The organism is Lentzea sp. NPDC020367 (assembly GCF_044387305.1).
In the GTDB taxonomy this organism is placed as follows: domain Bacteria; phylum Actinomycetota; class Actinomycetes; order Mycobacteriales; family Pseudonocardiaceae; genus Lentzea.
In genome coordinates this window covers 741195-853066 of sequence record NZ_JBIRVV010000001.1, presented here as the reverse complement: position 1 = coordinate 853066, position 111872 = coordinate 741195, and the positions used below count along the sequence as shown (strand labels likewise).

The following is a 111872-nucleotide window of genomic DNA, read 5'->3' as shown; positions in this document are numbered from 1 at the left end:
AATGCCGCAACCGCCCAGACCCGCGGTCTCATCACTTCGTCGTGAGGAGAACCACGGTGGGCAGCAGTTCCGAGCAAGCCACCTCCACGCGGATGACGATCGCGCTGGTCTCCGAACACGCCGGCCCGCTGGCCGCACCGGGCGCGTTCGACGCCGGCAGCCAGAACGTCTACGTGGCAGGGCTCGCGACCGCGTTGTCCGCCCTCGGCCACCGAGTGGTCGTCTACACGCGATGCGATGATCCCCGGGTCCCGCGACGAGTGCGCACCAGCGACGGCTACACCGTCGTGCACGTACCGGCCGGACCTGCCAGGAAGATCACTGAAGACGAGGTCCTCGCCCACCTGGGCGACTTCGTCCAGTTCCTCAGGACAGACTGGGAAACGCACGTACCCGACATCGTGCACGCCCACGGCTGGCTCTCCGGGCTCGCGGCGGTGTTGAGCACACAGCACACGCGGATCCCGGTGGCGCAGTCCTACCACACGGTGGGCACAACATCGCGTCAGGATCGGCGCACGAACGACCCGGTCTCCACCAAACGCCTTGCCGTCGAACGACTTGTCGGCCACGAGGCCGCCCGCGTCGTCGCCGTCTCGTCGGACGAGGCCCGCGAGGTCCTCCGGATGGGGATAGACCGAACGAAGTTGTCCGTGGTGCCGCGGGGCGTCGACCTCGATCTGTTCACACCGCAGGACTCCCCCACCGCACGGATAGGCCTGCGTCAGATCGTGTCGGTGGGAAGACTGCTGCCGCACAAGGGTTTCGAGGACACGATCCGCGCTCTGTCCAAAGTGGAGGACGTCCGGCTGGTGATCGCCGGCGGTTCCGCGGAAGGCGACGTCCGCGGTGATCCCGAGGCGCGGCGGCTGCTGGCACAGGCCCAGGCGCTGGGAGTCTCGGAGAAGGTCCGGTTCGCCGGCCACGTGCCTCACGCCGACCTGCCCGTCCTGCTCCGGTCCGCGGACGTGGTGGTGTGCACCCCGCGGCACCGGTCGTCCGGCAGCGTGGCGCTGGAAGCGATGGCGTGCGGCGTTCCGGTTCTCGCGACCGAGGTCGGCGCGCTCGTCGACTCCGTGATCGACGGGCTCACCGGCGTGCAGGTTCCGCCGAGAAGGCCGGACGCGATAGCCAGGGCGTTGCGGTCGCTGCTCGCCGACGGCACGCAGCGGGAACTGCTCGGCGTCGCCGGGCGCGATCGCGTGCACGCGCGGTACTCGTGGCAGCGCATCGCCACCGACCTCGTGCGGACCTACACGGCAACGATCAGCAACCACCCAGCGGCCAGGACCTCCGTGCGCCTGTCACCGTCGCTCGGGCACTAGGCCGTGTCCTGCAAGTTCATTGGGCGACAGTGGCAGCCGAGTCTCTCGCCCGCGCCTCTCACCGGACGAACTTGCAGGACACGACCTAGGCGGGCGAGGCGGAGTCCGTGTCGGCGCCGTGGTCGGCCTCGCGTTCGGTGCGGCCGGCTCCGTGCCAGTCCAGGCAGAGCACGGTGGCGTCGTCCTGGAGGTGATCGCGGTAAGCGCGCCGCACGGCCCGGGTCGCCGCCCGCACCACCTCCCTGGGGTGCAGCGCCTCGGTGTCGCGGAGCAGTGCGGGCAGGTCGACGTCCTCGGCGTCGCGTTCGAACATGCCGTCGGTGAGCAGCATCAGCCGATCGCCGGGGAGCAGGTCCAGCCGTTGCACCCGGTAGGGGTGCGGCTGGACGCCGAGGAGCAGGTCGATCTTCAGCCTGAGCGGCTCCACCACGCCGTCGCGCAGCAGCAGTGGTGCCGGGTGACCGGCGTTGACCAGCGTGACCGCTCCGTCGCGCAGGTCCACGCGCACCAGTAGTCCGGTCGCCAGTGCTCCGCGGCGGTGGTCCATCAGCGCGAGGTTGGCCCGCTCCGCCTGCTCGGCCAGGCCGTGGCCGGCCCGCCGAGCCCCGCGCAGTGCGCTGACCAGCAGGGTCGCGGTCAACGCCGAGCCCACGTCGTGGCCGACGGCATCAGTGATCGACAGGTGCAGGACGTCGCGTTCCACCGCGTAGTCGTAGGTGTCGCCGCCGATGTCGTGGGCCGGTACCAGTGCACCGGCGACGGTGAACTGGGCGGCCTCGCAGCAGGACGCCGTGGGCAGCAACTGGTGCTGGATCTCCGCGGCCAGGCTCATCGTCGTGGTGCGCCTGCCGGAGTGGTAGAGATCGGTGAAACGACGGTCGGTGACGATGACGTAGGCCAGTGCGTGCGCGGCCTCGCTGAGCTGTGCCAGCACCTCCTCGTCGACTGAGGGCACGGTCACCTCCAGCACGCCGACGCAGTCCCCGCGGTTGGTCACCGGCAGCGCCACCCGCACGCCGTCGCCGTCCTGCTCCTGCCGCGGCTGCTGGGTGCGCAGCACCTCCTCGTAGGAGCTGTCCCGCAGGTCGATGCGCGCCGCGCCGGCCCCGCCGAGGTCCCACGTGGTCGAGGTGAGTCGCACCAGTTGCTCATCACCGACGTCGATCAGCAGGAACGACACGTCGAACGCCTGGAAACGCTTCGCCAGGTCGCGTGCGACGACCTCGACCGACTCCGTCGGCGGTGCGCTCTCGGCCGCCGCCAGCACATCGCCGGTTCGCAGCGCGTCGCCGTTCATCCCACCTCCGTGCAGTCGGGTCACCCCAACCACACCACCCGCACCGGTCGAGCGCAACGAGACCACCGGCGACTCCCGGAACCGGTACGCGATAGAGGCGAGAACGAAACGGGTAATCACCAGGTATGCGTCCGCCATCTGCGCACGACGAGGTCACACACACCCGGCAACTGCGGATATCAAGCGCGTTCGTCACGTTGGCCGACACGCTGGTCACCGAGTTCGACGTCGCGGACTCGCTGGACCTCCTCACCCAGCGGTGCATCGAACTGCTGGACGTGTCCGCGGCCGGGATCACCCTGATCGGCCCTGACGGCGTCGCGCACGTCATGGCCGCCTCATCACGGCACGCGCAAATGCTGGAGCTGTTGGAGGTGCGGACGGAAAGCGGACCGTGCATCGACTGTCTCCGCACCGGTCACCCGGTCGCCGAACACGACCTGACCACCGAGACGTCGCGGTGGCCGCGGTTCGCCGCAGCGGCCCAGGAGTGCGGCTATCGGTCGGTACAGGCGCTGCCGCTGCGGTTGCGCGACCGGACGATCGGGGCGCTGTGCCTGCTCGACACCGGAACCGGGCCGATGAACAACGGTCAGGTCGATCTCGCTCAGGCGCTGGCCGATGTCGCCACCATCGGCATCCTGCAACACCGCGCGCTGGAGCACCACGGCCAGATCGCCGGCCAGTTGCAGACCGCGCTCTCCAGCCGCGTCATCGTTGAACAGGCCCGCGGCGTACTCGCCCAACGCGGCGGCCTGTCCATGGACGACGCCCTTGTCCGGCTGGACGGCTACGCACGCGTGCGCAATCGCCCTCTCACCTCGCTCGCCGGCGCTGTGGTCACGGGGACCGTCGATCTCGACGCTGTCCTCGCCCATCCCACGACCCCCGCCGCGGCACCGATGCCGTCACCGCGCCCGCCGCCGCTGACCGTCACGACGTTGTCCAGCAACCAGGCGATGGTCCTGGTCGTGGCCGGAAGCATCGACCTCGTCACCGCGCCGGTCCTGCACGACGCCCTCGAGTCGGCCGCGACACTGCGGCCCCGGTTGCTGGTGGTCGACCTGTCCGCGGTCGAGTTCCTCGCGTGCGCGGGACTGTCGGTGCTGATCGCCGCTCACCACAGGGCCGAGGACCGCACGTGCCTGCGAGTGGTGGCGGACAGGAGAGCCACGCGTCGTCCGCTGGCGCTGACCGGCGTGGACACCTACCTGTCCGTGCACGACTCCCGAGCGCATGCCCTGACCACGGCCGTTACCTCCGCAGCGCGCCCTGGGTTCCGGTCCTGAGCATCGCGACGGCGAGGGCGGAGCCGATGGTGCCCGCTCCGAGACCGATCTCGACGAGGTCGTCGAACGCGCGCTGGTGGTCGCGGGCCGCGGTCGTCGCCAGGTCGACCAGCAGGGGTGTGCGCGTGAGCCGGGCGAGCGCGTCGGTGTGCCGCAGGTGCCTGCCGAGCCGGTGGCGCAGCGATCGGCGGTACCGGTCGGCCGGTTCCGGTGTCATGGCGGCGGTGCCGGCCAGGAATCCGGACAGGACGGCGTAGTAGATCCCCTCACCGGTGAGCGGGTTGATCAGCGAGGCGGCGTCACCCGCCAGCAGAACACGGCCGTGGCCGACGTCGGGCCTGCCGGGTGACAGCGGTAGCCGGTGCCCGCGCAACGTGATCGGCGGGCAGCCGGGCAACAGGTCGTGCAGTCGTTCCACCAGGTGTGCCCTCGTGGGTGGATCAGCGCGGACGAGTTCGCCGTAGCCGACGTTCGCGGTGCCGTCGCCGACCGGGAAGACCCATGCGTACGCGGGCCAGTGCGCGGTGGTCATCACGAGTCGTTGTTCACCGGCGGGCCACGGTTCCGCGCTCGTGTACCCGCGCAACGCGATGGCGGTGGTACCCGCCGGTGCCCGGCCGGCGCCGCATTGCCGTCGTACGACCGACTCCGCGCCGTCCGCGCCGATGATCGTGCGGGCGTGGACCACGCCGTCGACGTCGACTCCGTCGCCGGCCGGGCTGAGCGTGCGGACCCGGTGCCGTCGCAGCTGCGCGCCTGCGTCGCACGCAGCTTGCACGAGCCGTGCGTCCAGCAGCGCGCGGGGCACGACCGCGGCCGGGCGCGCGAACCGGCGGGCAGCCGTCACACCTCGCGGTGACGTCAGCCGCAGATCGTGGACCGGGGCGGTACCGGCCGTGAGCGCGGCGACGTCCACGCCGAGCCCGGCCAGGACGTCCAGGGCGTGCGGCGCGACTCCGTCACCGCAGACCTTGTCGCGGGGGAAGTCCGCGGCGTCCAGCAGCAGCACGCGGGCCGCCGGGTTCGCGCGCAACGCCGCGAGCGCGGCCGTCGACCCTGCCGGTCCGGCGCCGACGACGACCAAGTCCCAGCTGTCGCGCGCCGTCATCAGCGGGCGAGCTGGTCGACGGCGGCGGCGAACAGCCACGGCGCGCGGACGGCGGCGGGAACGATCCGGCGACCGAGCACGGGGCGATTCCTGGCCCACAGCAAGGACTCCGTCAACCAGCGCGACCGTCGTGACGTACGGGTCCACGCTCGTTCGTAGTCGGCGGGCCGCCCGGCGCGCAGGCATCGGACGAGGTCGGCCGCGGTGGTCAGGGACAGCGCCAGCCCTTCGCCGGTGAGCGCGTCCACGTAGCCCGCAGCGTCTCCCGCGAGCAGCACGCGGCCGGCCACCCGGCCGGTCGTGCGCTGCCGCAACGGTCCGGCGCCCTTCACCCGCGAGACCGGGTGCGCGCCGGCCAGACGTGCCTCCAGTTCGGGGAAGGCGGCCAGTTGGTCGGTGAAACCGCCGCGGACCGACGACAGGATCGCGACCCCGACCGTGTCCGGCGCCACGGGCGTCACGTAGGCCTCCGACCGCGCTGCCCACGTCACCTCGACCCCACTGCCCCAGGGAGCGAGGGCGAAGTGGCGGCGCAGTCCCCACCGCGGCGCGGAAGTCCTCGACTGGGCGGTGAGGCCGACGAGATCGCGGATCGACGAGTGCAGCCCGTCGGCGGCGACGAGGTAGCGCGCCCGCAGCCCGCCGGCCAGCACGTGGTCGTCGTGCTGCAGGACGTCGGTGATCCGGTTGGCCAGCACCGGTATCCCCGCGCGTGCGGCCGCCGCGCCCAGGGCGTCGTGCAGGCAGGTGCGGCGGACCCCGAGTCCGGTGCCGCCGCGGAACGGCGCGTGCGCGACCAGGGCGCCCTGCCGGTAGGTGATGCCCTCGATCAGGTGTCCCGGCGGGTCCACGCCGAGCGAGGCGAGTGCCCGCACGGCGCCGGGCATCAGTCCTTCCCCGCAGGCTTTGTCGAGCACGCCGGGCCGCTTCTCGCAGACCACCACGTCCAGGCCCGCCCGCGCGCAGCCCAGTGCGACGGCGAGACCGGCAGGGCCGCCTCCAGCCACCACCACGTCGTGCATCCGGTCAGGCATCCACGGATCGCAACGCGTCGTTTTCCGCGCGGATGCGGACCGTCAGCAGACCCGCGTTCAGCACGGTGAAGACCACGGCGGTCAGCCAGGCGTCGTGCACCAGCGGCAGAGCGAACCCCTCGACCACGACGGCGACGTAGTTGGGGTGCGGGAAGAGGCGGTAGGGGCCGTGAGTCACTCGGGGCAGCCCGGGCACGACGACGATCCGGGTGTTCCACTGACGCCCGAGCACCCGGATGCACCACCACCGCAACGCCTGCGACAGCACGACCAGCGCGAGCATCGGCCAGCCGAGCACGGGCGTGAAGTCCCTGTCCGCCAGCCAGACTTCGAGCAAGCAGCCCGCCAGCAGCCCGGTGTGCAGCACGACCATGAACGGGTAGTGCGCGAACCCGGTCTCACGTCCTCCGCGGGCGAGGCTCCACGCCATGTTGCGCTTGGCGACGACCAGTTCGGCCAGCCGCTCGACCGCGACGAGACCGACCAGCACCGAGTACCACACCTGGCTCACCACCTCAGCAACACCAGTTCCGCGCAGAAACCCGGTCCCATCGCCATCACCACGCCCCAGTCGCCGGGAGAAGCGGGTCTGGCCGCGAGGGTGTCGGCGAAGACGTGCAGCACGGACGCGGACGACAGGTTTCCTATCTCGTGCAACGACCGCCACGTCATCGCGAGATCCTCCTCGTCGAGGCCGAGCACCGACTGGATGGCCTCGATGACCTTCGGCCCGCCGGGGTGGCAGATCCAGCGGGCGATGTCGCCGATCTCCAACCCGTGTGGTGCCAACAGGTGCTTGACGTCGTCGGCGAGATGTTCACGCACGAGTTCGGGAACCTCGGACCCCAGCACGATCTTCAGGCCGCTGCTGCCGATGTCCCAGCCCATGGCGCGTTCGGAGTTCGGGTACAGGTGACTGAGCGAGTCCACGACCTGTGGCCCCGCCGCCGCGCCGGGATGCTCCGAGCCGACGGCGACGACCGCGGCGGCGCCGTCACCGAACAGGCCGGAGGCGATCATGTTGGCGGCGCTGGGATCCTGGCGCTGCACGGTCAGCGAGCACAGCTCGACGGACACTAGCATCGCCACCGAGGTCGGCCAGCCGCGCAGGAAGTCGTGCAGACGTGCGACACCCGCCGCTCCGGCCAGACAACCGAGACCGATGATCGGGATCCGCTTCACGTCCGGCCGCATGCCGATGCGGGCGGCGATCCGCGCGTCGAGGGACGGCACGACGACGCCGGTGACCGTCGTGGACACGATGAGATCCACATCGGACGGTCGCAGTCCCGCGTCCGCCAGCGCGGCCAGAGCGGCCTCACAACCGAGATCGACGGCGACCGAGAGGAAAGCGTCGTTCGCAGCGGTGAAGCCGTCGAGCTCGCTGTACTGCTCGATGGACAACGCGAGATGCCGGGAACCGACACGGGCGCTGCTGTGGAACCGGGCCGCCACCGCGCGGGCGGTGGAATCCGGCAAACACAACTGCGCGAACAGGTTTGTGAGCCGAGCCTGCGGGTAGCGGTGCGGCGGAAGAACACCGTGCACCGCCGAAATTGTCGTCACCCCTTGTACGGTACGGCTTCCGCCTACACTCGGCAGATGAGCGGCACAGCGGTCCACCAAGGGAAGTCGTCGCGCACACTGCTCGGTCTCGCACAGGCCTGTCATCCCCTGCCCAGTCTCGCGGTCACCGCGGTGGCCGTCCTTCTGGGACTGGGCAACGGGCTCGACGGTCCGCGCACGATCCTGCTCGGCGCCGCGGTGCTCACCGGACAGCTGTCCATCGGCTGGTCCAACGACTGGATCGACGCGGCGCGCGACCGTGCCACCGGCCGCACGGACAAACCCGCCGCCACCGGAGGCGTTTCCGTGCGCGCGGTCGCGGTGGCGGCCACAGCGGCATCGGTGGCGACGGTCGTGTTGTCGTTGCTGCTGGGGTGGTTCGCCGGCATCGCGCTGATCCTGAGCGTCGTGGGCGGCTGGGCGTACAACCTCGGTCTCAAGGCCACGGTCTTCTCCGGTGCCGCCTACCTGTTCGCGTTCGGCGCGCTGCCGATCGGTGTGTACGCGGCCGCGCCGGGAGAGCCGTGGCCGCCGTGGTGGGTCCCGGTGGTCAGCGCGCTGCTCGGGTTCGGGGCGCATTTCGCCAACGTGCTCCCGGATCTGCGCGCGGACGCCGAAACGGGCGTGCGCGGTCTGCCCCACCGGCTAGGGCCGCGCGCCGGGGTGATCGTCATGGCCGCCGCCCTCGCCACGGCGTCCGCGGTGCTGGGCCTCTCCCCCGCCGGGGCGTCCGTCCTCTACTCGGTGGTCGTGGTGACGGCCGGGATCGTGTTGGCCGCCGCCACGACGGTCGCCGCGATCCGCGCACCGCACAGCGCGATCGCGTTCCGGCTCACCGTCGCGATCGCGCTGCTGGACGTGGTGCTGCTCATCACGATCACCGCGTGACGGGCCACCGTCCCTGCGTCCGTTCCAGGGCGGGGAACGGCTCGAAGACGTTGCCGGGTGTCGGGTCGACCGGCGTCCTGGTCAGCCCCGCCAGCCGGAACAGCGGCCCGACGAGCAGGTCGTAGAGCCTTGGCACACAACGGAACGCCGTGATGATCAACGGATTTCCCGGCCCCACCCGCACCGAGACGTGCCGGCGGGGGTGGTCGGCCAGGCGGACGATCGCGGCGGCGACCCTGCCCGGACTCAGCACCGGGACCGGTGGCCGCATCGCGCGGCCGGTGTAGTTGGCCGCCTGGTCGTACACCGGTGTGTTGACACTGCCGGGGCTCACGATGCACACGTGCACCCCTGGTTCGTCACGGGTTTCCTGTTGCAGGGTCCGCAACAACGCGCGTTGTCCCCACTTGGCCGCGGTGTAGGCGCCCATCCGCGGCACGGTGACCGAGCCGAGCAACGAGTTCACCCCGACGAGAACACCGGAGTGCTGACGGCGAAAGACCGGCAGGACAGCTTGAGCGAGGTGGAGCGTGCCGTGGATCGCGGTGTCGACCACCGCGTTGAACACGTCCGCGGGCATCGCCTCCACGGTGCCGTACGCCATCACCGTCGCGCTGTGCACGACGACGTCGATGCGCCCGTGCCGTTCCAGCACGTACCCGATGATCCGGCCGGCGCCACCGGGATCGCCGATGTCGTCGACGATCACGTCCAGCGCACCGGATCCCACTGCCCTGCAGACCTTCTCCGCCGCGTCCAGCGCCTCGCCGCTGCGGGACACCAGCACGACGTCGTCGCCACGGGAAGCGAACGCCGTCGCGGTGGCGAGTCCGATTCCGCTGCTGGCGCCCACGACGAGCACGACGCGACCGGTCACGGGCTCAGCACGACCTTGACGCAGCCGTCGCTCTTGGCGCGGAACATCTCGTACCCCCGCGCGGCATCGGCGAGCGGGATGCGGTGCGTGGTCAGGTCGAGGGTTCCCAGCGGGTCGGCGGGATCCAGCACCAGTGGCAGGATCTCGTCGGTCCAGCGGCGCACGTGCGCCTGGCCCATCCGCAGCTGGATGCCGCGGTCGAACATCTCCATCATCGGCATCGCGTCCAGTTCACCGCCGTACACACCGGACACCGAGACCGTGCCGCCGCGGCGCACACCCTTCAGGGCCGCGTGCAGGGCGTCGAGGCGGTCGACGGCCAGTTTGTCGGTCACCTTCTGTGCCAGCGCGTCGGGAAGCAGGCCGGTGGCCTTCTGCGCCAGGGCGACGAACCCTCCGCCGTGGGCCTCCATGCCGACGGCGTCGATGGTGGCGTCCGGGCCGCGGCCGTCGACCATGGCGATCAACGCGGCCGCCAGGCCCTCGGAGCCCTCGAACTCGTCGAAGTCCACCGGTTCGGCGCCGTGCTTCTCGGCGAGCGCGAGCCGTTCGGGAACGCGGTCCACGCCGATGACGCGGCCGGCACCGAGCTGCTTGGCGACGCGGACGGCGAACTGCCCGACCGGGCCGAGGCCGAGCACGGCGACGGTGCCGCCGGGTGGCACGTCGGCGTAGCGGACGGCCTGCCACGCGGTCGGCAGGATGTCGGACAGGAACAGGAACTGGTCGTCGGGCGTGCCGTCCGGAACGACGATCGGCCCGAACTGGGCCTGCGGCACGCGCAGGTACTCGGCCTGACCGCCGGGCACCGAGCCGTAGAGCGAGGTGTACCCGAACAGGCTCGCGCCCTTGCCCTCACCGCGCACCTGCGTCGTCTCGCACTGGGCGAACAGGTCGCGCTCGCACATCCAGCAGTGTCCACAGGAGATGTTGAACGGCACGACGACCCGGTCGCCCACCTTGAGGTGGCCGCTCGCTTCGGAGCCGACCTCCTCGACGACACCCATCGCCTCGTGGCCGAGCACGTCGCCTGGCTTCAGGTACGGCCCGAGCACGCCGTAGAGGTGGAGGTCGGAGCCGCAGATGGCGGTCGAGGTGACCTTGATGATCGCGTCGGTCGGCGTCTCGATGCGCGGGTCCGGCACGTCGACGACCTGGACGTTCTCATTGCCTTGCCATGTCAGCGCTTTGATGACGTCTCCTTGGTGGCGTGGTCGAGCTGGCCGCGCACGGTGTCCGCGAGCTCGTCCCAGCTGTCGATGAACTTCTGGACTCCCTGGCGTTCCAGCTCGCCGGTGACCTCGCGGTAGTCGATCCCGAGCTCGGCGATCTCGTCCAGCACGTCCTGCGCCGGGCCGTAGAGCTCTTCCATCACCAGGTGGGGCACGGAGCCGTGGTCGGCGAAAGCCTCGAGCGTCGGCCCCGGCATCGTGTCGACCGTGCCGGGGATGGCCAGCTCGGACACGTACATCGTGTCGGGGTAGGCGGGGTCCTTCACGCCGGTGGACGCCCACAGGGGTCGTTGCGGGCGCGCACCGGACGCGGCCAGGCGTTGCCAGCGCTCGGACGCCAGGCTTTCCACGTGGACCTCGTGGGCCAGGCGGGCGTTGGCGATCGCCGCCTTGCCCTTGGCCGCCTTGGCACGGTCCGTGCCGATGGCGTCGAGTCGCGCGTCGATCGCACTGTCCACACGGGACACGAAGAACGAGGCGACCGAGTGGATGGTGGACACGTCGTACTCGTTGAACGCCGCTGTCTCCAGACCGGTGTGGTAGGCGTCGATGACGTCGCGGTAGCGGTCGAGGGAGAAGATCAGGGTGACGTTGACGCTGATGCCCTCGGCGATGACCGCGGTGATCGCGGCTAGTCCCGCGGTGGTAGCGGGAATCTTGATGAGCAGGTTCGGCTCGTCCACCGCCGCCCACAACAGCCGGGCGCGGTCGATGGTGGCCTCCGCGTCGTGGGCGAGGCCGGGGTCGACCTCCAGCGACACCCTGCCGTCGACGCCGTCCGTGCGGTCGTAGATCGGGCGCAGCACGCGGCAGGCCGCCCGGACGTCGTCGGTCGTGATGGCGAAAACGGTGTCCTCGACGCCTGTTCCCGCCTCCGCGAGGTCTCTGAGCTGCGGCGTGTAGCTCTCGCCCTTGGCCAGGGCCGAGGCGAAGATCGTGGGGTTGGTCGTGATGCCGACGACGCCGCGGTCCGCGATCAGCGCCTCCAGCCGGCCGTCGGACAGGAGCTCGCGGGACAGGTCGTCGAGCCAGATCGACACCCCTGCGGCGGCGAGTTCGGCGAGCGGGTGGTCGTGGCCCGTGGGCATGATGCCTCCGTAGTCGGAAATCCTCGTGGTTCAGGCAGGACGGTCGCCGGTGCCGCCCGTGGTGGGCGCGGCGGACTGCTGCACCCCTCCAGGGCGGACCGCGCCGGCCGCGTCGCGCAGGCTGTCGTGCGCGGCCGCGGCGACCGCGGCGGCGGTGATGCCGAACTCGTCGTAGAGCCGCCGGTAGTCGGCGGAAGCGCCGAAGTGCTCCAGTGACACCGTCCGGCCGGCGTCGCCGACGACGTCGCGCCAGCCCTGGGCGACCGCGGCCTCGACGCTCACGCGGGCGCGCACGCCCGGCGGCAGCACTTCGTCCTGATAGGACAGTTCCTGCGCGGCGAACCACTCCCGGCACGGCATCGAGACCACGCGGGCGGTGATGCCGTCGTCCTCGGCGAGCAGCTTCCTGGCGTCGAGGGCGATCTGGACCTCCGAGCCGGTCGCGACCAGGATCACGTCGGGTTCCTCGGCTCCGGCCAGGACGTAGCCGCCGCGGGCGGCACCTTCTGCCGGGGCGACACCGCCGGGACCGCGGTCGAGCACCGGAACGTCCTGCCGGGTCAGGGCGAGGCCCGCGGGGCGGTCCTGGTTCTCCAGGATCCGCCGCCAGCAGACGACCGTCTCGTTCGCGTCCGCCGGGCGGACCACGTCCAGTCCGGGGATCGCGCGCAACGCGGCGAGGTGCTCGATCGGCTGGTGGGTCGGACCGTCCTCGCCGAGGCCGATGGAGTCGTGGGTCCACACGTAGGTGACTGGAAGCTTCATGAGCGCGGCCAGGCGGATCGCGGGACGCTGGTAGTCGCTGAAGACCAGGAAAGTGCCGCCGTACGGCCGGGTCAGGCTCTGCAGCGCGATGCCGTTGAGGGCCGACGCCATGGCGTGCTCGCGGATCCCGAAGTGCAGCGTGCGTCCGTAGGGGCCGCCCTGCCACTGCGCGGTCTGCTTGCCGGCGGGGACGAACGACGGTTCGCCGTCCATCGTGGTGTTGTTGCTCCCGGCCAGATCCGCCGAACCACCCCACAGTTCCGGCAGCACCGGTGCCAGCGACGTGAGGATCTTCCCGGACGCCTTGCGGGTCGCCATTCCCTTGGCGTCGGCGGGGAACACGGGCAACGCGTCCGTCCAGCCCTCTGGGAAGCGCTGGTCCCGCAGGCGGTCCAGCAACCCCGCGCGGTCCGGGTGCGCTGCCCTCCAACGCTCGTAGGTCGTCTCCCAGCGTTGATGGGCGGCCGCACCCCGCGCCACGACCTCGCGAGTGTGCGCGAGGACCTCGTCCTCCACCACGAAGCTCCGCTCAGGATCGAACCCGAGCAGCGTCTTGAGAGCGGCGACCTCCTCGTCACCGAGTGCCGAACCATGTGCCGCACCGGTGTTCTGCCTGGTGGGCGCGGGCCAGCCGATGATGGTGCGCACCACGATCAGCGACGGCCGGCCTGTCTCGGCCTTGGCCGCCTCGGTCGCGGCGAGCACCGCGTCCACGTCCTCGACGTACCGGCCGGAAGCCGTCCAGTCGACGACCTGGACGTGCCAGCCGTAAGCGGCGTAACGGGCCGCCACGTCCTCGCTGAACGAGATGCCGGTGTCGTCCTCGATGGAGATGTGGTTCAAGTCGTAGAACGCCACCAGGTTGCCGAGCTCCTGGTGTCCTGCCAGTGACGCGGCCTCGGCGGTGACGCCCTCCATGAGGTCGCCGTCCGAGGCGAGCACGTACACGTGGTGGTCGAACGGGCTCCGCCCCGGTTCGGCGTCCGGGTCGAGCAGCCCGCGTTCGCGCCGCGCGGCGAGCGCCATGCCCACCGCACTCGCGAACCCCTGCCCGAGCGGGCCGGTGGTGATCTCCACGCCACGGGTGTGCCGGTACTCGGGGTGGCCGGGGGTGGCCGAGTCCCAGGTGCGCAGCGCCTCCAGATCGGCGAGCTCGAGTCCGTAGCCACTGAGGTAGAGCTGCACGTACAGCGTCAGACTCGTGTGGCCGCAGGACAGCACGAACCGGTCCCGGCCGAGCCACTGGTCGTCGGTGGGATCGTGCCGCAGCACCTGCTGGAACAGCAGGTGTGCGAGCGGCGCCAGGCTCATCGCGGTGCCAGGGTGGCCGTTGCCGACCCGTTGGACGGCGTCCGCCGCGAGCACTCTGGCCGTGTCCACGGCACGGACATCGGCTTCGGTCCAGCCGGCGGCCTTCGCGACAGGCGCGGGCAACGACGGGTCGCGGACCGAACTGATGGCCGTACGTGTCATGAGGTGAGGCCTTCCTTGAAGCACGGGAGAACGACGTCGAAGCAGGCGGGATTCGGGTGAGGGCGACGGGCACGGCCCTTCCCGGTCAACGAGGTCGCGGGTCCGGGCGGCCACAGATGCTCCTTCTGGCGAATAGCCGTGCTGAACGACCTCAAACACGTATCCCGGTGTGCCTCGTGCCGCATGAACGCGCCGAATCCGGGAACAGAGTGGACACCGCACCACTCGGGCGGGAAGAGAAGGGACCGGTCATGATCAAGACAAGTCGTGTCGTGGGCACGAGCCCGGACAACGTCTTCGCCGTTCTGGCCGACGGCTGGTCCTACGCGGGCTGGGTCGTCGGCAACTCGCACATCCGGGACGTGGACGCCGGCTGGCCGTCGGTCGGCACCCGCATCCACCACAGCGCGGGAGCCTGGCCGGCGCAGATCGAGGACACCACCAGCGTCCTGGCCGTCGAACCGGGCAAGTACCTCGAGCTGGAAGCACATCTGTGGGTGTTGGGCACGGCGCGGGTCCGCATCAGCATGGCCCCGATGCACAACGGCACCGGCACGCAGGTGATCATGGAAGAAGAGATCGTGGGCGGCCCGGCCAAGCGGCTCCCCGCCCTGGTCCAGGGAATGATGTTCCGGCCTCGCAACGCGGAGTCGCTCGCCAGGCTCGGCGACCTCGCCCTCGGCCGCGACACACCGGCCCTCAGCGCCACCGAGGCACCGCTTCAGTGACCACGACGACGGTGGACGCCGTGGTGATCGGTGCCGGCCCCAACGGGCTGGTGGCGGCGAACCTGCTGGCCGACGCCGGATGGGACGTCCTGGTCCTCGAGGCCGCCGAGGAGCCCGGCGGAGCCGTTCGCACCGCCGAACTGATCGAACCGGGGTTCCACAGCGACCTGTTCAGCTCCTTCTACCCGCTGGGCGCGGCGTCCCCGATCCTGCGCGGGCTGGACCTGGAAAGCCACGGGCTGCGCTGGGTGCACGCGCCCGCCGTGGTCGCGCACGTCCTGCCCGACGACCGGTGCGCGGTCCTGTCGCGGGACCTCGACGCGACCGTCGCGTCGCTGGCCTCCTTCGCGCCGGCCGACGGGGACGCGTGGCGCGGCGAGTTCGCCCTGTGGCGGCGCATCCGCGAGGACCTGCTCGACTCGTTGTTCACGCCGTTCCCGCCGGTGCGGCCAGGCGCGCGGCTCGCGCGGAGACTCGGCGTGGCGGAGGCCCTGCGGATGGCCAGGATGCTGACCATGCCGGCCAGGACCCTCGCCGAGGAACGCTTCACCGGTGACGGCGCCAGGGTCCTGCTCACCGGCAACGCCCTGCATTCCGACCTGGGGCCCGGCCAGTCCGGTAGCGCCGTGTTCGGCTGGTTGCTCTGCATGCTCGCCCAGGACGTCGGTTTCCCGGTGCCGGAAGGCGGAGCCGGCGCGTTGACCGCGGCACTGGTGCGCAGGCTGACCGCACGGGGCGGCCGGATCGAATGCGGTCGTGAGGTGACGAAGGTGCTCGTCGCGCGCGGTCGTGCCGTCGGCGTCACGGACAGCGGCGGCGCCAGGATCCGGGCACGGCACGCGGTGCTGGCCACCGTGCCCGCCCCCACGCTGTACGGGCGGATGGTGGACGCCGGGCACCTGCCGGCGCGCCTGCTCGACGACCTGCGGAACTTCCACTGGGACGACGGCACGGTCAAGGTCGACTGGACGCTGTCACGCCCCGTTCCGTGGACCAACCCGGCGGCCGGTTCGGCCGGCACGGTGCACCTGGACTCCGATCTCGGCGGTCTCACCGACTTCGGAGCGGCGCTGGCCGGTGGCCGTCTGCCCGACCGGCCGTTCCTCCTGCTGGGCCAGATGACCACGACCGACCCGTCGCGCTCCCCCGAGGGCACGGAGACCGCCTGGGCCTACACCCACGTGCCACGAGGGATGCGCTGGGACTTCGACGCGGTCCGCCGCCACGCCGACCGCGTCGAACAGGTCGTCGAGCGGCACGCACCCGGCTTCACCGCCACGATCCGCGGCCGGCACGTGTCCGGCCCGCACGAGCTGGAGAGCAGGGACGCCAATCTGGTCGGCGGAGCGATCAACGGCGGCACGTCCGCGATCCACCAGCAGCTGGTGTTCCGCCCGCTGCCCGGAACCGGGCGCGCCGACACCCCGATCGACCGGCTCTACCTCGCCGGGGCCTCGGCACATCCGGGCGGCGCGGTGCACGGTGGACCAGGAGCCAACGCCGCCCGTGCCGCTCTGGTCAGGGCGGGCGTGGGCGGCGCGCTGTACGGCCGATCGATGAGGGCCCTGCAGGACCTGATCTACACCTGAGGTCCCGCACGACCGCCGGGCGTCTCTACCCACTATCCGCACGCGAAATCCTTGTATCCCAATAACTTCTACCGTTCCGACCTGGTTTCCGCCGTTCGCTGCGGGGTAGCTCGCACTGCGAGCACACACATGCCGACAGCGGAGGAGTCAGTCGTGGCCGAGGACCAGATGGGCGGTGTTCGTGAGACCGTCCAGCAGGAAGGCACCGCGGTGGTGCATCACGCCAGGGACGCCGCAGGAGAAGTGCGTGCGACAGCCCAGGACCAGTTCGGCCAGGTGGCGCACGAAGCGAAAGCCCAGGCGAACCACGTCCTGCACGACGCGCGAACGAGAGTGGCCGAGGAGGCCGAGCAGCAGGCCAGGAAGGCGTCGACCCAGCTGGGCCGGATCGCCGACGAGCTGAGCTCGATGGCCGAGAGCGCCACGCCGGACTCGATGTCGGCGGGCGCCGTCCGCCAGGTCGCCGACACCAGCAGGCAGGCGGCGACCTACCTCGACGAGCGAGGCGCCCGCGGACTGCTCGACTCTGCCCAGGACTTCGCGCGGCGCAAGCCCGGCATGTTCCTGCTGGGCGCGGCGGTGGCCGGCTTCCTCGTCGGCCGCGTGGCCAAGAGCGCGACGGGCCGGCAGGGCAACGGACAGGCCTCCGCTCAGCGCACTCCCCCGCCGGCGCCCGCGGTGCCGGAGTTCGCCGCGACACCCGCACCGCGCGCGGACGAACCAGAGCCCGCGCCCTTCGACGAGCACGGCACGATCGGCACGGAACCGCCGCTGCGGGAGCCGTACCCGTCAGGCCCGGTGCCCACCGGAGGTGCCCGGTATGTCAACCCCTGACACCGGCATTCCTCCCGCGCCCGTCGAACGCGAGTCGCTCGGCGAGCTCGTCGGAGAACTCGCGCAGGACCTCTCGCGGTTGATGCGCCAGGAACTCGAACTCGCCAAGGCCGAGATCCGCGAGGAGGCCAACAAGGCGGGCAAGGCAACGGGAATGCTCGCCGGCGCGGGCTTCGCCGGGTACATGACCGCGGTGCTGCTGAGCCTCGCCGCGGTCTTCGCGCTCGGCGCCGTCCTGCCGCTCGGCTGGGCCGCGCTGATCGTCGCGGCGGTCTGGGGCATCGCGGGCTTCGCCTTGTACAGCAACGGTCGCACCAGGCTCCGCCAGGTCGCGCCGAAACCCGAACGCACAGTCGATTCCCTCAAGGAGGACGCGGAATGGGCGCGACACCCGACCAAATAAGGCGCGAGATCGACGGCACGCGCGCAGAACTCGTCCACGACGCGAACCGCCTGGTCGATCGGACCAGCCCGCGCCGCATCGCACAGCGTCGCACCCAACGGCTCCGGAACGGCCTCGCCTCGTTGCGCGACAACGTGATGGGCACGGCCACCAGCGCCACCTCGACGGCGCAGGACCAGGCGCACCAGACGAAGGAGATCGTCTCCGACAACGCCGGGCGCGCCGTCGAGGCGGTGCAGGACGCACCTCGCCAGGCGATGCGGCAGACCCAGGGCAACCCGATCGCGGCCGGGATCATCGCGTTCGGCGGCGGTCTGCTGGTCGCCTCGCTGTTGCCGAGATCGCAGGCGGAGCAACAGGTCGTGGCGGAGATCGGCGAACGCGCGAGCGACGTGATCGAGCCCGCCAGGCAGTCGCTCGCCGAGTCGGCCGGGCACCTGAAGGAGGACATCTCCTCGAACGTGCGCGACGCGGCGGGTGAGGTCAAGCAGACCGCCTCGGACGCCGCGGACGCCACGCTCGAACAGGGCAGGTCCTCGGCTCAGGACGTGGGCCAGCACGGCCGCGACGCCGTTCACAACGCCAAGCCCTGACACGGCTCAGGAAGGGGCCTCGACCTCCGAGGAGGCCGAGGCCCCTTCCCCCTTTGAGGAGGATGCAGTGGCCACCACCCGCAAGCCAGGCAAGTTGGTGAAGGCGGCACTCGAGAAAGCGGTGGAGAAGGTCACCGAACTGACCAACCCGCCGATCCCCGGCGCACCGGCCGGCGAGCCGCCCTCTCCCACCGAACCGACCGTCCCGCGTGGACCGTTGCCGCCCAAGCCGGACCAGACAGGGCCGGAGACGGTGTCGCCGACGGGTGCGCCCACCGGAGCCCCGCAGGTGGCCAACGGGCAGCAGGGCGACTTCCTCACCACGTCGGCCGGCGCACGGCTGTACGACACCGACCACTCCTTGAAGGCCGGTGACCGCGGACCGACCCTGCTTCAGGACCACCACCTGCGCGAGAAGATCACGCACTTCGACCACGAGCGCATTCCGGAGCGAGTCGTGCACGCCCGCGGCTACGGCGCACACGGCGTGTTCGTGGGCTACGGCACGGCTGCGAACGTCTGCACGTCCGCGTTCCTGGGCGACGGTGTCGAGACTCCGGTGTTCGTGCGGTTCTCCACCGTTCTGGGCTCGCGGGGTTCGGCGGACACCGTCCGCGACACCCGCGGGTTCGCCACGAAGTTCTACACCCGGGAAGGCAACTTCGACCTGGTCGGCAACAACATCCCGGTCTTCTTCATCCAGGACGGCATCAAGTTCCCGGACGTCATCCACGCGGCCAAGCCACACCCCGACCGTGAGATCCCGCAGGCGCAGAGCGCGCACGACACGTTCTGGGACTTCGTGTCCACCCACACCGAAGCCACCCACCACGTCATGTGGAACATGTCGGACCGCGGGATCCCCCGGTCCTACCGCACGATGGAGGGCTTCGGCGTCCACACGTTCCGCCTCGTCAACGCCGACGGCGAGACCGCGCTCGTGAAGTTCCACTGGAAGCCGAAGCTCGGCGTCCACTCCCTGGTGTGGGAGGAGGCGCAGATGATCAGCGGCGTCGACCCCGACTTCCACCGCCGAGACCTGGCCGACGCCATCGAGTCCGGCGCCTACCCGCAGTGGGAACTCGGTCTGCAGATCTTCCCGGACACGCCCCGGCAGACGTTCGAGGGCATCGACCTGCTCGACCCGACGAAGATCGTGCCGGAGGAACTCGCGCCGGTGCAGCCGGTCGGGATCATGACGCTCAACCGCAACACGACGAACTACTTCGCGGAGACCGAGCAGGTCGCGTTCCACCTCGGGAACATGGTGCCGGGCATCGACGTCACCGACGACCCGCTGTTGCAGTCCCGGCTGTTCTCCTATCTGGACACCCAGTTGTCCAGGCTCGCCGGGCCGAACTTCAACCAGATCCCGATCAACCGCCCGCACGCGCCGGTCAACGACATGCTCCGCGACGGGTTCCACCAGCACGCGGTGCACGCCGGCGTAGCCCCGTACCGGCCCAACACCCTCGACGGCGGCAACCCGTTCGAGACGGGAGCCGAAGATCGGCCGTTCGTCGAAGTGGCGCAGCCGTTGCCCAGGTCGACGAAGATCCGGCAGTCGCCCACGTCGTTCGCGGACCACTACTCGCAGCCGAGACTCTTCTGGCTGAGCCTCTCCCCGGTCGAGAAGGAACACGTCGTGCGCGCGTTCACCTTCGAACTCGGCAAGTGCTACGAGCAGACCATCAAGGAACGCGAGCTGCTCGTGCTGGCCAACGTCGACAGGACGCTGTGCGCCGAGGTGGCCAAGGGGCTCGGACTGCCGGCACCGGCGGCCACCGTGCGGCCGAAGAAGGTCGAGCCGAGTCCTGTCCTGTCGCAGATCGGGCAGACCTGGCCGACCGACGGGCGCGTCATCGGGATGCTGGTCGATCCGGCCGATCTCGACGGCGTGCGGACCGTCCGCGAGACGATCCTGGCCGGTGGGATGGTGCCGCTGCTGATCGCCCCGACCGGCGGGCCGCTCGACGCCGAGAGCGGTCTGGTCGCGCAGCGCACGTTGCTCACGGCGCGGTCGGTCGAGTTCGACGCCCTGCTGGTCGCGGGCAGTCCTCCCGCTGGTGCCGACGCACCGGGAGAGGCCGTCGAGCCGGGTAGCGCGATCGACCCGCGCGTCATCCGGATGATCCAGGAGTGCTACCGCCACGCCAAGGCGATCGGCTCCTGGGGCGGCGGACGCGTCGCCGTCGAGGCGGCCGGGTACACCGCCGAGCCGGGAATCGTGACCGGCAACGACCCGGCGGACGTCCTCAAGGCGATGACGATGCTGCTCGAGGCGCACCGGGTGTGGGAACGCTTCCCGGCGACGATCGCCTGAGGGGTCCGGTCGTGACCGAAGCGCTCACCGAAGAGGAACTCGCCTTCCTCGGCTCGATGTTCGACCTGGCCCGAGCCGGCGACACGGCTCGGCTGGCCGAGGCCGTCGACGCCGGGATACCGGCGAACCTCACCACCAGCGCGGGTGACTCCCTGCTGGTCCTCGCCGCCTACCACGACCATCCGGAGACCGTCCGGGCGTTGCTGGAGCGAGGCGCCGACACCGCGCGGGTCAACGACCGGGGTCAGACGGCGCTCGGAGCCGCGGTCTTCCGCCGCTCCGAGCGCACCGTCGCACTGCTGCTGGACGCGGGAGCGGACCCCGCCCTGGGACCTCGGTCCGCTCTCGACATCGCCCGCTACTTCGACCTGGTGGAGATGCTGTCGCTGCTCACCGCGCGGAGGCCCGAGGAGGTGTGATGACTCTCAACCGGTATGAAGGTCTCCCCTGCGGGTATTACAACCGGGTGAAACTTCCCTCGCCACGAGGTCCTCTCTCCGAGCACGTCGTCGCCGCGCTCAGCGGTGAACCCGACGGGCGAGCGATCGCCTTCGTGGACGCCGATCCGTACGGCGAGGACCTGACCATCGCGTTGCACACGTTGTACGAGCTGCACTACGGCGGCTTCGACGGCGTGAATCCCGCCTGGGAATGGGATCCGGAGTTGCTGCGCCTGCGGGCCCGGATCGAGCACGTCTTCCTGCACGCGCTTCGGTCCGATGTGGACGGCGGCGACGACCTCGACGCCGCACTGGACACGTTGCTGATCGAGCGGGTCCCCGGCAACGGTGTGTCGCACCACCTGCGCGACAGCGGAACCTGGGACCACATGCGCGAGTTCTTCGCGCACCGTTCGGTGTACCACCACAAGGAAGCCGATCCGCACGCCTGGGTGATCCCCCGGCTGCGCGGCGAGGCCAAGGCGGCGCTGGTCGCTGTCGAGTTCGACGAGTACGGCGGCGGTCGCGCCGACCGGATGCACTCAAGGCTGTTCGCGGACCTCCTCGACGGAGCCGGGATGCGGTCGGAATACCTGCACTACCTGGACGAGGTGCCGGCGCCGGCCATCGCGATCGTCAACATGATGTCGTTGTTCGGCCTGCACCGGTCGCTGCGAGGCGCGCTGGTCGGCCACTTCGCCGCCGCCGAGATCACCACCGGCCCGAGCGCCCACCGCATGACCCAGGCGCTCGCCAGGCTGGACGCCGACCCGCGCTGCGTCGAGTTCTACACCGAGCACATCGAGGCCGACGCCGTGCACGAGCAGATCATGCGTCGCGACGTAATCGGCTCGCTGCTGGAGCAGGAACCGTCGCTCAAGTCCGATGTGGTGTTCGGAGTCCAGGCGACCGAACTGCTCGAAGAACGGCTCTCCGCTCACCTGCTGTCGTCGTGGGAGGCGGGCGAGTCGTCGCTGCGGACCCGCTTGCGATGGCTGGTGTCGCAGAACGGGTAACGCTTGCTGCGGCGGCACGCGCACACCGCGACCACGAACCGGTCGCTGGTGTGCGTCACGCCGTCGTCGGTGACGATCTCGACCGGTCCTTCGACGAGCATCGGTCCATTCGGCACCATCGTCACCCTGCGCGAGTCCTTCTCGGTCACTGCACATCACCACCCGCGTCTGAACTACCCGGGGTTCGCTTCGCTGAATCGAGGGAAGACCACAGAGGAAACTCCCGGGAGGCGAACGTGAAGGCAGTCGTGTGGCACGGCAGGGGCGCGGACGGCTCGCTCGAGACCGTGCTGGACGTGAGTCGATGAAGGTCGTCATCACGGGTGCGAGCGGCAACGTCGGCACCGCCCTGCTCCGGCGATTGGCCGAGGAGCCCGGCGTCGAGGTGCACGGCGTCTCCCGCAGGCGTCCGGCCGCCGAACCTCCCTACGACGTCAAGTGGACCCCTGTCGACATCGGCAGGCAGGGCGCCGAGGAGGCACTCGGCGCAGCGTTCGAGGGCGCGGACGCCGTGGTGCACCTCGCCTGGCTGATTCAGCCCGCCCGTGACGAGCGCCTGATGTACACGACGAACGTGGCGGGATCCGCGCGGGTGTTCGACGCGGCGGCGGCAGCGGGTGTGCCGCACCTGGTGCACATGTCGTCGGTCGGCGCGTACTCGCCGGGGAGCAAGGACCGCCGGGTGGACGAGACGTGGCCGGTCGACGGCGTGACGACGTCGTTGTACAGCAGGCACAAGGCCGCCGTGGAGCACATGCTGGACGTGTTCGAGGACAGGTTCGTCATCAGCAGGCCGCGGCCAGGACTGATCCTGCAGTCCGACGCCGGAGCGGAGATCCGCGACTACTTCCTGGGCCGGCTGGTGCCGCGAAGCCTGTTCCGGCACCGGATCCCGGTGCTGCCGCTGCCGCGCGACATGGTGTTGCAGTTCGTGCACGCCGACGACGTCGCCGACGCGCTGGCGCTGATCGTGGCGAAGCGGTTGCCCGGTGCGGTCAACCTCGTGGCCGAGCCCGTGATGACGCCCAGGGCCTTCGCGGAAGCGCTGGGCACGCGGCACGTGCCGGTCGCGCCGGGAGTGTTGCGGCAGCTGGCGAACGTCACCTGGCACCTGCGACTGCAGCCCACCTCGTCCGGATGGGTCGACCTGGCGTTGAAGTCGCCGCTGCTGGACGCGTCACGGGCACGCACAGAGCTGGGCTGGAAGCCGAGGTTCGGTTCGGAGGACGCGCTCCGGGAGATCGTGCGCGGCATCGGCCGAGGCGGCCGGGTCGACGCGAGCCCAGCGCTGTGACGCCGGAAGAGCTGGACCAGAAGGCCACACAGGACAGCGCACTGCTCCCAGCCGAACGCCCCAATCTGGTCGTGATCGCGGCCAGCATCACCGCACGGGGTGGTGCGCTGTGGCTCCCGGTCGCCTGGCTGCTGGCCAGGTCGGGCAGGCGCAGGACCGCGGTGCTGGCGTTGCGGGCCGGCGCGGTCGCGATGCCGCTCGGTCACCTGCTGAGCCTGCTCATTCCCCGCCGCAGGCCGCACACGAACCTGCCCGCTCGTCGCGCGCTGCCCGAGCATCCGGACTCCTCGTCGTTCCCGTCGAAGCACGCGATGATCGCGGCGGCGTTCGGCACGGCCGTCGCGCTCGAGGACCCGGCGGCGGCCCTGTTCGTCACGCCGCTGGTGCTCCTGGTCGCCTACAGCCGCCTGCGGACACGGGTCCACTGGCCGACCGACGTGGCCGGAGGGTTGCTGCTGGGCGTTCTCGTGGCCCTGGGTCTCAAGAAGCGTTAGACCCTGAACCGCGGTTGAGGGTCTTGCGCGAGCGTCGTAGCGTTTGTCCCACTCACGGAGGATCGAGCTCGGAAGGTTGAGCTGTGATGGGCGAGCGTGGTGAGAACACCCACCTGGCGCAGGCAGAGACGATCGTCCACGACGGTGTCGCCTTGGTGAGGCTGACAGGCGAGATCGACATGATCAACGCCCAGCACACGCGGTCGGTGTTGCAGTCGCAGCTGGACGCACGACCTGAGATCCTGATCGTCGACCTCGCGCTGGACTTCCTCGGTTCGGCGGGCCTGGCAACGCTGTTCGAGGCTCACACACGCGCCGAGCAAGACGATGTCGGGTTCGCCGTCGTGGCAGCCGAACACGTCCCGCGGCACGCGCTGGAGGTCAGCGGTCTCGACCACGCGTTCGCGGTTTTCGACACGGTCGCGGACGCCTTCGAGGCGCTCCGGAGCAGCGACTAGTGGTGTGGCTCGGAACGTTGCCGGGGGAATTCGCGGTCAGACGGGTGCATCGTGGTGCCCTGCTGAGCGTGGATCACCTCGCCAACGTTTCCGAGACGCGCCACTAGCCACCGCCGCCCGCCTCACCCGGCTATTGCGCGCCAGGCCGTACCCGCCACTTCGGTTCAGCTCGGCCACACGGGGTATTTGACCAGTTCGAGGGTCGAACGAGAGGCACACCGTGGATCCAGGCCCCCTGTTGTACACCGGCGCGGGGCTTGCGACGCTCGCCGCCGCTCTCCTGCCCCGGCTGCTCGACCGCGTACCGATCTCCATGCCGATGCTCTTCCTCGGCGCCGGCGCGCTGACGTTCTCCGTGGTCGAACCGCTGCCCGCACCCGATCCCGTGGAGCACAGCGGTCTGCTGCTGCACCTGACGGAGATCTGCGTGATCATCTCGCTGATGGGCGCGGGCCTGGCCCTCAACCGGGTGGTGAGCCTGCGCGGGTGGGCGAGCACCTGGCGTCTGCTCGCCATCACCATGCCGTTGTCCATGCTCGCCGTGGGCCTGCTCGGCTGGGGCGTGCTCGGCCTCGGCGTCGCGGCGTCGGTCCTCCTCGCGGCGGCCCTCGCCCCGACCGATCCCGTGCTGGCAGGCGAGGTCCAGGTCGCCGAACCGGCGGAGAACCCGGAGTCCGACGAGGACGAGGCGCGGTTCGCGCTGACCTCCGAAGCGGGCCTCAACGACGGACTGGCCTTCCCGTTCACCTACGCCGCCATCGCGATCAGCCTCGCCGGTGCCGCTCCCTCCGCGTGGCTCGGCCGCTGGCTCGCGCTGGACGTGCTCTGGCGGCTGGCGGCAGGGCTGGCCGTCGGCCTGCTCATCGGCTGGGCGCTCGGCAAGCTGTTCTTCTCGGCGCCCTCGAAGAAGTTCCGGCTCGCCGAGCACGCGGAGGGGTTCGTCGCCCTCGCCGCGACGTTCCTCGCCTACGGGCTCACCGAACTGATCGGCGGTTATGGGTTCGTCGCCGTCTTCGTGAGCGCCTGCGCGATCCGGGCCGGTGAACGCCGCGACGGCTACCACCAGGTGCTGCACCGCTATGTCGAACAGGCCGAGCGCATGCTCACCGTGGTGATCGTCTTCCTGCTCGGCGGCGCCGCGGCCACCGGCCTGCTGGCGGGGACCACCTGGGCCGAGATCCTGGTCGCCGCCGCGATCCTCCTGGTGGTGCGGCCACTGGCGGGCTGGCTCGGCCTGTTCGGCGGCCGCTCCGGCCCTCGGGAACGAGCCGTCATCTCGTTCTTCGGCGTGCGCGGCGTCGGCTCGCTGTTCTACCTCGTCTACGCCCTGCAAGCAGGCCGGTTCGCCGAGCAGGACGCGCTCTGGCGGGTCGTCGCGCTCGTCGTGATCGGCTCGATCCTCGTGCACGGACTGTCCGCGTCGCCGATCATGTGGCTGCTCGACCGGAAGCGCCGGCAGAAGGCAGAACGCCACCACGACAAGCCGTCCCACACCCACGTGTGAGCGACGCGTGGCCGTTCGGCCGGAGCGACTTCCCCCGCAGCCCCGCGGGATTCAGGTTCCAGCCACCGTTCCCGGGCCGACGGGCCGGTCGCCGCGGAGGGTGATCCGGTGCATGACCCGGTGCTGGTCGCCGTAGTCGTCGACGGCGAGGTGGGCGGTGCTGCGGTTGTCCCACACCACGACGTCACCGGGAGCCCAGCGGTGGCGGATGCTGTACTCCTGCCGGCCGATGGCGGCGAAGAACAGGCCGAGCAGGGCGCGGCTCTCGGTCTCCGACACGTCCTTGACGTGCGTGGTGAAGCCGGGGTTCACGAAGAGGCTGCGGCGGCCGGTCTCGGGGTGGACGCGCACGACCGGGTGCGTGACGGGGTCGAGCGACCGGACCCGCTCGCCCTCCCAGAGGTTCCCCTCGCCGGACCGCCGGACGTGCAGGAACTCCTCGAAGTCCTTGCGCCCGTCGTGGACGGCCTCGAGCTTGTCCGCCAGCTCGCGCAGCGGTGGTGACAGCCAGAGGTAGGCGGCTTCCAGGTCGGTCCAGCAGGTGTCGCCACCGGTGGGCGGCAGGTCCACCGCGCGCAGGACGGAGCCCAGCGGCGGTGTGCGGGTGAACGTGACGTCGGTGTGCCACTCCGGCGCCTTGCCGCCGTCACCGGCGTCGATCACGTAGATCTCGGGGTGTTCGTCGTCGAGGCCGGGCACGATCGGGTGGGCCGGGGTCAGCTCGCCGAGCGACGCCGCGAAGGCGCGGTGGGCGGACGGGTCGAGCCGTTGGCCGCGGAACACGAGCACCTTGCGGTCCAGCAGGGTCTGCCGGATCGCGGCCGTCGCGTCGGACGTGAGCCCGTCCGCGAGGTCCACACCGGACACCTGCGCGCCGATCGCGATCGTCAGAGGTTCGAACGAGAGCGTCATCGCTTCTCCACCAGCTGGTCGGGACGGGAGGTCAGGGTCGCCCGCACGGCGGCACCCACTTCGCCGCGCAGGGCCGCGTAGCGCGGCGAGCCGCGCAGTTCGTCGGCCGGCACCCCTTGACGAGGCAGGTCGACGGGCAGGCTCAGCGCGATTCGGCCCGGCCGGTCGGTGAGCACGAGGACGCGGCTGCCGAGGAACACCGCCTCGTCGACGCTGTGCGTCACGAACACGACCGACCTGCCGTCGCCGGCGAGCGAGCGCACGTCCTCCTGCAGCCGTTCCCTCGTGAGGGCGTCGAGCGCGGCGAACGGCTCGTCCATCAGCAACAGCCGCGGACGTGCGGCCAGTGCCCTGGCGATGGCGACCCGCTGCTGCTGTCCGCCGGAGATCTCCCACGTGCGGCGCGGGCCGAGACCGTCGAGCCCGACCAGCGAGAGCAGTTCCGCCGCCCGCGCCTGCCGGTCCTGCTTCGGCACCTTCGCCCACTTGAGCGCCGTGGTGATGTTGCCCGCGACCGTGCTCCACGGGAACAGCCGGGGTTGCTGGAAGACCACTCCGACCTCGCGGCCCGGCACCGGCGGGTGGCCGAGCAGCTCGACGTCCCCTGTGGACGGACGCTCGAACCCGGCCAGCAGGCGCAGCAACGTGCTCTTGCCCGACCCGGACGGGCCCACGACGACCAGGAACTCCCCCGGTTCCACCGCCAGGTCCAGCGGGCCGAGCGCCGGCACCGGGCCTGCCTTCGTGAGGTAGGCGTGTTCGACTCCGCGCAGTTCTGCGACGTCAGGCACTCCCGGCTCCCGGTGCTCGCAGCGCGGCCTGGAACGCCTTCAGGTCCGGCACCTGTTCGACCTTCTTCTGCGCGCGCAGGAACTCCGCCGTGTCGAGCAGCCGGTTCGCGAGTTGCCCCGGCGCCTGCGGGGTGCCGAAGTAGTCGGGACCGCGCTGTTCGTCGTGGTCCAGGTAGATGTTCTGCTTGAGCTGGGACAGGGCGTCCGCCTCCCCGATGCCGATCTGCCTGCTGACCGCGGCCGCGACCGTCGCGGGGTCGGTCTTGATCAGCTTGAGCGCGTCGTTCGTCGCGGCCAGCCACTTGTCGATCACGTCGGCGTTGGTGTCGGCGAACTCCTTGCGCGCCACGGTGAACGTGAGCGTCGGCTTGCCGGCGGCCGCCAGTTTCGCGCTGTCGGTGAGCGTCACGCCGTCCTGCTGCAACACGCTCAGCACCGGTGTCCAGACGTAAGCGCCGTCGATGTCGCCGCGCTGCCACGCGGCCTGGATGTTCTGGGGTTCGAGGTCGACCAGCGTGACCGAGCCCGCGTCGACCCCACCCAGTTCCAGCGCGGCCAGCAGGCTGTAGTGGGCGGTCGAGCTGAACGGCGCGGCGATCTTGAGGCCGGCCAGCTCCGAGATCTTCGTGATCCCGGTGGCCTTGCGCACCACGAGCGCCTCGCTGTCACCGATGACGTTCAACAGCTCGATCACCTGGTACGGGATGTTCAGCGGCGGGCAGAGGCCGGCGGCCGCGGGACTGCTGCCGATCACCGCGAGGTCGATCGCGCCGCTCAGGAACGCGGTGTTGATGCTCGCGCCGGAGTCGAACGACGTCCAGGTGATCTTGTGGTCCGGTAACGCCTTCTCGAGCGTCTTCTGGTCCTTCACCAGCAGCGTGCTGTCGGCGAAGTTCTGGAACGCCACCCGCACGCTCTTCTGGGCACCCGGTGACGAGCCGCCCACCCCGCAGGAGGCCAGCACCGGTGCGGAGGCGAGCAGAGCGAGCATGGTCCTGCGCGAGATCGGCATGATGATTCCTCGGTCTCAGGCGCGTCCGCGCCAGGGGGACAACGCGCGTTGGGCGGCCACGATCAGCGAGTCGATGATCAGGCCGGTGATGCCGATGACGAACAGACCGAGGATGACCACCGCGGTCTGGTTGAAGCGCTGGGCGTTGAGCACCATTCCGCCGATCCCGTCGGCGCCGTTCACGGTCTCCGCCGCCACCACGGAGCTGTAGGCGATGCCGACGGCGAGCCGGACACCGGTGAGGATCTCCGGCCCCGACGCGGGCAGGATCACCGCGCGGACGACGTCGAACGCGTTGGCGCCCAACGCCTGTGCGGCCTCGACGTACTGCCGGTTGACCCCGCTCACCGCGGCCGCGGCGGCCACCGCCACCGGCGGGAACGCGGCGATCATCAGCAGGTAGACCTTGGGTTCCTCGTCGATGCCGAACCAGATCACCAGCAGACTCAGGTACGCGAGCGGCGGAAGGGCCCGCAGGAACGCCACGGCGGGCTCGGTCACCGCACGGACCACCGGGATCAGTCCCATCGCCAGACCGAGCACGAGGCCCAGCAGCACTCCGTAGAAGCACCCGTAGCCGACCCGCCGCAGGCTGACGCCCAGCCGTTCGGCCAGCGTCGAACCGGCATAGCCGCCCTGACCGTTCGTGAAGTCCGATGTGGACAGAAGCTGGTGCCACACCTGACCTGGACTCGGCAGCACGGCCGCGGGCCAGATCTGGGCCAGCGCGACCAGCTGCCACACCAGGAAGAGCGCGGCGACGGCGACCAGCCGCACCAGCAACCACCGTGACGTCAAGGTCTTGGACACGCCGGTGAATGTACTTACGTACACATCCCCGGTCAGGACCGTTCCGTATCGTGGTCTGCCGCGACACTGCCTCTTGCGCGGAGGCTCGGCGAACCGGTAGGGAGCGACGAATGGCACGGCGGCACGACCCGCACCGCCGGGAGCGGATCATCGAGGCCGCGGTCGAGGTGATCTCCGAGTCCGGTCTGCCCGCGCTGACCCACCGGACCGCCGCCGCCCGCGCGGACGTGCCCCTGGGCTCGACCACCTACCACTTCCTGAGCCTGGACGAACTGCTCGACGCCGCCGTGCACACCGTCGCCGAACGCAACGTCGCGCGTCTGCGCGACTGGGCGCTCTCACTGCCGGCGGACGCCGATCTGAGCTCCGAGCTCGCGAGCTTCATCCTCCTGCTGGCGGGCGAACACCGGCAGACGAGCGTGCTCGCCTACGAGCTGTACGGCGGCGCCCTGCGACGGCCGGCGTTGCGGGCCGCCAGCACGTCGTGGGACGAGATGCTCACCGAGGCCTTCGAGTCCAAAGTGGACACGACGACCGCACGGGCCCTCACCGCGATGTTCAACGGGTTGCTCTACCAGGCACTGGTTTCGCCGGGCAAGCCGAAGCACGCCGACCTCGAACAGGTGCTGCGCCGCCTGCTCCGCTGAGAAGTCGCCTGCGGCGAAACGTGGCGAGAGCCCCCGGCCGGAGCGTGGGGTCCAGGACCCACGCCGGCCGGAGGCTCTTCCGTCCCACTGGGAATCAGGCGTTCTTCCAGGGCCTGCAGCCTTCCGTCTCCTCGCAGACCCGGAACCGGGTGACGCTCGAGAAGTCGTAGACGACCTCGCTGTTGCACGCGTTGCCGCTGCCGTTCCAGTCACCGACGTGGTCCGAGCCGCCGTTGCTGGTCTGGTACTCGGTCCGCACGCCGTGTCCGTCGGCTTCGTTGTCGCAGACGCCGATCGTCCAGTGGCTGGCGTCCACCCAGCCGCGGTCGCTGCCGTGCTTGTCCTCCTGGTAGTGCGCCTGCGCGGCGGTCGCGGTGAGCACCATCGTCAGCGGAATCGCCGCGAGCACGGCGATCCGGCTCATCCGCCTGATCTTCCTCGGCTGCTGTTCCATCTGCTCCCCCTGGCTGTTGGTCTTGTTGGCTGATGCCAACGGATGCACACGATGGGCCCCTGGTTCGCCGTGACTTCACCGAGTTCTGGCAATCGCCAGGTGAGCGGCCGTGAGACGGGGTAGGAAGGGCCCGGGGAGGTGGGCATCGTGGCGACAGAGCTGCGTGTGCTCGGACAGGTGGAACTGCGCGTCGACGGATGCCCGGTGGAGGTCGGCCACGCGCGGCAGCGGTGCGTGCTCGCGGTTCTGCTCGTGGAGGCGAACCGGATCGTCACGATGGAGCAGTTGCTCGATCGCGTGTGGGCGGATCGGTTGCCCCACAGGGCACGGCCGGTGGCGAGCAACTACGTCTCGCGGCTGCGGCGCGCACTGGCGGGGGACGTCGTGGTCGTGCGGCGGGGCGGCGGGTACGTGCTGGAGGTGGATCCGGAGGCGGTGGACCTGCACCGGTTCCACCGGCTCGTGGAACAGGCGCGCGGGCGAGACGACGCACAGGCGCTGGCACTGCTGGAGGAGGCGGCGGGGCTGTGGCGGGGTGAGCCGTTCGCCGGCCTGGACAGCCCGTGGCTGGCCGCCGTGCGCACGGGCCTCGAGCGGGAACGCGCCGCCGTCCGGCTCGACCGCGTCGACGTCGCGTTGCGCTGCGGACGGCACACCGAGGTGCTGCCCGAACTGCTCACGCTGGCGGATCAGGACGCGTTGGACGAACGCGTCGCCGGCCAGTTGATGCTGGCCCTGCACCGCGCCGGACGCACAGCTGACGCGCTGGGCCACTACCGCAGGCTCCGCGACCGGCTGGTCGAGCAGCTGGGCACCGAACCCGGCACCGCACTGCGGGATCTGCACCAGCGCATCCTCGACACCGATCCCGCTCTCACCCCACCGCCGACGGCGATCACGGCCGGGACGGCCACGAAGGCGGAGCTGCCGGTGCCCCGGCAGTTGCCCGCGCCGCCGCGGTGGTTCACCGGACGCGGCACCGAACTGGCCCGCCTCGACGAGGCCCTGACGACCGAGCCGGGCCCGCAGCCGTCCGCGGCCGGCGCGACCGTGGTGATCTCGGCGATCGGTGGCGCCGGCGGGATCGGCAAGACCTGGCTGGCCCTGGCGTGGGCGCACCGGCACGCCGAGCGGTTTCCCGACGGGCAGTTGTTCGTGGACCTGCACGGGTTCAGCCCCACGCAGGAGCCGATGGCGCCTGAGGTGGCGCTGCGCGGATTCCTCGACGCACTGGGAGTCGATCCCGGCCGGATCCCGGCGGACCCGGACGCGCAGGCCGCGCTGTACCGGAGCCTGGCCGTCGGGCGGCGGATGCTGATCGTGCTGGACAACGCCGCCACCACCGATCAGGTCACCCCGCTGCTGCCGGGCAGCCCGACCTGCACCGTGCTGGTCACCGGCCGCACCAGGCTCGCCTCGTTGATCGACCGGCACGGCGCCCGCCACCTGCACCTCGACGTCCTGGGACGGGCCGAGGCGCGTGCCCTGCTGGCCGCCCGCCTGGGCGCCGGCCGCGTCGCCGCCGAGCCCGGCGCCGTCGACGAACTGGTCGAGCTGTGCGGGGGCTACCCGCTGGCCCTGTCGATCACCGCCCGCGACGCCGCGACCCGCCCGGCCATCCCGCTGGCGGAGGTCGCCGCCGGGCTGCGCGAGCTGGGGCTGGAGATGCTCGACCACGACACGGATCCCGCCGCGAGCCTGCCCGCCGTGCTGTCCTGGTCGCTGCGCCGGCTCACCGTCGAGCAGCGCACGGTGTTCGGGTTGCTGGGCGTCGCGCCCGGCGCCGACACCACTCTGCCCGCCGCGGCCGCTCTCACCGGTCTGTCCTCGGCTCGCGCACGCAAAGCGTTGTCGGCTCTGGAGGACGCGTCGTTGGTCGAACGGCGGCCGCACGGCCGGTACGCGATGCACGACCTGGTCCGCGACTACGCCGCCACCACAGCCCACCGCGACCTCGCCGGGTCCGCGCGGGAGGCGGCCCTGGTCCGGGTGACGGACTTCCACGTGCACACCGCCCACGCCGCCGACCGCCTCCTGGAACCGCACCGCGAACTCCTGCGACCCGACCCTCCCGCGCCGGGGGTCCAGCCACTTCCCCTGCCCGACGCCACTGCCGCGCTGGCCTGGCTGGACGCCGAACACGCCACGCTCGTCGCCGCCCAGCGCGCCGCCGTCGCCCTCGGCCGCCACCGGGTCGTCTGGCACCTCGCCTGGGCACTGGACGCCCTCCACTTCCGGCGGGGGCACCTGCGCGACGCGGTCACCTCGTGGCAGGCGGCCCTGGACGCCGCCGCGCACCTGCCCGGCTCCGCCGACCGGATCCGCGCTCACCGGTTCCTCGGCAGCGCCTGTTCGCGACTGGGCCGGCACGACGAGGCCACCTGGCACCTGGACCGGGCCCTCGACCTGGCCGGGCGGCACGACGACCACGTCGAACAGGCCCACACCCACCGGGCGCTCATGGCGGCGTGGGCACTGCGGGGAAACGACCGGCAGGCCCTGGACCACACCCGGCGCGCCCTCGACCTCTACCGCACGCTCGACCACCCGGTGTGGGAAGCCGACGCGCTCAACGCGGTGGGGTGGTTCGCCGCGCGGCTGAACGACTTCGACACCGCCCGCGACCACTGCCGCGCCGCCCTCGCCCTGCACCGGCGGCACCACAACCCCGCCGGCGAGGCGGACACGCTGGACAGCCTCGGGTTCATCGCCCACAGCGCCGGGGACCACGGCCAGGCCGTCGACCACTACCGCCAGGCCCTCGCCCTGCTGCGCACCCGCGGCAACCTGTACCAGGTCGCGAACACCCTCGACGACGTCGGCCACCCCTACGCCGCCCTCGGACGACACGACCACGCCCGCGAGGTCTGGCGGGAAGCGCTGGAGCTGTACCGCGAACAGGGCCGCGACGACGACGCCGCACGCGTCCGGCAGCAACTCGACGACATCACGCGACCGTAGTCGGGCTTGATCGGCCGGTGTCCACAACTGCATACTCAGAGCATCAAATGAGCATCTTCGATCAGATCGGGGACTCCGTGGCAGTGCTCGGCGTGGATGTCGGCGGCACCGCCATCAAAGCGGTGCTCGTCGACGACGCGGGGACCGTGCTCGAGACGAGGTCGCGTCCGACACCTCGGCGGGGGCCTTCCGTGGTGCCGGAAGTCCTGGACGCGGTCGGCGATCTGGCGGAAGAACTGCCGTCCGGCCGTGTGGGCGTCGCGGTGCCCGGCATCGTGGACGAGCGGCGTGGCGTCGGTGTGTTCTCGGAGAACCTGGGCTGGCGGGACGTGCCGTTCGCCGACTTGCTCACCGATCGCCTCGGGCGGCCTGTCGCGTTCACCCACGACGTGCGTGCCGGCGCGCTGGCCGAGAACCTGCTCGGCGGCGGTGGTGGCGCGCGCACGATGTTGTTCGTCCCGATCGGCACCGGCATCGCGTCCGCTCTGGTGACCGACGGCCACGTGCACGACGGCGACGGGTACGCGGGCGAACTCGGTCACGTCGACGTCGGTCACGGCGAGCCCTGCCTGTGCGGGAGCACGGGGTGCCTGGAGGCCGTCGCCTCCGCGGCGGCCATCGCCCGCCGCTACACGGCCCTGACCGGCGGGGAGGTCTCCGGCGCCGTCGACGTCGCGCGCCGGGTCGAGGCGGGTGAGCCCGAGGCCGTCCGCGCGTGGGAAGAGGCCGTCGAGGGGCTGGTCACGGCACTGGCCTGGACGGCGAGCGTGCTCGCGCCCGAGGTCGTGGTGGTGGGAGGTGGCCTGTCCGGCGCCGACCGGCTCCTGCTCGAGCCACTGGCCAGAGGCCTGTCGGCTCGTCTGACGTTCCAACGCGAGCCGCGACTGGTCCGCGCGACGCTCGGCGGCCTGGCGGGCTGCCGTGGTGCGGCGCTGGCCGCAGGTCTCCGTGCGCGATGATGTTCGCTTGGAGGCGTCGATGAACAGGTATGAGCGGCTGAACGCGCTGCTGGAGATCCTCGGCGAACGAGGGCGCATCGAGGTGGACGAGGTCTCGGAGCGGCTGCAGGTCTCGGGCGCGACGATCCGCCGGGATCTGGACCACCTCGCCGAGCAGCGGCTGCTGACCCGGACGCACGGCGGCGCGGTGGCCCACGCGGTCGCTTACGACCTCCCGATGCGCTACAAGACGGTGCGGCACGCGGAGGAGAAGCAGCGGATCGCGCGGGCGGCGGCGGAGATGGTGTGGCCTGGCGCGGTGGTCGGGCTGAACGGCGGGACGACGACGACCGAGGTCGCACGAACCCTCGTCGCCCGGTCGGAGGGCGACGCCGTGATCACGGTGGTGACCAACGCGTTGAACATCGCCAACGAGCTTTCGGTGCGGCCTCAGGTGAAGCTCGTCGTGACGGGCGGCGTGGCGCGGGCCCAGTCCTACGAGCTGATGTCCTCGCTGGCGGAGAAGATCCTCAACGAACTGAGTCTCGACATCACCTTCCTCGGCGTGGACGCGATCGACCCGGCCGCGGGTGCTTCCGCGCACCACGAAGGAGAAGCGGCGATCAACAGGCTGCTGGCCGAGCGGGCCGGCAAGGTCGTGGTCGTGACGGACTCCTCCAAGATCGGGGCGCGGGCGTTCGCCTCGATCTGCGCGACGCCGGCGATCGACGTGCTGATCACCGACACCGGCGCCGACGAGGACGACGTCAGGCGGTTCCGCGAGCGCGGGCTTCAGGTCGTGCAGGCCTGACCGGACGCGAGTATCCAGCGGTGTGCACTGTGGACGGTCGCGTCAGGAGAACTGGGGCGCGACCGGCGCGGCGAGTTCGCTGCTGAGCAACGTGTTGTCGACCTGGTCCAGTGCCAGTCGCAGAGCCCCCAGCGCGACGCCTTCGTCGCGCAGGGTGGACGCGCGCAGTTCCGGTACGCGCAGGCAGTGCTTGGCGAGCTCGCGGCGCAACGGGTCGAGGACGAGGTCGGCGGAACGGGAGAAGCCGCCGCCGTAGACGACGATCTGCGGGTCGAGGGTGAGCACGAGCGCGGCGACGCCGACGGCGAGGTCGCGGATGTAGCGCTGGACGGCCGTCTTCGCCGCGCTGTCGCCCTCCCGCGCCGCCTGGAACACCCAGGCCGCGGCCTCGCCGGGTTTGGCGCCCGAAGGCGCTCCGGGGTAGGCGGTGAGGTGGCCCGGCGCGTTGAGCCAGCGCACCGCCTTGAGTGCTCCTATCTCTCCCGCCACACCGCCGTGACCGCGGCGCAGGGTGCCGTCGATGATGAGGCCCGCGCCGGTGCGCAGCCCGGCGAGCAGGTAGACGATGTCGTCCGCGTCCTGGGCCACGCCCTTCCAGCGTTCGGCGACCGCGGCGAGCTTGCAGTCGTTCTCCACCCGGATCGGGCAGGTGAACCGCGTCCGCAGGTGGGCGACGGGATCGGCGTCGCGCCACCCCGGCAGCGGGGTGGCGACGATGGTGCGCCCGCTCTCGTCGACCGGGCCGGTCACTCCCACGGTGATCGCCCAGAGGTCGGCGGCGGCCATGCCGGCCTCGTGCAGCACGTCGTCGATGGTCTGGTCCACGGCCGCGAGCCGCTCGTCGGGACCGGCCTGCGGGTCGGCCGGGCGGCGCAGCGACCCGACCAGGTTCCCCTCCAGGTCGCAGAGCATGACGAGGATCTTGTGCACGCCGATGTCGATGCCGAGCACGTGTCCGGCGGTGGCGCGGAAGCGGTAGCGCCGGGCGGGACGTCCGACCGTGCTGCTGGCCCCCGGTTCCTCGACCTCCGCCCAGCCGTCGGCCACCAGTTGCTGCACGAGCACGTCCGCCGCGGGCCGGGACAGGCCCGTCCGGCCCGCGAGCTCGGTGACGGTCGAGGGCGCGGTGCCGCGCAGGGCCCACAGGACGGACAGCTGGTTCAGCTCCCGCATCCGGGAGAGGTCCGTTCCGCTCATCGCCATGCTGTGCCCCTCTGAAAAGCGCGTAGCCACCTCTGAATAATGCTACGCAGTTTACTAAGTCCGGTCGCGCGCCGGGCTCAGGCGATCGGATACACCTGCTCCACGTCCGGGTCGACCGCCGGGGTGAAGTCGACCTCGCGGCCGTCGAGCGAGAACCGGTAGCGGCCCAGCCTCCGGATGTCGGGCCGGTGGTCCAGGTACCGGGTCATCGCCTCCAGTTCGTCGGGGCGCAACCAGCCGGGCGGGTCCGAGATCGCGCGGAAGCCGCAGATGTCGGCCAGGTCGCGCAGCCAGCCCTGCTGCCGGTCGGTGAGCAGGTTGAGGCGGCTGCGGAAGTACACGACGTCCGGGTCGACCTCGAGCAGCGGAGCGTGCCACAGGCGGTGCAGGGTGTTGACGACGGCGTTGCGGGCCAACGCGTCGGACGGGTCCTGCGTGGCGTAGTGGTCCCACATCGGGGCGACGTCGGGTCCGCTGCGCAGCCCGTCGACCAGGCCGAGCGACGGCAGCAGCGGTGCGCCGCTGGCCAGCAGGTAGGCGTCCTCCCCCGCCGCCTCCCGGATGGCGCGCAGGCCGGACCGGTACGCCTCTTCGCGGTCCACGTCGGCGGAGCGGGCCCCCGGCGTGGTGCCGGCCTGGAGGAAGTCGAGCTTGAGGTAGGTGAACCCCCACTCGTGGGTCACGCGGTGGACGGTCTCCCGCAGGTGCTCCTGCGCCGAGCCCAGGGTGAGGTCGAGCGTCCAGTACCCGGTCCCCCAGTTGTTCCCCGCGACGACCGGCGCTCCGCCCGCGTCACGCAGCAGGAGCTCCGGTCGCTCGCGCGCGGTCCGCGAGCCGGGGTGCACGATGAACGGGGCGAGCCACAGACCGGGACGCAGCCCCGCGTCGGTGATCCGGTCCGCCAGTGCGCGCATCCCGGCGGGGAACTTGTGGTTGGCGTGCCAGTCCCCCACCTGCTCCTCCCAGCCGTCGTCGATCTGGGCGACGTCGAAAGGCAGGCCCTGCAAGGCTTTGACGTCCTTGGCGAGCAGCTCCTCGGTGATGTTCTCGTAGTAGGCGTACCAGCTGCACCACACGTTGCCGGCCCGCTTGGCGCTGTGCCCCAGGCGGGCGCCGAGGTGCTCCGCGTAGGCCGCGAAGACCTCGTCCTCCTCGCCGTACGCGAGCAGCCACGGGGATCCGCCGGACTCGTACCAGCCGACGAGGGTGTCCCGGTCTGCGGCGAGCCGGGGCACACCCAGGCCCAGGGCTCCCAGGAGCAGCACCTTCCCGTCAGGTCCCTCCAGTGCGGCGACCGCGGACGAGTGGTGGCGGCCGGGGTCGTCCCACGTGGTGTCGTCCGCCGTGAGGCGGCGCTCCGCGCTGGCGATGCGCAGGGGGACGTCGGACAGACGGCGCCATCCGCACGGACTCCAGGAGTTGTGTCCGTGCCGGTAGAACAACGCGTCGCCGAGTCCGTGCAGGAGCGCGACCCTCCCGGGCGGCAGCAGCAGACCTCCGTTGACGAGTCGCGGAACGGCACTGCCCTCGAGCTCGGCGCCGAACGTGCGGCCGCCTACGGTCAGGAACTGGGCCATGGGTGTCCTCTCGCGAGACGACGTACCGGCTACTTGAAGAGGGCGTTGACCTTGTTGTTCGCTTCCTTCAACGCGTCCTCTGCCTTGGCGTCGCCGAGGATGACGGACTGGATGGCGTCCTGGACGATCGGGTTGAGCTCGGTGCCGTGCTCCGTGACGGGCAGCAGGAAGGTGTCCTTCTTCGCGGCGTCGGTGAAGGCGTGCACGTCGCGGCCCGCGGCCTTGTGCGCGGCATCCACCTTCTGGCTGGCGCTGCTGATCGCGGGGAAGACCACGGCGCGCTCGGCGACGCGGTTCTGGCAGTCGGCGGAGCCCAGGAACCTGACCCACTTCCAGGCCTGGTCCGGATGTTCGCTGCCGGCCCAGATCGCGTCGGACAGGCCGTTGATGGAGCTCTTGCGTCCCTGCGGGCCGGTCGGCAGGGGCTTGAAGGCGAGCTCCTGCTTCACCTTCGGGTCGATGAAGGTGAGGATGGTCCACGAACCGGCGATCGTGATCGCGCCCTTGCCCGCGATGAGCAGCTCGGAGTTGGCGACGCTGGACTGCTTGTCTAGACGGGGCGCGTACCCCTTGTCGATCAGACGCTTGAACCAGCCGATGGTCTCGGCGAGCTTCGGGTCGTCGTAGTTGTAATGGGTGCCCCACGGGTTCTTGTCGAGGTAGCTGAACCCGTTGGCGGCGGCGAAGATCGCCCAGCCGTTCTGCCCGTTGGCGCCGTCGGCCCACTCGGGCAGGAACCCGTAGACCTGCACGCTGTTCTTGTCGAACGCGGGATCGAGACCGTTGCGGCCGTTGGCGTCCACCGTGGCCTTGGCGATCACCTGCTCGAACGTGCCGCCGTCGGACGGGTTCCAGGTGAGGTTCTCCAGCTGCGCGGGGTCGACACCCTGCTTGCCGAGCAGGCCGGTGTTGACCACCAAAGCCATCGTGTCCCAGTCCTTCGGCAGGCCGTAGCGCTTGCCGTCCTTGACCCACACCTCGCTCAGACCCGGCTGGTAGGCCGACAGGTCGACGTTGTCGCGCTTGACGAAGGGTTCCACGTCCAGGAGCTGGTTCTGGGTGGCGAACTGCGGGTAGTAGGTGCTCTGGTTGGTCCACACGTCGGGCGCGTCGCCCGAGGCGAGCTGGGTGGTGAGGTTCTGCCAGTACTGGGCCCAGGCCGTCTGCGTGATCTTGACGGTGATGTCCGGGTTCGCGGCGTGGAAGGCGTCCGCGCAGTCCTGGTAGGCGGGCAGCTGCCGGTCGTCCCACAGCCAGTAGTCCAGCGTCGTCGCGCCTCCGGCACCGTCGCCGCCGCTCGAGCAGGCGGCGAGGGGGACGGTGAGGGCCAGGCTCAGCAGGAAGGCGCCGGCGCGCCGTCGTGTCGATCGCATGGGTGGTTCGCCTCTCGGATCGGGCCGGCTCACTTGATGCCGGTGAAGTTGAGGGACTCGACCAGGCGGCGGCCGAGGAAGATCAACAGGACGAGCACGGGCAGGACCGTCAGCGTCGAACCGGCCATCAGCCCGGTCCAGTCGGGCTGCACGTTGGGAGACTGCTGCTGGAAGATCCCGAGCGCGACGGTCAGCACCCTGGTCTTCTCGTCACGGCCGGTCAGCAACGGCCACAGGAAGTCCTTCCAGGACCACACCGCGGTGGTCAGCCCGATGGTGAGCAACGGGCCGCGGCTCATCGGCAGCACCACGCGCCAGAACATGCCCCAGCCGCCCACACCGTCCAATGTGGCCGCTTCCTCGATCTCACGGGGGATCGACAGGAAGAACTGGCGCAGGAAGAACACCGCGAACGGCGTCATGAGCACGCTCGGGGCGACCATGCCCGCGAAGGTGTTCAGCCAGCCGAGGTTCTTCACCAGCACGAAGTTGGGCAGCAGGGTGAAGATCGGCGGCACCATCAGCGCGGCGATCAGCACGCCGAAGACCAGGTCCCTGCCGGGAAAGCGGAGCCGGGCGAACGCGTAGCCGGCCATGGCGCAGCACTGCGTCTGCAGGACGGTGATCAGTCCGCAGTAGACGAACGAGTTGACCAGGTAGCGCAGGAAGTCGACCTTGGCCCCGGACCCGCCGGCCGCCCGTGCCTCCTGCTGGGTCGTCAGCCCGAGCACGCGCAGGAAGTTGATCGCCGTGGGGTGCTCCGGCAGCAGGCCCGTGGCGTCCGTGTACAGGTCGGCCGCTGGCGTGAGCGCGGTGCGCACCATCCAGTAGAACGGGAAGATCGTCGCCACCGCGGCCACGGCCAGCAACGCCCAGGCGGCTATGCGGCCCAAGGGAATCTGGCTCAGCGGCATCCGGGTGCGGGCGGAGGTCATGGGCACTCTCCTCATGCCAGGTCCGAGCGGGAGGCGCGCAGCAGCCGCATCTGCACAGCGGTCAGCACCCCGAGCAGCAGCGCGAGCACGACGGCGATGGCGGAGGCGTAGCCCATGCGGAAGTTCGTGAACGCCTGTTCGTAGATGTAGAAGTAGATGACCCTGGTGGCGCCGACCGGCCCGCCCTTGGTGGTCACCGCGATGGTGTCGAAGATCTGGAACGAGCCGATCAGGGAGACCACCAGCACCAGCGCCAGAACCGGGCGCAGCAGCGGCAGCGTGATGCGGGTGAACATCCGCCACTCGCCCGCGCCGTCCAGAGCGGCGCTCTCGTACAGATAGCGGGGAATCTGCAGCATGCCCGCGTAGAGCAGCAGAGCGGTGTAGCCGGCGTAGGCCCAGGTGTTGATGCCCGCGACGGTCGGCATCGCCCACGTCGGCGAGGTGAGGAAACCGGTGGCGCCCAACCCCATCGCACCCAGGGCGTGGTTGACGAAGCCGAGGTTGGCGTCGAGCATCCACATCCACAGCAGGCCCACGGTGACGTTGGGGACCAGCCAGGGCACCAGCAGCATCGCGCGGATCGCCACCGACTGGGTCAGGCGGTGCATCAACGTGGCCAGACCGAGGGCCAGCACGGTCTGCGAAACGATGTTCAGCACGACGTAGTAGCCGGTGACCTTGAGCGCGTTCCAGAACTTGTCGTCGTCCACGAGGTCGCGGTAGTTCTCCGCGCCGACGAGCTTCGGTGCCGCCAACATGCCGTAGTCGGTGAGCGAGTAGTAGACGCCCAGAACGGTCGGGTACGCGTAGAACAGCACGAACCCCACCAGCACCGGCGCCAGGAACAGCCACGCCACCTTGCGGTCGTCGCGTCGCCGCGGCGGTGCAGCAGTCTTGCCGGCGCCCATGGACACGCCTCCGCATCGGGACCTTCGCACCTCACCTCTTGCCAGTGGGGCGCTGTTGCTACATATTGATGAGGAATAGTGAAACTTTGTCAATCCTCAAGCGGAACTATTTGGGACCCTGCAGCTCTCCTCATCCCCTGGAGGTCGCTCCATGTCCACCGCCACGCCCAGAAGCCGGAGGTTGGTGGCCGCCCTGTGCGCCGCGGCTGTCGCCCTGCTGCCCGCCGCGACGCCCGGACTCACCCAGGCCGCGGACCTGTCCGCGCAGGGCGTGCCGGCCCGGCCCGCCCCCGGCCCCGCCCCGGATCCGAGCCTGCCCGCCCACGCCCTCGCCGACGCGCCGCTGGACAACCCGCTCAAGGGGTTCGCCCGGTTCCTGCAGCCGGGCACCGACCCGAACGCCGGCTACCCGCTTTCGCTGACGTGGGCCTACTTCGGCCTGTCCGAGGTCATGACGGACCCGAACAACTGCTCCAGCTACAACTGGGGCATCGTGGACAACGCGCTCAACACCATCGCGGCGGCCGGCAACCACGCGGCGATCCGCCTGTACATGGAGTATCCCGGCGGCGGCACGGGCACCCATCCCGGCAACGCGATCCCCGCGTGCTTCAACGGACAGGTCCCCATGCGGCACAACGCCTACTGGGACACCACGAGTCCCGACTACGACAACCCGTTCCTGATGACCGGGCTCAAGAACTTCATCACCGCGTTCGGCGCGCGCTACGACGGCGACCCCCGGCTCGGCTACATCCACCTGGGACTGATCGGCCTGTGGGGTGAGTGGCACACCTGGCCCTACGACACCGACACCTCGGGCGACACCTATCCCAACTACATGCCCACCGACGCGAACGCCGCCGACATCCTCAACACCTACAACCGCGCGTTCACCCGCACCAGGCTCGAACTGCGCTACGCGGACAACGCGGGCGGTGCCGCCGACACCCTGCCGCGCATCGGTTACCACGACGACTCGTTCTGCTACCGCGAAAGCGGCCAGGGCGTGACGCTGCCGGTCTCCATGGGCGGCGCGTCCTGGGCCCAGTTGCAGAAGGCACTGGAGCACGGCGTGGAGAACCGGTGGACCACGGCCTCGATGGGCGGCGAGGTCCGCCCGGAGATCCAGTCCGTCGCGTTCGCCAACTGGCCGGGAGGCTCCGGCCCCGTCGACAACATGAAGGCGTGCATCGAGCTCGAGCACACCACGTGGAAGATCAACGAACGCAGCCTGGAGTACTCCCCCGGCGATCCCAACGTGGCCGCGGCGGTCCGGTTGATGGGCTACAACCTCACCGTCCGCAACGCCTACTTCCACAACACCGCGCAGGGCACCACGAAGGTCGGCGTGCAGATCGACAACACCGGCGTGGCCCCGTTCTACTACCCCTGGACCGTCAGCCTCGGTCTGAAGGACTCGGCCGGCAACGTGGTCAGGACGTGGGACACCTCCTGGGACCTGCGGCAGATCCAGCCGACCCGCATCCGCGCTTTCCCCGACTGGGGAGTCGGCGCCGACCCCACCTACCGGGACTTCGGCTACGCCCGGTACTTCGACGCCCCGGTCGACCTGTCCGGTCTGAACACCGGCGGCTACCGGCTCGTCCTGAAGGCCAAGAATCCACTGGAGACGATCAACGCCAACGCCAAGAAGCTGCGCTTCGCCAACGCGGGCCAGAACGCCGACGGATGGCTCGACCTCGGCGGGATGACCGTCGGCGCCGGCCAGTCCACGGGGAGCTACGAGGCAGAAGCCACGGGCAACACCCTGGCGGGCGGCGCCGTCACCAGTGCGTGCGGCGGATGTTCCGGCGGCAGCAAGGTCGGCTACATCGGCAACAGCGGCACCCTCAGGTTCAACAACGTCGACGGTGGCACCGGTGGGACGCGCACCGTGACGCTGCACTACGCCTCCCAGGAGTCCCGCACCGCACGGATCCAGGCCAACGCCCTGGCCTCCCAGACCGTCACCTTCCCGTCCACTCCGGACTGGAACACGACGAGAACCACCACCGTGTCAATGGTTCTGCGCGCCGGCGGCGGGAACACCGTCACCATCTCGAACCCCTCCGGCTGGGCACCGGACATCGACAAGATCACCGTGAGCTGACCGAGGGCGGCTCGGGGCGTCCGGTCCCGGGCCGCCTTCCCCACCCCACCATTCGCGCCGCGCGGAAGGCTTTCCCATGAACACCCATCTCTACCGCGACCTCCGTCTCGGCGTCCTCGGCTTCGGGCTTCGCGGGTCCATCGCCCGCATCGCCCACCGCCCCGGCGCGGGCAGCCGGGTCGTCGCACTGGCCGAGCACGACGCGGCCATGAGGGCGGAAGCGGACGAGGCCTTCCCCGGCGCACTGGTCACCGCCGACCACCGGGCGGTGATCGAGTCACCGGACGTGGACGCGGTGGTGGTCCTCACCCCCGACCACACCCACGCCGACCTCGCGTGCCAGGCCCTCAAGGCGGGCAAGCCCGTCTTCGTCGAGAAGCCCCTGGACATCACGATCGAGCGGTGCGACGAGCTGCTGCGCACCGCCTACGAGACCGGCAGCCGCCTGTACGTCGGGCACAACATGCGGCACATGCCGGTGGTCCGCCTGATGCGCGACATCATCACGCGAGGTGAGATCGGCCAGGTCAAAACGGTGTGGGTACGGCACTTCGTCGGCTCCGGCGGCGACTACTACTTCAAGGACTGGCACGCCGAACGCCGTTACACCAACGGACTCCTGCTGCAGAAGGCCAGCCACGACCTCGACGTCCTGCACTGGCTCGCGAACAGCTACACCCGCCAGGTGCAGGCCTTCGGCGACCTGATGGTCTACGGCGACAACCCGCACCGGCGTCCGCCCGGCGAGCCCAAGCACGCCGACTGGCACACCGAGAACGGCAACTGGCCGCCGCACACCCAGCGCGGACTGAACCCCGTCATCGACGTCGAGGACGTGTCGCTGGTCAACCTGCGCCTGGACAACGGAGTGCTGGCCGCCTACCAGCAGTGCCACTTCACCCCGGACTACTGGCGCAACTACACCGTCATCGGTGACGCCGGCCGCCTCGAGAACTTCGGCGACGGCCCCGGCTCCGTGGTGAAGGTCTGGAACTCCCGCCGCTCGTACTACAGCGACGAGGCCGACCTCCAGTACCACGTGCCGGACGACGAGGGCGACGACGGACACGGCGGTGCCGATCCGCTCCTCGTAGCCGAATTTCTGCGTTTCGCGCGGGAAGGCGGCATCACGGACACCTCACCCGTCGCCGCGCGCATGGCCGTCGCCGCCGGCGTGCGGGCCACCGAGTCCCTCCGCGCCGGAGGCGTCCCGCACGAGGTGCAAGACCTCGCCCCGGAGTTGGTGTCGTACTTCGAGAACGGGCAGGACGCATCGGCGCGGCCGTAGAACGTTCAAGGCACTAGATGACGCGGCGCCGCACCCGCCACACCACCACACCGATCAGGACCGCCGCGACGGCGACGAACAGAGCCGTCTCGATGAGCTGGAACGTCCAGAACCGGTCGGCCGGGTGGTAGACCTCGAACCGCTGGACGCCCCGCGCGTGCAGGAACTGGTTGAGGTTGGTGCCCGCCCGGTCGGCGGCGCCCTCCAGCTCGTAGTACTCGGGCGAGCTCAGCCTGCGCCCGGTGGCGTCCGCGTAACCGCGTTCGATCGTCCAGTCGGCGAAGCCGGGCAGGTGCCCGGCCTGGTCCTTCGCGCCACCGGCGGGGACCGGCTCCGTGCTGGTGAGCGGGGTGGCGTAGGCGGGACGGGCCACCAGCGCCACCAGCATCCGGGCGGCGAGGAACGCCCCGAACGCGACGCCGAACGCGGGCAGGCTGCGCCGCAGGATCGCCCCGGCGGCGGTGGCGACGCCGAACGCGAACAGCGCGTACGCCACCGGAACAAGTCCCTGCAGGTCGAAGGCGTCGTACTGGAACCGCCCCTCCCACGCGTCGAACGGCTCGCGGAACCAGGTGAGCACCGCGGTGAACATGCCGGTGAGCGCGACGGTGACACCGGCCAGCACCACGAGCTTGGCCGCCAGCCAGCGCATCCGAGGCACGGCCTGCGTCCAGGCGAGCTGCCAGGTGCCGTCCTCCAGTTCGCGCGCGAGCAGCGGCGCGCCGAGGAACGCGCCGATGACGACGGGGACCAGGTAGAAGGCCGCCAGGAGGTTCTCGACGTACCCGTACTCGTCGTCGAGCCGGCGGAAGGAGGCCGTGCAGGCCTCACTGATGCGGGCGTCTCCCGCGCACAGGGCGGGACCGCCGGGGAACAGGTCGTGGGCCTGCGACCCGAGTACCAGCAGGGCGACGCCGAACAAGCCGACGATCAGACCCAGGACGCAGACCTCGGCCCGGTGCTGGCGCCAGATCAACCACGTCATGCCGTCACCTCCGACGTGTCCGCGGTGCTCGGCTCGGACGGCCGGCGCAGGTACGCCAGCACCAGGTCCTCCAGCGCGACCGGCTGGGCCTGCCACCCCGGCGCGGCCGGGAGCGCGCCGTCGCGCACCAGCAGGGTCGTGTGCCGGTCGCTGTGGACTGCCTCCACGACGGCGCCCGCCCGGTCGAGGTCGGTGGCCGTGCGCGGGCCGACGAGCAGCCGGTGCTCGGCGAGGAGGGTGTCGATGTCACCGGTGAGCGTCACCCGGCCGTTGTTGAGCACGATCAGGTGGTCGCAGACCCGCTCCAGCTCGTGCACGACATGGGAGGAGAACAGGACGGTCACCCCGCCTTCGGCCACCGCGCCCATGAGGACCTGAAGGAACTCGTGCCGGGCCAACGGGTCGAGGCTGGCGACCGGCTCGTCGAGGACGAGCAGGTCCGGCCGCTTCGCCAGGGCCAGAGCCAGCGCGACCTGGGCCTGCTGCCCGCCGGAGAGCGTGCCGGCCCTGCGGTCGAGCGGGATGCCGAGCTTCGCCAGCCTGCGCTCGGCCAGCCCCTGGTCGAACCTCAGGTTGCAGGCCCGGCCGAAGCGGAGCATCTCGGCGACGGTGAAGCGCTTGTACAGCGGGTGGTCCTGGGCCAGGAACCCGACCCGGGACAGGGTGTGCGGGGTGCTGGCGGTGACGTCGTGGCCGAGGACCTCCACCGTGCCGGTGCTCGGGGCCAGCAACCCGACGGCCAGGCGCAACAGCGTGGTCTTGCCCGCGCCGTTCGGTCCGACCAGGGCGATCACGCCGCCCGCGGGCAGGGCCAGGGTGCAGTCGCGCAGCGCCCAGCCCTTCCGGTACCGCTTGCCCACGCCGTCGGTGCGCAGCGCGAACTGGGTCGCCGTCACGCCACGCCCTCGTTCCTCGTCCGCTGGTGCACGGAGGTGAAGAGCGCGTTGACCGCCTGCTCGTCGAGACCGGCCGCGTAGGCGCGGCGCAACCAGGTCGCCAGGCCGCGGTGCAACGACGTGTACGTCGACGCCGACATCGCGGCCGACTGCTGTTCGTCGACGAACGTGCCCTGGCCGGGCCGGCCGGTGACCAGGTTCTCCTGCTCCATCTGCCGGTACGCCTTGGCGACGGTGTTCGGATTGATCGCCAGGTCCTCGACCACCTCGCGGATGAGCGGGAGGCGGTCACCGGGCTGGAGGAAGCCCAGCAGCACCGCCTGGCGGACCTGCTGGACGAGTTGCAGGTACGGCGGCACACCGGAGTGGGTGTCGAGCCGGAAGACGAACACGGTAGCTCCTTACTGCTTTACTAGTACCATAGTAAAGCAGTGAAGAGATCAGTCAGTCGCCCGGCTCCGGCGGGTTCCGGATCGGGTCCGGCGCTGCCACCTTCCCCAGGCCCACCCGGCGACCAGCGCGCAGGCCAGCGCACCGGTCATCTGCCCGAGCGCCATCGCGACGACGCTCAGCAGCGCGGCGACGACCAGCAAAGCCCCGGACGCGCGGCGGTGGCGATCGTGCGAGGCGCGCAACCGCGCGCTCTTAAGGGTTTCAGCGAGTTTCGGGTCCTCCTCACTGAGGTTGCGCTCGATCTCGCACAAGGTCTCGCGTTCACGGTCACTGAGCACGGCACGCCTCCTGCCACGGCTCGCAACGCGCCGGTGTCACCGGATCTCCTCCTCACGCACCTGCCCGTAGGGCACCGCGTTCAGCAGGGTGACGCGGACCGTGGCGCCACTGGGCGTCTGGTAGGCGCGCTGCTCTCCTTGGCGGGCACCGTTCACGGCCGCTCCCAGCGGGGAGTCCGGCGAGTAGACCTCGATCGTGCCGTGTTCCGCGCCGCGTGCGCCCAGCAGGAACGTCTCCGTCTCGCCCGTGTCGTCGAAGCTGACGGCGAGCACCATGCCGGGTTCGGCGATGCCGTCGTCCGGAGGGTCCTCGCCCACGATCGCGTTGACGAGGAGGTCCTTGATCTGGTGGATGCGTGCCTCCCGATCCCGCTGGGACAGGAAGTCCGACTCGCCGGACTCCTCGCCCAGGCGAGTGCGCATCGGCGAGAGCAGGGTCATCAGTTCGTTGCGGAGCCGGTGGTGCGCCTGCGGGCTCAGCCACACGCGCGGGGTCGTACTCGTCATGTCATGCCTCCGTGGCAGGAGTAAGTGCCGTCAGGGCGGCCTGGGGGAGGTACCGCCCTGACGGCGGGGCGTCCGCGTGGGCCGGGTTCGTCGACCCGCGACCCGCACGGACAGGAAAGGGGTCAGTGGTGGCGGCGCCGCAACGCCTCGAAGTCGTGGGCGTAACCGGTGGCCACACCCAGGAGGATGTCGCGCTGGACGCGGAGGAAGTCGTTCTCCTTGCGCAGCCACGCCAGTTCGGCTCGCTCGCCGTCGGTCAGCGGGTCGGTGTGCTCGGGTTCCACGGGGCGGTCACCTGAGCGGGTCGAACTCGCGCAGGGCGGCGGGCTGTTTGCCGGTGGTGATCTGCTCCGCCAGCAACCGTCCGGTGACCGGGCCCTGCGCCAGGCCCCACATGCCGTGCCCGCCCGCGACGTAGACGCCCGGCGAGCGGGTCACACCGATGAGCGCGCGACCGTCCGGAGTGACCGGACGGGGACCGACCCACACGTCGGTGCGGTCCTCCCACCACACTCCGTCCAGCAACGGCCGGACGGAGGAGATGATCGCGTCCACCCGCGCCTCGTCCACCGGCGCGTCCGGATCGCGGAACTCCATGGTGCCCGCGACGCGAAGACCGCCTTGGTAAGGCGTGCACGCCACGCGCACCTCCGGCAGGTAGACCGGGCCGTGCACCGGCTTCCGGGTCGGAACGGTGAACGAGTACCCGCGGCCCGCCTGGACCGGCGTGCGGACACCGGCTCGTGCGGCGAGTTTCGGCAGCCAGGCACCGGTGGCCAGCACCGCCACGTTCGCGGAGACGGTGTCGCCGTCCTTCGCTCGCACGGTGACACCGGCGTTGTCCGCCCGGATGTCGGCCACCTCCAGAGAACGGATCGTGGCACCACGGGCGACCACGGCACGGCCCAGCGCCTGCACGAAGCCGCCAGGGTCGACGAAGCGCTGCCCGTCGATGCGCACACCGGCGGCGAGTGCGGCCGACGCCAGCGGGACCTGTTCCCGCACGTCCGCTGTGGACAGTGCGGTGTGGTCGACCGGTTGTCCTGCCGCCGCAAGCCGTTCCAGTTCTCGCAGCAGGCCTGCCGCCGGTGCGGGAGAGGTGAAGACCGCGGTGATCGGGGCGTCGATCGTGGGCGCTTCGACGCCGTTCGCGGTCAGCACGTCGTAGGCTTCGATGCTCTCCTCGTTGAGGGGCAGGTTCGCCTTCACCGCCCTGGTCCACGACGGCCACCGGCAGTGGGCGCCGAAGCGCGCCAGGAACGACCAGAGCTTCGGGTCGGCGGTCAGCGGGATGTGCAGCGGTGCGTCCGGGTTGAACAGGGACCGCAGCCCGTAGCGCAGCACCGCCGGTTCGTTCAGCGGGATCGCCAGTCCGGGTGCGATCCACCCGGCGTTGCCCCAGGACGCGCCGGCCGCGACTCCGGTCCGGTCGACGACGGTCACCTCCACACCGCGTTCCTGCAGGAACCACGCCGTCGACAGGCCCACGACACCCGCACCGACCACCACCGCTGAGCGCGGACCACCGTCAAGGCGCTCGTCCATCCCGACCTCCTGTCATCGCTCGTCCCGACTCCAGGATGCTGCGGACGGAGGTCGAACCGGTTGTCCACTTCCTACAATTGCCGCTCAGCGATTGTCGGTTTCCGACACCGTCGCCGCGAGGTCGATCAGCATCGCGACCCGCTTGGCGGCGTCGTCCAGCCCGAGGTTCGTCACCTCGCCCATCTTGCGCAGCCGGTTGCGCACGGTGTTGCCGTGCACGCCGAGCCGTTCACCGGCCACCGCCAGATCCCCCTGCGCCTCCAGCCAGGCGCGCAACGTCGCGACGTAGTCGGTGCCGAGTTCGCTGTCGTGCCTGCGCAGGTCGGCCACGGGACCGCGGGCCGACGCCCGGCCGACCCGTGCCGCGGTGCGCAGACGCTGAAGCAGGATCTCGTCCCACGACTCGTCGTAGGCGGGCGGAGCCGTGTCCCCGGCACGCATCTCGTGCAACGCCAGGCACTCGTCCGCCTCCTGCCGGCCGGCGGGCAGGTCCGCGGGCTCAGCGACCGCGCTGATTCCCGCCGACGTGCTGACGTTCTCGGGTAGCGCGGCCCGCAACGCCGCCAACCACTCTCTCGCCGCAGCGACCTTCTCGCCCGGCAGGATCGTGTAGACGCTGTTGCCCGCCAACGTGCTTCGTCCCGGCCGCGACCAGCCGAACCCGGTGGTCGCCTGCTCGAACGCCAGCAACACGGCCGCGTGCCGCTCGTCCCCGACGTGCGCGCGCACCGCGACCACCCTGGCCGGTCCTGGAGGCAAGCCGAGCTGGCTGATCACCGTCGCGGCGTCCGCCGTGCCCTCCAGCAGCCGGATCACCCACTCCGACTCCACCTGCCGCTCCAGATCGGCACTGGCCCGCAGCCGCAGCAGGTGCAGCGCCACGATCCGGGCGCCGTCGGTCAGCGCGGTGCGCCGAGCACCTTCCAGCGGAGCCGGGCAGGCCACCCAGATCGCCCCCAGCAACTCCCTGCCCACCCTGACCGCGACCACCATCCGCCCGGTCAGTCCGCGCGCGGGCTCCCCGGCGACGAAGAGCGGCTCATCGGACCCGAGCAGGTGCGCCCGCACCCCCGCCGCGTCGAACAACTCGCGAACCCACTCGGGCACCTGCCGGCCCATGATGGTCTCCAGGCGTGCCGCGTCGACCTCCTGTTGCGGGCCGGAGTAGGCCAGCACGCGCGACAGCTGGTCCTCGATCGTCACCGCGCCACCGGTGGCCGCGGCGAGGCTGTCGGCCAACGCGAACAGGTCGGTGGGACCGCGTCCCGACTCGGTCTCCCTGCCTTCGAGCACCAGGCCGTAGACGACCCCCGCCAGCTGGCTCCACGACAGGGCCGGATCCGCCAGCATCACCGCGACACCCTCGGACTCCCCCACCGCGACGGCGTCCGCCAGGAACTCCTCGCCGCCTCGGACGAGCACCACGACGGACCGCGCCGACACCGCCGCGCGCACAGCCTCGGCCACGGACCCGGCACCGACGGCGAGGTACACGTCGCCGACCTCGGCGCGGTCGTCCGCGGCATCGCGCAGCACGACTCCACGCAGTTCCGCCGATCGCGGCACCGGGCAACAACACAACCGGACCCCGTACCCGCCCAGAACGTTGACCAGCCGGTCCAGCCTCACCATGCGAAAACTCCCTGTCCCAGCGCTGACGTCACCGTAGAGGCAGGGACCGCGGGGAGCACCTCCGGCCGCTGACCCGCGAACTCACGGCGCCGCCGCGAGGAGTTGCTCGACGACCGAGTCGATCTGCTGCCGGGGCAGGAAGTGACCGGCCCGGACCACGGCGGCGATCGACGCGAGGTTCTGCACGTCCTCCAGCGGATCGGAGTCGAGGAGCAGGAAGTCGGCGTCCATGCCGGCGGCGACGGCGCCCATCCGGTCGGTGCGGCCGAGGTAGGCGGCCGGTTCCGTGGTGACGGTGCGCAGGACGTCGAGTGGTCGCAGTCCGGCCGCGGCGAGCTCGCGGAACTCGGTGTGCAGGTCCGCCGGGTTCGCGCCCGGTCCGTCCGTTCCGGTCAGGATCGGCACCCCCGCGTCGTGCAGGCGCTTCACCATGCGCAGGGACATGTCGTAGTACCGGTGGTAGGTGGCGCGGGTGTCGGCGGGCAGCGCGGTGAACTGCGCCCGCACGTCCCGGAAGTCGCTGACCGTCTTCGCGGGCAACATCTTCATCCACGGGTGGTCGTCGTACTCGGGATGGTCGACCAGGTACTGCGTGCGGAGCCGGACCAGGGTCGGCGTCTGCCAGGTGGAGCTCTCCGCGAAGTGCCGCACCATCTCCTGCGCGGCTGTTTCGTCGAAGGAGTCCAGCGCGCGCCGCATCAGGCCGACCGACTCCGGCGAGTTGGACACCGCGGGGTTGATCAGCATCTTCGCGGTCACGTTCGTGACGACGTCGGTGGAGAAGAGCCATCCGGCGAACGGCAGGTTCGCGAACCACCCCGGCACCGGTCCGCTGAGATCCTGTTGCCCGCGCAGGGTTTCCTCCTGGGACGACGACTCGATCCACATGCAACTGCCGGTGCCCAGGTGCTCCATCGAGTCGTAGCCCGCCCGCGCGGCCTCGCTCGGACTGACCGAGGGCGGCAGGTGCCCGGCGATCTTCATGCCTTGCCGGTGGGCCCATTCGACCGCCTCGAAGAAGACGTCGCGGTCCACGGAGATCAGCTTGACGAAGTCCGCGCCGAGGTCCTTCTGGCGGGTGATCTCCTCGCGGACCTCCTCGACCGAGCCGGCGTTCCACGGCATCAGGAGATCGCCGGGCATGCCGAGCAGTCCTGGTGCGTGCAGGCCCAGCGGCAGGCGGCTCTCCGCCCGGTAGCGCAACAGGTCGTCGTTGCCGGCCATCTGACGCATGCCGGTGGTGCCCTCGGCGAGCATCGTGGCCAGGAACAGGCTCGCGCGTTCTTCCTGGAGCACGTGGGTGTGCATGTTGTTGTATCCGGGGACCACGAACCGATCCGCGCCACTGATGGTCCAGATGTCTTTGGTAGCCGGTGTGTCCTTTGTGGCCGACACCGAGGCGATCCGGCCGTCGCGGACGACGACCGACATCCCGGGACTCCTGCTGCCGTCCCGGGGATCGACGACGGTGACCTGGTCGATCCGCAACGGCGCTGTGCGCGGCAGGGACGTGACCGGCGGGTCCTTCTTCGTCAGGTTCTTCACCACCGGCACTCCCACCGCCGCGACCACCCCGGCGCCGACCACGCCGAGCCCCACGCGTTTGAGCACGGTGCGGCGAGTAGGCCCGGTCTCGTCCTTCGCGATCATCGGTGCTCCTCGACGTCCGTGGCGAGGCGCGGGAACAACGCTGCGCCCGGCGAGTTCGGTCCCGGGCTGAGCAACGCCTCGTGCAGGGCCGGTGCCTGTCGCAACCCTTCGGCCAGTCCCGCGACCAGAGGTGCCGGCGTGAAGGGGAAATCGCTGCCGTAGAGCAGCCGGTCCGGCCCGGCCACGGCGAGCAGGCCGTCCAGTGCCACCGGCAGCGGAACCCCTGCCAGGTCGTAATAGAGCCTGCCGAGAGCGCTCGGGACGTCGACAGGATCGCCGGTGAGGAAGGACATTCCTGCCGCGCGGTGGGCCAGGACCGGCAGCACCGCCCCGGCGTGCGGGACGATCCAGCGGATGTGCGGGTGGCGGTCCAGCGTGCCGCTCAGAACGAGGTCGAGGACGCAGCGGGTGGTGTCGAACAGGAACTCGACCATCGGACGCGGCCTGCCCAGCGCGGTGCGTTCCCAGCCCGGCGGCGAGGTCGGGTGCAGTGTCACCACGGCGGCGCGGGCGTCCAGTTCCGCGAGCACCGGGCCGAACGCGGGATCGGTCAGGTAGCGGCCGTTCTGGTTAGTGTGCAACGTGATCGCGTCGGCGCCGAGTTCGTCGAACGCCCGCGCCAGTTCGGCGAGCGCGCCGTCGACGTCGGGCAGTGGCAGCGTGGCGGCCAGCCCGAACCGGCTCGGTCGCCGGGCGACCACCTGCGCGCCTTCGTCGTTGACGTGGCACGCCAGGTCGCGCGCGGCCTGGTTCCTGGTGAGCGAGTCTCCGGCGAAGTGCACGCCGGGCGACGACACCGAGAGCACCGCGGCGGCCACGCCGGTGGTGGCCATGAGCTCGACGGCGGCGTCGGCACTCCAGTCGGGCAACGCGGGCATGCCATCGGGCCTGGCGTGTCCCGCCGCACGGCACCGCTCCGCGTAGTGCGGGGTGAGGTAGTGGGCGTGGACGTCGAGCCAGCCGGTCATGCGGGTGCTCCTATCTCGGTGCAGGTCCGTGCGGCCGCGCAGATCACCCGGTCAGGGCGCACCAGGACGGCTCTGGCGCGAGCTCCGGTCAGCCACTCCCCCAGCACGCTGTGCCGCTCGACGGGCACGACGGTGAGGCCGTGCGGAGGTCGCGCCATCGGATCCATGGTCAGCAACGCGAAGCCGTCGCCGAGCATGTCGTCGAACCATCGGCCATCTGCGGCGGGCGGCTGCGGGCAGAGGCGTCCGACCAACGGCGAACCGCCCCGGCGCAAGCGCAGCCTCGGTGATTCAGCGGAAAGCGCGATGCGGGAGACGCCGGGGAATCGGGACAGCCGGCGGACGATCTCGCGCCGCAGAACCGCGGTGCGGCCACTGCCGCCGGTCAGCGCCCAGCCCACGACGATCGCCTGGCGGATGAGTCGCACGGTGTGCGGTTCGCGTTCGGCCTGGTAGGTGTCCAGCAACTGGTCGGGGGCCTCGTCACGCAGCACCAGCGCCAGCTTCCACACCAGGTTGTGCACGTCCCGCAGTCCGGAACCGAGTCCCTGCCCCACGAACGGCGGCGTCTGGTGGGCGGCGTCGCCGAGCAGGAAGACCCTGCGCTCCCGCCAGCGTTCGGCGACCTTGGCCTGGAAGGTGTAGGTCGTGGTGCGCACCAGCTCCGCCTCGGCCAAATTGCGTTCGCCGAACCACGGCGAGAGCAGCCGCGCGACGCCCGCCGGTGTGGTGAGCTCCGCGATGTCGTCGGTGTCCAGAACCCGGAACTCCCACCGATAGCGGTCTCCCACCAGGTGCATGAACGTGGCCGCGCGCCGCGGATCGCACACCTGGTGCACGCCCTCCCACATCGGCAGCGGCGCCGGAGAGCGGACGTCCACGACGAGCCACGGTTCGGTGAAACCCAAGTCGCGCAAGCCGAAGTCGAGCGCGGCGCGCACCGTGCTGCCCGCACCGTCACAGCCGAGCACAGCGGCCGCCTGAACCCGGTACCGCCGCCCGCCACGCTCGTAGCTCACGACCGCGCCGGCAGACAGATGAGCGACACCGGTCACCTCGGCACCCCGGAACGTCGTGATGTGCGGCGACTCCTCGGCCGCGGCGACGAGCAGCGCCTCCAGATCGGGCTGGTCGAACATGGACGCCTGGGGATGACCGGAGGACCCGATCGGATCGTCGCGGCGGAACTCCGCGAGGGTGCGCAGCCCACCGTCGAGAAGTCGCAGTCCCGGCATGGGCCTGCTGATGCCGCGAAAGCCGTCGGCGACCCCCGCCTCCTGCAGGATCCGCACCACCTCGCCGTCGAGGTGCACCGCGCGCGGCAACGGATACGGCTCCGGATGGCGTTCGAGCACCAGGCAGGTGACGCCGCGCCGGGCCAGCAGCAGCGCGGCGGTCAGTCCCACCGGACCGGCCCCGACGACGACCACGTCGAACGTGGTCATCGATGCTCCACCGGACTGCGCTGCGCGCCCAGGTCGAGGGCGCCGTCGTCGGTGGCGATCGAGGCGCTGACCAGATCACCGTGCTGGAGGTACTGGTGGTTCTTCGCCTGTCCCTTGAGGAAGAGCTTCCACTTGACCGCGGGCGGCAGCAGCGCGGCGATCCGTTCGACCGGTTTCGGTGGTGCCTTCAGCGCCGTCCCGCCGGGAGTTCCGGTCAGCAGCAGGTCTCCCGGCGCGAGCTCCTGGAAGCGGGAGAGCAAGGTCAGCGCCCGCGCCGGGGGCACGATCATGTCGGCGACCGTGCGGTCCTGGCGCACCTCGCCGTTGACCGACAGGCGCAGCCGCAGCCGCTCGAGGTGTGCGAACTCGTCGTCCTGCAGCAACACCAGCCGCGGACCGACCGGGGTGAACGTCGGGTAGGACTTGCTCTCGTAGAACTGCCCCTTGGTCAGCTGGACGTCGCGGGCGCTGACGTCGTTGGCCACCACCAGCCCGGCCACGTACCGCGGCAGGCTCGCCGCGGTCACCGCCGTGCCGACCGGCAGCCGCGCGCCGAGCACCAGTCCGAGTTCGACCTCGTAGTCCAGCAGCGCGACGTGCGGCGGCCGCACGATCGTGGCGGTGCTCCCCGCGATCGAGCCGGAGGCCTTGCGGAAGAACGTCGGCGGCACGGTGTCGGGGTCGAAGCCGGAATCCCTGGCGTGCGAACGGTAGTTGACCATCTGGGCGACCACCCGGCACGGCGCGGTGACCGGCGAGAGCAGGTCGAGTTCGGCCACGTCCGCCGTCGGCTCGGTGGCGGCGTCCACGGCCGCGCGGTCGGCGAGCAGTTCGGCGGTGGTCTCGGCGGAGGTGGACACCTTCGCGGCTCGTCCACCTGGCCGTTCGACCCACCAGCCGTCCATCGTGCGCAGAACCGTTGTCGTCATCGGGACATCGCCTTCATCAGGGCCAGCAAACGGGCCGCCGTCAGTTCGGTGTCCTCGTCGCGCAACGCAGCCAACACCGCGCGCAGCTTCGCCGGAGACGGTGTGGTGCCGAGGAAGTCACGGGTGGCGGGTGGTCCCCACTGGGCCAGGCCGGAGGCCGACATCGGCGCCCAGCCCGGTTCGAGGGACGAGTCGAACACGTCCCCGTCGGCGAAGTGCTCGACCATCAACCGGTCCGGGTCACGCCAGTAGTCGAACAGCTGACTGCCCTGGATGTGCCTGCCGATCCCCCAAGACCGCCGGTAGCCGCGCTCTGCCAGGTACTCCCCGCCCGCGGCCAACGCGTCCAGGTCGGTCACCTGGTACGCGGAGTGCACGTAACCGAGTTCCGGACCGAGGTGCATCGCGAGTGTGTGGTGATCGGCCACCGTGTCGCCCCGGTCGCACCGCAGGAACGCCATCGTGGGCCCGAGGTCGCGTTGCCCCGGCAGGAACAGGAAGTCGCTGACGATCATCCCGAGCGTGTCGAGGTACCAGTCCAGCGCCGCCAGGAAACGTGGCGTCTGCAGCACCACGTGCCCCAGCCGCTGCACCCTGGCCGGTTCCCGCGCCGGACGCTGCGTCGCGTTGACCCGCAGTGGCGATCCACCGGTGTTGTGCCGCAACGGGGTCTGGCCAGGCAGCAGCGAACCGGCATCGGCTCCGTGCACCACGCTCACCGGAATACCGCTGGGGTCGACGAGGTCGACGATCCGGCCCGCTCCGAGCGGACGGACCTCGGTGCCCGCGTGCCGGGCGAGCCGGTCCAGGTCGGACGACTCCGCCGCCCGGAACACGGGACCGACGAACCGCGACCGCGGGCCACGCCGGATCACCACCGCGTCCGTGCCCGCGAGCGTGCCGCGCAACCGCAGCTCGTCAGGCGTGCGGGACGACACGGTGAAGCCGAAGTCCCTGGCGAACACCTCCGCCCGGTCCAGGTCCGGCTTCTCGAACACCAGCCACGCCAGGTCGAGCACCTTCACCACCGGGTTGCGAGCACGCCCGGTGTGCTCACCGCGATGCGCGCCGTCCTGGCTGTGCAGGTCCCTGTGGACCATGGCCCACCCTCCCGACTGCTCGTTTGCTCACTACTGATGAAACTATCAATTACGGAGTCGAGGCACGTCAGGGGCTAATTGATGATTTCATCAGTACTGTCATGACGTAGGATCTCAGGCCATGACCACCAGCCGCCCCGAGACCGGCAGCCGCCTCGACCGCCGCAAGGCGCAGACCCGGCGCAAGCTCCTCGACGCGGCCCGCGCGATGCTCGCCGAGGGCACAGCCCACCAGTCGAGCATCCAGGACATCACCGACGCCGCCGATGTCGGCTTCGGCTCGTTCTACAACCACTTCCCGACCAAGGGTGACCTGTTCACCGCGGCCGTCGAGGACGCGATGGAGGAGATGGGCGCGCGACTCGACGAACTGGGCAGCACCGTCGAGGACCCGGCCGCCGAGTTCGCCCAGTCGGTCCGCCTGGCCGGACGGCTGGCGCTGCAGCGACCCCAGATCGCCCAGGTGATGGTGCGCCACGGCGTCGCGTACCTGGACTCCGGCCGTGGACTCGCCCCACGCGCACTGCGCGACATCATCGCCGGCGTCGAAGCGGGACGTTTCCACGTCGCCAACCCCAAACTCGCGATGTCCACAGTGGCCGGTGCCCTGCTGGCGGCGCTGCACCTCTCGTTGACCGACCCCGACTTCGACCACGACACCGTGTACGACCAGCTCGCCGAACAACTCCTGTGCATGCTCGGCGTCCCTCCCGCCGAGGCACGCGAACTGGTCGCGCTGCCACTGCCTGTTCCCGAGGGCTGACCGGGCCGTTCGAGGCCCCTGAGCGATCCCGGACAATGGCGACGTGAAGCTTCTGCCTGTCACCGCATCCGGCGCGCAAGTCGCCTGCCTCGACGTCGGCGCGGCCGATGGCCGCGCGAACGTCTACCTCGGCGGCCTCGGACTGGCGAGCACCGTCTCGTTCGCGCCGGTCATCGGCCACCCAGCGCTCGCGGGCCGGGGCCGACACGTGCTCGTCGACCTCGTGGGCAGCGGATGGAGCGACCACGACGACGCCTTCGGCCACACGATCGACGAGCACGCATCCGTTGTCGCCGCGGCGATCGACGCGCTCGGGCTGCACACGATCACGCTCGTCGGGCACTCGCTCGGCGGTTCGATCGCGATCAGCCTGGCCGCCCAGCGCCCCGACCTGGTCGGCGGGTTGATCGTGGCCGAGCCGAACCTCGACCCCGGCGTCGGCACGATGTCAGCGCGGATCGCGAGCTTCGACGAGGACACCTTCGTCGCCCGTGGGATGCACAGCGTCATCGACCCGGACGACACCACGATGAACGCCAGGACGTTGCGCCGGTGGTCACCACGCGGGCTGCACCGCACAGCGGTGTCGTTGCTGGCGGACAGGCCGGCCACCTTCCGCGCGCAACTGACCGCGGTGTCCGCGCCCAAGCGCTACATCTCGGGCGAGCTGAGCGGCGAGGACCTCGATGCCCTGCGCGCGACCGGTTGTGACGTGCGTGTCGTGCCCAACGCCGCGCACCTGATGATGGAGGACAACCTCGACGGATTCGTGAGCCTGCTGGCCGATCCGCTCTGAGACGGTCAGAGGGGCTGACTGCCCAGTTCGATCGCGCGGCGCAGATCCTGGACGTAGGCCGCGGGCTGTTCCCACGCCGCGAAGTGACCGCCGGCGGCATGTTCCACGTACTCGAGCACGTCGAAGAAGGACTCGGCGTAGCTCCGCGGCTCCGGCTTGATGTCGCGCGGGAACACCGACAGCACAGTGGGAACCTCGATCCGGCCAGGCAGGCCGCCGCGTTCGGTGTAGGTGGAGAACGAGGTGCCGATCGTGCCGGTGACCCAGTAGGCGGTGATCCAGGTCAGCAACTCGTCGTCGGTGAAGGCCGAGTCGTCCGACCACGACTCCAGCTTGTCGGCGAGCCACGCCGCCAAGCCCGCGGGCGAGTCACCCAGCGCGACGGCGAGCGTGGTCGGCCGGGTCGACTGAGCTGCGATGTACGCGCCTTCCGTGCGGAACCACTGTGCCGTGCGGTCGAGATAGGCCGCCGTATCGGGAGCGAGCCCGGCGGGGTCCGCGGTCAAAGCCCGCTGTGGAGCGACGTTCGTGAGGTGCAGGGCGGCCACGCGGTCCGGGTGTTCGGTCGCGAGGATCTCCGCCACGGTCCCGCCCACGTCGCCGCCGGACACCGTGTACCGCTCGTATCCGAGCTCGGCCAGCCCGGCCGCGATCAGTCCGGCGATCCGGCCCGCCGACATGCCTGCGGTGTCGAGCTTTGGAGCGAAGGGAAAGCCCGGCAACGCGGGCACCACCACGTGCACGTCGGTGAGCAGCGGCAGGACTCGCTCGAACCGCAGCACGGAGTCCGGCCAGCCGTGCAACAGGACCACGACCGGGGCATCGGGATCCGCGGCACGCTGATGGATCACGCGAAGGTCGTTCTCCCCCACCGCCTCCCAGGGAAGCTCCCCGATCCGGCGTTCGTGAACGGCCCAGTCATAGCCGTTGGCCCACCGGTCGAGCAGCCCGTCGAGACGAGCACCGCCGAGGCCCCGCGCCGGGTCGTCGTTCCAGGGCGTCGGCACACGTCGCGTCCGGCTGAGTCGCTCACGGATCTCGTCAGTCATGTGTACGACGATACACATCGTTGTGTATCGTCGTACACATGACGCCGCGAGACGCCGCCACGACCAAGGCACGGATCCTCGAGAACGCACGACGTGAATTCGCGCAGCACGGATACACAGCGGTCACGGTCAAAGGCGTCGCGGACGCCGCCGGCGTGTCACCGAACCTGATCACCCGCTACTTCGGCGGCAAGGACGGTCTGTTCCTCGCGGCGGCCCAGGTGGAGATCCCCGTCGAGAACTCGTTCGACGGCGACTGCTCAGGACTGGGCTCACGACTGGCGGCGAACATCGTCCAACGCTGGTTCGGCCAGCCGGGGGAAGACCCGTTGCTGGTGCTGCACCGCGCGTCCGGCGACCGCCCAGAGGCGGCGGAAGCGCTGGCCACCTTCCTCGACACACAATCCCTGCTGCCGCTGCGGAACTACTTGCGCGACAGCGGTTTGACCGACGCGGAAGCACTCGGCAGGGCGGCGGCCATCGACGCGTTCGTCCTCGGCGTGACCACCCGTCGTCGAGTCCTGCGCTCCGAACTCGGCGATCCCGCGGAACTCGAAGCCTGGATGGGCGCCACCATCCAACGCCTCGCCGACGGGTGAGGTGAGGCCTGGGTCCACAGGAGACCCAGGCCTCGCGGTCATGCGCGATCAGGAGTGGACGGGGATCTGCTCGTAGATCACCTTCCACTCGTAGGTGCCGACGAACCCGTTGGCCCACAGGGAGTTCACCCGGGACGCCTCGGCGGAGTTCGGCGTGGCGACCCTGCACGACGTGCCAGGACCGCCGCCCGACATCAGCTCGGAGCACGGGCCGCTGTAGTGGTCGGGCAGGCCGAGGGCGTGCCCGGTCTCGTGCGCGGTGATGCGGGTGACGTAGTACTGCTGCGCCTGCGTGTAGTCGATGAAGATGGTGCCGCTGCCGTGGCCGTTGGTGGAGGCGTACGAACCGCGCGGGTCGTTGCCCTCGCGGTAGCGCAGGGTGGCCGCGCTGCGGTTCTCCACCAGCTTCACGTTGGACACCCGCGCGTTCCAGTTCGCCGCGCCTTGCCGGATGGCACTCGCGAACGTGGGGGCGCTGCTGGTGTCGTAGTAGACGTTGACCGCCGCCGCGGTGATCGGGGCTTCACCGACCGACGCCTGGGCGGCCAGTGGTGCGACGGCGGTCGTGGCCGCCGCGAGCGCGACGGACAGGACGAACTTCTTGAACATGGGTTCTCCTCGCTTGCAGGGTGCGAAGAATGGAACCTCCGGTTCCACCACCCAACGTAAGGAAGGCCGTCGCGGCCACTCACCCGCCATTGGCGTGAAGCGGTCCCACGCTCTTGACGGTTGACGTTGCTCATTTACCGGACGAATGCGGTGAAGACGCGGCAAAGGGGGCGAATGGTCGTCACGCAGCGTCAGAGGCGTTTCACCGCCGAGAAGTCTTTCCACGCCAACGAGAAGCTACGCCGAACCGGAGCGCGCTCTGGTCGCGATCACCACGGCCGCGAAGGTGAGGCCGAGCGCGATCCACGTCGCAACGCCGATCCGATCCCCCACAACGAGATCGACTCCCGCCGCGCCGAGCAGCTGCCCGGACACGCTCGCCAGGCCGAACACCAGCACGCCGGTGCGGGCGACGACAGCGGCCGCCACCACGATCAGGCTGATGCCGATCAGCCCGGCGCTGTAGAGCCACGGTTCGCGCGGGAACACTCCGGCCGGCAAGCCGCGCACCGCGACCTCGGCCAGGAACATCGCCGTCAGCGTCAGCACCGCCACCACGAAGTTGAGCAACGTGGCCGCCATGACGGAACCGACAGCGCCGACCCTGCCGTTGACCGCTGTCTGCCAGGCGAGCACGGCACCGGAGATCAGCGGCAGGAGGATCAGGACCGTTCCCTGCGCGTCCAGCCGTCCGCCACCGGCGATCGCGACGGCCGCGACGCACACCGCGGCGGCGCCGAGCCGGGCACTAGTGACCGGGTGGCGACCGCTGGGCCCGAGTCCCCACCGGTCGATCAGCAGGCTGCCGGAAGTGTTGCCCGCCACCACCGCCACGGTGAACACCGCGACGCCGAGCGAACCGACGCTCAGTCCTTGGCTGGCCACGAACAACGCGCCGCACATGCCGCCCAGTCCGTGCCACCAGCGCAGTGTTCCCGTCCGGAACGCCGCCCGGACTTCCCCGAGCGCACGACGTCCGGCAGGCAGTGAGGGAATGACCACCGCGAGGAGGACCAGACCGATCGCCGTGGTGATGAGCGGGGCGGCGATCCCGTCGTGGATGCGGGCGCCGAGTTCTCCGTTGAGCCGCGCCTGGACGGCGCCTCCGGTGCTGACCACCACCGCGACCACCACTGCGGCTGTACGTGCCGGACTGTCGACATCGATCACTTGACGAGAGCAAACCACACTCCCGCCGCGCGGTCATCGGGATTGTCGAACAGCCCACAACGAGCGCCGCGGTCCCGGACACGTACTGCCGGGCAAGAGCCGTTCCATCCTCCACAGTGGACAGCAGCGGCAACGGTCCAGCCCTCGTTCGGCCCGCGAGGGCCGTCACCAGGGCACGGTCGTGCCGTCCCAGGAGAAGAACCCTCCGGTGGGACCGTCATCGGGCAGCAGGGCGAGACGAACGGCCCCCGCCGCGGCCTCGGCCGGGTCCCCACCGGACGCGGCGGCCCGGGGGTTGAGGTCGGTGGCCCGCAGGCCGGGGGCGAGCGCGTTGACCTTGAAGCCCTCGTCGGCCAGCGTCTGGGCGTAGAAGACCGTGAGGGCGTTGAGCGCGGCCTTGGACGCGCGGTAGGCCGCCGCGCCGCCGTTGCCGTGGGGGAACTGGGGGTTGGGGTTCGTGCTCCAGGTCAGCGACGAGGTGCCGCTGGAGACGTTGACGACGCGCGGGTGCCCGGAGCGGCGCAGGGCGGGCAGGAAGGCGTTGGTCACCGCCACGACCCCGGTCACGTTGGTCTCGAAGGTGCGCCGGAGGTCGTCGAGGGCGGTCTCGGCGGGGGTGGCGAGGGAGGTGCCGATCCCGGCGTTGTTGACCAGCACGTCCAGGTGGTCCACCCGAGCCGCGGCCTGGGCGATGCTGCCGGGGTCCGTCACGTCGAGGACGAGGAGACGGGCCGCGGGTCCGAGTTCGTCGACGGTCCGCTGCCCGCGCTCCGGGTCGCGCGATCCCACGTGGACGGTGAAGCCCTCGGCGACGAGCAGGCGGGCGACGTGCTTGCCGATGCCCTTGTTGGCGCCGGTGACCAGAGCGGTGTTCATGCCGACCATCACAACCCGGTCGCGGGCGACCTGCCAGGGATAACCTGTACCAGGCAGTGAGGTGCGGAGGTGTCATGGCGCGGCAGGAACTGGCCCTTTTCCTGCGGGAACGCCGGGCGGCGCTGCGCCCGCACGAGGTCGGGCTGACCCCGGCGGGCACCGACCGGCGGACACCGGGACTGCGGCGCGAGGAGGTCGCGGACCTCGCCCACATGTCGGCCGACTACTACACGCGGCTGGAGCAGGCGAGAGGCCCGCGCCCGTCGGCCAGGATCCTGGACTCGCTGTCCGACGCCCTGTTGCTCACCCCCGCCGAACGCAGTCACCTGTTCGGCCTCGCGGGGTCGAGCGTGCCACCCGCTCGGAGAGCCGTGCGCGGGGTCCGTCCGCACGTGGCGCGCATGCTGGAGCGGTTGCCGGGAACCGGTGCCATCGTCACCGACGCGTCGTACGGCGTCGTCGCCTGGAACCCGCTGGCCGAGGTGCTGCTCGGCGACCTCCGCGGCGGGAGTGCGAACCTGGCCCGACGGCGCTTCCTCGGACAGCCACCGGCGTACGAGAGCTCCAGCGCCGAGGAGTTCGGGCACGTCGTCGTCGCCCGGCTCAGGCGAGCCGCGGACCGCTATCCGCACGACCCGCGGCTGACGGCACTGCTGGCCGAACTGCACGCGGGCAGCGAGGAGTTCCGGCACATCTGGCAGACACGTCCGGTGCACGCCCCCGGCCACCGCACCAAGACCATCCAGCACCCGGAGGCCGGCGCGCTGCGGTTGAACTGCGACGTTCTCCTCGTGCCGGAAGACGACCAGGAGGTCGTGCTGATCACCGCCGACGCCGGGTCGCCCTCCGCACGAGCCCTGGACCGGCTGGCGGCCGGACAGTCGGCTGAAACGGGGTTTGAGTGCTCGTCCGGGTGGGTAGTCGGTCAACATCAGACGGGTTGAGGCCACAGCTCGGTTCCCGATTGCCGAGCACTCCGAAGGAGCCTTCCCGGTGAAGATCGCGTTGGTGTCCCTCGACGCCAGTCCCCTGACCGCCGACTCGCGCGGACTCCGCGTCGCCGAACTGGCGGCGGCGCTCTCCCGGCAGCGCCACGAGGTGCACGTGTACGCCGGTCACTCCGACCCGGCCTTGCCTGGACAGCCAAATGGGTACGCCGTCACGCACCTGCCACCGAACCCGGCGGAGTTCGTCGACGCGCTCGTCGCGCAGTGGCAGGTGGGCAAGCCGGACGTCGTGCACTCGCTGTCCACGAGTTCCGGTCTGGTGAGCTCGCTGAGCGCACGTCAGGCCGAGGTCACCGTCGTGCAGACCGCCCACGAGTCCGGGGAGCGGCCCACCTCGGACGAGTTGGCGCTGTACCACTCGGCGGACGGCGTCATCGCCACGACCGAACGCCAGGCCGCCGCACTGATGAGCGCTGGTGTTCGACGGTCCCGCATCTGGGTGGTGCCGCCGGGTGTGGACACCGAACTGTTCCAACCGGACGACTCCGACGCGCCCCGCCTGCCACCGCAACGCGTCGTGTGGCTGGGAGAGCCGTTGCCGGGCAACGGGTCTGGCGTCGCCGACCTGGTTCCGGACACGGAGTTCGCGACCATCGGAGGTTCAGCGCGAAGTCGTGCGGCACTTCTGCGCTCTGCCGACGTCGCCGTCTGCACCGGCTTGTCCGCCGAACAGCAGAGCCTGACCCTGGAAGCGATGTCGTGCGGTGTTCCGGTCGTCGAGTTCCTGCCTGGCGGCCCCAGCGACATGATGGTGCACGGCGTCACCGGCCTGTACGTGCCGCAGGGCAACGTGCTTCGCCTGATCCGGACCCTGCGCGCACTTCTCGCCGCTCCGACGAAGCGGGAACTGCTCGGCGTGCTCGCCCGCGACCGGGTGTGCGTCCGGTACACGTGGGACCGCATCGCCGGCGATCTGATTCACAGCTACGACGAAGCGCTCGGCTCGCACCTGGTTCCGCAGACAGGTGGCAGGGCGCGTTGAGCTCCCGGATGCTTCGGTACCGGATTGAGATGGACCGAAGCGGTCGACGTCGCTTGAGTTGCACAACAGCGGGGTATTGAAGGATCGCCGTGCACGCGTGCACGCACTGGAGGCCCGCCTTCGGGCGGTCCGGCCTGGACCGGTGACCGGACGTTGAACACTCCAGCGTCCCGTCGCCGGTCCAGGTTTCAGATGAGCTCCGCTTGCCCGACTCCCTTTGCCGACGGTCCCTGGCCGTACGATGCGCTGAACGTGCGTCAAGCAGCCGGCGCCGTGGACTCCACGGATGGCGAAGGGGGTGCCGCGGCATGGCAGACGGTGCACAAGAGCAGGAACGCTCGGTGGGCGAAGATCGTCCTGATCCGCTCGTGCGTCTCGATGAGACCGCTGACGCGCTCGAGGTGCTGCGTGAGGTCTTCACCGGCGACGAGCCGTTGGACGAGGCGCTCCAGCGGCTCGCGGAGACGGCGGCCAGGGCGGTGCCGGACGCTGACGCCGTGACCGTCACCGTGATGACGCCTGAGCATCCGCGCACGGCCGCGACGACGGATTCCCGTCTGATCGAGGTCGACGAGAAGCAGTACAGCGCCCGGCGCGGGCCGTGCCTGCAGTCGGCGCAGACCCTGGAAGCGGTCCGTGCGGTCGTGGGTGAGCACGGCGACGTGTGGCCGGAGTTCGAGGCCGCCGCGGACGAGGCCGGTGTTCGTGCATACCTGTCGGTTCCCGTCGTCCTTCCCGCGTCGGACACCACCGAGGCGAAGCACGTGGGAACGCTCAACATCTACAGCTACTCCGCGACCGCGTTCGACCCCTTCGACGAGGGTCTCATGCGGCTGTTCACCACGGCCGCGTCCGCCACGATCGTCAGCGCCCAGCGATGGCAACGCCTGCGCGACCAGCTCCAGCACATGGAGCGCGCACTCGAGTCCCGTGCCACGATCGAGCAGGCGAAGGGCGCGCTGATGGCTGTGCACTCGTGCACGCCGGAGGAGGCGTTCGCGATGCTGGTGCAGCGGTCCCAGCACGAGAACACCAAGCTCCGCGACATCGCCGTCGGCCTGCTCGACACGGTCAAACGGACCTGAACGTCACCGGTTCCGGTAGGCGGCCAACCCGCCCAGCTCCTCGCTGGCGATGAACACCGACCGCACGTGGATGAGGGCTTCCTCGATGTGGGCGGCGCAGCCCCAGGCCGCGTCACCCCACGAGTCGGCGACCTTGACCTCCGCCGCCGCCGTGCACTCCGACCTGCCGCCGAGCTGGCAGTGCTCGGGGTGTGGCGTGCCCGCCTGTTCCGCCGCGGCCGCGCGCAGCTGGGCGGCCAGTTCGGCTGCCGCCGTGGCGCGCTGCTCGGCGTCGGCGCGCAGTTCCCGTTCCGCGCGCATCGCCTCGGCCAGGCGCGCTTCGGCCGCCTGCTTCGCCTGTTCGGTGTGGTGGCGTTCGACGGCCAGGGCCGCGGTGCCGGCGAAGACGCGGATGAGCGCCAGGTCGGTGTCCTGCGGCACGCGCGCGACCCGGTGGTACATCGCGAACGTGCCCAGCAGGCCGCCGTCGCGCGCCAGGATCGGCGTGGACCAGCAGGCGCCCAGCCCGGCCTGCTCGGCCAGGTGGCGGAAGTCGTCCCAGAACGGGTCGGTGGCGATGTCCGTGACGATCACCGGTTCCCGCCGGTGTGCCGCCGTGCCACAGGAGCCGACGCCTTCGCCCGTGGCGATGCCGTCGATGGCCTCGTTGTAGAAGGCGGGCAGGCTGGGCGCGGCGCCGTGGCGCAGGTGCAGTCCGTCGGGTTCGGCCAGCAGCACGGACACGAGCACGTCCTCCGGCGCCAGTTCCTCGATGCAGCGGGCCATCCCGTCGAGCACCTCGGTCAGCGGGGCCTGCCGCGCGATCTGCTCGAGCAACGCGCGGTGCTCGGCCATCAACCGCTGGGCGTGCTTGATCTGCGTGGTCTCCACGCCGATCACGGTCACCCCGGCCACGTCGCCGGTCGCGTCCCTGCGCGGTTCGCAGGTGAGGTCGAAGAACGCCTCCCGCGCGTGCGGTCCGGTGTCCAGCACGACCTTGACGTCACGCCCGGTGCGCGGTTCGCCCGTGCGGAAGACCTCGTCCAGCAGGGCGTCGAGCTGGGTCCGGTCCTCGCCGATGGTGGCCAGGAACGCCGGATTGGCGGTCTCCACTGCGTGCGCCGGTCCGCTGAACGCCGCGAACACCGCCGCCGAATGCCCGAAAAGTGTTCGTACGTCGTCAGTCTGTTCGTGCATGCCAAATGCGCTCACGGCGCGCCCTCTCGCGATGCGCCACAGGCTCGCTGTTTGACCTCGGACGCTCTTCTTGGTGCCCGCTCCACGGCGGGCACACACGATCGTACGCACCACCGATGACCGGCGATCAGGAGCACTTCTGGTCGGGCTCGGCGCGGTCGGCGTTGTCGACGTCCAGCAGGCCGAGCAACGACTCCACCTGACCGCCGCGGAACGCGCGGCGCTGCCGATCGGCGCCGGATCCCTCGCTGTCCAGCAGCCGCAGACCTCGTTGCACCGCAAGGAGATCGCCGTTGGCCTCCAGCACCGGGGTCAGGCGGCGCACCAGGTCGTCCAGCTGATCGCGCACCGGCCGGGGCTCGCCGGACAGCACGTCGAAGGTGTTGCCCCGCAGGCCTTCGTTGGCCACGCCCCAGCACGCCTGTCTCAGTGTCTCCTGCGGAACGTCCTCTGCGGACACACCGCGTCCGACGTCGACCACGGCCTGAGCGACCAGAGCGCGAACGAGTGCCGCGAGCAGCACCGCCTCGTCCGCGGTCGCCGCGACGTCCGCGACCCGCACCTCCACGGTCGGCAGTTCGGTGGCGGGCCGGACGTCCCAGTAGACCATCGCCCGGTCCAGCGCCGTGCCCGCCGCGATCATCGTGTCACTGACCTCTTCGTAGTGCTGCCACGAGGTGAAGACCGGCGGCGGTCCGGACACCGGCCAACGCGACCAGATCGTCGAACGCCAGCTCGCGAAGCCCGTGTCCTCGCCGTCGGAGAACGGCGAGTTCGCCGTTACCGCCGACAGCACGGGTAACCAGGGCCGCACGTGGTTGCACACCTGCACGGCCGTCTCCCGGTCGGGAACGGCGACGTGGACGTGACATCCGCAGATCAGCTGCTGCTCGGCGAGCGCACCGAACTCGCGGGCGATCCGCCGGAACCGCAGGCTGTCCGTGATCTCACCGGTTGCGCGTCCCAGCGGTGGCGCACCGACGGCGATGGCCCGGCACCCCACCGTTCTCGCGGCCAGTGCCACCTGGCGACGCAGGTCGAGCAGCTCGCGGTGAGCCTGCTCCACGTCCACGCACACCGTCGTGTTGATCTCCACCTGCGCGCCGGTCAGCTCGTGCTGCAGGTCCAGGCCGAGCCGCTCCCTGGCGACGACCACGACCTCGTCCGCCCGGTTCACCGCGACGCCGGTCACCGCGTCGACCAGGAGGAACTCCTCCTCGACACCGATGGTGGGACTCCACGCGTCCTTCGCTGACGCCTTTTCCACGTGTCACCAACCTGCTCTGGGCGCCACTGCGCGCTCGGGGATTCCGGGAACCGGCGAATACCCCTCTCCCATCAGGAGAAACTTCAGCGGTCGCTGAATGTCGGCAACGCGCCGTACGAAGCCCTGCGCGAGGCCCGCCGCAGGGTCGCCAGCACCGCCGGGCCGATCACGAGAATCGCGACGGCGTTCGTGATCGCCCTGCCCGTGTCCCAGCCCGCTGTCGACGTCAGCAACGTGAACACCGCGAACCGGTGCAGGTTCTCCAGCACGGGATCGCCTGCCACGTAAGAGATGTGGCCGTCGTGGTACGGCACCTCGGCGTCGGTGATGAACGGCCAGAACCACAGGTTCATCAGGAACCCGAACACGTACGCGACCACGATCCCGTACGTCACGAGCATCGCGATCTCGGCTTTGCCGCTCACGCGTTTGGGCAGGAGCCCTGCGCCCATGCCGATCCACGCCGAGCACATCATCTGGAACGGCAGCCACGGCCCGACGCCCGCGGTCAGCAACGCCGAGGCGAACAACGACGTGCAGCCCAGGACGTAACCGAAACCGGGTCCGAAGACGCGGCCCGCCAGGATCAGCAGGAAGAAGACGGTCTCGATGCCCGCCGTCCCCGCGCCCAACGGCCGCAGCGCCGCGTTCACCGCCGACAGGACGCCGAGCATCGCGAGTGCCTTGGAGTCCATGCCCCCTTCGGACAGCTCGGCGAGCACGATGATGATCAGGACGGGCAGGATGCCGATGAACACGAACGGCGCGTCCGGGCCGTGCTGCATCGACTGCGGTTCGACTCGGACGAGCAACGGCCAGACGAACATCATCACGCTCGCGATCGAGGCCAGCGTCAGCACGACCGCCGACCGCTTGCCGATCTTCACCGCCGAGGTGGTCATCGCACCTCCTGAGGCAGGGCGGCGCGCACGTCGGCGACGGTGAGCCAGGGTTCGCCGAGGATCTTGGCGACCTGGGTGGCGAACGCGGGTGAGCCACCGAGGACCTCGGCGGTCGGGCCGTCCGAGACGACCTCGCCCTCGGCCATGACGACCACGCGCTGGGCGATCGTCGCGACGAACTCGACGTCGTGCGTGGCGACGACGACGGCCCGTCCTTCGGCGGTCAGGCCGGCGATCATCTGTGCCAGCGCGGCTTTCGCGGTGTAGTCGAGGCCTCGGGTGGGTTCGTCCAGCAGCATGACGCGGGGCGCGGCGGAGAGCTGGACCGCGAGCACCAGCGCGAGGCGCTGGCCTTCGGACAGGTCACGCGGGTGCGCGGCGGGAGCGATGCCGGGGGCGAGCCGGTCGAGCAGGCCCCGGCACCGGCCGGGTTCCGCACCGGACTCGGCGTCGGCGGCGGCGCACTCGGCCTCGACCGTCTGCAGGTACAGCAGGTCGCTCGCGGTCTGCGGGACCATCCCGACCAGCTTGCGGCCCTCGGAACTGCTCAGCGACTTCGGGTCCGCATCGCCCGCTCGGACGGTGCCGCCCTGGCGGGGTCCGGAGCCCTGCACCGCCCAGAGCAGCGACGACTTGCCGGAACCGTTGCGGCCCATGACGGCCAGCACCTCGCCCGCGCGCAGCGAGAGGTCGACGTCGCGGACGGCGACCTTCGGCCCGTACCGCACCACGATCCCCGACGCGGTGAGCAGCGCGTCGCCCGCGGTCGTGGTCCTGACCGGTGGACTGCCGAGCGTGAGCGACGAGGCGCGGCGACGGGCGTCCCTCACGGACATCGGCAACGGGTCCCAGCCCGCCAACCGTCCCAGTTGGACGATCGGCGGCGCGATCGGCATGTCCCGCAGCACTTCCGGCGGTGGGCCGTCGAGCACTCCCCCGCTGCCCGGCACGTAGATCATCCGGTCGGCGAACGGGATCACGCGTTCCATGCGGTGTTCGGCCATCAGCACGGTCGTGCCGAGGTCCTCCACCAGGCGCGCGAGCGTGGCCAGCACGTCCTCGGCGGCCGTCGGGTCCAGCGCCGAGGTCGGCTCGTCCAGCACGAGCACCTTCGGGTGCGTCGTCAGCACCGAGCCGATCGCGACGCGCTGCTGCTGGCCGCCGGACAACGTGCGCAGCGCTCGCCGGCGCAGTTCCGCGATGCCCAGCAGGTCCAGGGTCTCCTCCACGCGGCGGCGCATGACCTGCGGCGACAGGCCGAGTTGTTCCATGCCGTAAGCGAGTTCGTCCTCGACGGTGTCGGTGACGAAGCCCCCCAGCGGGTCCTGGCCGACCACGCCGACGAGGTGCGCGAACTCGCGCGGCGGGTGCGACCGGGTGGACACGCCGGCCACCGAGACGTCGCCTTCGAGGTGGCCGCCGGTGAAGTGCGGGACCAGGCCGTTGATCGTGCCGAGCAACGTCGACTTGCCCGCGCCGGTCTGGCCGGCGAACAGCACGAGCTCGCCTTCCCCGACGGACAGCGAGACGTCGCGCAGCACCGGCTCCGACCGGCCCGCGTACCAGAAGCTGACGTGGTCGAGTTCGATCATGACGCGACCACTTCTTCCAGTGCGGCGAAAGGAGGTTCAGGAACGGGAGTGAGGAACGCGGGCAGGACACCGACCAGCACACCCAGGAGCGGACCCCACGACAGCGGCGGCCACGACAGCTGGATCAGCGACGGGTTGAGGTTCGCCGGGTCCACACCGGACGTCACGAACAGCACGGCCGCGACACCGAGTCCGCTCAACGCCACCACGAGTTCCGGCAGCTGCCACCGGTCCGGGCGGTAGCGGGTGCGCTGGACCCGCCGGCCCGCCATGCGGAACCCGACCAGGCCGATGAGCAGCCCGACCGACAGCACCGGCGCTGCCAGGAAACGCGGTGTGGACCCGTCGAGCGTCGCGTAGACGCCCACGCACACCCCGATCAGGCCGACGATCATCATCGTGCCGGTGAGCACGCGCTGGCGCGCCTCGACCAGCCCGGCCCGGCCGTAGCCGCGGGAGTCCATCGAGGCCGCGAGCTGCAACGACCGGGACAGCGCGTCCTCCAGGACCGGGATCATGACGGAGTGCAGCACCTGCGTGCGCTTTCCGCTGCCACCACGCAACTTCCGGGCGCGCCGCACGCGCAGCACGCTCTCGGCGAGTTGCGGGAACACCGACAGCGCGACGATCACCGCCGTGCCCACCTCGTAGAGCGCGGGCGGCATGGCCTTGAGCAGTCGCTTCGGGTTCGCCAGCGCGTTGGCGGCGCCGAGGCAGATCACCATGGTCGCGAGGCGCAGGCCGTCGTAGAGGCCGCCCAGCAACGACTCCGCGGACACGTCGCCGAACAGCCGGATGCCCGCGGCCCACGCCGGCAGCGGGATCTCCGGCAGCCGCAGGATGATCGTCGAGCCCTCCGCCCCGCCGAACACGAGCCGGAAGAACACCCGGATCGCCACGATCCACGCGCCCAGCACGAGGTACAGCCGGAACGCCAGCGCCCACGGTGCCTCGGAGCGGCGGGCCACGACGACGTACCCCGCCACCGCGATGATCGTGAGCAGCAGCCACGGGTTCGTGGTGCGGGTCGCCGCGACCGCGAGGCCGAGCGCCCACACCCACCACGCCGCCGGGTGCAGGTCGCGCGGCAGGAAGTACGACGTCACGACTCGTTGACCCGTTTCCGCCGCCGTGCCACGAAGAACCCGGCGGCCAGCAGCACCACGACCGCACCGCCCGCGGCCCACGGCGCGTAGTCGCTCGCGCCGGACGTCCGCTTGATCACGTCGTTCACGTCCTCGGCGTTCTCCCCGCCGCTGAACGCGATGTTGCTCGACGGGTCGTTCGCCTTCGGCCGCGCGGTGGCGCTGGCACGGGGCTTCGGCGGCGGCAAGGCACCGGTCGGCGCGCCCGGCGGTGGAGTCGCCGTCTGCTCCGGTTCAGGAGTGGCCTGCGGCTGGCGACCCTGAACGGGCGCCTGCGTCTCGTTGAGGTCGTTGCCGACCGGCTTCGGCTCCTCGACCGCGTTGCACGCCTTGCCCTCGGTGCCGGGGCGGACGGCGGCCACGCGCGGCACCGGGTTCGTGTCCGCGGTGGCGTTCAGCGAGAACGACCAGCCCTCGAAGCCGCCACGGAGGAACTGGCGGTTCTTCACTCCCCACTGGCTGTAGTCCCACGCGCAGTTGTTCCCGGCGTGCCAGTACGACCAGTAGGCCGACGCGGGAGGAGTGTCGATGCACAACTCGCGGTAGCCGGCGCGGCCGTTGATCGGGATCTGGTCCGCGGCGGCGGGTTTGTTCTCCACGCGGCAGATGAAGGCCTCGCCCCACCGCTGCACCCCGGCGACCTGGAAACCGGCGCCCTTCAGCGCGTCCAGCCCGGTGCCCGCGGTGGCCTGCGGGTTGCAGCGCACGATCGCGTCGCCGCCGAGCTGCTGGAAGTCGACGACGACGGTCACGCCCTGGTCGTCCTTGCAGAAGCCCGGATGGCCCTTGCTGTGGTCGATCGCGTGCACGACGGGTGCCGCCACCACCGTCAGGAACGTGGCGGCGGCCAGTGCGGCGATCCTCCTCATTGGACGGTCAGGGTGGCGGACGAGTACACCGTCACCCCGTTCCCGGTCGCGGAGATGATGTAGGTGTATGTGCCGGTCGCCGTGGGCGTGATGTTCTGCGTGCCGCCGGGCGTCGCGAGCGAACCGGACCAGCTGCCGCCACCACTGGCCGGGGAGACCGAGGACGCGCTGACCGACGTGGCGTTGGCCGACGTCCAGGTGAGGGACGTGGTCTGGCCGAGGGTGATCTTGCGGTCCAGGTCGTTGATCGACAGGGCCACGGTGGGGTTGCTCGCGTTCACCGCCGGGTTCGTCGGCGTCACGCCGGGAACCGGGTTGGTACTGGCCGACTTGTTGAGCGAGAACGACCATCCCTCGAAGCCACCAGGGATCACGTTGCGGTTCAACGCGCCGTAGCTGCTGTAGGTCCAGGTCGAGCCGGAACCGTCGGCGTGCCAGTAGCCCCAGTACGCGGAGCCGGGCGGGGTGTTGAAGCAGCCCTCCTTGTAGGTCGGGTTGCCGGTGACCGGGATGTTCTCGGTCGACGTCGGACGGCCGCCCACCCGGCACACGAACCCGAGACCCCACTTGACCGTGCCCGCGACCGCGATTCCCGCGTCCTGCAACGCTTTGATGCCGGTGCGGTCGGTGCCGGGAGTGGCGTTGGGCGAGCACCGCGTGATCGTCGGCGCGGCCACCCCGCCGTTGCCGTCCAGTTCCTGGAAGTCGACCACGATCGTCGTGCCGCTCAACGCGTCCGCGCCGGTGCAGATGCCGTCGTAGCCCGCGGCACTGGCAGGAGCGGGCGCGACGACCAGTCCGGTGAGGACCACCGCGGCGGCGAGAACTCTCTTCATCACTGAACCCCCTGGGAGAGACGACGGCGAAGCAGCAGAACGAGACCGGCGAGCACCATGGCGCCGCCGAGTGCGAAGTAGGACCACAGCGGCGGGTGCCACGGAGCGTTCTGGGCGACCAGCGCGGGGACCGGCTTGGCGTCCGCCAGCGGCAGGCGCACCACCGGTGACAGCGGAGAACCGTCCGCGCTGATCCAGGATCGGCCGGCGATGCCTTGTGCGGCAACGAGACTCGTGCCGAAGTCGGTCGTGCCGTCACCGCCGGACACCCGCGGCAGGCCCCCGTCGGCGAGCACCATTCCGCCGATGGTCTTCGCGGTACCGCTCACGTCCAGGCCCGCTGCCTGACGAGCACCCGCGACCGAGGCGCTCAACGCGATGGAGGGCGCGCCACCGTCGTCGTCGACCATGCCCTTGCCGTTCGGCTTGGTGCCGAGCAACGAGATCGCCTTCACGAACGCGGCCGCGCGCTCCTTCGACCACTCGGCCGGGGCCTGGGCGACGGGCGCGTCCTCGGTGAACGGCCTGCTGTTCAGCGCGGTGACCGCGGCGGCGGTGGAGGCGAGATCGCCGTCCTCGCAGTCGGCGTCGTCCATGCGTTCCGGGAACGTGCCGTCCTCGCACTGACGGGCGGCCAGCGCCTCGATCGCCTGGCCGGGGTCGGCGACGGTGGCGAGCACCGCCCAGGTGTGGCGGCGGACGGAGTCCTCGGAGTCCGCGAACGAACCGGTGTCGGTGAACAGGCCGTCCGCGCCCCGCAGTGCCGCCAAGTCGGCGCGCAACCGGTTCGCGAGGTCGTCGGACTTCTGGAACTGGGCCAGGACCACGAGCTTCGCGAGCGGTTCGGCGTAGGCGGCGTCGCCGGTCTCCTGCCCGGCGCCGTGCGCGTAGGCGTTGATCGCGTCCGGTGTCAGCAGAAACTCCGAGGCCTTCTTCGCGGCTTCCTGCTGCTCGCCCAGCGCGTGCAGGGCCAGCACCAGGTCCGCGGTCGCGTCGTAGTCGACGTAGGTCCTGTCGTTCTCGGTGACCTCGACGTGGTCGCCGCGCACGAGCTTGTCGGCCAGGTAGGCGCCGAGCTTCGCGGCGGACGTCGTCGCGGCCGGTTGGACGGTCTTCGGCGCCGGGGCGGGCTGGCGGACCACGGCCTTCGGCTTGGTCGTCGGCGCGGGCGCCTGAACGGTCGTGGTCTTGGTGTGCACGGGTGGTGGCGTGGTCGTGGTGCCCTGTGCCGCCGTGGTCGTCGTCGGGGTGCTGCTCGCCGTCGTGGTGGTCGGGGTCGGCTCGGGCACGTCGCCCTTGGCCAGCGCGTACAACCCGATCTGCGACAACCCGAGCGAGGCCTGCGCACTCGCCCTGATCCACGTGTCGATGCCGGAGATGCCGCCGGTGCGCGCCGCCTGGTACGAGGCCGGGTTGTACGCGATCGCACCGATCTGCCCGGCCAGCGCGGTACCCGCGTCGGACGCGCCGGCCTGCGCGGACTTCAGGAACTCGACGCCCCTGGCGACCTCAGGACCCGCGCCGCCCGCGTCCGCGAGCGCCTGCACGATCAGGCCGGTGCTGTTGGTGTTCGGCGCCTCGGTCCCGACACCACCACCCCAGCCACCACCGGCGGATTGGTTGTTCTTCAACCACGTCACGGTCCTCGCGATCGGCTCGTCGAGCCCGGTCGCCCCAGCGCGCTTCGCCGCGAGCATGGCCGACAGCGCGAGGCCCGTCGCGTCACCGTCCGGCGACGACGAGCCGTCCGCCTTCCCCTCGTCACACGAGGACACCTTGAGGCCCTCAGGTCCCTGGACGTACCCGAAGAAGATCCGGAAGTAGCCCTCGGAACACTGCTGCGTCACCATCTTGTCGATGGCGGGCTGGTCGTTCTCCCCCGCCACGGCCAGTCCGATCACGGCGAGGGACTGGCCGAACATGTTGGCGTTGTTGTTCACCATGTCCGCCCACTCGGGGTTCTTCGAGTAGTCGCTGACCCGGCCGGCGTCGACTCCCGAGCGCCGGATCGCCGCCTTCGTCTCGGCGACCATGTCGTGGCCGTCGAAGGCACGCGGATCACGGCCGGAGATCTGGGCGGCGAGCAGGGTCTTGGCCACCGCGCCGCCGACGATGATCTGGTCGAAGCCCTGGCCTGGAGCGAGGCCGTCCCAGGTGAAGTAGTCGGTGGCGTGTCCCTGGTCGTCCAGGAACTTCATGATCGGCTCGGCGAGCGCGCCGTCGCCCGAGGCGTGCATCGCGAAGACCAGGTCGAGCATCAGACCGTGGTCGGGCAGGTCGCCGCCGAGCGGGTTCTCCAGGGTGCCGTCGGGTCGCAGCTGGTGGGAGAGCCACACGGAGCTGGAGTGGGCGGCGTCGCGATCTCCCGCGGCGGCCGCGGTTCCGGCGATCGTCGTGGCGATCAGGCCCGCGCCGACGGCGAACGCCAGTGCGGCCAGGCTCCTGCGCCGGGTCATTTCTCTCCCCCTCCTCGTGCTGCTCGAGGAGAGGAGACGGCGCGGGGCGCCGGCAGCCACCCCTGCGTTTCGCGACAGCGGTCGGTCCGTTCACCCCGCCCGGATGGTGACCCGACTCGCCACTGGAAACAGTGGCCCACGGTTGCGCGACAGTGCCGGATTCCGACCGGCTTCCCCGTCACGGGCGAGGTATGAAGTTGTCGAGCCGAGCGAGGTTAACACCTGGAAACCGCTGTTCGGCACCGCCTTCGGGGTCGGAGGCGAGCGTCACATCCGTACCCGGTACGAGGCCTTGCGCGGCATGAGAACCTGTTGGGCGTTCAGCGCGACGCGGGGGAAGTCCGGTGAGAATCCGGCGCTGTCCCGCAACGGTGTGCCCTCCGCGGCAAGCCCGGTCACCCGCATCGCGCGGTGTTCACCAACTCCTGTCGTGGAAGTGCGGGAAAGGGTTCTCATGAGACGTCTGGTGCTCGCTGCTGTCCTGATGCTGGGCATTGGCACCGCTGTCACCCCCGCGGTGGCGGCCACGCACAACAAGTCCGACGCCGCTGCGGGCTGGCTCGCCCGGCAACTGGTCGACGGCGAACGGTTCGAGGCCGACTTCGGCGGTCAGAAGTTCCCGGACCAGGGCCTGACGATCGACGCGATCTTCGCGTTCGCCGCCGCCCGTTCCTCGGACACCAACGCCGAGAAGGCCATCACGTGGCTGGCGAAGCCGGAGATCACCACCGGGTACGTCGGTTCCGGCACCGAGGCCTACGCGGGCGCGCACGCCAAGCTGTTGCTGGCGGCGAAGGTGCGGCACAAGAACGGCAACGCGTTCGGCGGTGTCGACCTGGAAGCCGGTCTGCGTGGCCTGCTCGCGCCGTCGGGCAGGTTCTCCGACCGCTCGGACTTCGGTGACTTCTCCAACGCCTTCACCCAGTCCCTGGCGCTGCTGGCCCTCGAGCGCACGCCAGGTGGCACGCCCGCGTCGGCCAAGGCCTTCCTCGCCGGAACCCAGTGCCCCGACGGGGGTTTCCCGCTGAACTTCGGCCAGACCCCGTGCGCCAGCGACGTGGACTCGACCGCCTTGGTCGTGCAGGCGTTGCGCGCCACCGGTGACAACGTCAACGCCGCCGAAGGCACCACGTGGCTCGCGTCGAAGCAGAACGCCGACGGCGGTTTCTCCGTCGGCACCAACGCTTCCAACGCGAACAGCACCGGCCTGGCCGCGCAGGCGCTGGCCGGTCACCGCCCGGCCGCCGCGACGCAGGCACGGCAGTTCCTGCGTTCGCTCGCGGTCGGCTGCTCGGGTGCCGCAGCGGACCGAGGCGCGATCGCCTACGACGCAACGGGATTCGACCAGGCGACCGCTCCGCGTGCCACGGCCCAGGCGGTGCTCGGCCTGACCGGCGTCAAGCTCGCGAACCTCGACGGCGGCGGCAACCCCGCCGCGCCGACGCTCGCCTGCTGACGAAGCGGTGCCCCTGACCGGAGTTCCCGGCCAGGGGCACCGCACCGGCACGACTCAGAAGTCCTCGTCGAACGCCACCGTGCCGGTCACGCCGACCTGGTAGGCCGAGACCCGGCGCTCGAAGAAGTTCGACAGCTCCTGCACGTCCTGCAGCTCCATGAACGCGAACGGGTTCTTGGAACCGTAGATCGGCTCGATTCCGAGCACCTGCAGCCGCCGGTCCGCGACATGCTCCAAATAGGACCGCATGTCCGCCACCGACATGCCGGCGACGCCTCCACCGAGCAGGTCCTCCGCGAACTGCACCTCGGCGTCGACGGCCTCGCGCAGCATCTGCTTGACCTCCTCGTACAAGGAGTCGTCGAACAGGTCCGGCTCCTCGCGGCGCACGGTGTCCACGACGTCGAACGCGAACGCCATGTGCATCGACTCGTCGCGGAACACCCAGTTGGTGCCCGACGCGAGGCCGTTCAGCAGCCCGCGCGACCGCAGGAAGTAGACGTAGGCGAAGGCGCCGTAGAAGAACAGGCCCTCGATGCACGCCGCGAAGCAGATCAGGTTGAGCAGGAACGACCTGCGGTCCTCCCGCGTCTCCAGCTGCTTGAGGTTCGAGATCGAGTCGATCCACTTGTAGCAGAACTCGGCCTTGGCGCGGATCGACGGAATCGTCTCGACGGCGGCGAACGCCTCGATCCGGTCGTTCTCGTCGGGCAGGTAGGTGTCGAGCAGCGTCAGGTAGAACTGGACGTGCACGGCCTCCTCGAACAGCTGCCGCGACAGGTAGAGCCGGGCCTCCGGCGCGTTCACGTGCTCGTAGAGGTTCAGCACGAGGTTGTTCGCGACGATCGTGTCACCGGTCGCGAAGAACGCGACGAGCCGGTTGACCAGGTGCCGCTCGGCCTCCGACAGCTTGTTCAGGTCGGCGAGGTCCGAGTGCAGGTCGACCTCCTCGACCGTCCACGTGTTCTTGATGGCGTCGCGGAAGCGCTCGTAGAACAACGGGTACCGCATGGGCCGCAGGGTGAGGTCCATGCCGGGGTCGAGCAGGGCGTTCTGACGGGCGGTGTTGGCGAGCGTGGTCACTGGCAGGCCTCACAGGACTCGGGGTTTTCGAGGGAGCAGGCGATGGCTTCGTCCGACGTCACGACGGGCACGGCCGTGGTGGTCGTGGTCGTCGCCTGCTGGATGCGCGTCGCCGGACGCGAGCGCAGGTAGTACGTGGTCTTGAGCCCGGCTTTCCAGGCGTAGAGGTACATCGAGGAGAGCTTGCCGATCGTCGGCGAGGCGACGAACAGGTTCAGCGACTGGCTCTGGTCGACGTACGGGCCACGCGCGGCGGCCAGTTCGATCAGCGCCTTCTGCGGAAGCTCCCAGGCCGTGCGGAACAACGAGCGCACGTCCTCGGGCAGTTCGGCGATGCCCTGTGCGGAGCCGTCGTCCTGCTTGAGCCGGTTGCGCACGGCCTCCGTCCACAGGCCGCGGGCCTTGAGCTCGCGCACCAGGTAGGAGTTGATCTGCAGGAACTCACCGGACAGCGTCTCGCGCTTGAACGTGTTCGACACCTGCGGCTCGATGCACTCGAAGCAGCCGGCGATCGAGGCGATCGTCGCGGTCGGCGCGACCGCGATCAGCAGCGAGTTGCGCAGGCCGTGCTCGCTGACGCGTTCCCGCAGAGCACCCCAGCGCTCGGTCTGCGTGGGCGTGACGCCCCACAGGTCGGGCTGCAGATCTCCCTTGGCGGCACGGGTTTCCGCGAACGCCGGGTGCGCGCCCGCGACCGAGGCCAGCTCGGCCGACGACTCCAGCGCCGTCAGGTAGATCTCCTCGGCGATCCGCGTCGACAGTTCGCGGGCCTCGGCCGAGTCGAACGGCAGGCGCAGCTTGAAGAACACGTCCTGCAGGCCCATGACACCGAGACCCACCGGGCGCCAGCGCGGGTTGGAGCGCGCCGCCTGCTCGGTCGGGTAGTAGTTGATGTCGATCACGCGGTCGAGGAACACGACGGCGGTGCGGACCGTGGCACGCAAGCGGTCCCAGTCGATGCCGTCGCCGGCCACGTGCGCGCCGAGGTTCACCGAGCCGAGGTTGCAGACCGCGGTCTCCTCGTCGCTGGTGACCTCGAGGATCTCCGTGCAGAGGTTGGACAGGTGCACCACGTTCGACGGCGACGCGGTCTGGTTGCACGTGCGGTTCGAGGTGTCCTTGAACGTCATCCAGCCGTTGCCGGTCTGGGCGAGCGTCCGGATCATCCGTCCGTAGAGGTCACGAGCCTTGACCGTGCGCACGGCGCGGCCAGCCTCCTCGGCACCGCGGTAGGCGCGGTCGAACTCGTCGCCCCACAGGTCGACCAGCTCGGGGATCTCATCGGGGTCGAACAGCGACCAGTCCGCGTCGGCCTCGACGCGGCGCATGAACTCGTCCGGGATCCAGTTCGCCAGGTTGAGGTTGTGCGTGCGGCGCGCGTCCTCACCGGTGTTGTCGCGCAGCTCCAGGAACTCCTCGATGTCCGGGTGCCACGTCTCCAGGTACACGCAGGCGGCGCCCTTGCGCCGGCCACCCTGGTTGACCGCGGAGACCGACGCGTCGAGCGTGCGCAGCCACGGCACGATGCCGTTGGAGTGACCGTTCGTGCCGCGGATCAACGCGCCGCGCGAACGGACCCGGGACCACTGCACGCCGATGCCGCCGGCGAACTTCGACAACCTGGCGATCTGCTTGTAGCGGTCGTAGATCGACTCGAGCTGGTCCTTCGGCGAGTCCAGCAGGTAGCACGACGACATCTGGGTGTGCTGCGTGCCGGAGTTGAACAGCGTCGGCGAGCTGGGCAGGTACGCCAGCGACGACATCAGCCGGTAGAAGTCGATCGCCTCGGTCGCCGTCTGCGAGAGGCCGCACGCGACGCGCAGCAGCCAGTACTGCGGCTGCTCGATCACCGACCGCTTCGAGGGGTGGCGCAGCAGGTAGCGGTCGTAGACCGTGCGCAGGCCGAAGTACTCGAACCGCCGGTCGCCCTCCAGGTCGATCGCGTCGTCGAGCTTGCGCGCGTTGGCGGCCACGAACTCCGCGGTCGTGTCGCCGATCAGGCCTTCCGCGTGGCCCAGCGCGATGCTCTGGCTGAAGGACATCACGCCCTGGCGGCGCACTTCCTTCTCGATGAACGCGGCGAGCAGGCCCGCGGCGAGCTTGGAGTACTCGGGCTCCTCGGACACGAGGGCGGCGGCCGTCTGGATCGACAGCCGGTCCAGTTCCTCGGTGGTGGCGCCGTCGTAGAGACCGCTGATCGTCTTCGTGGCGACCCGCAACGGGTCGACGTCGTGCAGACCGACCGTGCAGCGCTCCACCGCGCGCACGATCTTGTTCAAGTCCACCGGTTCCAGTGAACCGTTGCGTTTCTTGACGCGCATAGTGGTGGTGACCGTGTCGACCGCCGTCACTAGCTCTCTCCTCGCGAGCTCGGGTGGCCACGGGGATGCGAGGAGTGAACGGGCGCGCGCGACCGCCACGTCCTCCCGCCCTCCCTCGGGGCCGCGGACGCCCGCACGCAGGCACGTGCGGGGCGCTGGCAGGTCTTCGGACTCGTGGGCGAGCCTGTCGCCAGGCGCCTACCGGCCGTCGCTTCCCAGACATCGATGTCCAGTGCTCTCTGACGGCTTTCGTTCCCACTCACCGCTGCGGGGCAGTCCCGGATTCCCACCGGGTTCCCTCTTGCGACGACCGATCTGGATGATCGGCCGAACCAGCTTCGGAGCACAATACATGGGCGCGGGCGAGCCGCTGACAACTACATCTAGTGGGCGTGTCGCTCAGTTGGAGCAGCGCCCGTAGATCACCACGACCGGCTCGCCCGCAACCTCGGAGCGCGTTCGCACGGGCCGGTATATCGCTTGCGGCAAGATCCGGAGGCCCCCACACTTGGCCGCCGATACCGGGGCTGAATGGGTGGTTCATGTTCGATGTGATCATTGCCGGGTGCGGTCCGACCGGCGCGGTGCTGGCCGCCGAACTGCGGCTGCACGACGTGCGAGTGCTCGTTCTGGAAAAGGAACCCGAGCCCGTGGCATCGTTCGTGCGCATCGTGAGTCTGCACATTCGCAGTCTGGAAATCCTGGCGATGCGCGGTCTGCTGGACCGCTTTCTGGAACGGGGCCGGCAACGTCCGGTCGGTGGCGCCTTCGCCGCCATCCCCAAACCCACGCCGGAAGGCCTGGATTCCACGTTCACCACCATGCTCGGCATCCAGCAGCCGATCGCCGACAAGCTGCTCGCCGACCACGCGATCGCACTGGGCGCACAGGTCCGGCGCGGTGCCGCGGTGGTCGGTCTCGAGCAGGACGACGACGGCGTGACCGTCGAACTGGCCGACGGCGAGCGACTGCGGTCGCGGTACCTGGTCGGCTGCGACGGTTCCCGCAGCACGGTCCGCAAACTGCTCGGCGTCGGGTTCCCCGGCGAGCCCTCGCGCAACGACACGCTGATGGGCGAGATGAAGGCCGCCGCACCGGAAGACGAGATCGCCGCCAAGGTCGCGGAAATCCGCAAGACGAGCCCCGTGTTCCACCTCGGACATTTCGGCGACGGGGTCTACCGCGTTGTGGTCCCGTGCGCGAAAGCCGGGGAAGATCGCGCGGAAGCGCCCACCATCGAGGATTTCCGACGGGAACTGCGCGCCTTCGCCGGAACGGATTTCGGCGTGCACTCACCGCGCTGGCTGTCCCGCTTCGGCGATGCCACGCGGCTGGTCGAGCACTACCGGATCGGGCGGGTGCTGCTGGCAGGCGACGCGGCGCACATCCACCCGCCCGCCGGTGGCCAGGGCCTGAACCTGGGCGTGCAGGACGCGGTCAACCTCGGCTGGAAGCTCGCGGCGCAGATCCACGGCTGGGCGCCGGAGACGTTGCTGGACAGCTACCACGCCGAACGTCATCCGGTCGCCGCCGACGTGCTGGACAACACGCGTGCCCAGGTGCAGCTCTCCTCCCCCGAACCGGGCGCGCAGGCCGTGCGCAGGCTGCTCATCGAGCTGATGGACATCAACGAGGTGAACCGGCGGCTGATCGAGAAGATCACCGCGATCGGCCTGCGCTACGACTTCGGCGAGGGACCCGACCTGCTCGGCCGGCGCCTGCCCGACGTCGAACTCGCGGAGGGCCGCCTCTACGACCGGCTGCACCAGGGGCGTGGCCTTCTGCTCGACCGCACCGGGCGACTGGCCGTCGAGGGCTGGTCGGATCGTGTCGACCTGATCGCGGATCCCGTTGCGGCACTGGAGGTTCCGGCCGTCCTGCTGCGCCCCGACGGGCACGTCGCCTGGATCGGCGAGGAGCAGCAGGACCTGAACGACCACCTCGCCCGCTGGTTCGGCAAGCCGTTCGCCTCCTGACGGGCTGTCAGCGCGCGAACTTCGCGATGGCCGCCGGGGTGACCGGGGTGAAGAAGTTGACGAGGTTGCCGTCGGGGTCGCGGAACAGCAGCGCCCGGTTGCCCCAGGGCATCGTGGTGGGCTCGGTGACGACGTCCTCCACGAAGCCCGCCAGGTTCTCGCGCACGGCGTCCACGTCGTCGACGAGGAACTCGATGATGACGCTGCGGTTCGCGCCGGGCTCTGCTGATCCGGGCGCGAACAGGCCGACGGTGCGGGTGCTGCCGATCGCGAGGGTGCCGCTGGCGGTGGTGAGCTCGGCGAAGTCGTCGTTCGCCCAGCTCGCGCGCAGGCCGGTGGCGCGCTCGTAGAAACCGACGAGGCGGGTGATGTCGCCGGTGATGACACGGATCGAAACGAAGTTCATGCCTGCACGCTAAAAGCAATACCGGACAGTATCCGCCCGGTATCTGCGGAATACTTTCGACCATGCCCCGGCCCACCGCCCGCGTCCTCACCCTGCTGGAACTCCTGCAGTCGGGAGGCGTCCGGACCGTCGCCGAACTCGCCGACCGGCTCGGCGTGGACGAGCGCACGGTGCGCCGGTACGTCGAGCACCTCGTCGATCTCGACGTGCCCGTCGAGTCGGTGCGCGGCCGCTACGGCGGTTACCGGCTCGCGTCCGGCTACCGCATGCCTCCGCTGATGCTGAGCGACGACGAGGCGCTCGCCGTGCTGCTCGGCCTGGTCGCGGGGCGCCGATCCGGCCTGATGACGGCCATGAACACCGCCGGCGAGACGGCGGCGGCGAAGATCAGGCGCGTGTTGCCGCAGCGGCTGGGCGGCAGGCTCGACGCCGTCCTCGGCTCCCTCGCCTTCACCTCACCCGAAGGCGAGCTGCCCGCGCCTGACGCCACGGTCCTGCTCACGATCGCCGACGCGGTGAGCCACCACCGGCCGGTCTCGATCCGGTACACCGCAAGGGATGGCCGCCACAGCGAACGCACGCTGCACCCGTACGGGCTCGTCGCCCACTCGGGCCGGTGGTACGTGACGGGTGCCGATCCCGCGCTCGGCGAGGGCCGGACGTTCCGGCTGGACCGCATCGCCGGCGCACGCACGTCGCCCGGCTCGTTCGACCCGCCGGAGGGAGTCGATCCGGCGGAACTGGTCCTGAAAGGACTCGCCACCGCCGCCTACCGGCACGAGGTCACCCTGCGCATCCGGGGAACGGCCGAGCAGATCCGCACCCGGCTGCCCGCGAGCGTCGCGCTCATCGAGGAGTCGGACTGGTCGCGCGTCGAACTGCGGGTGGAACGGCTCGACTGGCTGCCGGGCGTCCTCGCCTCACTGGACCTGCCGTTCGTGATCGAGCGCCCGGACGAGTTGCGCGACCTCGTCGTGGCGCTCGCCGACCGACTCAGGGAATCCGCTTTGCGTTGACCTCTAGGAAGGTAAGCGCTTTCCAGCTAGCCTCTGAACCGCCGGGGGCACGCGGTTGTTCCAGCCGCCCGTGCCCCTGGCCCTACCTCATCAGACGCCGTCGATCAGCCGGATGGCCAGATCGGGGTTGAACGTGCCCGCCGGCGTGGTCGGCGCGATGCCGCACTGACCGTCGGACACGCCCGGTGTCTTGACCCACAACAACAGGTCGGCACCGCCACCGATCTGCGGCACCACACCGAGCTTGCGACCGGCGGGGTTGCACCAGCCGTCGCCGCGCCCCTTGCCGTTGCGGCTCGTGTCGACCACGAAACCGGCCGTGTAGCCGAGGAAGCCGTTGACCTGGCTCGCATAGCTCGTCGACTGGCTGGTGGTGTAGTAGTTCGACACGTTCACCGAGAACCCGCGCACGTTCCGCACGCCGGCCTCGTTCAGCCGGTACGCGATGGTGGACGGCGACACCCAGCCGGCGTTGCCGCCGTCGAGGTACGCGTACGTGTTGGGGGCCTTGGCTTTGAGCTGTTCGGTGGCGTACTTGAGCAGGCCCGCCATCTCCGTCCGCTGCGCCGCCGTCAGGCAGTCGTAGGCGGCGAGCGCGTCCGGTTCGATGATCACCACCGCGGGCTTGGTCCCGATCCCGGCCGCGAAGCTCGAGATCCAGGTCCGGTAGGCGGAGGCACTTCCGGCGCCACCGCCGGAATGACCGCCGCAGGCGTCCCTGTTCGGGATGTTGTAGGCGACCAGGACGGGGAGTTTGTCCTGGCCGTCGGCCGCGCCCGCGTAGTTGGCCACGGTCGAGCCGATGTTGGAGTCGTTGCCGAACCAGCGCGCGATCGGCTTGGAACCGATCGAGGACTGGATCCGCGCGGACCTGGAGTCACTCGGGTTGTTCCGGGCCCAGGTGGCGGGCGCGGAGTTGGGGTTGACGTAGAAACCGCTGGTCAGGTCCAGTGGGCTGGCTGCTGTGGCAGGGGTGGCCGGGGACAGCAGCAAGACCGCGCAGACCGCGACCGTCGAACGGGCAATCCACCGCACTGTGGATCTCCTCTCGGATGGGACTGTTCCTCTCACCCACCCGCCCGCGCGGCATTGCGCGGGCGGTGGGAGTTCTGGTGACGGGAAGGTCAGCGGGTGTCGGCGAACGCGGAGACCCAGGCCAGCGCGGAGTTCCAGTTGATCGCGACCTCGTTCGTCGACCACGACCCGAGCTCGTCGAGGTAGCACTTCGCGGGCGCGCAGCCCGGCAGGTTCTGCTGCGCCACCGGGTCCTGCAGGCCCGAGTTGGGGCCACCGGCGAGCGATCCGGCCGGCGGGTTGGGCATCCTGGCGTCGACCTGGTGCGCCCAGTGCCGGTGGTGCTGGTTCTTGCTGGCCTTCTCGCCGTAGCCGCTGACGAACGACTGGTTGAGGCCGTTGCGGCCGAGCAGGTAGTCCATCGACTCCAGCACCGCGTCGCTGTACTTGCGGTTGAGAGTCGTGTCGTAGGCCATCGCCATGATCATCGACGCGGTGAGCGTGGCGCTGGTCGAACCCCAGGCGTACTGGCCGTCAGCGGGCTTCGACGGGTTGGGGTAGCCCTGCGACTTCAGGTCGCGCAGGTGGCCGTCGGCGACGTTGATGACCCGCGCGCGGGCGGTGATCACGCGGTCGAGCGGGAACTTCAGCGGCAGCCGCAGGATCGTGAGGTCGGCCAGGCCGCCGGTGTCCTTCCAGGAGAACCCGGCCGAGGTCAGCTTCGTGGTGATCTTGTTGAGGTACTCGCGCTTGCCCGTCGTCCCGTACAGCTCGGCCGCGGCCCACGAGAACTCGTCGGTGACGTTGGTGTCGTCGTAGGCACCACCACCGACGCTGTCCTCCTTGGGGGCGTACTTCGCCGGGTTGGCCAGCGCGGCCTTCCACGCCGTCTCGGACGCGGCCAGGCACCTGTCGGAGAACGCGCGGTCCCACAGCTTGAAGACGCGGGCGCACTGGGCACCGGCGGCGGCGAGGTTCAGCGTGGCGGCCGTCGACGGGGCGTGCAGGTAGCGCGGCTGCGGGTCGTTGCCGGGCAGCATCGGGTGCGCGGTCCAGGCCAGGTCGTGGATCTTGTGGTGGACCATGCCCGCGAGCGGCTTACCCGCCGGGACCTGCATCTTCAGCAGGAACTCCATCTCCCAGCGCGCCTCGTCCAGCACGTCGGGCTTCTGGTTGTCCTGCTCCGGGATGGACAGCAGGCCGTCACGGAAGCCCTCGATGTCGAGCGTGTAGAGCGACCGCTCGTAGGTGTCCATCAGCTGCCACGCGGCGAGGGCACCGTTGACGACGTACTTGCCGTGGTCGCCCGCGTCGTACCAGCCACCGCTCACGTCGAGCGAGTAGTCGCACTCCCCCGGCAGACACGGCACCGACACATCGCCCTGGTTCGGCGCCACGCCCACGTGTCCCGCCGGTCGCGCGTACGCCTCACCGACGTACTTCGCCTCGATCGGGATGCCGCTGCGGTTGTGGTAGAAGTACGCGAGCGAGTCCCGTCGCAGCTGGTCATAGGGCTTGTCGGCGATGTCGAACGGGAAGCTGCTCTGGTCGCCGACAGTCAGACTGTAACCGCTTCCAGCCTTCCGGTACGACGAGAAGTCGGCGATGTGCACGTGGTCGCGCGTCATCGCGTCGTTGCCCTTGACCTGCGTTTTCCCCGCCTGGACGACAGCGCCCGCGGCGTCGCGCAGCTGCCAGTCGACCGGCTCGGTGGAGCTGTTCACGATCGAGGCGCGCTTGGCTCCGGCCGTCGGGTACGCGTACTGGTTCGTGCGCACCGGTGAGCCGTAGTCCCAGCCACCGCCGGGCGGGACGATTCCGCCGGTCAGCGACACGTCGTCGATGCACAGCGTGTACGGCTCGGCGGAGACGCCACCGGCCTGGATCGCCACCTGGCCGCCGGTGCGAGTGGCCACTGTGGACGTGCCGGTGAACTCGAACGTCTTGGGAGTGCTGGTGAGCGCGGCGGCCTTGTTCAGCACCGTGGTGTTCGGCGCGACGGACAGCGCGACCGCCGCCCGCACGGTGACGTTCTTCGTCGCGGTGGCGGTGAAGCGCAGCGTGTAGGGCTGACCGGCCTCCAGCGGGATGTCGTTCTGGCCGATCATGGCCGTCCACGGGTTCGCGGTGCCGCCGGGGATCTGCGCGCACAGCCTGCCGTCGGCCACTGTGGACGGAGCGATTCCGCTGCTCCACCAAGGGGTCTTCACACTGTCGAACTTGCCGTTGAGCACGCGCTCGTAGGGCTCGGCCGCGGTCGCGGGTGCCGCGATCGTGGCGATCAGGACGAACGGAAGGCCGGTCGCGACCAGCCTGGTCTTCACGGACATACCGGGGGCCTCTCGAGGTCGACTGTCTCCCGGCGCGACCGCAGCGTCGAGGCGAATGTTCACCCACCCGCCCCCGCCTGTCAACGCTCCCGCGTCATCGAAATGTGACCGGCGCTACCTCTTCACATCCGGATGGCCTCGTGGTTACAGTCCTGTAAGCGCTCACAGTTTCCCCCGATCCCAGTGGGCGCACACCGGCCGAAGCCGCAGCGTCGCAGCAGGTGAACGGTGTTCCAGTGGTCTGTCAGACGGCCAAATCCAGGTGTTAGCGCTTGCAGACCATCCGCCAACTGGAGGTTCTTCGATGGGTGTTCGACCGAGGCGCGCTCTGCTCGCCACAACTCTGCTCAGCTCGCTGGTGGCCGTGTCCGCCTGTGGTGGCGCCGCCGACTCCGCGTCGTCGGGGGACGTCACGCTGATCGTCAAGACCTTCAGCCAGTTCGGCTACGACGAGCTGTACAAGGAGTACGAGGCGAGCCATCCCGGCATCAAGATCAAGGAAGAGAACATCGGCAAGCTCGGCGACTACACGCCGAAGCTGCAGCAGTGGCTCGCCACCGGGAAGGGCGCCGGCGACGTCGTGGCGATCGAGGAGGGCATCCTCTCGCAGTTCATGGCGAAGCCCGACCAGTTCGTGAACCTGCTCGACCACGGCGCCAAGGAACTCTCCGGCAACTTCCTGCCGTGGAAGTGGCAGCAGGCGTCCACTTCGGACGGCAGCAAGGTCGTCGGTCTCGGCACGGACGTCGGCGCGCAGGGCATGTGCTACCGCAAGGACCTCTTCGAGGCCGCGGGCCTGCCGACCGACCGGGAGGCGGTCGGCAAGCTCTGGCCCACCTGGGACGCCTACCTCTCCACCGGCAAGCAGTTCAAGGCCAAGACCCCCGGCACCGGCTTCTACGACTCGACCGGCGGCGTCTACCTGAACATGCTGATGCAGTCCGGTGACCACACGTACTACGACGCCACGAACAAGCTGGTGATCGACTCGAACTCGGCCGTGAAGGCCACCTGGGACAAGTCCATCGAGATGGTGAAGGCCGGTCTGTCGGCCAACATCGAGATGTGGAGTCCACAGTGGAACGCGGGCTTCAAGAACGGCACGTTCGCCACGATCCCGTGCCCGTCTTGGATGCTCGGCACGATCGAGAAGCAGGCGGGCCCGGAGAACAAGGGCAAGTGGGACGTCGCCAAGGTGCCGGGCAACGGCGCGGTGCGCGGTGGTTCGTTCCTCGCGGTGCCGGCGCAGAGCACGCACCAGAAGGAGGCCGCCGAGCTGGCGAAGTTCCTGACCAGCGCCAAGGGCCAGACCACGGCGTTCAAGGCGAAGAACAACTTCCCGTCCTCGCCGCAGGCCATCGACGACCCGGTCGTGCAGGACTTCAAGAACCCGTACTTCGGCGACGCGCCCGTCGGCAAGATCTTCGGCGAGAGCGTCAAGGCGCTCAAGCCCGTCTACCTCGGCCCGGACAACAACGCCATCGGTGACCGCGTCGGCAACGCGCTGCTCGCGGTGGAGCAGGGCAAGCTCCAGCCCGACGAGGCCTGGGCCAAGGCCGTCGACGACGCCAAGCGCCTGGCCAAGTAGACCTGGCGGCCGGGGCGTTGCGGAGAAACCCGCCCCGGCCGTCATCCCACACCACCTGAGGACACACGTTGGTGACTGATCTGCGGCCGAGGACGGCCACGAGCCCGAGGAGCCCAGAGCCTCCTCCGACCACGAAGCCGCGCACCCGGCTGCGCGACCGGATCTCGCGCGTCGAGGTGAAGTGGTCGCCGTACCTGTTCATCGCGCCGTTCTTCGTGATCTTCCTGGTCTTCGGGCTGTTCCCGCTGATCTACACGGCCTGGGTGTCGTTGCACGACTGGGACATCACCGGCGCGGGCGCGTTCGTCGGGCTCGACAACTACGTCACGTTGTTCGCCGACCCGGACTTCTGGAACTCGGTCGTCAACACCCTCGGCATGCTCGTGCTCGCCACCGTGCCGCAGTTGCTCGGCGCCCTGGTGCTCGCGAGCCTGCTCAACCAGAAGCTGCGCGCCGTGACGTTCCTGCGGATGGGCGTGCTGCTGCCGATCGTCACGTCCGTCGCCGCCGTCGGCATCGTGTTCAGCCAGATCTTCGACCGAGACGCCGGCATGGTGAACGGCCTGCTGGGGCTGGTGCACATCGACGCGATCGACTGGCGCGCCGACAAGTGGTCGTCGTGGACCGCGATCGCCACCATGGTCAACTGGCGGTGGACCGGCTACAACGCGTTGATCTACCTCGCGGCGATGCAGGCGATTCCGAAGGACCTGTACGAAGCGGCCACCGTGGACGGCGCGGGCAAGATCCGGCAGTTCTGGAGCATCACCGTCCCGAACATCCGGCCCGCGATCGTCTTCACCGTCATCATGTCCACCATCGCGGGCATGCAGCTCTTCACCGAACCGCTGATCTTCGGCCAGGGCAGCTTCGCCATCTCCGGCGGCAGCCTGCGCCAGTTCCAGACGGTGTCGATGTACATGTTCGAGAAGGCGTTCCGGGACTTCGACTACGGCTACGGCTCCGCCGTCGCGTGGATGATCTTCCTGCTGATCACCCTGCTCGGCGTCGTCAACTTCCTGATCACGCGGAGGTCGAGGTAGCCATGCGCAAAACCCATCCCCTGGTCTACTTCACGCTCCTCGCGGGCATCGTGCTGTCGGCGTTCCCGCTCTACTGGCTCTTCGTCGTCGCCACCCGCGCCAACGACGTCGTCGGCGACTGGCCACCGCCGCTGGCGCCCGGCCCCAACTTCGGCGACAACGTCGGCAGGCTGTTCGCCGCGGAGGACGCGAACTTCCTGCTGGGCCTGTGGAACTCGCTGCTCAGCTCCGCGATCATCACCGTCTCGGTCGTGTTCTTCTCGTCGCTCGCGGGTTTCGCGTTCGCCAAGCTGAAGTTCCGCGGCCGCAACGGGCTGCTGCTCGTCATCCTCGCCACCATGATGATCCCCGTGCAGATGGGCATCATCCCGCTGTACATGATCATGGTCGAGCTGGGCTGGCAGAACCGGATGGAAGCGATCATCGTGCCGGCGCTGGTGTCCGCGTTTGGCGTCTTCCTGATGCGGCAGTACGCCGAGCAGGCCGTGCCCGACGAGCTCATCGAGGCCGCCCGCATCGACGGGTGCAGCACGTTCCGCACGTTCTGGAGCATCGTGCTGCCCGCGTTGCGTCCCGGAGCCGCTGTGCTCGGCCTGTTCACGTTCATGGGCGCGTGGAACGAGTTCCTGTGGCCGCTCGCGGTCCTCGAAGCGGACAACCCGACCGTCCAGTTCTCGCTGTCGCAGCTCTCCACCACCTACTACACGGACTACACGCTCATGTTCACCGGGGCGCTGATCGCCACCGTGCCGTTGCTGCTGGTGTTCCTCGCGTTCGGACGCCAGATCATCGGCGGCATCATGGAAGGGGCGGTCAAGGCATGACCACGTTCGAACCCGGTTTCCTCTGGGGCGCGGCCACGTCCAGCTACCAGATCGAGGGCGCGGTGGCCGAGGACGGACGCGGACCGTCCATCTGGGACACGTTCTGCGCGACCCCGGGCAAGGTGGACAACGGCGACACCGGTGACGTCGCCGCCGACCACTACCGCCGCTATCCCGAAGACGTCGCCGTGATGCGCGGGCTCGGGCTCGGCGCCTACCGGTTCTCGATCGCGTGGCCTCGCGTGCAACCACTCGGGTCGGGCAAGGTCGAAGAGCGCGGCCTCGACTTCTACAAGCGCCTCGTGGACACGTTGCTGGACAACGACATCCAGCCGTGGCCGACGCTCTACCACTGGGACCTGCCGCAACCGCTGGAGGACGCAGGCGGCTGGCCCGAGCGCGACACCGCGCTGCGGTTCGCCGAGTACGCGCAGATCGTGCACGAGGCGCTGGCGGACCGCGTCACGCACTGGACGACGCTGAACGAGCCTTGGTGCTCGGCGTTCCTCGGCTACGCCACCGGCCGGCACGCTCCCGGCCGCCAGGACCCGGCCGCGTCGATCCGCGCCGCCCACCACCTGTTGCTGGGCCACGGACTCGCGGCACGGGCGATGCCCGACGCGCGGGTCGGCATCGCGCTGAACCTCTCGCACGTCACGGCGGGTTCGGCCACCGAGGCGGACCTCGACGCGGCGCGCCGGATCGACGGCATGCAGAACCGGCTCTTCCTCGACCCCGTGCTGCGGGCGGAGTACCCCGACGACGTGCTGCGGGATCTGGCACCGGTCACCGGCTTCGAGCACGTCCAGGACGGTGACCTGAAGACCATCGCCGCGCCGATCGACTTCCTCGGCGTGAACTACTACTCCCCCATGCTCGTCGGTCACGGCACCACCCCGTCGCCCTCGGCCTACGTCGGCTCGGAGCACGTCCGGCACCTCGACGGCGGCCGGCCGCGCACGTCCATCGGCTGGGAGATCGACGCCGGTGGACTGTTCGACCTCCTGCTGCGGCTGGACCGCGACTACCCGGCGATCCCGTTGTACATCACCGAGAACGGCGCCGCGTTCGACGACGAGGTGCACGACGCCGACCGCGTCGCCTACCTGGACGGACACGTGCGGGCGTGCGCGGAGGCGGTGTCGAGAGGGGTGCCGCTGAAGGGTTACTTCGCCTGGTCACTGCTCGACAACTTCGAGTGGTCCTTCGGCTACGCCCAGCGGTTCGGCCTGGTGCACGTCGACTACGACACCCAGCGCCGCACCCCGAAGGACAGCGCCCGGTGGTACGCGGACGTGATCGCGCGAGGTGGACTGTGAGCGCTTACAACATTGATAGGGTGCGGCCATGAACACCCGGCCTCCCACCCTGGAGGAAGTGGCGCAACGCGCGGGCGTCTCGACCGGCACCGTGTCCCGCGTCATCAACAACGCGCGCCACGTCAGCGAGAAGTCGAAGCGCGCGGTCCAGAGCGCCATCGCGGATCTGGGCTACGTCCCGAACACCGCCGCGCGCTCGTTGGCGAGCCAGCGGCGCGGCGCCGTCGTGCTGGTGATCTCGAGCGACGACCCGGCGATCTTCGCCAACCTCTTCTTCGCCGAGGTGATCAGCGGCGTCAACGCGGCGCTCGAGGAGACCGACCTGCACCTGATGCTGCTGCTTGCCGCGTCCCAGCGCGGCAGGGACAGGTTCGCGCAGGTGCTCCAGTCGCGCGGCGCGGACGGCGTGATGCTGCTGGCGCTCAAGGAGAACGACCCGCTGTCGAAGATGGCGGAGGACAGCGGACTGCCGGCCGTCCACGGTGGACGGTCGCTCGACCGCGCACCGCAGTGGTACGTGGACGCCGACAACCGGGGCGGTGCCCGCACGGCCGTCGAGCACCTGATCTCGTCGGGCCGCACCAAGATCGGCACGATCACCGGCGAGCTCGACACCCACGCCGGCATGTCGCGCTACATGGGCTTCCGCGAGGCCGTCGTCCTGGCGGGACTGAGCGACGAACGCGTGGCGCACGGCGACTTCAGCGAGGCCAGCGGCGCCGCGGGGATGAAACTCCTGCTCGACGACCACCCCGACCTGGACGGCGTGTTCGTCGCGTCCGACGCCATGGCCACCGGGGCGCTCGCCGTCCTGCGGGAACAGGGCAAGCGGGTTCCCGAGGACGTCGCGGTCGTCGGTTTCAACGACATCGTGACGGCGCGGCACACCCAGCCCGCGCTGACCACGGTCCGGCAGCCCATCGAGGCGCTCGGCCGGGAGATGACCAGGATGCTGATCCGGCTGCTGAACGGCGAACAGCCGACGTCGCTGATCCTGCCCACCGAACTCATCGTGCGCGACTCGGCCTGAGAAAAGGGTGGCGGGCGCCCGGGAAACGGGCGCCCGCCGTCACCTCAGTGCCGGCCCCAGCCGGGAACGGTGCCGTCGATGGCGACCTCGAACTGGTCGTACTTCGCCATCAGGGTCAGCAGCTCGTCCTCGGTGGGCTGGTTGCCGTCCGCGTACATCTCGGACAGGCCCCGGAAGTACTCCTCGCGGTTGAGCGCGGGGGTGAAGATGATGAGCATCGTGGCCTGGTCTTGGTACGGGTTGTGGAACCCGTGCGACACGCCCATCGGGACGTTCACGTACGTGCCGGGAGGCGCGGCGAACGACTTGCCGTCGAGGTGGAGCTCGACCATGCCGCTCAGGACGTAGAACGCTTCCAGCTGCTCGTTGTGCACGTGCGGCGAGGCACCGGGAGCTCCCGCGGCCATCCGGTGCTCGTACAGGCCGAGGCGCCCGTCCGTCTCACTGCCCCTGGCCTTGAAGGTGGTGTGGGTGGTCGTGCCGATCTGCACCGACTCGCCTTCGCCGGGAAGCAGGATGTTGGACACTTGCGTCATGTCTGTTCACTCCTCGTTGATGGCTGCGGGCGTCTCGCCGCTGTCCGTCGTGTCTTCCTGGTTGAACCACGAGAGGTACCGCTCGCCCGTGTCCGGGAACACGGTGACCAAGTTCTTGCCCGCGTACTCCGGCCGCGCGGAGAGCACCCGGCAGGCGTGCGCCGCCGCGCCGGAGGAGACCCCGACCAGCAGCCCCGCGGTCCGCGCGAGTTCCCTTGCCGTGCTGTAGGCGTCCTCATTGGACACCGCGAGGACCTCGTCGATCAGGGCCACGTCCGTCGTCGGCGCGACGAACCCGCCGTTGAGCCCGGGAATGCGGTGCAGGCCGCCCCATCCCTGACTGAGCACCGGTGACCCTTCCGGCTCCACCGCGACCACGCGGATGCCGGGATTGCGTTCCTTCAGGTACTTCGCGGTGCCGCTGAGCGTTCCGCCGGTGCCGACACCGCAGACGAAGACGTCCACCTCGCCGTCGGTGTCGTTCCAGATCTCCGGTCCGGTGGTGGCGTAGTGCGCCGCCACGTTGTCGGAGTTCTCGTGCTGGCAGGCGAACCACGACCCGGGCCGTTCGCGGTAGATCTCCTCGGCCTTGGCGATCGCCGCGACGTACCCCTCCTGGTACGGGGTCAGCACGATCTCCGCGCCGAACGCGCGCAGCAGCTGGATGCGCTCGCTGGTCGCGCTGTCCGGCAGGACGATCACGCACTTGTACCCGCGGGCGGCCGCGATGGCCGCCATGGAGATGCCCGTGTTGCCCGACGTCGCCTCGACGATCGTGCCCGTGCCCCTGGTCAGGTCCCCGCGTTCCTCCGCGCCGTTGATCATGTAGAGCGCGGCGCGGTCCTTCACGCTGGACAGGGGGTTGGCCATCTCCAGCTTGGCGTAGAGGTTCGCGGTGGTCACGCCGAGGTCGAGACGGACGGTGGGTGTGCCGCCGATCAGGTCCACGAGCGAGTGCGCGGGCGGTCGTCTGGTGAGGGGCTGACTGACTCGGGTGTTCACGCGAACTCCGATCGGTTAGTTGTCACCAAGTGGGGAACACGGCCTGGGCGCCCTTGTGCCGCAGTCCCGTGATCTGAACGGGATGACGGGCCCTGGCCGCCTTCACCACGCCGCGGGTCGACCTCAGCGCGGGCACGGAGAACGGCGCCAGGACGCGTGAATCCGCTGGTACGTCACGGATCACCAGCGCCTGGGCGCCGACCACCGAGTCGTGGCCGACCGTGATCGGGCCGAGCAGCGTCGCGTTGGCTCCGACGACGACCCGGTCGCCGAGCTTCGGATGCCGCCGGGAGCCTTCCGGGCGTTGGTTGTCGTGCCACCACCCGACCGCGCCGAGCGTCACCTGGTGGAAGATCGTGACGTCCTCACCGATGATGACCGTCTCGCCTATGACCACGCCTGCGCCGTGGTCGATGAAGAATCCACGGCCGATCTCCGCACCGGGGTGGATCTCGATGCCACCGGTCAGCAGCCTGGCGATGACCATGACCAGCCGGGCGCTGCGCCGGTGCCCCCGCAGGTGCAACCAGTGCGACACGCGATAGCCCCAGATCGCGATCACCGTCGGGTGCAGCAACGCCTCGCTGCGCGACGTGATCGACGGATCGCGGTCGAGGACCATGTCCAGGTCCGCGGTGATCGCGCCGAGCAGCGCCCGCGGGTTCACCGGACCGCCCCCGCCTTCTCCGGGGTCTTGCGGAGCTGTCCGAGCCTGTTCTCCGCGTAGGCCACGCCGACGAGCACGACGAGACCGCCCGCGATGAGGTTCCACGTGACGTGCTCACCGAGGAACAACACGCTGACGAGCACCGCGAACACCGGTACGACGTAGTTGACCGCCGATGCTGTGGTGGCCCCGACGTCGCCGATGAGGCGGAAGTAGAGCACGTAGGCCAGACCCGTGCTCAGCAGGCCGAGCAGCACGATGCTCATCGTCACCGGGCCGGTGAAGCTGGGCGTGCGCCAGTCGAGGAACGGCGTCACGACCGCCTGCAGCACGGCCGCCGCGACGAGCTGCGACGCGGCCAGCGACAGCGGCGCCAGTCCGAGCGGCGACAGGTACTTGCGGACGTACACGAAGCCGATCGCGTAACTGATGGCCGCGCCGAAGCAGGCCAGCCGGCCGCTGAGCGAGCCGAGCGACTCGTGCCACGGCCCGATCAGCAGCACCACGCCGATGAAGCCGAGCACCAGGCCGACCGCCTTGCGGGAGGTCGCCCGCTCGGTCGGCAGAGCGGCGGTGGCGAGTGCCAGCGTCAGCAACGGGCTGGCGCCGATCAGGACGCCCGCGATGCCGGCGCCGGTCGTCTTCTCGCCGTAGGACAGCAGGAGGAACGGGATCACGTTGCCGAACAGACCGGCGGCGGCGATGTGCCCCCAGATCTGGGCGGAACGCGGCAGGGCGACCTTGCGGACGGCCGCGATGGAGAGCAGGACGGCCGCGCCCAGGATGAGTCTGCTGAGCACGAGCTGTCCCGGTGTCAACCCTTCCAGGGACACCTTGATCAGAGTGAAGCTGCTTCCCCACAGCAGCGCCAGCAGCAGGAAGCGCGCGACGGATGCCTTGTCCATTGCTTCTCGATTCGGATCATCTGTCAGTAGTCGTTTGGACACTTCAACAGATGCTCCTAGGGGCTCACTAGAGCGAGCCCCGTCAGCGCGAGGAGATCAGCCGGCGACGACCGCGACCCCGGTCCGCCCGCCGTCGACGTCGATCACCGTCCCGTGCACGAACGCGGCGTCGTCCGAGGCCAGGTAGACCGCGGCTGCGGCGATGGCGTCGGGGTGCCCGGACCGGCCGGCCGGTGTGCCGTGCATCATCGCCTCGCCGGGGTGGACGGTGCCGGGGTCCCAGTCCGGCGAGACGACGACGCCGGGGGAGATCGCGTTCACCCGCACGCCCTGTGGGCCGAACTCCGCCGCCCAGGCGCGGGTAAGCGTTTCCATGGCGCCCTTGGTGGAGCTGTAGAGCGAGCCGCGCGGCACGGCCAGGCGGGCGATCCACGAACCGAGGTTGATGACCACGCCGGAACCCGCGCCGATCATCGCGGGAACCAGGGCCTGCGTCAGGAAGAACGGGGCCTTCACGTTGACGCCGTAGACGCGGTCGAAGGTCTCGTCGTCGGTGTCGAGGGTGCCGGGTGAGGGGTAGATGCCGGCGTTGTTCACGAGGATGTCGACGGGGCCGCCCAGCAGCGTCTGGACTTCCGCGGCCAGTGCGCGGCTCGCGGCGGACGAGCCGTCGAGGTCGGCGCGGACGAAGTCGGCGCGGCCACCGGACGAGCGGATCTGGTCGACGACCTCCGCTCCCCTGGCCTCGTCGCGCCCGGAGACGACGACGTGCGCGCCCTCGTGGGCGAAGGCGACCGCGATCGAGCGGCCGATGTTGCTGGTGGAACCGGTGATGAGGGCGGTCCTGCCCTGCAGTCGTTGTGCCATGCACTCGAAGCTAGGTCCGTATTTTTGGACCCGCAAGTCCAGAACTTCAGCCGCGCAGGTAGTCGATGACGACGTCGAGGGCCGCCTCCAGGTGCGTGACGTCGCCGGTCGACCGGAGCACCTGCACGCCACCCTGGATGCCCGCGATCAACGCGGCGGAGACGCGGCCGGCGTCCACATCGGACCGGACCAGACCGGCCTGCTGCATCTCGATGACGCCGCGGCGCAGCTCGGACTGCCACTGTTCGAGAAGCGTGCCGATGACCTCGTGCGCGCCCGGTGTGCTGTCGAGCTGCCCCATCAGCACGCCCAGCGGGCAGGTGCGGCCCTGTGCCCGGTAGCGGGCGACGACCGAGTCGCGCCAGCGTTCCCAGGCGGCCCACGACGTGAGGGCGCTGAGGTGCGGCTGCTGGTCGGAGAGCACGCGATCGGCCTCGAACCGCGCCACGGCGAGGAAGAGCTCCTCCTTGCCGTCCGGGAAGTAGTGGAAGATCTGACCCTTGCTGGTACCGGTGATCGCCCGGATGTCGTCCAGCGTCACGCCGGCCGCGTCATCGCTGCGCAGGTACGAGGCCGCCCCCTCGATGATGCGCTGCCGGGTCGCCTGTCCCTTCACCGTGAGCTTCATGACGCCACAGTACGTTTTCTGGACCAGCGGGTCCACTGTGGTTGACTGGGATCATGCTGCCTTGGGAGGGACCGCTCGCCGGCCGGCTCGACCGGCACACCGTCGAGTCCGCGTTGCTGCGCGACAACCCGCTCGGAGATCCGCACGAGCGGCCGCTGTGGGTGTACGTGCCGCCGGGTTACGACTCCGGGACCGAGCACTACCCGACCGTCTACATGATCCAGGGCTACACCGGGCACGTGCAGATGTGGGCGAACCGCACGCCGTTCCGCCAGCCGTTCATCGAGACGGCCGACGCGGTGTTCGCGCAGGGAGCCCCTGGTTGCATCGTCGTGTACGTCGACGCGTGGACTTCGTACGGAGGGTCGCAGTTCGTCGACTCGCCCGGCACCGGCCGCTATCACTCGTACCTGTGCGACGAGATCGTGCCGTGGGTGGACGAGCACTACCGCACGATCCCGGACCGCGAGTCGCGGGCGATCGCGGGCAAGTCGTCGGGCGGGTTCGGTGCGATGATCACGCCGATGCTGCGGCCGGACCTGTTCGGCGCGTTGGCCACGCACGCGGGCGACTCGCTCTACGAGCTCTGCTACCTCGCGGACTTCGGCAAGGCCGTGCGAGCGTTGCGCGGCTACGACAACGACGTCCAGAAGTGGTGGACGGACTTCCAGAGCCGCACGGCGTTCACCAAGCCCGAGGACATGGACCTGCTCGGGATTCTCGGTGTGGCGGCGTGCTTCTCGGCGACCGAGGACGGCGTGCCCGAGTTGCCGTTCGACTCCGTCACCGGAGCGTTGATCCCGGACGTGTGGCAGCGCTGGCTCGACTGGGACCCGGTGCGGATGGTGCCCGGTCACGCCGACGCGATCCGGTCGCTGCGGGCCGTGTGGATCGACGCGGGCACCAGGGACGAGTACTTCCTCGACCTGGGCGCGGAGGCGTTCCGCAAGGAGATCGCGCAGGCCGGGATTCCGGACGAGCGCGTGCACTTCGAGCTCTTCGACGCGGGCCACGGCGCCATCGACTACCGATATCCCCTCTCGCTGGCGTGGCTCGCGACTAGGCTCGCTCGATGATCAGAGAAGTGACGTTGCGCGGCGTCGAGGACGCGGATCTGGACGTGCTGTTCGAGTTCATGCGCGATCCAGAGGCCGTGTGGATGGCCGCGTTCACGGCGGAGGACCCCGACAACCGCGCGGCGTTCGACGCGCACATGCGCAGGATCCGGGAGAACCCGGAGACCCTCAACCACGTGATCCTCGGTGACGGCGTGGTCGTCGGCAGCATCGCCAGCTTCGTGATGGAGGGCGACACCGAGATCACCTACTGGATCGACCGCGCGATGTGGGGTCAGGGCGTGGCCGGGCGGGCGTTGGCGTTGCTGCTCGAACGCGTGACGGTCCGGCCGCTGCACGCCCGTGCCGCCAGTGACAACGCGGCCTCGCTGCGAGTGCTGACCAGGGCGGGGTTCAAGCCCGTCGGCACCGACACCGGCTATGCGGCGGCGCGGAAGGCCGAGATCGAGGAGACGATCTTCATCCTCAGCTGACGAACTTCTCCGTGCCCAGCACGCCGAGCAACTGCAGCTTGTCGAACGCCTCGGTGCGCGGCGGCGCGGTCAGCACCAGCAACGCCTGCGACTGGTCCTCGGTGAACAACGCCTGGCAGTCCACCTCGATCTCGCCGAGCTGCGGGTGGATCAGCACCTTGTGGTCCTCGAACCGCTTCGAGACCTCGTGCCGTTCCCACAGCCGCGCGAACTCCGCGCTTTCCTTCTGCAGCGCGCGAACGAGCTCACCGGCCCGTGAACGCGGGCCCATCGAGGCGTAGGCCGCACGCAGGTTCGCCACCTGGGTGCGGCTCTGCCGGTCGCGGTCGTGCTCGGGGTAGACCAGGCGCTCGCCCGGCTCGGTGAACCAGCGGTAGATCCCGCTGCGGGCGTGGCCGGTGAAGCGCGAGGAGTCGCCGTACAACGCCTCGGCGAACCGGTTCTGCACGAGGACCTCGCCGAGGTTCGACAGGATCAGCGCGGGCGTGTCGTTCAGACGGTCCAGCACCCGTTGCAACGCGGGCGCGACGTGCGTGGCGGTGGCCTGGGGTGACGGGGCGTTGCGACCGGCGACGCGGAACAGGTAGTCGCGTTCGTCGTCGCTCAGCCGGAGGGCACGGGCCAGCGAGGTCAGCATCTGCTCGCTCGGCTGCGGGCCGCGTTGCTGTTCCAGGCGCGTGTAGTAGTCCGTGGACATGGCGGCCAGCGCCGCGACCTCCTCACGCCGCAGCCCCGGTGCCCGCCTGCGCGCGCCCACCGGCAGGCCGACGTCCTCCGGCCTCAGTTCCTCCCGGCGGCGACGCAGGAAGCCGGCCAGTTCCACCCGATCCATGTGGTCGAGTATCCGGCTTGTGCGGCCGCGAACCAGGGATCGCCGATCCCCCGATAAGGGCTCTCTGGTGAGGTACCAGTGACCGGGCCGAGACTCAGTGCCATGGACATCACCGGAAACACCGTCTTCATCCCCGGCGCCACCAGCGGAATCGGCCTGGCGCTCGCCCTCGCCCTGCGCGAGCGCGGCAACACCGTGATCGTGGGCGGCCGGCGCACCGAACTGCTCGACCGGATCGCCGCGGAGCACCCCGGCGTCGAGACCGTCCGCATCGACACCGCCGACGCCGCCAGCGTCCAGACCGCGGCCAAGGACGTCATCGCCCGCTTCCCGTCGGTCAACGTGCTGATCACCATGGCGGGCGTCATGCGGATCGAGGACTGGCACCGCCCCGAGTCGTTCCTGGAGTCCGCCGAGGGCATCGTCACGACCAACGTGCTCGGCCCGATCCGCCTGATCGCCGCGTTCGTCGAGCACTTCCAGTCGCTGCCGGACGCCACGATCATGACCGTCTCCTCCGGCCTCGCCTTCGCGCCGTTGAAGATCACGCCGAGCTACAACGCGTCCAAGGCCGCCATCCACATGCTCAGCGAGTCGCTGCGGCTCCAACTCGCCGACACGTCGGTGAAGGTCGTAGAGCTGGAGCCGCCGTCGGTGCAGACCGACCTGCTGCCCGGCCAGGCCGAGAGCGACCACGCCATGCCGCTCGACGAGTACGTCGCCGAGGTCATGAGCATCATCGAGACCCAGCCCGACGCCCGTGAGATCCAGGTCGAGCGCGTGAAGTTCCTGCGCTACGCCGAGGCCCGCGGCGACTACGACAAGGTCGTCTCCGTGCTCAACGTCTCGGACCCCCACGGGAAGTGACCCTGGCGCGCGTACTCCCGGAACGTCACCGGCTCGCGGCCGATCAGCCTCGCCAGCGCGCGGGCGTCGGCCGCCATGGTCGAACCGTGCTCGGCGACCCGTGCAGCCACCGAGGTGATGTGGCCGGCCATGTCGGCGTTCACGACGTCGTCCACTTCGGACAGTTCGACGAGCTCGCGCCACCACTGCCGCGCGGAGACCGGCTCGAACCGGACCGGTCTGCCGAGCTGCTCGGCGAGGACGGCCGCGATGTCGTGGTGGCTCAGTTCCTCGGCGCCGGTGGGGTAGCAGATCGGGCCGTCGAACCGTTCGGGGTGCAGGATCGCGGCCACGGCCAGCTCCCCCGCGTCCCTGCCGTTGATCCAGGCGACGGGGCCGGGCCCGAAGCAGTTGCGGATCACGCCCTCGTCGCGGACGGACTTCCCGTGCAGCGCCGGGATGTTCTCGTGGAACGCGGCCGCGACGCGCAGGATCAGCACGTCCAGGCCCGCCCACTGCAGAACCTCCTCGGCGAGCCACTGGTCCCGCCCGCGGCCGCTGGGGTGACCGGGATGCGCCGGCCCCATCGACATCACGACCGTGCGCGGTGACGTACCGGACTCCCGCACCGCGGCCGCGAAGTTCGCCGCCGCTCCGATCACTCCCGCGTCGATCGGATACGTGAAGTAGGCCAGTTCCACGTCTTCCAGCGCGGGCACGATGCTGCGGCGGTCCTGCAGATCGCCGATCACCACCTCCGCACCGAGCGACTCGAGGAACTCGGTGCGGGTGCTGCGGGTGCGGGCGAGCACGCGGACGTCCCTGCCCTCCTCGCGCAGCCGTTGCACCAGGTGCGCGCCGGTGCCGCCGTGACGTCCGGTGGCACCGGTCACGAGGCTCTTCGTCAACTCTTTCCTTCCTGGATCAGGCAGGTGCTCGTCGCGGTCGCCAGCAGCCGTCCGGCGCCGTCGACTAGGCGTGCCTCGGCCATCGCGGTCCGTCTGCCTTGGTGGACAACGGTTCCGACGCAGGTGACCGTGCCGGTGTCCGTCCTGATCGGACGGAGGAAGCGCACGGCCAGGTCGAGGCTCGTGTACCCGGTCCCGGCGGGAAGCGTCGAATGCACGGCACAGCCCGCCGCCGAGTCGAGCAGCGTCGCGTAGACGCCGCCGTGCACCGAGCCGATCGGGTTGTAGTGGAACTCGGCCGGGTCCAGCGCGAACACGACAGACCCCTTGTCCACGGACACCAAGCGGGCGCCGAGCAGTTCTGCGACGGGTGGGGGCGGCACCTCCCCGGCGGCGATGGCACGGAGGAAGTCCAGGCCGTCGAGCTTCATGGCCAGTGCGGCGGTCTTCTGCGGATCGGCCCAGGTGACCGTCCGCGTGCGTTCTTCGGACATCAGGCGGCCACGTTGCCCTTCATCAGCCACGTCGGACCCTCGGCGTACGCGCTGGCCTCGGCGAAGAACGCACCGAAGTACGGCCCGCTCGCATGGGCGGTGAACGCGTCGACGTCGGCATAGACCTCGTTGAGGTAGAAGAGATCCGGGTTCTCCTCGTCCGCGATGACCTCGAACCGCAACGAGCCGGGCTCGTTCGCGAGGGAGTCCTCGGCGGTCTTGCGCGCGACCTTCACGAAGTCCTCGCGGTGCGCGGGCTGGACGGTGAACGACACCAGGAACTGGTACATGGCGGCAGCCTCTCTCTTGTAGTTCATTCACTGAACTACGGCGAACCGTAGCACGGCAGTTCAGTGAATGAACTACAGTGGGACCCATGGCACTGCCCAGCACCTACGCGGACCGCAACTGCTCGCTGGCACGAGCGCTGGAGATCGTCGGCGAGCGGTGGACGTTGCTGATCGTGCGCGACGCCTTCTTCGGCATCAGCCGGTTCGGCGACTTCGCGACCCAGCTCGGCATCCCGCGCGCCGTCCTGACCAACCGCCTGAAGTTCCTCGTGCAGGAGGACGTGCTCGACCACACCGACGGCGAGTACCGCCTCACCACCAAGGGCGTCCAGCTCTGGCCGATCCTGCGGGCGATGATGGCCTGGGGCGACGACCACTACTCCCCCACCGGCGAGAAGCGCACCTTCTGGCACACCACGGACAACGGCCGCCTCGACCCCGAAGGCCGCTGCTCGGTGTGCGGCGGCCTGGTTCCCGCCGCCGACACCCGCGTGGACCCCGGCCCGGGCTTCGACCCCGGCAACACCAACCCCGACCCGGTCTCGGCATTGCTCAACACGCCGCGCCGCCTGATGGAGCCGCTCGCATGAACCCGCTCGACCACGCCGCCCACTCGGCTCTGACCGGCCCGCACGCCCGCTTCGCCGAGCACAAGGGCAACGTGCTGCGCTACCCGACCGACATGTCACCGTTCGTGGCACTGCCGCCTTCGCCTTCCGAAGCCGACTGGCTCGACCTCGCGGCGCTGGCCCCGCACGCTGTCGTGACCGGTCTCGAACCTCCAGTTGGCTGGCAGGTGGACGGGCGTCTGCCTCTGTTGCAGTACGTCGGTCTTGACCTTGCGGCGGCACCGGAACTCGAGGCCGTTCGGCTTGGTGCCGCGGATGTTCCGGAGATGCTGGCGCTCGCGGAGCTCACGCGGCCGGGGCCGTTCCTGCCTCGCACCATCGAGATGGGTGCGTATTTCGGGGTGCGGCGGGATGGTCGGTTGGTGGCTATGGCGGGTGAACGGCTGCGTGTGCCTGGGTACACCGAGATCAGTGCCGTCTGCACGCATCCCGAGGCGCGTGGGCAGGCATTGGGGACGCGGTTGTTGCTCGCCGTCGCGCATGGCATTCAGGAGCGTGGGGAGACGCCGTTCCTGCACGTGCTCGCGTCCAACACCGGTGCCGTGCGGCTGTACGAGAAGCTGGGGTTCCAGCTGCGACTGAGCACGGAACTCCTGATCCTGACCCACAGCGAGGCCGCATGACCTAGGCTGAGGGGACATGATCGCTCGTTGGCGGTCCGATTCGAAAAGAAGTCGCCTGGATGTCCCAGGATCTCTCGCCCATGGTCGACAACGTCCCGTGGGAGTCTCTGCACCACCACTACGGCTCTGCCGAGGACATTCCCGCTCTGCTCCGCGCCAGTGCCACCGATGCCGATGCGTTCGGTGAACTGCACAACAAGGTGTTCCACCAAGGCGGCGGAGTCCTGTCCGCCGCGCCACCCGTGCTCCCTGTTCTCGTGCTGTGGGCGCATGATCCCGGTTTCGCGCACAGAAGCGCGGCCATCGGGTTCATCGGTGACCTCGCCCAGACTGCGCAGAAGGTCAATCCCGAGTACGTCAACGCCGCGTGGCCGGCGGCATGGCAGGAAGTTCTGCCACAGCTGCTCGATCTGCTCGCCGACCCCGATCCGGTCGTCCGCAGGGCGATCGCGCTCTCATTGGGGTATGCCGCCGATCAGGCAGGACTCGTGTTGCCCGCGCTGCTCGCGACGTGGCGAGAGGAACCCGACGAGGCGGCCCGCGTCCGCTACGTGCTGGCGGCCGCCCAACTGCTGCGCGACACGTCCGGGGAGTGGCCGGTAGAGGTGATCGACTGGCTTTCCTCCCTGCCCGAGAACGAAAACCCCGCACTCCGGTTCGCCGGCGCACTGGCAGCGCGCCGCTGCGGGCTCGGCGGCCGCGACCCCCGGCACGTCGACGAGGCCGCGGCTTACCTGTCCATCGCAGATCTGGCTGTGTGGCACGACGTCTGGCCCGTACAGCGAGAGGTGGTCGGGCGGCTTCTGTTGTGGACGAACGACATCATCGACGACGACCGGGACGGCAGGACCAGGCTGGCCGCGACCCTCCTGGGCAGCGCCGACGCAGACCGCCGTGCCAACGCGATGAGCACCGCCGCAGACGTCATGCGCCGCTGGCGTTCTCCCGTCACGACGCTTCTGCCGCTCGTCGCCGACGGGCTGTGCGATCCGAACTCCCGGCAACGGTGGTCGGCGGCCTCGATCCTCGCGTCCGCCGGCCGGGCGGCTGCGCCCTGGACCACACAGTTGCTCGCCGCGTGCGAGGACGAGCCAGAGGTGGCCAGGCCCGCCCTGCACGCCCTGGTCAGGATCGGCGCTCCCGAAGCCGTCAACTTGGTCGCGGACCTGCTCGACGCACCAGACCACGGGCTCTTGCACGACGCCGGATGCGCCGGCCCATCACTTCTCAACGTCCTCACGCCACTACGTCCCGCCTCGGCGTCGCTGCTGCCGGGTATCCGGCGGCGACTGACGGCGTCGAGCGTGCTGACGGAGCAGCGCGACCTGCTGCTGGTGCTGGCGAAGTGGGGTCCTGACGCCCAGAACGCCCTCCTGGAGATCACGTCGTTCCTCGGCACGAAGGCAGAGCCCTGGGCCCTGGACGCCCTCGTCGCGTTGGACTCCGAGGAAGCGCGCGAGGCGGCACTACCCGCGGTCATGGCCACCACGGATGTCCCGACCTCCGCCAGGGCGGCCGTACGCCGGTGGAAGGTGACCGGCGAGCCCGAGGAACTCCTGCTCCACCTCCAGACGGCCGACCCCACCCTCCGTCAGCACGCCGACGTGCTGGCGCAACTCGGCCCTGCAGCGGCAGGTCTGGCGGATCGGTTGTGCGAGCAGACCGCTCTGTGTCGCGGGTGGGAGTTGATGGAACTCCGGTACGCGCTGTGGCGGATGACCGGAGACCCTGAAGACGGGCTCTCGGTCGCCACGGCCGCAAGGCTGGCGCTCCACTCAGACGGTGTCTTCGGTCGCTACGTCATTCGTGCGATCGGCAAGCTGGCGTCGTTGGGAACCCTCGCTGCACCGGCCGTGTCCGCGTTGCGGCCGTTGCTCACCACGGACGTGCGCCCCACCAGGGGAATCCCAGATGATGATCTGCTGTGCGAGACGGTCCGCGAGGTCCTGGCCGCCGCCGGTAGCGTGAGCCCATGCCACAGATCACCGTCGAGTACTCCGCCGAACTGAGCGACGCGTTCGACCGCCGCGCCTTCGCCCTCGCGCTCCACGAAACCGTGGGCCCGCTGGTCAGCGCGGAGGTGGCGGCGTTCAAGACGCGGTTCCGGCAGATCGAGGAGTCCGTGATCGGGGACGGGTCGGCCGCGGCCATGATCCACGTCAGGGTCGGGTTGCTGACCGGGCGGTCGGTCGAGCTCAAGCAGGAGGTCGGGCGGGTGAGTCTCGGGATCGCTCAGGAACACCTCAAGCCGGTCGAGGGGCTGCCGACGCAGGTGACGCTGGAGGTCTACGACATGGATCGCGAGCAGTACCAGAAGGTCGTTCTCTAAGGCAGAAGGCCGACCGCGCTGGTGCTGTACTGCCAGAACGCGTCGATGTCCTCCGGCGTCTCGCCCGTGGTCGGCAGCAGGTGGGTCGGACGCGCGCGGCGGTCGTGCCAGAACTGGCCGGAGCGGGGCGCGGGGGTGGTCGCCGCCAGCCAGACGACGGTGTCCGCGCCTTCCTCGGCGGTGCGCAGGAACGTCCTGGTCAGGCGGTGGAAGCCCGGCAGCGAACCGGCGACGCCCGGTGTGTCGGCCCAGCCTGGGTGCATGGCGTGCACGCCGATGCCGTCCTGGGCGTAGCGCTCGGAGAGCAGTGGCGCGAGCGCGACCTGCATGCGTTTCGTGCGCGCGTAGGCGGTCGCGCCGCGGTAGTCGCCCTCGCGGTACTCGGGGTCGTCCGCGCGGAGGCGTTGGGTGTACATGCCTCCCGACGAGACGAGCACTACTCGCGGGTCCGATGAGGCGGCGAGCAGCGGTCGCAGCAGGTCGGTCATCAGCAACGGGCCGAGGACGTGCGTGGCGAACGTCAGTTCGTGGCCGTCTTCGGTCACGGCACGCTCCTGCGGCAGGACGCCGGCGTTGTGCACGAGGATGTCCAGGCGGTCCAGCGACGCAGCGAACCGGCGGACGGACTCCGAGCTCGACAGGTCACAAAGGCTGATCTCCACCACAGCGCCGGGGACGGCGGCGACGATCTCGTCGCGGGCGGCGGCGCCCTTGCGTTCGTCGCGCACCACCAGGACGACCTCCGCGCCGAGGCGGGCCAGGCCCAGCGCGGTCGCCTTGCCGATGCCCGTGCCGGCTCCGGTCACGACGGCTTTCCTGCCGTGCAACGCGTCGGGCAGCAGGCCGGGCCAGCCTCGGCGGCGGAGCTGAAAGCCCAGCTTCGAGTAGCCGGGGACCACGAGCCGGTCAGCGACGGTGTCCAGCACGCGGAACAGTCCGCTCACTTGCTTCACTCCCTGCATTCGTCACCCGTAGCGAAGGGGTTTCCTCGCGGGCTCCTCCAGCACACGTGACGCGAGCCACGCCAGGCCGTCGGCGGTGCCGGCCGGGGTGCCCGTCGGTTGGATGACGTGGCTGAGCACCGTCCTGGTCATGAGGTCGATCAGCACCTCGATCTGCTCGCCGGTGAGGCCGGGCCGGTAGGACTCGACCCGTGCCGCGAGCATCGCCTTGACCTCGAGCAGCAGGGTTTCGGCCTGCGTGGTCAGCAGCGGTACCAGTTCGGTGTCCGCGCCGTGCGTCGCCGAGGCGATGGCGCGGACCAGCAGGTTGTCGCGGGCCAGGTCGAGGACGTCGCGGACGGCGTCGTAGATCGCCTCGACCAGGTCGTCGGCGTGCCGGTCGAACGCGTCGCCGATCGCGGCGAGGAACCGGCCGAGCTCGTGCGTGAGCATCGCGTCGGCCAGGGAGTTCTTCGAGCCGATCTCGTTGTAGACGGTCTGGCGGCTGACCCCGACCTGCTCGGCGAGCCGCGTCATGGTGACCGCGGCCCAGCCGTCGCGGGCGGTCATCTCGATCGCCGCCTCGATGATCGGCTGCCGCCGACCTGAAGCCGCCGCTGAAGTCGCGCCCATGCCCGCGATCCTAGGCCGTGCCGACGCGTCCCGGCGCCACGAAGTCGATCTTCTCGCGCACCCCGCAGTCCGGGCAGCACCAGGAGTCCGGGATGTCCGCCCACGACGTTCCGGCCGGGAAGCCCTCGCGCGGGTCGCCCGTCTTCTCGTCGTAGACGTAGCCGCAGCCAGGACACATGCCGCCCGCGGTCGCGTCGCCGCGGGTGTCGGTGACGACCTCCTCACCGATGTCCACGCCGCCGTAACGGGCGAGGACCTTCGCGCGCTTGCCGGGCTGGATGTTGGCGCGGCTGATGTCACCGCCGAAGTGGCCCTGCACCCGCGGGTCCATCACGCGCCGCCACAACGGCGGCACCAGGGCCAGCAGGATCATGCCCGCGTAGCCGGTCGGCAGCACCGGGGACTCGGCGAAGTCTCGCAGCGTCTGGTAGCGCCGGGTCGGGTTGGCGTGGTGGTCGCTGTGCCGCTGCAGGTGGTAAAGCAGGACGTTGGTGGCGATGTTGTTGGAGTTCCAGCTGTGGCTCGGGTCGACCCGCTCGTACCGCCTGCGGTCCGGCGCCCCGACCTTCTGCCGCAGCATCCCGTAGTGCTCCATGTAGTTCACGACCTCCAGCAACGAGAAGCCGATCACCGCCTGAACCAGCAGGTACGGCACGATCCCGACACCGAGCCAGGTGATCATCGCCGCCCACAGCACGGCGGACATCAGCCACGCGTTGAGCACGTCGTTGCCCAGGCGGTACGGGTGCCGGTCGCGCCTCCCGTAGCGCTTGCGTTCGAGGCGCCACGCCGACTTGACCGAGCCGAACACGGTGCGCGGCCAGAACCGGTAGAAGCTCTCGCCCACCCTGCTGCTCGCCGGGTCCTCCGGCGTCGCGACCCGCACGTGGTGGCCGCGGTTGTGCTCGATGTAGAAGTGGCCGTAGAAGCTCTGCGCCAGCGCGATCTTCGACAGCCAGCGCTCGTGGCTCTCCTTCTTGTGCCCCAACTCGTGCGCCGTGTTGATGCCGATGCCGCCGATGCACCCGATCGACACCGCCAGGCCGATCTTGTCCACAACGGACAGATCGCCGCGCGCGATCAGCCAGAACGCCACCACGAACCCGACGTACTGGATCGGCAGGAACAGGTAGGTGATCCAGCGGTAGTAGCGGTCGTTCTCCAGCCGCTCGATCACGTCGTCGGGAGGGTTGCTGCGGTCGAGGCCCGCGAAGAGGTCGATCGCCGGGACGATGACCAGCACCACGATCGGGCCGATCCAGAACCACACGCCCCAGCCCGTCGCCGCGTGCATCCCGATCGCCAGGAACGCCAGGGACGGCACGACCAGCCCCAGCAGCCACAGGTACCGCTTGCCGTCCGTCCACTGCTCGGTTGAGCCGACGGGCACCGTTGCCTTCTTGTCGCTCATGCCACGCTCCTCAGGAGGTTGACAGAACGGTAGGACATGTAAAGCCAGTTTGACAAGAGGTGGTTATTTGTAAACCGCGAGCAGAGTCGTGGCACGCCTCCTGTAGGCGACGGCGGACACCGTCAGGCGCACGGGCACGCCCGGAAGCACCGCGCCGAGTGCCGTGGCGATGTCGTGGACGGTCCGCAACGGCGAACTTCCGCGCCACACCACGACCTCGACGCGGATACCGTCCTCTGAGGACAGTTCGACGCTGTGCACGGCCGGGTGGCACAGCGCGGTCTGCTCGACGAGCGAGAGCCGCTCGTCCTCGGGCAACTGGCGCAGGGACACGACGTCAGGACCGCACCAGGCCCCGAAACGTCACGCTCGTTCACCGAATCGAGGTACGACCCCGTTCAACCGCAGATACGCCAGCAAAGGCTGGGCGTGGCTGTGCAGGTTCGCCACGGGGTACGCCTGCATCGCGGTGCCGAAGTCAGGCAGCGCCCACGTCTCGCCGGGGCGGTCGCTCTCCGGCGCGAGATAGCAGTCAGGACCGGACAGCGTGCCCGTCCACACGTCTGGATAGGCGGCCGTGTGCGCGTGCAGGGTCATGCGTCGCCACTCGTCCCACGCCAGGTCCGGGAAGTAGGCAGAAGCCGCCCAGATCAGCGTCATGTTGACCGACGACCACACCTGGCCCTGCGTGCCGTCGGGAACGGGCCACCGATGACGAGCGCCCAGTGGCGAACCGGCCCGGCACGTCTCGTCGATCGTGGTGAGCAGTGCGCGCGCTTGGTCCGGAGTGGCGGCACCGCACAGGATCGCCCACGGCTGCACTTCCAGCCACAGGTCGTGATCGCCCACGACCTTGCCGCCAGGGCCGTGTGCGCGCCTGAACCAACGGCCGTTCCACTCCCCCGCGACCAGCGAACGGAGTGCGGCGGCGCGGTCGCGTGCCTCGGTAGCCGTGGCGGCATCACCCAGCCGGTCGGCGAGGTCCGCGTACAGCGGAAGCACCCAGGCGGCCATCGCCGAGTTCAGGACCGACTCCCCCTGCTCGATCATCAGCTCACGGTCCACACCGGACTCTTTGATCGCGAGGTCGTTCCAGTCCGCGTTCAGGATCCGGACGTGGCCGTGTTCCCCCACGCCCACCTCGTCGACGAAGAACCGGAACTGGCGCCTCAGGTTCTCGGCGAGTGGAACTGGATCGGCGCTGTGGCAAGGGTGGTAGGGCACGAGTTCGCGGAACGAGGCGAGGTCGCCGGTCGCGGCCGCGTACTCGGCGGCGAGCCAGAGCGCCCACAGGTTCTGGTCGGACGGGCGGAACAGCTGCGTCCAGGGTTGTTTGCGGCCGTCGAGCGCATACGGGAGGTCGCCGTCCGGGCTTCCCCAGGCACAGGTGTTGCGCAGCACCGACAGCGCCAAGTCCGGCTCGAGGTGCACCAACGGCAGGGCGTGCTGAAGCGGATCCCTCGCGGCGCCGTTGAAACCGTGACGGAACGAGTAGGCCGACCCCTGGTTCAGCGTGTGCCCGCCGAGCACGCCGTCCACGCAGGCGCCGCCCGTCAGCAACGCGGCGTGCCACTGGATCTCGGCGGGAGCCGACGGGAGGCGGTTCCTCAGGCCGGCCAGACTGGTCGTGTACAAGGCTTCCGGGTCCGCGGGCCCGTCGAGCAGACCGAACCGGAACCACGCCGTCGTCCGCTCACCCGGCTGCAGATCCAGCTCACTCCCGACCACCAGCGGTCCGGCCGTGGTCTCCACCCGGTCGCCGCCGAAGTTCTCCAGCGCCACCACGGGTGCGTCCGGCGGAGCGTCGCCGCGAACGGGCCCGAACTCCAGATCCACCAGGCGCGGCCGCACCTCCCACTCCTCGCCCAACGTCCCGCGCAGCACCGCGTCGCCCCGGTTGAGCACGTCGACCCTGATCAGCACCCACGGCACCTCGCCCTCCGGGCACAGCACCGTGCGTTCGATCTCGACCTCGCCCGACACCACCGCCATCCGGCAGAAGGTCGGCCCGAACAGCTTCGCGGACGAGTCGAGAAGCTGATCTCCACACCGAGCGATCCCGGTGTGCTCGGCGATCCACCGGCACCCGAGGTGCTCGTCCCACAGGCCGAACAACCCGTCGCTGTCGGCGACCAACGTGATCCGGCGGTTGCCGACGTGCACCCGATGCGTCGACGACGGCGGGTCGATGATCGGATCCCACGGCCGAGGGCCCGCCCGGTACTCGAACGCGGGCAGGCCCTCGACTGTCGTCCACTCACCGAACGCGCTCACACCGAAGAGCGTTCCGGCACGACCACCCGGCGGGCAATCGTCCGATCAGCGCCAGAACCTGCGGCGCCGCTCCGGCTCGGCGGTCTTCCCCGCCACGAACTCTCGCAGCACCTCCAGCGCCCGCGCCCACAGCTTGTCGACGTCACCGCCGGCCGTGATCTCCGCGACCAGGCCGTGCAAC

108 protein-coding genes and 3 riboswitches (1 of these 111 only partly in view) are annotated in these 111872 nt (G+C 70.2%); of the genes, 42 read left to right on the top strand and 66 right to left on the bottom strand.

Annotation, left to right across the window (positions count from 1 at the left end; genetic code table 11):
* Nucleotides 1-56 precede the first annotated feature (56 nt).
* Nucleotides 57-1325 carry a glycosyltransferase gene (locus ACH413_RS03805; RefSeq protein WP_360030302.1) on the top strand — a complete coding sequence of 423 codons (1269 nt, stop codon included), beginning with the start codon at nt 57-59 and terminating at the stop codon, nt 1323-1325.
* An 85-nt stretch (nt 1326-1410) separates the two neighbouring features.
* Here ACH413_RS03805 and ACH413_RS03800 read toward each other — a convergent pair whose 3' ends face one another.
* Nucleotides 1411-2622, bottom strand: a complete 1212-nt coding sequence (locus tag ACH413_RS03800; protein ID WP_360030300.1) for a PP2C family protein-serine/threonine phosphatase — start codon at nt 2620-2622, stop codon at nt 1411-1413.
* 125 nt (nt 2623-2747) lie between these two features.
* Here ACH413_RS03800 and ACH413_RS03795 point away from each other — a divergent pair, with 125 nt between their 5' ends.
* Complete coding sequence (locus ACH413_RS03795; RefSeq protein WP_360030298.1) at nt 2748-3911, top strand: anti-sigma factor antagonist; 1164 nt, start codon at nt 2748-2750, stop codon at nt 3909-3911.
* On the opposite strand, the gene ACH413_RS03790 is transcribed toward ACH413_RS03795, so the two are convergent.
* The 4 genes from ACH413_RS03790 to ACH413_RS03775 are packed head-to-tail and all read right to left on the bottom strand — an operon-like array spanning nt 3877 to nt 7619.
* The gene (locus ACH413_RS03790) at nt 3877-5019 is read right to left on the bottom strand and encodes an NAD(P)/FAD-dependent oxidoreductase (RefSeq protein WP_360030296.1); all 1143 of its coding nucleotides are present in this window, start codon (nt 5017-5019) and stop codon (nt 3877-3879) included. The genes ACH413_RS03795 and ACH413_RS03790 overlap by 35 nt on opposite strands.
* Nucleotides 5019-6053, bottom strand: a complete 1035-nt coding sequence (locus ACH413_RS03785; RefSeq protein ID WP_360030294.1) for an NAD(P)/FAD-dependent oxidoreductase — start codon at nt 6051-6053, stop codon at nt 5019-5021. The genes ACH413_RS03790 and ACH413_RS03785 overlap by 1 nt, the downstream gene beginning before the upstream one ends.
* Nucleotides 6046-6564, bottom strand: a complete 519-nt coding sequence (locus tag ACH413_RS03780) for an isoprenylcysteine carboxyl methyltransferase family protein (RefSeq protein WP_360030292.1) — start codon at nt 6562-6564, stop codon at nt 6046-6048. The genes ACH413_RS03785 and ACH413_RS03780 overlap by 8 nt, the downstream gene beginning before the upstream one ends.
* The gene (locus ACH413_RS03775) at nt 6561-7619 is read right to left on the bottom strand and encodes a 3-oxoacyl-[acyl-carrier-protein] synthase III C-terminal domain-containing protein (protein WP_360030290.1); all 1059 of its coding nucleotides are present in this window, start codon (nt 7617-7619) and stop codon (nt 6561-6563) included. The genes ACH413_RS03780 and ACH413_RS03775 overlap by 4 nt, the downstream gene beginning before the upstream one ends.
* A gap of 36 nt (nt 7620-7655) precedes the next feature.
* Between ACH413_RS03775 and ACH413_RS03770 the strand changes: the two genes are divergently transcribed.
* Nucleotides 7656-8507 carry a UbiA family prenyltransferase gene (locus ACH413_RS03770; RefSeq protein WP_360030288.1) on the top strand — a complete coding sequence of 284 codons (852 nt, stop codon included), beginning with the start codon at nt 7656-7658 and terminating at the stop codon, nt 8505-8507.
* On the opposite strand, the gene ACH413_RS03765 is transcribed toward ACH413_RS03770, so the two are convergent.
* Genes ACH413_RS03765 through tkt form a run of 4 tightly spaced genes read right to left on the bottom strand, consistent with a single transcriptional unit; the run spans nt 8497 to nt 13942 of the window.
* The gene (locus ACH413_RS03765; protein WP_360030287.1) at nt 8497-9384 is read right to left on the bottom strand and encodes an SDR family NAD(P)-dependent oxidoreductase; all 888 of its coding nucleotides are present in this window, start codon (nt 9382-9384) and stop codon (nt 8497-8499) included. The genes ACH413_RS03770 and ACH413_RS03765 overlap by 11 nt on opposite strands.
* The gene (locus tag ACH413_RS03760) at nt 9381-10577 is read right to left on the bottom strand and encodes a zinc-dependent alcohol dehydrogenase (protein WP_360030380.1); all 1197 of its coding nucleotides are present in this window, start codon (nt 10575-10577) and stop codon (nt 9381-9383) included. The genes ACH413_RS03765 and ACH413_RS03760 overlap by 4 nt, the downstream gene beginning before the upstream one ends.
* Complete coding sequence (gene tal, locus ACH413_RS03755) at nt 10565-11704, bottom strand: transaldolase (RefSeq protein ID WP_360030285.1); 1140 nt, start codon at nt 11702-11704, stop codon at nt 10565-10567. Before tal ends, ACH413_RS03760 begins: the two co-directional genes overlap by 13 nt.
* 30 nt (nt 11705-11734) lie before the next feature.
* Nucleotides 11735-13942 carry a transketolase gene (tkt, locus tag ACH413_RS03750; RefSeq protein ID WP_360030283.1) on the bottom strand — a complete coding sequence of 736 codons (2208 nt, stop codon included), beginning with the start codon at nt 13940-13942 and terminating at the stop codon, nt 11735-11737.
* A 251-nt stretch (nt 13943-14193) separates the two neighbouring features.
* Between tkt and ACH413_RS03745 the strand changes: the two genes are divergently transcribed.
* The 8 genes from ACH413_RS03745 (at nt 14194) to ACH413_RS03710 (ending at nt 21868) form a co-directional block, all read left to right on the top strand.
* On the top strand, nt 14194-14670 hold the full coding sequence (locus ACH413_RS03745; RefSeq protein ID WP_360030281.1) for an SRPBCC family protein: 477 nt from the start codon (nt 14194-14196) through the stop codon (nt 14668-14670).
* Nucleotides 14667-16259, top strand: a complete 1593-nt coding sequence (locus ACH413_RS03740; protein ID WP_360030279.1) for an NAD(P)/FAD-dependent oxidoreductase — start codon at nt 14667-14669, stop codon at nt 16257-16259. The genes ACH413_RS03745 and ACH413_RS03740 overlap by 4 nt, the downstream gene beginning before the upstream one ends.
* A gap of 153 nt (nt 16260-16412) precedes the next feature.
* On the top strand, nt 16413-17093 hold the full coding sequence (locus tag ACH413_RS03735; RefSeq protein WP_360030277.1) for a hypothetical protein: 681 nt from the start codon (nt 16413-16415) through the stop codon (nt 17091-17093).
* Entirely contained in the window at nt 17080-17496 is a 417-nt protein-coding gene (locus ACH413_RS03730; RefSeq protein WP_360030275.1) for a phage holin family protein, read from the top strand. Before ACH413_RS03735 ends, ACH413_RS03730 begins: the two co-directional genes overlap by 14 nt.
* On the top strand, nt 17472-18089 hold the full coding sequence (locus ACH413_RS03725) for a DUF3618 domain-containing protein (protein WP_360030273.1): 618 nt from the start codon (nt 17472-17474) through the stop codon (nt 18087-18089). Before ACH413_RS03730 ends, ACH413_RS03725 begins: the two co-directional genes overlap by 25 nt.
* Before the next feature lie 67 nt (nt 18090-18156).
* Nucleotides 18157-20412 (top strand): catalase, encoded by a 2256-nt coding sequence (locus tag ACH413_RS03720; protein ID WP_360030271.1) that lies wholly within the window; start codon nt 18157-18159, stop codon nt 20410-20412.
* Nucleotides 20413-20423: 11 nt separating this feature from the next.
* Nucleotides 20424-20831 carry an ankyrin repeat domain-containing protein gene (locus ACH413_RS03715; protein WP_360030269.1) on the top strand — a complete coding sequence of 136 codons (408 nt, stop codon included), beginning with the start codon at nt 20424-20426 and terminating at the stop codon, nt 20829-20831.
* Between the two features lie 47 nt (nt 20832-20878).
* A complete protein-coding gene (locus tag ACH413_RS03710) occupies nt 20879-21868 on the top strand; it encodes an iron-containing redox enzyme family protein (RefSeq protein WP_360030268.1) in 990 nt (329 codons plus the stop codon).
* On the opposite strand, the gene ACH413_RS03705 is transcribed toward ACH413_RS03710, so the two are convergent.
* On the bottom strand, nt 21790-21987 hold the full coding sequence (locus ACH413_RS03705; RefSeq protein ID WP_360030378.1) for a CDGSH iron-sulfur domain-containing protein: 198 nt from the start codon (nt 21985-21987) through the stop codon (nt 21790-21792). The genes ACH413_RS03710 and ACH413_RS03705 overlap by 79 nt on opposite strands.
* A 185-nt stretch (nt 21988-22172) precedes the next feature.
* On the opposite strand from ACH413_RS03705, the gene ACH413_RS03700 reads away from it, so the two are divergent.
* The 4 genes from ACH413_RS03700 (at nt 22173) to ACH413_RS03685 (ending at nt 25618) form a co-directional block, all read left to right on the top strand.
* Entirely contained in the window at nt 22173-23162 is a 990-nt protein-coding gene (locus ACH413_RS03700) for an NAD-dependent epimerase/dehydratase family protein (protein WP_360030266.1), read from the top strand.
* Nucleotides 23159-23656, top strand: coding sequence for a phosphatase PAP2 family protein (locus ACH413_RS03695; RefSeq protein ID WP_360030265.1), 498 nt, complete (start codon nt 23159-23161; stop codon nt 23654-23656). Before ACH413_RS03700 ends, ACH413_RS03695 begins: the two co-directional genes overlap by 4 nt.
* A gap of 86 nt (nt 23657-23742) precedes the next feature.
* The gene (locus ACH413_RS03690) at nt 23743-24114 is read left to right on the top strand and encodes an STAS domain-containing protein (protein ID WP_360030263.1); all 372 of its coding nucleotides are present in this window, start codon (nt 23743-23745) and stop codon (nt 24112-24114) included.
* Nucleotides 24115-24334: 220 nt separating this feature from the next.
* On the top strand, nt 24335-25618 hold the full coding sequence (locus ACH413_RS03685; protein ID WP_360030261.1) for a cation:proton antiporter: 1284 nt from the start codon (nt 24335-24337) through the stop codon (nt 25616-25618).
* Between the two features lie 51 nt (nt 25619-25669).
* Here ACH413_RS03685 and ACH413_RS03680 read toward each other — a convergent pair whose 3' ends face one another.
* Genes ACH413_RS03680 through ACH413_RS03665 form a run of 4 tightly spaced genes read right to left on the bottom strand, consistent with a single transcriptional unit; the run spans nt 25670 to nt 29143 of the window.
* Nucleotides 25670-26530 (bottom strand): TauD/TfdA family dioxygenase, encoded by an 861-nt coding sequence (locus ACH413_RS03680; protein ID WP_360030259.1) that lies wholly within the window; start codon nt 26528-26530, stop codon nt 25670-25672.
* Nucleotides 26527-27321, bottom strand: coding sequence for an ABC transporter ATP-binding protein (locus tag ACH413_RS03675; protein WP_360030256.1), 795 nt, complete (start codon nt 27319-27321; stop codon nt 26527-26529). The genes ACH413_RS03680 and ACH413_RS03675 overlap by 4 nt, the downstream gene beginning before the upstream one ends.
* The gene (locus ACH413_RS03670) at nt 27314-28333 is read right to left on the bottom strand and encodes a glycine betaine ABC transporter substrate-binding protein (RefSeq protein ID WP_360030254.1); all 1020 of its coding nucleotides are present in this window, start codon (nt 28331-28333) and stop codon (nt 27314-27316) included. The genes ACH413_RS03675 and ACH413_RS03670 overlap by 8 nt, the downstream gene beginning before the upstream one ends.
* A 15-nt stretch (nt 28334-28348) precedes the next feature.
* On the bottom strand, nt 28349-29143 hold the full coding sequence (locus ACH413_RS03665; protein ID WP_360030252.1) for an ABC transporter permease: 795 nt from the start codon (nt 29141-29143) through the stop codon (nt 28349-28351).
* Between the two features lie 110 nt (nt 29144-29253).
* On the opposite strand from ACH413_RS03665, the gene ACH413_RS03660 reads away from it, so the two are divergent.
* Nucleotides 29254-29790 carry a TetR family transcriptional regulator gene (locus tag ACH413_RS03660; RefSeq protein ID WP_360030250.1) on the top strand — a complete coding sequence of 179 codons (537 nt, stop codon included), beginning with the start codon at nt 29254-29256 and terminating at the stop codon, nt 29788-29790.
* Between the two features lie 94 nt (nt 29791-29884).
* On the opposite strand, the gene ACH413_RS03655 is transcribed toward ACH413_RS03660, so the two are convergent.
* Nucleotides 29885-30244 (bottom strand): hypothetical protein, encoded by a 360-nt coding sequence (locus ACH413_RS03655; protein ID WP_360030248.1) that lies wholly within the window; start codon nt 30242-30244, stop codon nt 29885-29887.
* Between the two features lie 147 nt (nt 30245-30391).
* On the opposite strand from ACH413_RS03655, the gene ACH413_RS03650 reads away from it, so the two are divergent.
* The 3 genes from ACH413_RS03650 to ACH413_RS03640 are packed head-to-tail and all read left to right on the top strand — an operon-like array spanning nt 30392 to nt 34954.
* Nucleotides 30392-33205 carry a BTAD domain-containing putative transcriptional regulator gene (locus tag ACH413_RS03650; RefSeq protein WP_360030247.1) on the top strand — a complete coding sequence of 938 codons (2814 nt, stop codon included), beginning with the start codon at nt 30392-30394 and terminating at the stop codon, nt 33203-33205.
* Nucleotides 33206-33252: 47 nt separating this feature from the next.
* Nucleotides 33253-34164, top strand: a complete 912-nt coding sequence (locus ACH413_RS03645; protein WP_360030245.1) for an ROK family protein — start codon at nt 33253-33255, stop codon at nt 34162-34164.
* Nucleotides 34165-34183: 19 nt separating this feature from the next.
* Nucleotides 34184-34954, top strand: coding sequence for a DeoR/GlpR family DNA-binding transcription regulator (locus ACH413_RS03640; protein ID WP_360030243.1), 771 nt, complete (start codon nt 34184-34186; stop codon nt 34952-34954).
* A 42-nt stretch (nt 34955-34996) separates the two neighbouring features.
* Here ACH413_RS03640 and ACH413_RS03635 read toward each other — a convergent pair whose 3' ends face one another.
* The 5 genes from ACH413_RS03635 to ACH413_RS03615 form a co-directional block, all read right to left on the bottom strand.
* The gene (locus ACH413_RS03635) at nt 34997-36157 is read right to left on the bottom strand and encodes an ROK family transcriptional regulator (RefSeq protein ID WP_360030241.1); all 1161 of its coding nucleotides are present in this window, start codon (nt 36155-36157) and stop codon (nt 34997-34999) included.
* A 77-nt stretch (nt 36158-36234) separates the two neighbouring features.
* The gene (locus ACH413_RS03630) at nt 36235-37734 is read right to left on the bottom strand and encodes a glycoside hydrolase family 36 protein (protein WP_360030239.1); all 1500 of its coding nucleotides are present in this window, start codon (nt 37732-37734) and stop codon (nt 36235-36237) included.
* Nucleotides 37735-37763: 29 nt separating this feature from the next.
* Nucleotides 37764-39107 (bottom strand): sugar ABC transporter substrate-binding protein, encoded by a 1344-nt coding sequence (locus ACH413_RS03625; protein WP_360030237.1) that lies wholly within the window; start codon nt 39105-39107, stop codon nt 37764-37766.
* A 29-nt stretch (nt 39108-39136) separates the two neighbouring features.
* Nucleotides 39137-40042 carry a carbohydrate ABC transporter permease gene (locus ACH413_RS03620; protein ID WP_360030234.1) on the bottom strand — a complete coding sequence of 302 codons (906 nt, stop codon included), beginning with the start codon at nt 40040-40042 and terminating at the stop codon, nt 39137-39139.
* 11 nt (nt 40043-40053) lie between these two features.
* Complete coding sequence (locus ACH413_RS03615) at nt 40054-40953, bottom strand: sugar ABC transporter permease (RefSeq protein ID WP_360030232.1); 900 nt, start codon at nt 40951-40953, stop codon at nt 40054-40056.
* A 151-nt stretch (nt 40954-41104) separates the two neighbouring features.
* Between ACH413_RS03615 and ACH413_RS03610 the strand changes: the two genes are divergently transcribed.
* Nucleotides 41105-43066 (top strand): DUF4832 domain-containing protein, encoded by a 1962-nt coding sequence (locus tag ACH413_RS03610; RefSeq protein WP_360030230.1) that lies wholly within the window; start codon nt 41105-41107, stop codon nt 43064-43066.
* Nucleotides 43067-43142: 76 nt separating this feature from the next.
* Nucleotides 43143-44354, top strand: a complete 1212-nt coding sequence (locus tag ACH413_RS03605; protein WP_360030228.1) for a Gfo/Idh/MocA family oxidoreductase — start codon at nt 43143-43145, stop codon at nt 44352-44354.
* A gap of 13 nt (nt 44355-44367) precedes the next feature.
* On the opposite strand, the gene ACH413_RS03600 is transcribed toward ACH413_RS03605, so the two are convergent.
* The 13 genes from ACH413_RS03600 to ACH413_RS03540 all read right to left on the bottom strand — a co-directional run bounded on the left by ACH413_RS03600 (nt 44368) and on the right by ACH413_RS03540 (nt 56742).
* A complete protein-coding gene (locus tag ACH413_RS03600) occupies nt 44368-45339 on the bottom strand; it encodes an ABC transporter permease subunit (protein WP_360030226.1) in 972 nt (323 codons plus the stop codon).
* Complete coding sequence (locus ACH413_RS03595) at nt 45336-46235, bottom strand: ABC transporter ATP-binding protein (protein WP_360030224.1); 900 nt, start codon at nt 46233-46235, stop codon at nt 45336-45338. Before ACH413_RS03595 ends, ACH413_RS03600 begins: the two co-directional genes overlap by 4 nt.
* Nucleotides 46232-46627, bottom strand: a complete 396-nt coding sequence (locus ACH413_RS03590; RefSeq protein WP_360030223.1) for a GntR family transcriptional regulator — start codon at nt 46625-46627, stop codon at nt 46232-46234. Before ACH413_RS03590 ends, ACH413_RS03595 begins: the two co-directional genes overlap by 4 nt.
* A gap of 48 nt (nt 46628-46675) precedes the next feature.
* Complete coding sequence (locus tag ACH413_RS03585) at nt 46676-46966, bottom strand: DUF3040 domain-containing protein (RefSeq protein ID WP_360030221.1); 291 nt, start codon at nt 46964-46966, stop codon at nt 46676-46678.
* A 36-nt stretch (nt 46967-47002) separates the two neighbouring features.
* A complete protein-coding gene (locus ACH413_RS03580; protein ID WP_360030219.1) occupies nt 47003-47473 on the bottom strand; it encodes a GreA/GreB family elongation factor in 471 nt (156 codons plus the stop codon).
* Nucleotides 47474-47595: 122 nt separating this feature from the next.
* Nucleotides 47596-47757: a hypothetical protein gene (locus tag ACH413_RS03575; protein WP_360030217.1), complete on the bottom strand. Its 162-nt coding sequence runs from the start codon at nt 47755-47757 to the stop codon at nt 47596-47598.
* A gap of 7 nt (nt 47758-47764) precedes the next feature.
* Complete coding sequence (locus ACH413_RS03570) at nt 47765-49018, bottom strand: FAD-dependent oxidoreductase (protein WP_360030216.1); 1254 nt, start codon at nt 49016-49018, stop codon at nt 47765-47767.
* Nucleotides 49019-49102: 84 nt separating this feature from the next.
* Entirely contained in the window at nt 49103-50650 is a 1548-nt protein-coding gene (locus tag ACH413_RS03565) for a helix-turn-helix domain-containing protein (RefSeq protein WP_360030214.1), read from the bottom strand.
* 81 nt (nt 50651-50731) lie between these two features.
* Nucleotides 50732-52300 carry an amidohydrolase family protein gene (locus ACH413_RS03560; protein WP_360030212.1) on the bottom strand — a complete coding sequence of 523 codons (1569 nt, stop codon included), beginning with the start codon at nt 52298-52300 and terminating at the stop codon, nt 50732-50734.
* A complete protein-coding gene (locus ACH413_RS03555; protein WP_360030210.1) occupies nt 52297-53268 on the bottom strand; it encodes an amidohydrolase family protein in 972 nt (323 codons plus the stop codon). The genes ACH413_RS03560 and ACH413_RS03555 overlap by 4 nt, the downstream gene beginning before the upstream one ends.
* Nucleotides 53265-54713, bottom strand: coding sequence for a bifunctional 3-(3-hydroxy-phenyl)propionate/3-hydroxycinnamic acid hydroxylase (locus tag ACH413_RS03550; RefSeq protein WP_360030208.1), 1449 nt, complete (start codon nt 54711-54713; stop codon nt 53265-53267). The genes ACH413_RS03555 and ACH413_RS03550 overlap by 4 nt, the downstream gene beginning before the upstream one ends.
* Nucleotides 54710-55642, bottom strand: coding sequence for a fumarylacetoacetate hydrolase family protein (locus ACH413_RS03545; RefSeq protein ID WP_360030207.1), 933 nt, complete (start codon nt 55640-55642; stop codon nt 54710-54712). Before ACH413_RS03545 ends, ACH413_RS03550 begins: the two co-directional genes overlap by 4 nt.
* Nucleotides 55639-56742 carry a VOC family protein gene (locus ACH413_RS03540; protein WP_360030205.1) on the bottom strand — a complete coding sequence of 368 codons (1104 nt, stop codon included), beginning with the start codon at nt 56740-56742 and terminating at the stop codon, nt 55639-55641. The genes ACH413_RS03545 and ACH413_RS03540 overlap by 4 nt, the downstream gene beginning before the upstream one ends.
* A gap of 121 nt (nt 56743-56863) precedes the next feature.
* On the opposite strand from ACH413_RS03540, the gene ACH413_RS03535 reads away from it, so the two are divergent.
* Complete coding sequence (locus ACH413_RS03535; RefSeq protein WP_360030203.1) at nt 56864-57505, top strand: TetR/AcrR family transcriptional regulator; 642 nt, start codon at nt 56864-56866, stop codon at nt 57503-57505.
* 43 nt (nt 57506-57548) lie between these two features.
* Nucleotides 57549-58301 (top strand): alpha/beta hydrolase, encoded by a 753-nt coding sequence (locus ACH413_RS03530; protein WP_360030201.1) that lies wholly within the window; start codon nt 57549-57551, stop codon nt 58299-58301.
* Nucleotides 58302-58306: 5 nt separating this feature from the next.
* On the opposite strand, the gene ACH413_RS03525 is transcribed toward ACH413_RS03530, so the two are convergent.
* Complete coding sequence (locus tag ACH413_RS03525) at nt 58307-59350, bottom strand: epoxide hydrolase family protein (RefSeq protein ID WP_360030199.1); 1044 nt, start codon at nt 59348-59350, stop codon at nt 58307-58309.
* A gap of 38 nt (nt 59351-59388) precedes the next feature.
* On the opposite strand from ACH413_RS03525, the gene ACH413_RS03520 reads away from it, so the two are divergent.
* Nucleotides 59389-59949 carry a TetR family transcriptional regulator gene (locus ACH413_RS03520; RefSeq protein WP_360030198.1) on the top strand — a complete coding sequence of 187 codons (561 nt, stop codon included), beginning with the start codon at nt 59389-59391 and terminating at the stop codon, nt 59947-59949.
* 48 nt (nt 59950-59997) lie between these two features.
* On the opposite strand, the gene ACH413_RS03515 is transcribed toward ACH413_RS03520, so the two are convergent.
* The 3 genes from ACH413_RS03515 to ACH413_RS03505 form a co-directional block, all read right to left on the bottom strand.
* The gene (locus tag ACH413_RS03515) at nt 59998-60558 is read right to left on the bottom strand and encodes a snapalysin family zinc-dependent metalloprotease (RefSeq protein WP_360030195.1); all 561 of its coding nucleotides are present in this window, start codon (nt 60556-60558) and stop codon (nt 59998-60000) included.
* A 237-nt stretch (nt 60559-60795) separates the two neighbouring features.
* Entirely contained in the window at nt 60796-61728 is a 933-nt protein-coding gene (locus ACH413_RS03510; RefSeq protein WP_360030193.1) for a DMT family transporter, read from the bottom strand.
* Nucleotides 61729-61893: 165 nt separating this feature from the next.
* The gene (locus tag ACH413_RS03505) at nt 61894-62604 is read right to left on the bottom strand and encodes an SDR family NAD(P)-dependent oxidoreductase (protein WP_360030191.1); all 711 of its coding nucleotides are present in this window, start codon (nt 62602-62604) and stop codon (nt 61894-61896) included.
* A 74-nt stretch (nt 62605-62678) separates the two neighbouring features.
* Here ACH413_RS03505 and ACH413_RS03500 point away from each other — a divergent pair, with 74 nt between their 5' ends.
* The 3 genes from ACH413_RS03500 (at nt 62679) to ACH413_RS03490 (ending at nt 65678) form a co-directional block, all read left to right on the top strand.
* The gene (locus ACH413_RS03500) at nt 62679-63548 is read left to right on the top strand and encodes a helix-turn-helix transcriptional regulator (RefSeq protein WP_360030189.1); all 870 of its coding nucleotides are present in this window, start codon (nt 62679-62681) and stop codon (nt 63546-63548) included.
* A gap of 49 nt (nt 63549-63597) precedes the next feature.
* Nucleotides 63598-64593 carry a glycosyltransferase gene (locus ACH413_RS03495; RefSeq protein ID WP_360030187.1) on the top strand — a complete coding sequence of 332 codons (996 nt, stop codon included), beginning with the start codon at nt 63598-63600 and terminating at the stop codon, nt 64591-64593.
* Nucleotides 64594-64901: 308 nt separating this feature from the next.
* Entirely contained in the window at nt 64902-65678 is a 777-nt protein-coding gene (locus ACH413_RS03490) for a GAF and ANTAR domain-containing protein (RefSeq protein ID WP_360030185.1), read from the top strand.
* Nucleotides 65679-65681: 3 nt separating this feature from the next.
* Here ACH413_RS03490 and ACH413_RS03485 read toward each other — a convergent pair whose 3' ends face one another.
* From ACH413_RS03485 to ACH413_RS03450, 8 genes are all read right to left on the bottom strand, one after another.
* Entirely contained in the window at nt 65682-66854 is a 1173-nt protein-coding gene (locus ACH413_RS03485) for a GAF domain-containing protein (RefSeq protein ID WP_360030183.1), read from the bottom strand.
* 127 nt (nt 66855-66981) lie between these two features.
* Nucleotides 66982-68121 carry a glutamate--cysteine ligase gene (locus tag ACH413_RS03480; RefSeq protein ID WP_360030182.1) on the bottom strand — a complete coding sequence of 380 codons (1140 nt, stop codon included), beginning with the start codon at nt 68119-68121 and terminating at the stop codon, nt 66982-66984.
* An 83-nt stretch (nt 68122-68204) separates the two neighbouring features.
* Nucleotides 68205-69023 (bottom strand): ECF transporter S component, encoded by an 819-nt coding sequence (locus ACH413_RS03475; protein ID WP_360030180.1) that lies wholly within the window; start codon nt 69021-69023, stop codon nt 68205-68207.
* Entirely contained in the window at nt 69020-70615 is a 1596-nt protein-coding gene (locus ACH413_RS03470; protein WP_360030178.1) for an ATP-binding cassette domain-containing protein, read from the bottom strand. Before ACH413_RS03470 ends, ACH413_RS03475 begins: the two co-directional genes overlap by 4 nt.
* Nucleotides 70612-71721: a CbiQ family ECF transporter T component gene (locus tag ACH413_RS03465; RefSeq protein ID WP_360030176.1), complete on the bottom strand. Its 1110-nt coding sequence runs from the start codon at nt 71719-71721 to the stop codon at nt 70612-70614. The genes ACH413_RS03470 and ACH413_RS03465 overlap by 4 nt, the downstream gene beginning before the upstream one ends.
* Nucleotides 71718-72629 carry an ABC transporter substrate-binding protein gene (locus ACH413_RS03460; RefSeq protein ID WP_360030174.1) on the bottom strand — a complete coding sequence of 304 codons (912 nt, stop codon included), beginning with the start codon at nt 72627-72629 and terminating at the stop codon, nt 71718-71720. The genes ACH413_RS03465 and ACH413_RS03460 overlap by 4 nt, the downstream gene beginning before the upstream one ends.
* Entirely contained in the window at nt 72626-73465 is an 840-nt protein-coding gene (locus ACH413_RS03455; RefSeq protein ID WP_360030171.1) for an ABC transporter substrate-binding protein, read from the bottom strand. The genes ACH413_RS03460 and ACH413_RS03455 overlap by 4 nt, the downstream gene beginning before the upstream one ends.
* The gene (locus tag ACH413_RS03450; RefSeq protein WP_360030168.1) at nt 73465-75921 is read right to left on the bottom strand and encodes a hypothetical protein; all 2457 of its coding nucleotides are present in this window, start codon (nt 75919-75921) and stop codon (nt 73465-73467) included. The genes ACH413_RS03455 and ACH413_RS03450 overlap by 1 nt, the downstream gene beginning before the upstream one ends.
* 83 nt (nt 75922-76004) lie before the next feature.
* Nucleotides 76005-76146, bottom strand: a riboswitch (cobalamin riboswitch).
* Nucleotides 76147-76216: 70 nt separating this feature from the next.
* A riboswitch (cobalamin riboswitch) is annotated at nt 76217-76343 on the top strand.
* Nucleotides 76344-76375: 32 nt separating this feature from the next.
* On the opposite strand from ACH413_RS03450, the gene ACH413_RS03445 reads away from it, so the two are divergent.
* The gene (locus ACH413_RS03445) at nt 76376-77377 is read left to right on the top strand and encodes a prenyltransferase/squalene oxidase repeat-containing protein (protein ID WP_360030166.1); all 1002 of its coding nucleotides are present in this window, start codon (nt 76376-76378) and stop codon (nt 77375-77377) included.
* Between the two features lie 54 nt (nt 77378-77431).
* On the opposite strand, the gene ACH413_RS03440 is transcribed toward ACH413_RS03445, so the two are convergent.
* Together ACH413_RS03440 and ACH413_RS03435 are read right to left on the bottom strand one after the other, a co-directional pair.
* Nucleotides 77432-78460 (bottom strand): ribonucleotide-diphosphate reductase subunit beta, encoded by a 1029-nt coding sequence (locus ACH413_RS03440; RefSeq protein ID WP_360030164.1) that lies wholly within the window; start codon nt 78458-78460, stop codon nt 77432-77434.
* Nucleotides 78457-80811 carry a ribonucleoside-diphosphate reductase subunit alpha gene (locus ACH413_RS03435; protein ID WP_360030162.1) on the bottom strand — a complete coding sequence of 785 codons (2355 nt, stop codon included), beginning with the start codon at nt 80809-80811 and terminating at the stop codon, nt 78457-78459. The genes ACH413_RS03440 and ACH413_RS03435 overlap by 4 nt, the downstream gene beginning before the upstream one ends.
* A gap of 109 nt (nt 80812-80920) precedes the next feature.
* A riboswitch (cobalamin riboswitch) is annotated at nt 80921-81133 on the bottom strand.
* 190 nt (nt 81134-81323) lie between these two features.
* Between ACH413_RS03435 and rox the strand changes: the two genes are divergently transcribed.
* A complete protein-coding gene (rox, locus tag ACH413_RS03430) occupies nt 81324-82757 on the top strand; it encodes a rifampin monooxygenase (RefSeq protein ID WP_360030160.1) in 1434 nt (477 codons plus the stop codon).
* Between the two features lie 7 nt (nt 82758-82764).
* Here rox and ACH413_RS03425 read toward each other — a convergent pair whose 3' ends face one another.
* The gene (locus ACH413_RS03425; RefSeq protein WP_360030158.1) at nt 82765-83163 is read right to left on the bottom strand and encodes a VOC family protein; all 399 of its coding nucleotides are present in this window, start codon (nt 83161-83163) and stop codon (nt 82765-82767) included.
* Nucleotides 83164-83225: 62 nt separating this feature from the next.
* Between ACH413_RS03425 and ACH413_RS03420 the strand changes: the two genes are divergently transcribed.
* A complete protein-coding gene (locus tag ACH413_RS03420; protein WP_360030156.1) occupies nt 83226-84179 on the top strand; it encodes a YafY family protein in 954 nt (317 codons plus the stop codon).
* A 90-nt stretch (nt 84180-84269) separates the two neighbouring features.
* Here the strand turns inward: ACH413_RS03420 and ACH413_RS03415 are convergent, their stop codons facing one another.
* Nucleotides 84270-85214 (bottom strand): glycoside hydrolase family 6 protein, encoded by a 945-nt coding sequence (locus tag ACH413_RS03415; RefSeq protein WP_360030154.1) that lies wholly within the window; start codon nt 85212-85214, stop codon nt 84270-84272.
* 89 nt (nt 85215-85303) lie between these two features.
* Nucleotides 85304-87517: a glycoside hydrolase family 9 protein gene (locus ACH413_RS03410; protein WP_360030152.1), complete on the bottom strand. Its 2214-nt coding sequence runs from the start codon at nt 87515-87517 to the stop codon at nt 85304-85306.
* Between the two features lie 310 nt (nt 87518-87827).
* On the opposite strand from ACH413_RS03410, the gene ACH413_RS03405 reads away from it, so the two are divergent.
* From ACH413_RS03405 to ACH413_RS03385, 5 genes are all read left to right on the top strand, one after another.
* A complete protein-coding gene (locus tag ACH413_RS03405) occupies nt 87828-89111 on the top strand; it encodes an extracellular solute-binding protein (RefSeq protein ID WP_360030150.1) in 1284 nt (427 codons plus the stop codon).
* Between the two features lie 71 nt (nt 89112-89182).
* A complete protein-coding gene (locus tag ACH413_RS03400) occupies nt 89183-90154 on the top strand; it encodes a sugar ABC transporter permease (RefSeq protein WP_360030148.1) in 972 nt (323 codons plus the stop codon).
* Between the two features lie 2 nt (nt 90155-90156).
* Nucleotides 90157-90978, top strand: coding sequence for a carbohydrate ABC transporter permease (locus ACH413_RS03395; protein WP_360030146.1), 822 nt, complete (start codon nt 90157-90159; stop codon nt 90976-90978).
* The gene (locus tag ACH413_RS03390) at nt 90975-92297 is read left to right on the top strand and encodes a GH1 family beta-glucosidase (protein ID WP_360030144.1); all 1323 of its coding nucleotides are present in this window, start codon (nt 90975-90977) and stop codon (nt 92295-92297) included. Before ACH413_RS03395 ends, ACH413_RS03390 begins: the two co-directional genes overlap by 4 nt.
* A gap of 28 nt (nt 92298-92325) precedes the next feature.
* Complete coding sequence (locus tag ACH413_RS03385) at nt 92326-93327, top strand: LacI family DNA-binding transcriptional regulator (protein WP_360030142.1); 1002 nt, start codon at nt 92326-92328, stop codon at nt 93325-93327.
* Nucleotides 93328-93371: 44 nt separating this feature from the next.
* On the opposite strand, the gene ACH413_RS03380 is transcribed toward ACH413_RS03385, so the two are convergent.
* The 6 genes from ACH413_RS03380 to ACH413_RS03355 all read right to left on the bottom strand — a co-directional run bounded on the left by ACH413_RS03380 (nt 93372) and on the right by ACH413_RS03355 (nt 97932).
* The gene (locus tag ACH413_RS03380) at nt 93372-93863 is read right to left on the bottom strand and encodes a cupin domain-containing protein (protein ID WP_319974234.1); all 492 of its coding nucleotides are present in this window, start codon (nt 93861-93863) and stop codon (nt 93372-93374) included.
* 6 nt (nt 93864-93869) lie between these two features.
* Nucleotides 93870-94865: a cysteine synthase A gene (cysK, locus tag ACH413_RS03375; RefSeq protein WP_360030139.1), complete on the bottom strand. Its 996-nt coding sequence runs from the start codon at nt 94863-94865 to the stop codon at nt 93870-93872.
* 22 nt (nt 94866-94887) lie between these two features.
* Nucleotides 94888-95532: a serine O-acetyltransferase EpsC gene (gene epsC / locus ACH413_RS03370; RefSeq protein ID WP_319974236.1), complete on the bottom strand. Its 645-nt coding sequence runs from the start codon at nt 95530-95532 to the stop codon at nt 94888-94890.
* The gene (locus ACH413_RS03365; protein WP_360030138.1) at nt 95529-96437 is read right to left on the bottom strand and encodes a DMT family transporter; all 909 of its coding nucleotides are present in this window, start codon (nt 96435-96437) and stop codon (nt 95529-95531) included. The genes epsC and ACH413_RS03365 overlap by 4 nt, the downstream gene beginning before the upstream one ends.
* 96 nt (nt 96438-96533) lie before the next feature.
* A complete protein-coding gene (locus tag ACH413_RS03360; RefSeq protein WP_360030136.1) occupies nt 96534-97304 on the bottom strand; it encodes a glucose 1-dehydrogenase in 771 nt (256 codons plus the stop codon).
* 46 nt (nt 97305-97350) lie between these two features.
* The gene (locus tag ACH413_RS03355; RefSeq protein ID WP_360030134.1) at nt 97351-97932 is read right to left on the bottom strand and encodes a TetR/AcrR family transcriptional regulator; all 582 of its coding nucleotides are present in this window, start codon (nt 97930-97932) and stop codon (nt 97351-97353) included.
* Between the two features lie 53 nt (nt 97933-97985).
* Here ACH413_RS03355 and ACH413_RS03350 point away from each other — a divergent pair, with 53 nt between their 5' ends.
* Nucleotides 97986-99008: an alpha/beta hydrolase-fold protein gene (locus ACH413_RS03350; protein WP_360030132.1), complete on the top strand. Its 1023-nt coding sequence runs from the start codon at nt 97986-97988 to the stop codon at nt 99006-99008.
* Nucleotides 99005-99481, top strand: coding sequence for a GNAT family N-acetyltransferase (locus ACH413_RS03345; RefSeq protein ID WP_360030130.1), 477 nt, complete (start codon nt 99005-99007; stop codon nt 99479-99481). Before ACH413_RS03350 ends, ACH413_RS03345 begins: the two co-directional genes overlap by 4 nt.
* On the opposite strand, the gene ACH413_RS03340 is transcribed toward ACH413_RS03345, so the two are convergent.
* Complete coding sequence (locus ACH413_RS03340) at nt 99474-100313, bottom strand: helix-turn-helix transcriptional regulator (protein WP_360030129.1); 840 nt, start codon at nt 100311-100313, stop codon at nt 99474-99476. The two genes, ACH413_RS03345 and ACH413_RS03340, sit on opposite strands and share 8 nt — an antisense overlap.
* 102 nt (nt 100314-100415) lie before the next feature.
* On the opposite strand from ACH413_RS03340, the gene ACH413_RS03335 reads away from it, so the two are divergent.
* On the top strand, nt 100416-101180 hold the full coding sequence (locus ACH413_RS03335) for an SDR family NAD(P)-dependent oxidoreductase (RefSeq protein ID WP_360030127.1): 765 nt from the start codon (nt 100416-100418) through the stop codon (nt 101178-101180).
* Here the strand turns inward: ACH413_RS03335 and ACH413_RS03330 are convergent.
* The 3 genes from ACH413_RS03330 to ACH413_RS03320 are packed head-to-tail and all read right to left on the bottom strand — an operon-like array spanning nt 101129 to nt 102878.
* A complete protein-coding gene (locus ACH413_RS03330; protein WP_360030125.1) occupies nt 101129-102067 on the bottom strand; it encodes an NmrA family NAD(P)-binding protein in 939 nt (312 codons plus the stop codon). The genes ACH413_RS03335 and ACH413_RS03330 overlap by 52 nt on opposite strands.
* Nucleotides 102064-102561: a PaaI family thioesterase gene (locus ACH413_RS03325; RefSeq protein ID WP_360030123.1), complete on the bottom strand. Its 498-nt coding sequence runs from the start codon at nt 102559-102561 to the stop codon at nt 102064-102066. The genes ACH413_RS03330 and ACH413_RS03325 overlap by 4 nt, the downstream gene beginning before the upstream one ends.
* A complete protein-coding gene (locus ACH413_RS03320) occupies nt 102561-102878 on the bottom strand; it encodes a putative quinol monooxygenase (protein WP_360030121.1) in 318 nt (105 codons plus the stop codon). The genes ACH413_RS03325 and ACH413_RS03320 overlap by 1 nt, the downstream gene beginning before the upstream one ends.
* Before the next feature lie 59 nt (nt 102879-102937).
* On the opposite strand from ACH413_RS03320, the gene ACH413_RS03315 reads away from it, so the two are divergent.
* Genes ACH413_RS03315 through ACH413_RS03300 form a run of 4 tightly spaced genes read left to right on the top strand, consistent with a single transcriptional unit; the run spans nt 102938 to nt 106432 of the window.
* Nucleotides 102938-103441: a helix-turn-helix domain-containing protein gene (locus ACH413_RS03315; RefSeq protein ID WP_360030119.1), complete on the top strand. Its 504-nt coding sequence runs from the start codon at nt 102938-102940 to the stop codon at nt 103439-103441.
* Nucleotides 103438-104103, top strand: coding sequence for a GNAT family N-acetyltransferase (locus ACH413_RS03310; protein ID WP_360030117.1), 666 nt, complete (start codon nt 103438-103440; stop codon nt 104101-104103). Before ACH413_RS03315 ends, ACH413_RS03310 begins: the two co-directional genes overlap by 4 nt.
* A gap of 59 nt (nt 104104-104162) precedes the next feature.
* Nucleotides 104163-106112, top strand: coding sequence for a HEAT repeat domain-containing protein (locus ACH413_RS03305; protein WP_360030115.1), 1950 nt, complete (start codon nt 104163-104165; stop codon nt 106110-106112).
* Entirely contained in the window at nt 106076-106432 is a 357-nt protein-coding gene (locus ACH413_RS03300; protein ID WP_360030113.1) for a hypothetical protein, read from the top strand. The genes ACH413_RS03305 and ACH413_RS03300 overlap by 37 nt, the downstream gene beginning before the upstream one ends.
* Here the strand turns inward: ACH413_RS03300 and ACH413_RS03295 are convergent.
* From ACH413_RS03295 to ACH413_RS03270, 6 genes are all read right to left on the bottom strand, one after another.
* Nucleotides 106429-107376, bottom strand: coding sequence for an SDR family NAD(P)-dependent oxidoreductase (locus tag ACH413_RS03295; RefSeq protein WP_360030111.1), 948 nt, complete (start codon nt 107374-107376; stop codon nt 106429-106431). The genes ACH413_RS03300 and ACH413_RS03295 overlap by 4 nt on opposite strands.
* Nucleotides 107377-107397: 21 nt before the next feature.
* Nucleotides 107398-108006 (bottom strand): TetR family transcriptional regulator, encoded by a 609-nt coding sequence (locus ACH413_RS03290; protein ID WP_360030109.1) that lies wholly within the window; start codon nt 108004-108006, stop codon nt 107398-107400.
* Between the two features lie 10 nt (nt 108007-108016).
* The gene (locus ACH413_RS03285; protein ID WP_360030107.1) at nt 108017-109417 is read right to left on the bottom strand and encodes a fatty acid desaturase; all 1401 of its coding nucleotides are present in this window, start codon (nt 109415-109417) and stop codon (nt 108017-108019) included.
* A 63-nt stretch (nt 109418-109480) separates the two neighbouring features.
* Nucleotides 109481-109750 carry a hypothetical protein gene (locus ACH413_RS03280; protein WP_360030105.1) on the bottom strand — a complete coding sequence of 90 codons (270 nt, stop codon included), beginning with the start codon at nt 109748-109750 and terminating at the stop codon, nt 109481-109483.
* 30 nt (nt 109751-109780) lie between these two features.
* Nucleotides 109781-111691, bottom strand: coding sequence for a GH36-type glycosyl hydrolase domain-containing protein (locus ACH413_RS03275; RefSeq protein WP_360030104.1), 1911 nt, complete (start codon nt 111689-111691; stop codon nt 109781-109783).
* Nucleotides 111692-111736: 45 nt separating this feature from the next.
* On the bottom strand, nt 111737-111872 hold the 3' portion of the coding sequence (locus ACH413_RS03270; protein WP_360030102.1) for a VIT domain-containing protein. The gene runs 2183 nt beyond the window's last position; 136 of the gene's 2319 nt are visible here — the last part of the coding sequence; its start codon lies beyond the right edge, outside the window; it ends in the stop codon at nt 111737-111739.

What these genes read in the sequence shown, in the direction of transcription:
- ACH413_RS03800 (WP_360030300.1), bottom strand. Translation starts at nt 2,622, where the DNA reads ATGAACGGCGACGCGCTGCGAACCGGCGATGTGCTGGCGGCGGCCGAG.
- ACH413_RS03795 (WP_360030298.1), top strand. Translation starts at nt 2,748, where the DNA reads ATGCGTCCGCCATCTGCGCACGACGAGGTCACACACACCCGGCAACTG.
- ACH413_RS03790 (WP_360030296.1), bottom strand. Translation starts at nt 5,019, where the DNA reads ATGACGGCGCGCGACAGCTGGGACTTGGTCGTCGTCGGCGCCGGACCG.
- ACH413_RS03785 (WP_360030294.1), bottom strand. Translation starts at nt 6,053, where the DNA reads ATGCCTGACCGGATGCACGACGTGGTGGTGGCTGGAGGCGGCCCTGCC.
- ACH413_RS03770 (WP_360030288.1), top strand. Translation starts at nt 7,656, where the DNA reads ATGAGCGGCACAGCGGTCCACCAAGGGAAGTCGTCGCGCACACTGCTC.
- tal (WP_360030285.1), bottom strand. Translation starts at nt 11,704, where the DNA reads ATGCCCACGGGCCACGACCACCCGCTCGCCGAACTCGCCGCCGCAGGG.
- tkt (WP_360030283.1), bottom strand. Translation starts at nt 13,942, where the DNA reads ATGACACGTACGGCCATCAGTTCGGTCCGCGACCCGTCGTTGCCCGCG.
- ACH413_RS03745 (WP_360030281.1), top strand. Translation starts at nt 14,194, where the DNA reads ATGATCAAGACAAGTCGTGTCGTGGGCACGAGCCCGGACAACGTCTTC.
- ACH413_RS03730 (WP_360030275.1), top strand. Translation starts at nt 17,080, where the DNA reads ATGTCAACCCCTGACACCGGCATTCCTCCCGCGCCCGTCGAACGCGAG.
- ACH413_RS03725 (WP_360030273.1), top strand. Translation starts at nt 17,472, where the DNA reads ATGGGCGCGACACCCGACCAAATAAGGCGCGAGATCGACGGCACGCGC.
- ACH413_RS03705 (WP_360030378.1), bottom strand. Translation starts at nt 21,987, where the DNA reads ATGGTGCCGAATGGACCGATGCTCGTCGAAGGACCGGTCGAGATCGTC.
- ACH413_RS03700 (WP_360030266.1), top strand. Translation starts at nt 22,173, where the DNA reads ATGAAGGTCGTCATCACGGGTGCGAGCGGCAACGTCGGCACCGCCCTG.
- ACH413_RS03690 (WP_360030263.1), top strand. Translation starts at nt 23,743, where the DNA reads ATGGGCGAGCGTGGTGAGAACACCCACCTGGCGCAGGCAGAGACGATC.
- ACH413_RS03680 (WP_360030259.1), bottom strand. Translation starts at nt 26,530, where the DNA reads ATGACGCTCTCGTTCGAACCTCTGACGATCGCGATCGGCGCGCAGGTG.
- ACH413_RS03670 (WP_360030254.1), bottom strand. Translation starts at nt 28,333, where the DNA reads ATGCCGATCTCGCGCAGGACCATGCTCGCTCTGCTCGCCTCCGCACCG.
- ACH413_RS03660 (WP_360030250.1), top strand. Translation starts at nt 29,254, where the DNA reads ATGGCACGGCGGCACGACCCGCACCGCCGGGAGCGGATCATCGAGGCC.
- ACH413_RS03655 (WP_360030248.1), bottom strand. Translation starts at nt 30,244, where the DNA reads ATGGAACAGCAGCCGAGGAAGATCAGGCGGATGAGCCGGATCGCCGTG.
- ACH413_RS03645 (WP_360030245.1), top strand. Translation starts at nt 33,253, where the DNA reads ATGAGCATCTTCGATCAGATCGGGGACTCCGTGGCAGTGCTCGGCGTG.
- ACH413_RS03640 (WP_360030243.1), top strand. Translation starts at nt 34,184, where the DNA reads ATGAACAGGTATGAGCGGCTGAACGCGCTGCTGGAGATCCTCGGCGAA.
- ACH413_RS03635 (WP_360030241.1), bottom strand. Translation starts at nt 36,157, where the DNA reads ATGGCGATGAGCGGAACGGACCTCTCCCGGATGCGGGAGCTGAACCAG.
- ACH413_RS03630 (WP_360030239.1), bottom strand. Translation starts at nt 37,734, where the DNA reads ATGGCCCAGTTCCTGACCGTAGGCGGCCGCACGTTCGGCGCCGAGCTC.
- ACH413_RS03625 (WP_360030237.1), bottom strand. Translation starts at nt 39,107, where the DNA reads ATGCGATCGACACGACGGCGCGCCGGCGCCTTCCTGCTGAGCCTGGCC.
- ACH413_RS03620 (WP_360030234.1), bottom strand. Translation starts at nt 40,042, where the DNA reads ATGACCTCCGCCCGCACCCGGATGCCGCTGAGCCAGATTCCCTTGGGC.
- ACH413_RS03615 (WP_360030232.1), bottom strand. Translation starts at nt 40,953, where the DNA reads ATGGGCGCCGGCAAGACTGCTGCACCGCCGCGGCGACGCGACGACCGC.
- ACH413_RS03610 (WP_360030230.1), top strand. Translation starts at nt 41,105, where the DNA reads ATGTCCACCGCCACGCCCAGAAGCCGGAGGTTGGTGGCCGCCCTGTGC.
- ACH413_RS03605 (WP_360030228.1), top strand. Translation starts at nt 43,143, where the DNA reads ATGAACACCCATCTCTACCGCGACCTCCGTCTCGGCGTCCTCGGCTTC.
- ACH413_RS03600 (WP_360030226.1), bottom strand. Translation starts at nt 45,339, where the DNA reads ATGACGTGGTTGATCTGGCGCCAGCACCGGGCCGAGGTCTGCGTCCTG.
- ACH413_RS03580 (WP_360030219.1), bottom strand. Translation starts at nt 47,473, where the DNA reads ATGACGAGTACGACCCCGCGCGTGTGGCTGAGCCCGCAGGCGCACCAC.
- ACH413_RS03570 (WP_360030216.1), bottom strand. Translation starts at nt 49,018, where the DNA reads ATGGACGAGCGCCTTGACGGTGGTCCGCGCTCAGCGGTGGTGGTCGGT.
- ACH413_RS03565 (WP_360030214.1), bottom strand. Translation starts at nt 50,650, where the DNA reads ATGGTGAGGCTGGACCGGCTGGTCAACGTTCTGGGCGGGTACGGGGTC.
- ACH413_RS03560 (WP_360030212.1), bottom strand. Translation starts at nt 52,300, where the DNA reads ATGATCGCGAAGGACGAGACCGGGCCTACTCGCCGCACCGTGCTCAAA.
- ACH413_RS03555 (WP_360030210.1), bottom strand. Translation starts at nt 53,268, where the DNA reads ATGACCGGCTGGCTCGACGTCCACGCCCACTACCTCACCCCGCACTAC.
- ACH413_RS03550 (WP_360030208.1), bottom strand. Translation starts at nt 54,713, where the DNA reads ATGACCACGTTCGACGTGGTCGTCGTCGGGGCCGGTCCGGTGGGACTG.
- ACH413_RS03545 (WP_360030207.1), bottom strand. Translation starts at nt 55,642, where the DNA reads ATGACGACAACGGTTCTGCGCACGATGGACGGCTGGTGGGTCGAACGG.
- ACH413_RS03540 (WP_360030205.1), bottom strand. Translation starts at nt 56,742, where the DNA reads ATGGTCCACAGGGACCTGCACAGCCAGGACGGCGCGCATCGCGGTGAG.
- ACH413_RS03535 (WP_360030203.1), top strand. Translation starts at nt 56,864, where the DNA reads ATGACCACCAGCCGCCCCGAGACCGGCAGCCGCCTCGACCGCCGCAAG.
- ACH413_RS03525 (WP_360030199.1), bottom strand. Translation starts at nt 59,350, where the DNA reads ATGACTGACGAGATCCGTGAGCGACTCAGCCGGACGCGACGTGTGCCG.
- ACH413_RS03520 (WP_360030198.1), top strand. Translation starts at nt 59,389, where the DNA reads ATGACGCCGCGAGACGCCGCCACGACCAAGGCACGGATCCTCGAGAAC.
- ACH413_RS03515 (WP_360030195.1), bottom strand. Translation starts at nt 60,558, where the DNA reads ATGTTCAAGAAGTTCGTCCTGTCCGTCGCGCTCGCGGCGGCCACGACC.
- ACH413_RS03505 (WP_360030191.1), bottom strand. Translation starts at nt 62,604, where the DNA reads ATGAACACCGCTCTGGTCACCGGCGCCAACAAGGGCATCGGCAAGCAC.
- ACH413_RS03500 (WP_360030189.1), top strand. Translation starts at nt 62,679, where the DNA reads ATGGCGCGGCAGGAACTGGCCCTTTTCCTGCGGGAACGCCGGGCGGCG.
- ACH413_RS03490 (WP_360030185.1), top strand. Translation starts at nt 64,902, where the DNA reads ATGGCAGACGGTGCACAAGAGCAGGAACGCTCGGTGGGCGAAGATCGT.
- ACH413_RS03485 (WP_360030183.1), bottom strand. Translation starts at nt 66,854, where the DNA reads ATGCACGAACAGACTGACGACGTACGAACACTTTTCGGGCATTCGGCG.
- ACH413_RS03475 (WP_360030180.1), bottom strand. Translation starts at nt 69,023, where the DNA reads ATGACCACCTCGGCGGTGAAGATCGGCAAGCGGTCGGCGGTCGTGCTG.
- ACH413_RS03470 (WP_360030178.1), bottom strand. Translation starts at nt 70,615, where the DNA reads ATGATCGAACTCGACCACGTCAGCTTCTGGTACGCGGGCCGGTCGGAG.
- ACH413_RS03460 (WP_360030174.1), bottom strand. Translation starts at nt 72,629, where the DNA reads ATGAGGAGGATCGCCGCACTGGCCGCCGCCACGTTCCTGACGGTGGTG.
- ACH413_RS03455 (WP_360030171.1), bottom strand. Translation starts at nt 73,465, where the DNA reads ATGAAGAGAGTTCTCGCCGCCGCGGTGGTCCTCACCGGACTGGTCGTC.
- ACH413_RS03450 (WP_360030168.1), bottom strand. Translation starts at nt 75,921, where the DNA reads ATGACCCGGCGCAGGAGCCTGGCCGCACTGGCGTTCGCCGTCGGCGCG.
- ACH413_RS03445 (WP_360030166.1), top strand. Translation starts at nt 76,376, where the DNA reads ATGAGACGTCTGGTGCTCGCTGCTGTCCTGATGCTGGGCATTGGCACC.
- rox (WP_360030160.1), top strand. Translation starts at nt 81,324, where the DNA reads ATGTTCGATGTGATCATTGCCGGGTGCGGTCCGACCGGCGCGGTGCTG.
- ACH413_RS03425 (WP_360030158.1), bottom strand. Translation starts at nt 83,163, where the DNA reads ATGAACTTCGTTTCGATCCGTGTCATCACCGGCGACATCACCCGCCTC.
- ACH413_RS03420 (WP_360030156.1), top strand. Translation starts at nt 83,226, where the DNA reads ATGCCCCGGCCCACCGCCCGCGTCCTCACCCTGCTGGAACTCCTGCAG.
- ACH413_RS03405 (WP_360030150.1), top strand. Translation starts at nt 87,828, where the DNA reads ATGGGTGTTCGACCGAGGCGCGCTCTGCTCGCCACAACTCTGCTCAGC.
- ACH413_RS03395 (WP_360030146.1), top strand. Translation starts at nt 90,157, where the DNA reads ATGCGCAAAACCCATCCCCTGGTCTACTTCACGCTCCTCGCGGGCATC.
- ACH413_RS03390 (WP_360030144.1), top strand. Translation starts at nt 90,975, where the DNA reads ATGACCACGTTCGAACCCGGTTTCCTCTGGGGCGCGGCCACGTCCAGC.
- ACH413_RS03385 (WP_360030142.1), top strand. Translation starts at nt 92,326, where the DNA reads ATGAACACCCGGCCTCCCACCCTGGAGGAAGTGGCGCAACGCGCGGGC.
- ACH413_RS03380 (WP_319974234.1), bottom strand. Translation starts at nt 93,863, where the DNA reads ATGACGCAAGTGTCCAACATCCTGCTTCCCGGCGAAGGCGAGTCGGTG.
- ACH413_RS03365 (WP_360030138.1), bottom strand. Translation starts at nt 96,437, where the DNA reads ATGGACAAGGCATCCGTCGCGCGCTTCCTGCTGCTGGCGCTGCTGTGG.
- ACH413_RS03360 (WP_360030136.1), bottom strand. Translation starts at nt 97,304, where the DNA reads ATGGCACAACGACTGCAGGGCAGGACCGCCCTCATCACCGGTTCCACC.
- ACH413_RS03355 (WP_360030134.1), bottom strand. Translation starts at nt 97,932, where the DNA reads ATGAAGCTCACGGTGAAGGGACAGGCGACCCGGCAGCGCATCATCGAG.
- ACH413_RS03350 (WP_360030132.1), top strand. Translation starts at nt 97,986, where the DNA reads ATGCTGCCTTGGGAGGGACCGCTCGCCGGCCGGCTCGACCGGCACACC.
- ACH413_RS03345 (WP_360030130.1), top strand. Translation starts at nt 99,005, where the DNA reads ATGATCAGAGAAGTGACGTTGCGCGGCGTCGAGGACGCGGATCTGGAC.
- ACH413_RS03340 (WP_360030129.1), bottom strand. Translation starts at nt 100,313, where the DNA reads ATGGATCGGGTGGAACTGGCCGGCTTCCTGCGTCGCCGCCGGGAGGAA.
- ACH413_RS03335 (WP_360030127.1), top strand. Translation starts at nt 100,416, where the DNA reads ATGGACATCACCGGAAACACCGTCTTCATCCCCGGCGCCACCAGCGGA.
- ACH413_RS03325 (WP_360030123.1), bottom strand. Translation starts at nt 102,561, where the DNA reads ATGTCCGAAGAACGCACGCGGACGGTCACCTGGGCCGATCCGCAGAAG.
- ACH413_RS03320 (WP_360030121.1), bottom strand. Translation starts at nt 102,878, where the DNA reads ATGAACTACAAGAGAGAGGCTGCCGCCATGTACCAGTTCCTGGTGTCG.
- ACH413_RS03315 (WP_360030119.1), top strand. Translation starts at nt 102,938, where the DNA reads ATGGCACTGCCCAGCACCTACGCGGACCGCAACTGCTCGCTGGCACGA.
- ACH413_RS03310 (WP_360030117.1), top strand. Translation starts at nt 103,438, where the DNA reads ATGAACCCGCTCGACCACGCCGCCCACTCGGCTCTGACCGGCCCGCAC.
- ACH413_RS03305 (WP_360030115.1), top strand. Translation starts at nt 104,163, where the DNA reads ATGTCCCAGGATCTCTCGCCCATGGTCGACAACGTCCCGTGGGAGTCT.
- ACH413_RS03300 (WP_360030113.1), top strand. Translation starts at nt 106,076, where the DNA reads ATGCCACAGATCACCGTCGAGTACTCCGCCGAACTGAGCGACGCGTTC.
- ACH413_RS03290 (WP_360030109.1), bottom strand. Translation starts at nt 108,006, where the DNA reads ATGGGCGCGACTTCAGCGGCGGCTTCAGGTCGGCGGCAGCCGATCATC.
- ACH413_RS03285 (WP_360030107.1), bottom strand. Translation starts at nt 109,417, where the DNA reads ATGAGCGACAAGAAGGCAACGGTGCCCGTCGGCTCAACCGAGCAGTGG.